Origin of the sequence: Mucilaginibacter sp. Mucisp86 (genome assembly GCF_047324315.1) — a bacterium.
Classification (GTDB): Bacteria; Bacteroidota; Bacteroidia; order Sphingobacteriales; family Sphingobacteriaceae; genus Mucilaginibacter.
The window spans coordinates 2,476,526-2,591,868 of sequence record NZ_CP168503.1; the positions used below are offsets into that span (position 1 = coordinate 2,476,526).

Sequence of the window (115,343 nt, forward strand, 5' to 3'; positions counted from 1 at the left end):
AGTAGTTAACGCCAATGGAAAGCCATTTTCACTCAGCCTTCGCCGTATCAGGTATGATCACGTACCGGCTATTACCTTATTTCCGCCCGCGCAAACCAAGCTTGTTTACCTCGATCTTAAACATAACGGCAGAAAAATAGGCTACATTGCCGGTGCCGGCGACCAAATGCCCGAGGCTTTGCGCCAGGTGGGCTATGATGTTCACTTGCTAAGCGAAAACGAGGTGATGAACGGCGATCTTTCAGGCTATGATGCCATAGTAACCGGGGTACGTGCTTACAACGTGAACGAGCGCCTTGCTTACCAACAGGCAAAACTAATGACTTATGTAAAGAATGGCGGGAACCTGGTAGTTCAATACAATAACAACAATGGTATTGTTGTAAAACAGATAGGCCCGTATCCTTTCACGGTAGTGAACAGGAGGGTTACCGATGAAAACGCCGAGGTAACTGTTTTAGATCCTCAAAACCCGGTATTAAACTATCCCAACAAAATAACCAATGATGATTTCAGCGGCTGGATCCAGGAGCGTGGGTTGTATTTTGTAAGCAACATCGATCCGCAGTATAAAACCATTCTGCAAATGCACGATAAAGGAGAAGAGCCCCTTAACGGCTCATTAATTGTTGGCGATTATGGCAAAGGCCGGTTTATATATACTTCTCTCGCCTTTTTCAGGGAATTACCTGCCGGCGTACCGGGAGCTTACAGGTTGTTTATTAACTTATTGAGCAAGCAGAAGTAAAAGACAAACAGGGACCTGCCTGGCGAAGCCATAAGGTTCCTCTACGAGAGAGTTTAAGTTTACCCACAAAATTCACCAACCTACAATTTTAATAGGAGGCACCTACGGAGCCAAAAAATGTGTTCTTTTTGCACTATAAACACGTGGCCCCGATGGGGCCGGTGATATTTATAACATAATGAATATGACCGGCCCCAAGCGGCCTCAGAGAGGCCACGTGTTTATAGACAAAATTTAAAGAGATATTGGACTCCAGCGGAGTCTCGTAATCGTAAACTTGCTTTCCAGCCAGTACTTATGCATATTTAGATTTTGTGGGTTAACTTAAATCTACGAGAGACCCTGAGGGGACGTTAAATAACATCCGCATCACGTCATGCCGAACTTGTTTTAGCACCCCACAAGACAATTAGCCGATTTGCTCAGCGTGATTGCTTAGCAAGTGAGGTGTTGAAACAAGTTCAACATGACCACGATTTTTATGTCATAAGTAGGAACAAAACAGTTCTCAACTTATAACATCGCTTTGTGCCATCTTTTCCGTTTATTCTCCCACAACTATCCGGCAAAAAACACTTAATGTTATCAAAACCGTGTCAATTTCAGCCCGTTAACAATTTTTTAATATAAAACTCTTTCAATTACAGTAAATTCTATTTACGTTTGAATTTTTTCTTGATGTAGCTTCAAATAATTTTTTACCCTGAAGCACATGTTACGCGTCGACAGTTCCAAACCATGCCAAATTATTTATGCCATTGCCAGGCATGACTACCTGTCGTATGTTATTGAGCCTCACATTGTTCAACTTAACCCTAACGGTGAATTTTCATTAACCCACCAGCGTTTATTTTCCAATACCGCCAAAGAATTTTGCGAGTTTCTGGACGATACCGATATCCGGCTCATCAAACTGCTGGAGGAAATGGAGCAGGGCAACGTGATCAAAAGGTATTATAAAAAACCAATCCGCCCATTTGAGTTTTTCTCCAAGATCTTCAACGAGCAGATGTTTGATATGATCCGCCCCAAACTGGAGAAACGTATTGCCGAAGCATTATCATTGCTTTGCGGCAAGCAGGTATACCAAATGAGCAAGGAAGGGTACCCCGGCGAGCGCAAACTTCAACTGGCTACCGAGGCCGCATCGGTATTATTTCACTTCAGGCGCAATGAGGAAGAGATCAGGTATTTCCCTACCATCAAATACCAGGGCATGCGCATTGAGTTCATGTTTAAAAATGCTGAGATCATTTGCAACCACCCGGCCTGGATGCTGCTTGACGATACCCTTTATTATTTTGACAAGGAGATTGAGGGTAAAAAACTACAGCCATTCCTGAACAAGCGTTTCATTGCTATCCCTAAATCGTCGGAGCAATCATACTTTGAAAAATTTGTGGCCCCGCTCATCGAAAAGCATAACGTTTATGCCGAAGGATTTACCATCAATACCGAAAAATATGATGCCCGCCCGGTACTTAAACCTATTTATATTGAAGGGGGCACTTCGCAGCTGCAACTTTCCTTTAAGTATGCAGGCTATGTATTTCCTTATGGCGATGGCAGGCATATCTCTGTAAGGATGGAGAAAACGGGTGATGATTACCTGTTCCATCGCATAAAACGCTCAACTACCTGGGAAAAAGGCAAAATGCACCAGTTAGAACAAATGGGCCTTAAGGTGGCTTCATCACTATTTCAAAACCTTGAGGTTGCCGGTCGCGATGACGATGCCGATCATTCTTTCTCGGTTTTTGAATGGCTTAACCAGCATCACGACCAACTTATTGAGCAGGGCTTTGAATTGGAGCAGCCGGAAGGGCAAAAGCGCTACGTTTTTGGCAGCAGTAAAATTGAACTGGTAGTAACCGAAAATAACGATTGGTTTGATATTAACGCCATGGTGAGCTTCGGGCCGTACCGCATCCCTTTTATCCAGCTTAAAAATCATATTCTCAATCACAAAAAGGAGTTTACCCTGCCATCAGGCGAAATTGCGGTAATTCCCGAACAGTGGTTTTCACAATACGGTAACCTGCTGCATTTTACCGAGGGCAGCAACGACCTTAAACTGCGACGCCATCATATAGGCCTGGTTACCGATCTGGCCGAAGGCGAAATGGCCAGTGTTACCATGACCCGAAAACTGCAAAAGCTTACCAATTTTGACGAGCTGGAGGATGCACCGATGCCTGTTAATTTTGAAGGTCATTTGAGGCCGTACCAAAAAGCGGGCTATAACTGGTTCCATTTTTTAAAGCAATATCATTTTGGCGGCTGTCTTGCCGATGATATGGGCCTGGGTAAAACCATTCAGACTTTATCATTGCTGCAAAAACACAAGGAAGATATTGAAAACGCAGGTGGCAAAGCCACTTCGCTGGTGATCATGCCAACCTCGCTGATATATAACTGGCTTAATGAGGCGCGCAAATTTGCGCCGCAATTAAGGCTAATGGTGCATACCGGTACCATGCGTTACCGCAGCGCCGATGTATTTGCCAATTACGATGTTGTGATCACCACTTATGGTATCAGTCGCATTGACATTGAAATGTTTAAAGGTTTCTTTTTTGATTACGTGATCCTTGATGAAAGCCAGAACATCAAAAATCCGTCGTCAAAATCATATCAGGCCGTTAAGCAGCTTAAATCGCGCTTTAAGCTGATCCTGAGCGGCACGCCGGTTGAAAACTCGGTTAACGACCTTTGGACGCAGATGTCGTTCATCAACCCGGGTTTGCTGGGCGCGCAACAATTTTTCCAAAACGAATTTGTAACGCCGATAGAAAAGAAAAAAGACGAAGACAAGGCACGCAAGCTACAAGCCCTCATTAAGCCTTTTGTTTTGCGTCGCACCAAGGAGCAGGTAGCAACAGAGCTTCCGCCTAAAACGGAAAACCTTTTCTACTCGCAGATGACCGAAGAACAATCATCGGTTTATGAAGAGATCAAATCTGAATACCGCAATGAACTGTTGAAAAGCCTGGAAGACGGTACTTTTGCTAAAACACAGATCCAGGTTTTACAGGGCCTCATCAAGCTAAGGCAAATTGCCAATCACCCTATCATGATTGATAAAGATTACGAAGGCGATAGCGGCAAGTTTGAGGATGTGGTTCATACGTTGAATAACGTACTTGATGGTGGTCATAAGGTGCTGATATTTTCACAGTTTGTAAAACAGCTCAGTATTTACCGCGATCATTTTGATCGGGTGGGTATTCCATACGTATATCTTGATGGGGCTACCCAAAACCGCGGCGATGTGGTGAAGCAGTTTCAGGAGGATGAGAAAACACGTGTATTCCTCATCTCGATAAAAGCCGGCGGCGTAGGGCTAAACCTTACTGAAGCCGACTATGTGTTTATCCTCGATCCATGGTGGAACCCTGCCGTTGAACAACAGGCCATTGACCGTACGCACCGCATCGGTCAAACCAAAAACGTATTCATCTATAAATTCATCACCAAAGATTCGGTTGAAGAAAAGATCCTGGCCCTGCAGCAACGTAAGCTGAGCCTGTCACGTGCATTGATTACTACCGAAGAGAGCTTTATCAAATCGCTTACAGCGGAGGATATTAAGGAGATATTGGGGTAAGCCCCTCCCAAACCCTCCCCTAAAGGGAGAGGGCTTTAAAAGAAAAAGCGACGAGTAATGCTACACTCATCGCTTTTTTTATTTCTAACAACATCCAATTTTTAAAGTCTCACCCTTTAGGGGGAGATTTAGAGGGGGCTTACTTCAGCTTACCCAGCGCCGCTTTTACCCTCGGTATCAAAGCTTCTATCTCGCTAAGCGGGGTTGCACCTACTGATGCACGGAACCAGTTCACGTCATCGCCCGTACCGAAGGCCGAAAACGGAACAAAAGCAGCCCCGGCCTCTTTAATCAAATAAAAATTAATATCTGCCGAATCTTTCAGCACTTGGCCATCGGGAGTGGTTTTCCCGCTGTAATCTATCTTCAGGGTAAGGTAGATAGCACCCATAGGTTCAATCGAATCTACATTTAAACCGCTGGCTTTCATCTCCTGGAAACCTTCATGCAGGGCAGTAAGGCTTGCCTGGATCTTTCCCTTTAAGTCATCAAGATAACTGTTTACATCAGCTTCATCAGTTAAAAATTTGGCCATAGCCATCTGTTCAGGCTTTGGCGACCAGGCACCCATGTGGCCTACAATGGCTTTCATGTTCTCGATAACCAATTCAGGGCCGAAACCCCAGCCTACACGTACACCGGTTGCAGCAAAGCATTTTGAACCACCATCAACAAAAATGGTGTAATCTTTTAATTCAGGGCGAAGCGTTACCGGATCGTAATGTTTATGCTCGCCAAAAGTTAATTGCGAGTAGATTTGATCGTATAATAAATACAATGGTTTCTCACCTGCCGCACGGCTCTTGTTTTCGGCTATTACAAGGTCGCAGATCTCTTCCAGATTTTTTTTGCTGAACATAGTACCGGTAGGATTTAAAGGCGAACACAGCGCCAGTAAAGCCGCTCCTTTTAAATGCGGTCGGATATCATCTGCCGTAGGCATAAAGTTATTTTCGGGAGCTGTAGGAATGATCACCGCATCAGCATTCAGCAAATCGCTGTAATGGTTATTGTTCCATGATGGTGCAGGGAAAACCACTTTCTCGCCAGGGTTAACTACTGCTAAAAATATAGAATAGATGAGCGGGCGCGAACCTCCTGAAATCAGGATCTGGTTGGGTGCATACTCAAGCCCCAAGCTTCTTTTTAAGAACCCGCTTACACTCTGGCGCAGATCAAGCATACCATCGGCAGCAGGATAGTTGGTTTGATTATGATTATAAGCATCAATGATCTTATCCTTTAAAGGAGCAGGGATAGGATAAATATTAGAGTCAAAATCGCCGATGGTAAGGTTGGCGATATTCTGGCCTTGTCGTTTTAATTCGTTGATCTCGCCCGCAATCTTGATGATCTCCGAGCCATGTAAATTTTGAGCTAATAAGGAAACACTCATGGATTTATGTATTTATGAGCGGCAAAGATACGGGAAAAGGTTAAAGGAGGAAAGGTCAAAGGCGAAAGGTTGAGAAGAGGGCGAAAGCTGAAAGGATGCAAGGCAGGGGAAAGGATAAAGGCAAAAGGTGAAAGGTTTATTTTAGGTATTGCAAAAAGCTGTATGCTTATAAAAGAAAACCGTTCGCCTTTGACCTTTCACCTAAAAGAAAAAAGGTCAAAAGCAAAAAAGAAAACCTTTTGCCTTTGACCTTTCGCCTTTAACCTAATCGCTGCGCGATTAAAGATAAGCTTTACGCAGTTTAATGATCCGCATCCAGTGCATGAGCTTCATGACAGGGTAAACCGGGTCTATCTCAAACCATTTAGCTCCAAAGTTAGCTTTATTAGGATGTTTGTGATGATTGTTTTGAAACAGTTCGCCAAGCATCAGGAAATCAAATGGTGTAGTGTTCTTTGATTTATCGCCGTTATCAAAATTTTGATAACCGTATTTATGGCCGCACCAGTTAACAATAGCACCGTGAATAGGGCCCATTAAAAAGTGAATAGGGATTAGCAGGTACATCCACCATGCCGTAGCAAACTCTACATAAAACAAAACATACAAAACACCGAAAGAGATACGCGACACAATTGATGAACCTATAAAGTCAACAAAGCGCCATTCGGGAATATTCCCCTTAAAACGCTCTTCCGGTTCCTTCAGCTTCCTTACATGCAGGCTATAGCTTTTAGCCGTATATACCATCATCTGGAAAACATCCTTAAAAAAGTGAGGCGAATGCGGGTCTTTTTCAGTATCGCTATATGCATGATGTTCACGGTGCATAATGGCGTAAGCCCTTGGGTTCAGGAACGATGATCCCTGGCAAATGTACGTAAGCAGGTAAAAAGTCCCTTCATAAAACTTATTGGTTGTGAACATTTTGTGAGATGCGTACCTGTGCAGGAAGAACGTTTGAAAAAATAGCGACAGAAACCAGTGCGCTATGAAGAATATGATAATAACCATTGAATTGTAGAAAATAGACTTATTTATAATCTTTCCAAAGATACAATTTAAAGCCTTATAAAGTTTTTAATATGTGAATAATGATAGTGGCAGCCATAAAAAATGCCGTTCCTGGTATAGAAACGGCATTTAATTAAAAAAGTTATTTTACCGGAATTATAATAGTTCAAACTGTTGGGCCAACAATCGGTACGATTCCAGCCGGTCTTCAAAATTTTCGGTAATAGTAACAGCCATAATTTCATCTACTTCATAATCATTGGCAAGCCAGCTTAATTTGAGCTTTAGCTCGGTAGGTGAGCCGGCAATTACGCGGTAACGGTTATAGCGAATGCGCTCCTGCTCGGCCGGTGTATATTCCGCATCCTTCACATCATCGTAACTTAGCGGAACTATAGGCCCGCCTTTTTCAAACTGTAAAAAGCGATGGTCCATCACGGCCTGGTGCTGCCTTACTTTTTCTTCGTCCTCCGAACAGAAGATAAACACCGCTACATTGGCCTGTGGCTGTTGCAGATCGTCAGATGGCTGAAATCGGTCCCGGTACATCTTAACACTTTCGGGCCCACCATTAGGGTTAATGAAATGAGCAAATGAAAAGCCCATACCAAAATGTGCCGCAAATAAACCACTTTGCCCGCTTGAGCTTAGCAGCCACATGTTGGGCACTGTTTTCACTTGAGGAATAGCCCTGATGCGCGCCTGTATGGTTCCCGGCTCGTAGGTATCATGAAAGTAGTTTTGCAGATCGGCCAGTTGTTCAACAAAGTCTTGCTCCTTAAACTGGTTTGAGGGGTTAAGCGCGGCCGCGGTGATCCTGTCGGTACCCGGAGCACGGCCCATGCCCAAATCGATCCGGCCGGGGAACAGCGCCTCAAGCATCCTGAAATTTTCGGCAACTTTAAGGGTGCTGTGGTTGGGCATCATTATGCCTCCCGACCCCATGCGCATATTTTTAGTTTCACCTGCCAGGTGGGCCAGCAGTACCTCAGGCGTTGAGCCTGCTATAATACCCATATTATGATGCTCCGAAATCCAGAAGCGGGTATAGCCCAGGGTATCGGTATATTTTGCCAGCTGTATGGTTTCTTGTATGGCCTGCTCGGCAGTAGCGCCTTTTCTTATCGGCGACTGGTCGAGCACGCTCAATTTGATCTTATTTGTGCTCATATATATTCTGAACACAAAAATAAGCATCGGGTTGCAGGCGGGCTTTACATCCCGGCTTTTATGGCATTGCGATTACTATTTTGAAAGCTTAAAGCTGAACGCCAAAAGTGGAAAGCTAAAGCTAACATACTAACTTCACTTTTGGCTTATATGTATTTAATAGACCTAAAGGTGCGGCATTTGTGCGTGTTTATAAGCCATTACGCGGCACCCAGGCCTGGCTTTTGATGAGCCATTTACCACTCACTATTCTTAACACAAATGAAAAAGCGCCCTGTTCTTCAAAATGTTCGCCGTTTACAAGGCCGGTATACTCAACAGGGGCTATAAGGTAAACTATCTCTTCGGTTTGCTGAAAAGTTTTGATGCGCTGCAGATCGACCTTGAAATCCCTAATTTTAAAATCTTTAACGGCCTTTTGTACCGAATTTATCCATTGCACACCGGCCAGTTGCCCATTCCATGAAAAGGGAGGTTGTTCATCGGCCACAACGGCATTGGGTGCATACAGTTCGGAAACTGCCTCTATATTAAAGGTGCCCGAAGCTTTTATTACTGTTTCTATAACCTGACGCACCTCGGGTTTTAATTTGGCTACAGTATCGGCAGGCAGCACTCTTTTTGCCGAAGTTGCCATAACAGATAAACTGCTCATAAACATGCACAGGCATAAAAGGGGTAATAAATGCTTTTTCATGATCTTAACAATTTTGCACTTTATGCTTAAGGCCGTTCAATATACGAATAAGCTTGTGTAAAAATACTTTTTGATTGTTATTGTTTAAGAAGATCAAACGCTGGGCCTATTTTGTTTTGGCATTCATATAGTCAATGGTCAAGTTGCATAAAGCTTTCACTCCTAAACTAAACCCACTTTCATCGATATAAAAATCGGGCGTATGGTGCGATGGCGCTTTTAGCGGATCGCCACCTTTTGGCATGCCGCCCAAAAATACAAACAAACCCGGTACCTTCTCCTGGTAAAAACTAAAGTCTTCAGCACCGGTTACAGGCGGCCGCAACAGCACATTGGCTGCACCGGCAGTTTGCTGAAGGCTTGGCAGCATTTTTTGCGTAAGTTCAGGATCGTTATAAGTTACGGGATAGTGGTTGCTGTAAGGAATTTTTACCGTAGCTGTTGCCCCTTGTGCTTCGGCTGTTTTGGTGGCAATTTCTGTAACACGCGTAATCAGTAGTTTTTCGTCGGCAGGGGTAAAGGAGCGAAGTGTGCCGAGCATTTCAACCGATTCGGGGATGATGTTTGAACGGTTTCCTCCTTTTATGGCGCCAACGGTAACTACCGCCGGGTTTTCGGTTACATTGATATTGCGACTAACTATGGTTTGCAGAGCATTGATGATCTGTGCGGATGTGACAATCGGGTCAACGCTCGACCAGGGATAGGCCCCGTGTGCCGATCTGCCTTTTACAATGATCTGCATGTCATTAACCCCGGCCATTGTGCCGCCTGGCCTGTAAGTGATTTTCCCAACCTCAGTTTGCGAGTTGATGTGCAGCCCAAAAACCACGTCGACTTTAGGATTTTCCAGCACCCCTTCTTTAACCATTTCCTCGGCTCCGCCTTTTTGTCCGGGCTCAACACCTTCTTCGGCGGGCTGAAAAATGAATTTCACGGTGCCGTGCAAATCTGCCTTTATTGACGAAAGCACTTGTGCAACGGCCATCAGTATAGCCATGTGCGAATCATGCCCGCAGGCATGCATCACGCCAACTTCCTGCCCATTATAGGTGGTTTTTACTTTGGATGCAAAGGGCACTGGTGTACGCTCGATAACAGGCAAACCATCCATATCTGCACGCAGCGCTACCACCGGGCCGGGATGCCCGCCCTTCAATGTCCCCACCACACCTGTTGTAGCTATGCCAGTTGTTACCTCAATACCTAATGATTGTAAATGCTTAGCAATAATAGCTGAAGTGCGCACCTCATGGTTACCTAATTCGGGATGTTCATGAAAATCGCGGCGCCAGGTTGTTACCTGATCCTGCAGGGCATCGGCTTTTGAACTTACTTGTGAGCGTAAAGCGTTTTTTTGCGCCATAGTCTGTAGCGTACATATACATAATGATAAAATAAGGCTTGCTTTCATACGGGTTGTTTGGAGAAAGTAATATAAGCACAATAGTTTAAATATGGGAGATGCTGAAAGCCATTACCAGGAGAGATTACTTTTAACCAGAACATAGACTGAAAAACAATAAATGAAAAATTTTCACACTAATTTTTACGTATTAATCGAATTACACGAATTGAATCAATTTAAGATTCGATTAATTGCCGGTAGGTTGCAAGCGTTGACTTATTCAGATAGTTAAGCGATATATAGTTTTGGGTTGGATTGACTTTACTAACGAGGGGGGTTAACAGGGTTAACAGAATTTCGGGTTAACATTTGCCTAGATTTCTGATAATCAATAAATTAAGTGATTTTTATGCAAAAAAAGTGTTAACCCCCCTTTTTGTATAAATATTATATGCCAAAGCTATAATGCAAGGTCAAGTGTCTTTCGCTTGAACTACTATCAAAGTAGACGTCCGCGCTTACGTTCATAACGTAATACGGGAGCGTGGACGCTCCATTAGAACAAACGATCAAGCGCAGACGCTTAATCGTGCGCATACTTTCGATTACTTACTTACGTTGATCAATTACAAGTCCCTCTAATTCAAAAATGCCCTTAATCTATCCCGTTCTACTCCGACATTTTTATTACCTTAAGCCCCTCACATCACAAAATATCTGCAATGGCACTTTTAGGCAATTTAGGCAATTACAAAAACTTCGGACTGCTGATCATCCGTATCGGGCTTGGTATGATGTTTATTTATCACGGCTACCCTAAACTTATGGGCGGCACCGAAAACTGGAAAGACATTGGCGAATCAATGAAATATGTTGGCATTCATTTCTGGCCGGTGGCTTGGGGCTTATTAGCTGCGGTAACCGAATTTTTCGGCGGCTTTCTGCTCATCATCGGGCTGGCATTCAGGCCGGCTTGCATCTTAATTTTTATCACCCTTGTAGTTGCGGCGCTAATGCACCTGCGTACAGGCGGCGGGCTCGGCGATGCCGCTCATGCCATTGAAGATGCCATTGTGTTTGCCGGCTTAATATTTATTGGCCCTGGGAAATATAGCATAGATAAAAAATAACACATCAATTTAACATTAAGGCAACCCTTTTCAATACTATCAATTAAAATATTTATAAAATACCGTTAAAACACCTATTGGCACGAAACATATTGATTTGTGATATTTATAAAAAATATATCACAAATCAATATGAAAAAACAATTATTATGGGGCATGCTGCTGTTAATGGCGGGTTTTAGCTCATGCCAAAAGGATGCTTTTAAACCTGTAAATCAAACATCGGTAGGTAGTAAAGACAAATTAAGGGTTGCCGCAACTAACCCGGGAACCTATAACGAGCTAACATTATTGGCCCGCCAACCAGGAGAAAATTTTGACACTTATGTTGGAAACTGGGGCGGTGTAAGCATTAAAATGCAGGCCACTCCTACCTGGAATCATGATCAATATCCCAACCTGGTAAATGGCGTACCTTGCTCAGGCGGAGGATACACCGTAGGCGATCAAAATCAAATAGCAACTTCCACAGCAGGCGGACAAGACTTTTTTATCGTCGGTGTCGCAACTGCAACGTTTACTGCCAGACAACTATTTAACAGCGATGTAACTACCTATATTGCTGCCTTGGATTCTTATATTCAATCACATACACCCAGCTCTGTGATACCTCAGGCGTCAAGTTACATCAAAACTACATATAGCGATGGCAATCCAGACCCACATTTTGTTCAGGTATCGGGGAAATTAATCAGGATTACAACCGGCTCTCATTTTGCTTTTGCATCAATTGATTATCCAACCCCATCACCAATACCACCAGCATCTGCAGGTAAGCTATTAGGGGGAATTTATGATCCCAATAATTCATCAGTAATATATGAAGTTTATGGATCATCTGGTTATGTAACTTCAGGTAGCCCAAATGTCAAATCGGTATCCGGTACTTACACCCAAACAAGCAATCCTAATATCAATATAGTCACTGTAACTATCACACGTCTCGACGGCAGCTCATTTCAACTTAATCAATACACAACTATAGACGTAGAATAATATAAATACAATAGTCTCAGTGCAACTAATAGGTTATAGAAGCAAAATCTTGTAGCATATTATGATTTATTAAAGCCCGGCTCGATTACCGGGCTTTATTTTTTTACTGATTCAAATAATCCCCTAACGCTTTCAGGTAATTATCGTCTATATCCCCCTCATTATCTGAGAAAAATTTCTTTACCTTGTCAGCGTCTGCCGGAAAAGCAGCTTTTATAGCTTTGCTTTTTAGCTCTACCTTTTGTGGTTGTGCCCCGGCTTTTACTATATAATAAACAGCTTCATCTTTATATTCATCGTAGTTGTTGCCGCTTGATGTAATACCATTGGTTGAAAAACTGGCTTTTATAAACGTGGTACCAAGGTCTTTATAAATTTTGTATTTACTGCCCGACGATAAAACCTGCACATACTTTTTAGGGTTGATGGCCGGCACATCTTCAAAAACATAGGGTTGTGCATTTTCATCAAACAGCGTAAAACCCTTTATTTCTTCTTTTACAACAATCATGGCCGTTTTTTTAGTACGGGTAAATATTAAATTTCCGGCTACCTTGTCGTAATTAAAAAGGTATACATCACTTTGCTTGAGCGAATCTTTCGGAGTTATTCCAAAGCCGTGAACCCAGTCGTTAAATAAAAACCGGCTGCCATGCAAACCTTCCTGCCCGGTACCAATCCTGTTGATAGATACGTTATGATCTACAATGTTATCGTCCATCTTAAAAAAGTTAACATTGCTTGTTTCGGCAGGGGCATTATTGCTTACCGAATCGCCGGTCATGACAACTTTAATATTTGTTTGGCTATTGAGGTTAACTTTTACCTCGTTATGAAAATTGGCTGTTATAATCAATTTTGAAGCAGGATCGGCCTGAAGGCTGAATGTGCCATTAGGATCTGAATAGGTTGCATAAGGATGCTGGGAATCGCTTACAAAGGCAAATGGAACTGGTTTGCCTTTTGAATCCGTTACTGTACCGTTAACAGCAATAGTTTGTGCAAAGCTTAATTTACTAATTGTGATAAGGGTGAAAAAAAGTATCTTTTTCATGTATTTCAATATAAGGTTTATGTAAGGCCGAAAAGTTAAAGAATTTGATAGAGAAAGCCTTGATTTTATTGTAACATATTTATCGCCTTTACCGTTTTTATGCTAAGATATATCACGATAGAGGTATTATAAAACTCACAAAAAAGCCCAAAAAAAGCCGACCTTCATATTGAAGATCGGCTTTTCTATAGCTTCAAAAAAAGATTGTGTGCCTACTTATTAGCTACCTTTTTGATTTATAAGTAAAGGTTTCATCAAAAGTCGTACGGTCAGCTCCGCCTTGAGTCATGATGTATTTAACTTTAAATACCGACCCAACGGTACCCGGAGTACCAGTTGTAAAGGCGTTTACACCAGTAGGATCAAGTCTCGCACCTCTTATGCGGCTTGGAGACGGATTTCCATATAAATTTGTTACTCCTGTTATCTTATTAGTCGCAGGATCAAATGTAAAGATTGGCGCGAACTCTCCATACGAACTTGGAGCTCCAGCGTTAAGAATTTTATGAAGGAAACTACCTGCGTCCTCATCAAAATACCCATTTGAGACAGCTCCTTGAGTAACCAAACCAACTTTATAAGGATAAGCACCAGAAAATGCCGGACTCGTATTATCACTTAAAGTACCGGTAACCGTATATATGCCATCGTACTTATTTTTAACCTGAACGTTGAAAATAACAGTTTTATAATTACTTATCTGCTGGCCGCCACCATCGGTAATAGTTATAGGTAAAGCATAATCTTTACTTGGATCTATTAGATTAGTTTTGAAATTAATAACCAAATTAGCTGAGTTCTGATTGGCAGGAATGACAACCGATAATGTTGAAGTGTAATCTTCAGCTGGTAACAATTCGTAACTTGTTTCATTATCCGTATTATACTTGGTCAATGCAGCCTGATCAACTGATAATTTCACTGTTAAGTTTGAAGACAATGTATGTGGAGCAGCCAAATTCACCATCAAATTTAATGGTATTGGCGTTGATGAAATATCAAACGCTACTGGCTGAAACAATCCACCGCTGCCCCCGACATTCGCCGCAGATGGCAACTCCACAAGCGGCTTAGCACCCGCAAAGTCAACGTAATGCTTGTCATCTTTAAGGCATGAGCTAAAAGCCGTCATGGTAACCAACGCGGCTAAAGCTAATTTTATATATAATCTCGTTTTCATTTCTTTTCGTTTTAAATGTTATTTAGCCCAAAATATTTTAGAGGTAAATACCGATATAGTGCCTTCGCCGGCTACGTTTGCCGCGTTTGTTTGATATTCAACCGAAGGATAAGGGATGCGTGTTACCTGATTAGGTGGATTAGCACCAGGATAAACTGAAAGCGGGATATCATTAGGGTAACCCGTACGGCGAAACTCGTTGAATGCCTCAAACGCACCGTAAATAGCAAGCGCCTTCCATTTTTCGGTAATAATAGCTTGTTCCTGTTGCGCATCGGTGCCGGCAGCCGGATATGGATTGGCAGCAATATAGGTGTTTGCCTGCGCTGTGGTTAAGCCAAGATCAGCATATGATGCAGAGATCCCTGCATTATATAAATTAGCCGCACTTAAACCGCCGGTTGTAATATAACCGCTTTTAACACCTTCGGCCTGTAAAAATAAACCTTCAGAAGCCGACATGATCACAGCATCCATAGTTGCTGATTTCAATAAGCCGCTACCAACTTTACTTGGAGCTACGGCAGGAGGTTGAGTTACTCCCAATGCTGTTGCACTGATTGCTCCGTTAGTAGTGGTGTAAACTGCAAAACCACGAACATCACTATTAGAGGTAAGCACTGTAGCACCGTAGCTATTAGCCTGGTATTGGTTTTTGTTGGCTTGCGCGCCGCCGTTTTGGGTAGTACCATAGTTTCTCCAAAGCGGGCTTTGCTGACCGCCGGTAGCATCGCTGTTCAAATAGCCAGGGTTTACAGTAGCCGGGGTAGTAGCATCAATATAACCGATGCTTTGAGTTGCCGCAACAGCCGCCTTAAGTGCACTTGTTTTTGATGTTATATTACTTTGGCGTAATGCAATACGTAATTTAAGGGTATTGGCAAATTTTAACCATTTGGTCATATCACCTTTGTACATGATATCTTCCGTACCTGGAGCTGCAGGAGGTACAGCAGCTTTTTGAGCAGTCTGGATCGCTGCAATAGCCGCATCTACACGTTTTAACAGATCATCATATATATCCGAGCCTTTGTCATATTTAGGGTTCAGGTTTTGAGTTCCCTGTAAAGCCTGGGTATATGGTACATTGTTATAGTTATCAACCAAAGCCTCATAATCAAATGCTATCATAATTTCAGCAATAGATTGATAGTAAGGATTGGTAGTTGAGGCCTTCATTGCGTTATAGTTTGCAATGTTCAGATACAGTGGTGTCCAGTAATCATAACTGGCTGATGTTATCTGATATGAAAGCAAGGCGATATTCGGTTGATAGCTTGTGCTCCAGCTCAGGTAACCCATCCAGCAGGCGTAATTAACGTAAGTGCCGAGTCCGCCCGGGCCAACGTTATTGGTGATATCCGCTGTTATTTTTAAAGCACCGGTTAAAGCCAGCTTAGGCGTTGTTGTTACCGGTTGGTTGGGGTTGGTCGACAACTCCAGGTAGTCCTTTTTGCAACCGCTTCCCGCTAAAGCAAGCGTCGCAAATATGATAGATAAATACTTTTTCATTGTTAAATTAATTAAAATGTCAGTGTTAAGTTAGCACCATAAATACGGCTTGCCGGCATTTGCTGGGTGCTGTTAACGCCAATATCACCGTTAGTAGCACTGTTAGCAAACTCTGGGTCAACCCAGTTATTGGTTTTAGGCCTCCACATAAACAAGTTACGACCAATTAAAGCAAAGTTGGCACGTTTGATAAAGCCTGACTTTTTGATCCATTTTGAAAGATCGAATGATAAGTTAGCTTCACGCAATTTCCAGAATGCACCGCTGGTTACATAGGTAGATCCTGACTGATAGAATGCACCATTATCCCAGAAACCTAAAGCTCCGTCCTGAACACTTACAGTAGTGTTTGGCGTATAAACCGGGTTAGCAGCGGTTCCTGTGTTGATAACAGAGTTCGGGAAAATAAAACGCTGACGGTCTGAAGATACAGAGAACTGAGATACACCGGCAGCAGTTGCTGATTGCAAGCTTTGGCTGAAGATCACGTTACCAGAACGGTACTCTTCAGTTACAGACAAAGTGATGAATTTGTAGCTTACAGTTTGAGTTAAACCTAACACGTATTTAGGAGTAGTTTGACCTGCATTAACCAGGTTAGGGTTAGCTGATGGATAACCAGTAACAGGATCAACAATAGCACGGCCTTGCGGATCGCGGTTGATATCAGTAACATACAATACGCTATATGGCTGGCCAACAACTGCGCGGGTGTTAGCAATGGTGTAACCACCTAATGAAAGCTGTTTGGTTTCGCCGAATAACGATAACACTTTTGAATTTTGGATAGCAAAGTTACCGCCTAATGTAACACCAACACCTGTTTGTGTTTTTTGTAATGGAGTTACATCTAACTTAAACTCGTAACCGGTATTTTGTGTTTCACCAATGTTAAGTACGGTGCTTGTGTAACCGGTGGTTGGAGATACCGAAATTGGCAAAGTTTGATTTTTGGTATGTGTATTGTAATAAGTTGCATTTAAATTGATGCGGCCATCAAGGAAACCTAAATCAGCACCAACCTCAACCTCAGAAGTTAACTCTGGTTTCAGGTTTTTGTTGTTAAGGGTTGGGCTTTGGCTTAATGCACCTGTATTACCGTATGGGAAACCAGATGTTGAAGTGAAGGTATTCAATAAGCTATATGGGCCTACGTTCACATCACCTACACGGCTGTAACCGCCCCTTAATTTACCGTAGCTGATGATCTTGTTGTTTTTTAAAGCATCAAAAGCTGAGGTAAATACGAATGAACCTTTTACTGATGGATACCAGATAGAACGGTTAGCACCTGAAAGCCTTGAATCATGGTCGTTACGTAAAGTACCCTCGATGAACGCAAAATCTTTCCAGCCTAATGACAAGTCACCAAAATAAGCCACCTGGCGAATTTTGAATGTACCCTGTGTTGCACTTGGAACACCTAACAAATAGCTAACGTTATAAAAATTGTTTACCAATAAGTTATTGGTTCCGTTCTGAACGTAATCAGCATATTCCTGCCAAATTGAGTTACCAAGCAAGAAGTTTGCTTTTAACTGATCATTGAAAAATGATTTGTGGAAGTTGGCCAAGAGATCTTGTTGTAAACGATTGTAGCCTTGCGGACCTGCAAAGTTATTGTTGGTTGGGATGCTACCGTCACCAAATACTTTTACATTGCTTACAGTACCCGGATTAATTAACGCACCATAGCTTGAGCCAACAGTACTGCCACCGTTTGTAGGGTCGCTCAGTGCATAAGGTGTGTAGTCAATTTCGGCACGCCTGTTTTGTTCCTGGTAAGTACCACCGTTGTAGCTTAAACGATAAGTACCGTCAAACCATTTTGTTGGGGTAATAATGCCGTTAAAGCTACCATTAAACACATCCGTACGTTTGGTAAGTCTTGAGTTATTGATACTCCAGTATGGGTTAATACCATAAGAGTTAAAGTAAGTGCTTGGATCAGCAAATGGTTTAGTTGGGTCTTTATAGTTCTGTAGCGGAACCCAGCTTGGTGTATTAAATATGGTACTTAAGATATCGCCATAATTACCATAAGTATCGGTATTGCCTTGTGAAAAGCTCGCTGTTGCATCAACTTTAAAAATACCGGCAGTTTTGGTACCGGAGATCCGGAACTGCGTTTTGTTGTATTTGTCTTTTGGAACGATACCTGTCTGATCTAAACGGAAAGCGGTAAAGTTAAATGAGTTTGCCGCGTCACCTGATGAATATGAGATGTTGTTTTGATCGCTGTGACCGGTATTGAAGAAACGACGGGCATAGCTTTGACCTTTAGGTGATTGGTATGGGAATGACTGAATAGTGCCATCCTCCAGCGGGATACCTAACATTTGCATGTGACCATCATAAGCAGGGCCATATGATTGGTTTTCGTAAGGAACGGTAGTTGTGATAAAACCGGTTACTGCATCCTGGTAGGGAGCACCTTCACCACCGTAACCACCAAACTTGTTTTGTAAAGCAGGCATGTATGCAACTGACTCTAATAAGTAAGTATTTGAATAGTTAATGGTTGGCTGACCGCTGCTGCTGCCGCGTTTAGTAGTAATAACCAATGCACCGTTTGATGCCTCAGAGCCGTAAAGGGCCGCCGCACCTGCACCGTTCAGTACGTTAACGCTTTCAATGTCGTCCGGGTTAATGGTAGTAACCTCGTTTGGAGATACCGGTGTACCGTTTAATACAACCAACGCGTAGTTGTTACCGATAATGTGACGGTTACCACGCAGGGTGAAACGGGTATCGGGGTTAAGACCGTTGTTCACAGTACTAACAACCAAACCGGCAACCTTAGCTGTTAAACCGTTGGTAAAGTTGGTAGGGCGGGTTTCGGTAAGTTGCTTATTTGAAATGTTTGTGGCTGCATAACCAAGCTCTTTTGCCTGGCGCTTAACACCCAACGCACCTGTTACCTGAACCTCACCAAGACTTTTTGCTGATGACTCCAGCACTACATTCAAAATAGTTTTGCTACCGCTGGGAACTTCCTGCGAAGCCATACCAATAAAAGAGAAAACGAGTGTTGAATTTGCCGGAACGCTGAGAGAATATTTACCGGCTGCGTTGGTTTGGGTACCCTGTGTGGTCCCTTTGATTTTTACTGTTACTCCCGGAATGGGTAGGCCGTCGTCTTTGGCCGTAACCGTACCAGTAACTGTACGGTTTTGTGCGAATACTTGCGTCATAGACAACACAAGTAAGCACAAACTTACGAGTAGAAGTTTTTTCATTTCGTTAATAATAAGATCAGTTAATAGTTAATTAATCATAAAAGTAATGTTACGTTATCAAAAAGTCAAGTAATTTCTTTGAAAACGTCATTTTTTTTTCAAAAAACTAAGATTCAGCTAAAACAATAATAATTATAGTACTATGTATTGCATAATACAATCTAAAACATATATCTTTGTATTATGATCGTCGAAAACACCCAAACCCAAATGAGGAAAGGCATACTGGAGTATTGCATTCTCTCCATCATAGCTAAGGGCGAAACATATGCATCAGACATAATTGCTGAACTTAAGAAAGCCCAACTGCTTGTAGTTGAGGGTACTCTGTATCCTCTTTTAACCCGTTTAAAAAATAATGGCCTGCTCACCTACAACTGGGTCGAGTCAATTTCCGGGCCGCCCCGAAAGTACTATGTGCTCTCGGACGAAGGCCGCGCCGTACTTGAACAATTAGACAAAACCTGGCAGGAACTGGTATTTGCTGTTCAAACAGCTATCGGGGACAGAAAATAGAAAAACCTACTAACTCACCATAATCATGAACAAAACAATTATCATAAATATAAACGGCATGGTTTTTCATATTGAAGAAGATGCCTACGAAGTATTGAAGAATTATATGACGGATGTAAAGCGTCATTTTTCTACTTCGGCCGATAGCCTGGAGATCACCACCGACATTGAAAACCGCATTGCCGAAATGTTTAACGAAATCCTTGCCCGTGACGCCAAACAAGTTATTGTGGAAGCAGACGTTAAGGAAGTTACCGAGCAGATGGGCAGCGTGCAGGATTTTGAAACTGCCGAAACCGATGCCAAATCTGCCGGTGGAAATCCGTTTGAGTACAACACCGAACGCCGCAGGCTTTTCCGCGATCCGGATGATCACCTCATCAGTGGTGTATGTGCCGGTATTGCCAATTATTTTGACGTTAACCCGGCCTGGGTAAGGCTGGCCTTTGTTATCTCAACGTTTTTTGCTGCCATGGGCCTTGTTATATATGTAATACTTTGGATGGTTGTCCCGAAAGCTATCACCCGTGCCGACCGCATGGCCATGAAGGGCGAAAAGCAGGATCTGAAAGGTTTTAAAAAGAACTTTGAAGAAGAGTTGAGCACCGTACGCGAAAACCTTCAAAACTTTAAACATGAAGCCAAACCTTTCATTTACCAGGTGCGCGACCTGATCAGCGATATTTTTGAACATCTTGGAGCCTTTTTAAGAGGTACCGGTAGTTTACTTGGTAAACTATTGGCCGCGGCCGTTTTATTGGCCTGCCTCGGCATGACTATAGCGCTCATCGTTTCGCTTATCGCTTTGTTTGCGGCAGGTAATATGGGCATCTATCACCTGTTTCCGTTCAACATAACTAATCACCAGGCCAACGGCATTTTTATGGTGAGCGGTTTCCTGGTGTTATCTATACCGTTATTGGCCATTATTTTATCAACTATAGGCTTTCTGTTTAAAAAAGCTTCATTTAACCGCTCAATTGGTACTACCTTGTTATGTATCTGGTTAGCCTCGCTGGGCGCAGTTTCATACTATGGCGTAAAAACAGCAGCAAGCTTCCGCGAGGGTGGTAAGTTTACGCAAACGGTTAAACTTAAGCCAACTGCAAACAATACTTATTATTTGCAACTAAATGATACCAAGTATTTAAGCAACGAAGACAGTACCCGCCTTAAAATAAACGAGCGCTTTAAAGGCATGATCATTTTAGATGATGATTTTAATGGCGATGACATGCCAAACCGCAACGTTAACATCGATATTGAAAAAAGCGACGTGCCACAACCTGTGCTTATCGAAACCTTCAGCGCCCGCGGCAGCAACCTTGAGGAAGCTTTGATCAACGCTCGCAGTGCCTCTTATCGTTTTGAGCAAAAAGATTCGGTATTAAATTTCGACCGTCACCTGGAAATGCCTCAAGGCTTTTTATGGCGCGGGCAGGAACTACACCTTACGCTTAAGGTTCCTCTTAACGCTAAAATTGTTATTGATCAAAAACTCGACCGCAACATTAACTTTAATATCTATGAGTGCAAAAGCGACGGCGACGGCATCACCACTGCCACCTATATCATGACGGCAAACGGGCTGGAATGTAAAGTTGACCCGGTAAAGGCGGCCAAATTGAAAGCCGATAGTTTAAAAGCGCTCAGACAGGAACAAGATACCTTACAGGCAAGCCCCGATACCGCAAAAGCACAATAAAAGCACCGTCCTATGAAAAGCATTTTTAAATATATAAGCCTGCTAATTTTTAGCGGGCTTATTATTCCTTTTTATTTTATGTTGCAAGCGGGAGACAAATCACTTTTAAACAACAGGATAAGCAATGGGGAGGCAAACATTCCCTGCCAAAATGAAATGCCAATTACTTTCCGGATTATTAAGGATATCGCAAAAAATTTAATGCCCGCATTAAAAAGTGAAAATAATCTGTAACCTATACCCCTGTTTTTGCATCTTAATGTAAAAAGCAACACAATTACCACTTCCGGACAATCCGGCAATATAAATTTAGTAAAGTCAAAAAATGGCCTAAAAGCCAGGTGGGATTGTTTTGCCAAAAATTTAAATCAAAAACATGAACACTATGAAAACAATCGCCTATATCTCTTAATTACTAAAACCTTAAAACCGGAAAAACCACACCGGAAACTAAAGAAAACTTATTTACAAATTTTAAAAAAGGATTAATCCTTTACTGGCATTGTATTGCCCTTACTTTTTAACCGAACTAAAAATGAAAACTATCATACACAACATATTTTGTACATTGCTGCTTGTTGCTATCAGCTGCGGTGTATCCTTCGCCCAGCAGGCACCGCCTGCCGCCAAGGTATCCGGAGCCTTACTTAACGAGCAGGGCAAACCCCTTGATTATGCAACCGTAAGTCTATTACGTGCATCCGATTCAACAGTAGTTAAGGGAGCATTAAGTAACGATGCCGGGGTTTATGTTTTTACCAATATAAAAGCAGGTAACTATATCATCAAAGCCTCGGTTGTTGGTTATCAAAAAGCAGTAAGTAAAAGCTTCGCTGTTCCGGCAAATGCGTCGCAGGTTACAGCTCCGGCATTAAACCTGCACACAGGCAATACTGAATTAAAGGCCGTTACCATCACTGCAACCAAACCCCTTATTGAACGTAAGATAGACCGCACCGTCATGAACGTTGAAAACAGCGTACTGGCAGCCGGCAATACCGCTATGGAAATTTTAGAGCGTGCCCCGGGCGTTACTGTTGACAAGGATGACAATATCAGTCTGAAAGGCAAACAGGGTGTAACCGTAATGATTAACGATAAGCTAACTTATCTTACACCTGCGCAACTGGCCACGTTGTTACGCTCAACAGATGGCGGTACCATTAAATCCATCGAGATCATTACCAATCCATCGGCAAAATATGATGCGGCCGGTAACTCGGGCATTATCAACATTAAATTAAAAAAGAATACACAATCGGGCACTAACGGCAGCCTTACTGTTGGCGGCGCTAAAAGCAAATACTGGCGCGATAACAGCAGCCTAAACCTTAATCATAAAGACGGCGGATTGAATGTGTTTACTTCATTAAGCAGGGGCGATAACAAACGCGGCCATACTATTGGCATTGACCGGATTATTACGGATACACTGGGCAACAAAACTTATTTCAACCAAAACTCCGACATGCCAAGCACCTATCATTACAACAACTACCGTTTAGGTGCCGATTACGATCTTACCGCTAAACACACTATTGGCTTTGTGGTAAGCGGTTATTCAAACAGTGAAAAAGACCTGAATGATAACCGTACTATTATAGGCAAGCAATTTGGCGTGGCCGATTCATCACTGCATACCACTTCTGATATCAGGCAAACCTATAAAAACTTTGCCCTTAACCTTAACGACAGGCTTAAGCTTGATACCAGCGGGCAGGAACTGAGCATTGATTTGGATTATTCTAAATTCAAAAACAACTCAAACGCCATGTACAATACAGATTATTTCTTACCGGATGGCAGTGTACAGCATGCGCCACAAATGCTGCGTAACCAAACCCCGTCAACCATCAGCATATACACAGGTAAAGCCGATTACACCAAACCGCTTACCAAGACCATTAAACTGGAAGCCGGTGTAAAGTTTAGCAGTGTTAAAACCGACAACGATCTGCAGGCACAGATTTACGACAACGGGGCTTACCGAAATGACACCACCCGTACCAACCGTTTTATTTACGACGAAAAAATTAATGCCGGGTATTTAAACCTGAACAAACAATTCAAAAAGTTTTCGGTACAGATTGGCTTACGTGCCGAACAAACCCGGTCGACAGGTAACCTGATTGGCAGCACACCAGTTAAGAGGAGCTATCTTAACTGGTTCCCAAGCGCGTTCATTAACCAAACCATCAACGATAAAAACGAGATCAGTTTTTCATACAGCCGCCGTATCGATCGCCCGGGATATGACGATTTAAACCCATTTGTTTATTATCTTGACCCTTATACCTATTCACAAGGTAACGCATTCCTGAACCCGCAATACACTCAAAACTTTGAGTTTAACTATACCTATAATAAAACCATCAACGTAAGCCTAGGCTACAGTCATACTACCGACGCTATCACCGAGTTGATATTAACCGAAGGCAAACGCTCGTTCGAAACACACCAGAACCTGCAAACCCAAACCGGTTACAATATCAACATCAACACACCATTTACCATTACTAAATGGTGGGAAGGTAATGTTAACGCCACTGCGTTTTACCTGGGCTTTAAATCAGATACCCTTGCCGGACAAAAATTTAACGACGGACAATGGGCTTTCCAGGGCCGTACAACACAAACATTCAAATTTGCAGGTTACCGTTTCGAGGTAATGGGCGATTATCAATCGGCATTAACTTATGGTATTTATAAAATCAGGCCGCGCTATTCGGTAGATATGGGCATCAGCAAATCATTCATGAATAAAAAATTCAACGTTAAAGCTTCATGTGATGATATCTTCAACATCCGCCGTAATGACTTAAGCAGCCAGGTGGTAAACAATAACTTTGTCATTAAACAAAAGAATGATACCCGCGTAATGCGCCTCACGTTTACCTACAACTTTGGTAACAACGCCATCAAAATGCGCGAACACCGCTCAGGCGCCGATGATGAAAAAGGCAGGGTGAAGGGGAATAATTAACCCCCCTGCCCCCTAAAGGGGGAGCAGCTACATCGCTTTTATAATTAAAAGGCCTGTTTCTCAAAATGGAAACAGGCTTTTTGTATTTATTAAGACCATGCTAATCAAAAACTCCCCCTTTAGGGGGCTGGGGGGCGAGGCTATTACTGTCCCACCATAAACACGGCATTGCTAAATAGCAGTTTACCATTCTCCCAGAAACTGCGGAACAGCGGGTCATCAACCATATAAACAACCGAGCCACGGCCCATAGGCTGCACGCCAAGCAGCAAACCGTTATTGATCTTCTTTTTTGATTCCTGGCCAACAAAGCCTGATACATAGCCATCCTTTTTAATGGTACCTACATTCCAGCCATCATCGCCCGAAAAAAGATCATAGATATCATCATTCAGCTTAAGTGAATAGTAATAATCCGGCAAACCGAAACCAAGCGGGTGGGTATTATCAAGGTTCAGTTTATAAATAGCGCCAGGAATTGATTCGCTAAGTGCTAACCGGTCACGATCTCCATATAATTTAACGGTTTTATCCTTGTCCTTTTCTTTGTCCTTGTCTTCTTTTTTCTCTTCCTTATGCTTAATCAGGAAACCCTTTTTATCAACCAGTAATGACACGGCGTTATCCACTGCTATCAGCTTACCCCCATCACGGATCCAGTTCTGTAATTTATCCGAAGGAAAATCTTCATAGCGGCCATCCGGACAAATCACCACATCAAACTCGCCCAGTTTTGTGCGACTTAAGTCCTGATACCTGATTAAAGTAACCGGGTATCCGATTTGTGCTTCAAACAAATGCCAAACCTCGCCCATGGCTTCCGAGTTAACGCCATCGCCGGCAATCAAAGCTATTTTAGGTTGATGGATATATCTTACCGCGTCCGAACCTATATCTGACCCCTTATCCACAAACCCGGTTGAAATGGGGGTGATCTCCTGGTTAAGTGACGCGGCAGTTTGCGTAACTACCTGGTCAAAGTCAGCCAGATCGTTGCCTGCGCGGGTAACAATTATTGAGCCTGCTGTAAATTGCTTGCCACCGGCTTCAAACGGCTTTTCGGCATAGCGAACTTTGATCTTCTTTTTAAGCAAAGCAGCCAAAAATTTCACATCATTAACCGATTGCCATGCCGATACATAAGCATAGGCATGCGTATTTACCAGTGGCTTCGGTTCGGCCACACTCCATTCTGCGCTGACGGGCTTAAAAGACTCCTTTAAGCCATAAGCTTTTAAACCATAGGCATACGGAAGCGACCATGCCGTAATATCGTATGTATTTGAATCGGGTATAAATGTTTTTGGTTCCAAAAGCACATGCAGCAATACTGCTTTGGGCTGGTAGGCATTAATTACCAGGTCATTTGTACCAACATTATATTGTTCTGTTTTTTGGGTCACATAATTAAAGCCGGTAACCGCCTTATTGGCTAAACCAAAACCATACTGGATACCATTGCGGCTCAGCATCTTTGCCACTGCGTTAACTTTGTTGTTATTATCATTTTTGATAACATAAGTTTTGTATTCGCCCGGCGGATTGGCCCGGCTGTTGTCAAAAAACTTTTTGTACTCGTCCAAAAGCTTTTGGGTATTTAATGCAGCTATTTCAAGTGTACTTAAACTTGTTGAATGGTGATGGGCCACGCGTTGCACCAACGTAAGGGTATCGCCGCTGCGGGTAACCACAGCCAAACCGGCACTAATGCCACCCTGCTCGTAAGTCATGCCGATAGAGCCATTATATAAAGGATAGGTATCACCATATGAAGGATACAGCAGGTCGAACTCATATTTGGTAAAATACATCCAGCCGTTTTGGTCAAAATATTTGGCGTTGTTTTTACCAATGGTGATCTGGAACTGGCGTTGCCATGGTGTAATATCCTTATGATATGGTTCAGCAGCTGGGGCAAAGTAATAAGGTGCATTATAACCCTGCTCATGATAATCAACATGAACCTGCGGCAGCCATTGGTTGTATAAACCCACACGTGCCTGGGTTTCTTTTTGCTGCTGCCACGCCCAATCGCGGTTAAGGTCAAAGTAAAAATGGTTTACCCTCCCACCCGGCCATGGTTCAATGTGCTCGCGCGATGTTGGGCTGGGATCTGGCGCTGCACCAACTACCGAATTATAAAAATTCACATAGCGATCGCGTCCATCGGGATTTAAACAGGGGTCGATAACAACCACCATGTTTTTGAGCCAGGCCTTGGTGGCGATGTTCGCCGGATCAACCAGATCAAACAAAGTCCACATTGAAGCTTCACTTGATGCAGGCTCATTACCATGCACGTTGTAGCTTAACCAGGTAACAACCGGCATGGCAGTGCTGCCGCCACCGCTTTCAATTCCGGCCAGCTTAAGGTTATTATGACGGATCTCTTCCAGCCTGCCAATATTTTCATCAGATGCTATGAACATCGCAAGTAAAGGCCTGCCCTCATTAGTAGTACCAAACTGCTGCAGCTTTACATTTTTTGAGGCCGAAGCTACATATCTAAAATATTCAACAATACGATAATGCGGCGTAAAATGCTCTCCCAGCTTATACCCCAGAAACTCCTGCGGCGACTGAATTTTTTGTGCAAAAGCCGGGCAAAAAAAGCCTATAAATACAAGTAGAAGTAAATATCTTTTTATCATATAATATATAATAATGTGTAGGAGAAAAGAGATAAGCTAATATGCATAAAAATATTGGCAGATTAGTGGATGTGCAAATTTCAGATGTGCAGATTATTTTGATGTGCAAATTCCGGATGTGCAGATATGCAAATGATTTGAAAATGCTTTGTTGTTATTTACAGCGATGCAAAGTATTTTAAAATTTGCACATCAGCATATCTGCACATTTATAATCTGCACATTTAGAATCCATCATTTGCATATCTGCACATTCGCACATCTGAAATTTAAATGAATTCTGCACATTTGCATATCTGCACATTTGAAATTTATCATGACACCTATCCAGGCCCTGCAAAAATATTTTGGTTATAGTGCCTTCAGGCACGATCAGGAAGCTATTATTCAAAATATACTAAAGGGGCAGGATGTTATGGCGCTGATGCCTACTGGTGGTGGTAAATCATTGTGCTATCAACTGCCTGCTGTATTACTTGATGGGCTTACCATAGTCATATCTCCGCTTATCGCCTTGATGAAAGACCAGGTAGATAGCCTGAACGTTAACGGCATCCCGGCGGCTTTTCTTAATTCGTCACTAAACCCTGAAGAAACAAGGGTTTTAGTGAACAGATTGAGGAACAACGAGATCAAACTGCTTTACCTTGCCCCCGAACGCCTGTTCAGTGCCGAGAGCAAGGATAACAAAGAGAATAAGCTCATCCCCTTTCTGAAAACGCTGAAAATAGCCCAGATAGCCATTGATGAAGCACATTGTATCTCGTCATGGGGGCATGATTTCAGGCCTGAGTATTTAATGCTTGCCGGGCTTAAGGAAGAATTTCCGGCGGTACCGGTTATAGCGCTTACAGCTACGGCCGATAAACTCACGCAAAAAGATATTCTGGAGAAATTAAATCTTCATTCGCCGGCAATATTTGTATCCTCATTTAACAGGGCAAATATCACTTACCGGGTAACCCCTAAAAAGAATAGCTTTAAACAGCTCATTGCCTTTTTGAATGAGCATAAAGATGAGTCGGGCATTATTTATTGCCTCTCCCGTAAATCAACCGAAGCTTTGGCCGAGGATTTAAAGGATGAGGGCTTTGCTGCCGAAGCTTATCATGCTGGTTTAAGCAACGAGGTTAAAGCCCGCAATCAGGAAGCCTTTTTACGCGATGACCTGAAGATCATTGTGGCAACCATCGCTTTCGGCATGGGTATCAATAAATCAAACGTGCGCTATGTGGTGCATGTTGATCTGCCTAAAAACATTGAAGGCTATTACCAGGAAACCGGCAGGGCAGGGCGTGATGGCTTACCATCCGAAGCATTGCTGCTTTACTCGCCCGGTGACGCGATGAAATTACAGGGCTTTGCCAAAGTTGAGGGTAACGAACAACAAAGCCGTATCATGCTCAACAAGCTCAATGATATGGTGAAGTATTGCCAGCTATTGTCCTGCCGCAGGCAATACCTGATGAAATATTTCGATGAGCAATTTCCGGCCAAATGCGGTTCATGCGATGTTTGCCTTACCGAGTATAAACGCTTTGACGGTACATTGATTGCTCAAAAGGCGTTATCGGCAGTAGCCCGGTTAAATGAACGCTTCGGGGCAAACTATGTGATCGATTTTTTACGGGGATCAAAAAGCGACAAGATCCGCGAAGAACATAAACAGCTTAAAACCTATGGTATTGGCGCAGATATTAGCAAGGCCGACTGGCAACATCATATCCGCGAACTGGTAACCATGGGATACCTGCAAACCGCCGGGGACGAGTACCCGGTTTTAAAGCTTACGGCGCAAAGTGCAGATGTTTTAAAAGGTGGCCAAAAGGTTGAGTTTATTGAAATAGAGAAGGTAGAGGAAGTTCATCATGAAGAAAGCCTGCCGCATGAGGTTCCATTATTCAACCGGCTAAGGGAGGTTAGGCGTGGCATTGCCGAGAGTGAAAATGTACCGGCTTATGTTATTGTATCCGATGCCACACTACAGGAAATGGCTACCTACCTGCCACAAAGTTTGGATGAACTACGATTAATATCAGGTTTTGGCGATGTTAAACTGGCACGCTATGGCCGGGAGCTGCTACAGCCGGTTAAGGAGTATTGCGCAGAGAAAGGCCTCGGTTCAAAAATTAAACAGAAATCGCCTAAACGCGAGCGCAAGGCTAAACCCGCAAAGTCAACATCATCGCCTCGCGGTAAGGATACAAAGGCCGAAACATTTGAGCTATACCGCTCCGGGAAAACGGTTGCCGAAATAGCGGCTGAACGTGGGTTTACTGCAGCTACCATAGAAACACACCTGAGCTATTATGTGCAAAATGGAGATCTGGATATCACGGAAATAGTTCCGCAGAAAAAGATCGCTGTTATTGCCGATGCCGTTGAAAGTTATGGAGCTGAAAGGCTATCGCCCCTGAAAGAAATCTTAGGCGATGATTACAGCTATGGTGAAATCAAAGCTGTAATTGGCTGGATGAATAAGGGGGAATAATTTTTGCTAAGTTTGATGAGAAAACTTGCGCTCGTTTGCAACGAGCGCTTAAAATGGGTTTGCGTTTAAAACGCAGGCCTTGCGATACAATCGCCGAACCACGTTAAGCACTCATTGCAAACGAGCGCAAGATAATAATGACATATTTTGAATTGTATTTGTTCAACACACATGACTACCACAACCCAACTCTACGATATATACCTCAAACATCCCGTAATAAGCACCGATACCAGGAAAATAGCACCCGGCAGCCTGTTCTTCGCGCTCAAGGGCGAAAAGTTTGATGCAAATACATTCGCTCAAAAAGCAGTTGAGGCCGGTGCGGCTTATGCCGTAATTGATAACCCCGAATATCAGCTGAGCGAGCAATATCTATTGGTTGAGGATGTTTTAACTACTTTACAGGATCTGGCCCGCCACCATCGCCGCCAGCTTGGCATCCCGGTTATTGGGCTTACCGGCACCAATGGCAAAACCACCACCAAGGAGCTGATCAATGCCGTGCTTTCACAGCATTTCAAAACCCAGGCCACCCAGGGTAACTTAAATAACCATATTGGCGTGCCGCTTACTATACTAACCATTGATGCCGGCCATGAAGTGGCCGTGATTGAAATGGGCGCCAACCATCAAAAAGAGATTGAGCTGCTGTGCAGCATCGCTCAGCCATCGCATGGCTTAATTACCAATGTTGGTAAAGCACACCTGGAAGGTTTTGGCGGAGTTGAAGGCGTAAAGAAGGGTAAAGGGGAGCTGTATGATTTCTTCGCCCCCCAGCCCCCTAAAGGGGGAGCAGGTAATGCAGGCGGTGTTGTTTTTATAAATAGCGACGATACTGTTTTAATGGAGATGGCTGATGCTCGCCATTTACCTCATGTAGAATATTATGGTACTGATGCTATTGATAACCTAATCAACGGTGAACTGTTAGAGAACTCTCCGTTACTTACTTTGGAGTGGACCAACAATAAAACAGGCGACAGCTATAAAGTTAAAACCCAGCTAACCGGCACTTATAATTTGCCTAATATTTTAGTGGCGATATGTATTGGTACTTACCTCGGCTTATCGGCCAATGAAATTAATGCCGGTATAGAAGGCTATCAACCTAAAAACAACCGCTCGCAAATTGTGCAAACGGCTACCAATACCCTCATTTGCGATTACTACAATGCCAACCCGAGCAGCATGTTTGTTGCCATTGAAAACGTGGGCAAAATTGATGCAAAAAGAAAAGTGCTTATTTTGGGGGATATGTTTGAAATGGGCCCGGAAGCGGCAGTTGAACACGCGGCAGTAATTAAAAAGGCAATGGATACAGCTGTTAATGAACGGATTTTTATCGGCAAGGATTTTTTGGCTGCGTCCCAGTCCGTAGACCATAGACCGTGGACCATGGACAAGTTTTATGAAACCGCCGAAGATGCTATTGCAGCTTTGAAAGCACAGCCTATTACCAATTCAACTATCCTGATCAAAGGATCAAGAGGGATGGCTTTGGAGCGGCTGGTGGAACTATTTTAGGAATTAGGTATCAAAAAAATCCACTTGCAGATTTGAAACTCTGGCGGACTCTGATGGGTAAGTGACAAAACAGTTGAAGACTTACGAAGTTTTGAAAACTTCGTAAGTCTGGACTCTACAATTTGTCAGGAGGGAGAAACATTTAAGCTACTCCCTCCTCAAACTATCAACCGGATTAGCCAGTGCGGCTTTAATCGATTGAAAACTGATGGTAATAAAGGCTATCAATATGGCAATAACTGCAGATAACAGGAAAGTTGTCCAGCTAATACCCACTCTGTAGGCGAAAGCATCAAGCCAGTGGCTCATAGCCAGCCATGCTATCGGAAAAGCTACTACAATAGCTATCAACACAAGCTTGATAAAATCTTTAGCCAACAGGGTAACCACGCTGCCTACTGTTGCGCCTAAAACTTTGCGCACGCCTATTTCGCGGGTGCGCACCTGGGCGGTAAAGGCCGCCAAACCAAGCAGGCCAAGGCAGGAGATAAAAATTGCAATCCCTGCAAAATAGTTAAACAAAGTTCCTTCACGCTGTTCGCCCTGGTAAAGGTTATTGAATTCTTCGTCCAGGAAGTTATAAGAAAAAGGAAACTCGCCGTTGTATTGTTTAAACTGGCTACCCACTGCGGCTATAGCTGCGGCAGCATTATTGGTGCTGGTTTTTATATACATGGTTTGATAAACAGCAGGGCGATAAAAGAAAATAGCAGGCGCAATTTTCTCGCGCAGGCTGGCAAAATGAAAGTCTTTAATTACGCCGATGATGGTTCCGTTTGTTTTTTGGAAACGGAAATGCTTGCCGATAGGGTTTTTCATCCCGATTTCCTTTACGGCTGCTTCGTTAAGTATAAAATGAGTGGAATCTGCTACAGCACCGGTAAAGCTGCCGCCTTGCTGCATTTTGAGTTTAAAAAACCGGATAAAGTCTTTATCTATCCCCATAGGGTGAAGGATAAATGTTTGGCCTGGCGCCTTGCCATCCCATGAATTATCCCCCGATATCATGCCGCTACTAATGATACTGCTCGTTGCATGGGTTACGGCCTCTATACCGGGTTCCTTCAAAAGCTCGGTCTTTACGGCATCATAATGCCTTGAGGCATCGCGCAGCCAAACACCAAAAACGCGGCTTTTATCGTACCCTAAATTTTTCGACTGGATGTACTTGAGTTGCCGGGTAATAACCAAAGTACTCACAATAAGCACTACCGAAAAGGTAAACTGCACTACCACCAGTATTTTACGGAAAAGCACATCGCCAATACCGTTTGATATTTTGCCTTTAAGTGCCTTCAACGGTTCGAAAGATGAAAGCAACAATGCCGGGTAAATACTGGATAATAGCAGGGTAGCGGTTATTGTTCCTGCGATAACCAGCCAGATGTGGAAGTCGGAAAGATTAAACACCAGCTGCTTGCCTGCAATTGTATTAAATACCGGCATCACATTATAAATTACCAGCACCGCCAAAACCGACGAAAGCATGAACAACAAGGCCGTTTCGATGACAAACTGCATAAACAATTGTGTTTTTGCTGCGCCGATAATCTTTCGCATGCTGATCTCCTTGGCCCGCAGCATGGCCCGCGCTGTTGAAAGATTAACATAGTTAATACAGGCAATAACCAGTATTACTAAAGCTATAATAATAAAGATGCGTACAGTGCTGATACCGCGGTCGGTGCCGTCGGCATTGTAAAGATGCATTTTACTGATGGGCAGCACGAGATAGTCAGCATCGGTATCCTCGGGCTTCCGTTTCAGGTGAATGCTATTCAAATCGGCCGATAGCTGTTTTAATGATGTGCCGGGCCTTAGCTGCAAATAGGTTTCATAAGCATAATTACTAAAATCATGGTTCACATCAACTTTAAAGACCTTAACATGATAGCTCATGGGCATGATCATGTCATAATGAATACTTGAGTTAAGTGGAAAATCATTAATAACACCCGATACCGTAAAGTTCTCTTTATTATCGGCAACAATAACTTTTCCAATGGCATCCGCACTCCCGAAATATTTCTTTGCTGTACTTTTTGTGATCACAACCGAATTATCGCTTACAAAAGGCTTTGCCTTATTACCCTCAATCAGCGGAAAATCAAATACGGTAAACAGCGATGGATCGGCAAAACCAACCGCCTGCTCACTGAAAACTTTATCCTGGTATTTATACAATGAAAAAAGCCAGTTATCGGTAAGGCGCACCTGGTTTTGCACAGCGGGCAGCTCCTGTTTAGCCAAAGGGCCCATCGGCGCAACGGTAACCTGCCAGATCTGTTTTGATGCGCCGGTACCACCAAAAAGTTCTACCCGATAAATATTGGACGCGTTTTTATGAAAACTGTCAAAGCTAAACTCGTCCTGCACCCAAAGCAAGATGAGGATTCCGATGGCAAGGCCCACAGTTAACCCAGCAATATTGATCACCGAATAAAATTTATTACGAATGAGATTACGCCAGGCCGTTTTGATATAGTTCTTCAGCATAAAAATCCATTTTATCTGTTTGTACGGCAGATAAAACAATGCCAATATATTAAACGCCTATTTATCAACAACTTAAACAAACAACACAATCTACTACCGTTCGGATACGGACAGGCAGGTGTTCACTTATGTAACGGCTTAATTAAGAGCAGGGATGCTATCAGCCTTCAAAAACAGGGGTTATCATATTGTGGTTCACGAGGATCCGCATCAGCATATCTACCGAAAAATCGCGGGTTATATCGATACTTATAAAGTCTGTTTCGCCATTTTTTACCTCGCAGGCATCGCGGTCAAAATACAGCACCAACCCGCGCATGCTGCCCGAAATAATAACAATACGCTCGTTATTAATAAGCTTAAAGCTATTGCGCGTGCGCTTAAAAAAGCTGCAAAGATTTTTAATATGCCTATAGGTAAGTAATGAAATGATCATGCTGTCAGCTTTTAATAATGGTGGCCAGTCGCTGTCTTATAATGATTTCTTTAACACCGGCAGGCAGCAAACTGTTTAATAAAACAAGCATCCGGTTTATCATACCGGGGATGATCTCTTTTTTTCCTTTCAGCAAACCATCCACCGCTATACGTGCTACGTGCCCGGGCTCCATAATGGTTGCCTTTGATATACCTTTGAGCTTATTATTCATCACCAGCAGTTCGGGCTTGGTATTAATACCTCCAGGACTAAGCAGGCTGATCTTTACGTTTGAACCATGCAGTTCCAGCTGCAAGCATTTGGTAAAATACCTGATGAATGATTTGGTTGCACCATAAACCTGCTTTTTAGGCACCACAAACAAACCGCCCAAACTGCCTACATTTAATATATATGAAGTAGCCGAGGTATCGGTCTGGGCCAGAAACAAGCGTGTAAGCAGTACAGGTGTAATCACGTTTAGTTCAATTTGCTTTTTATAGAAACCGATGTTGAGATCTTCAAACCACGACCAGTTGCCCAGGCCTGCGTTATTGATAAGCAGATGCGCCGTGATTTGCTCATCACTAAGGTAATTAAAAATTGCCGGGTAACTTTCGGCAAGTGTTAAATCAATTTCCAGATAATTTACTTTAACCTCAAAGTTTTTGCGGATAAAGGATGCCAGCTCGGGCAAACCCGATGAAGGCAGCGATACCAATACCAGGTTTATTTGCCGCGATGCCAGTTCAATGGCAAACGATTTGCCCAATCCTTCGCTGGCGCCGGTTATGATGGCGGTTTGGTTTATCATGATTCAGGCTTGTATCAGGTAATTAATTGTTTTGTGCATTCCTTCGGTAAAAGGGGTTATCCGGTAACCCAGTTGCGTTATGGCTTTATTACTGCTGTATTTCTGATCGTACTTTAAGCGCTCGGCAAATTCAGGCAAAAAGAAAGGACGCAAGCCCGTAAGTTGTGTTTTCAACTTTTCAATATGACTATAAAATTCAATCGCTTTTAAAGGCAGGTGAACGAGGCGATGCTGTTTACCTGACACCTCATGTATCACATTGAAAAAAGTATTAAAGCTGATATCTTCTCCACCTAAAATATAGCGCTCGCCACTCCGGCCCTTTTCCATGGCAGCTATATGTCCGTTAACAACATCATTTAAAAAAGCATAGTTAGCTACCTGCTCGCCGCTACCTGGAATAAAACGCCATTTGCCCCGCAAATAGGCCGAAACCATTTTGCCCACTGTATTACTCTCGGTAACAGGCCCTTCGCCATATACGCGCGATGGGTTTACGGTAACTATCTGCATTCCCTGCTTTGCAAAGTTTTGCACCTCAAGTTCGGCCAGGTATTTGGTACGCTCATATGCGATGGGAAAGCCCGCTATGCGTGGATCGCTCTCGCTCATGGGATGCTTCACCGTTGGGCCCCATACCCCGCAGGTTGATGTGTAGACAATTTTTTGCACACCAGCGTTAGCGGCAACTTCAAGCACATTACGGGTGCCTACAACATTGGTTTCATGGTAATCATCAGGATTGCGGCACCACATTTTGGCCATAGCTGCTGTGTGATAAACCTGATGGCAATCCTGTATTGCTCTGCCCAGGCTTTGCCGATACAGGATATTCCCTGTAACCGGTTCAATATTTTTATGCTTTATTAGATAGGGATGATCGATATTGCGGCATAAGGCTTTAACATCGTAGCCCTGCATAGCCAAATCCAGGCTTAGCTGCCTGCCAATAAAACCTGTTGCGCCGGTTACTAAAACTTTCATACAGGTATTACAACCGGATACAGGTTTACCCCTATGTAAGGGAAAGAATTTTTAAATCATTTTTTAACCTATAGTTTTAATGCGGTAAATATTTAAATTTGACTCATAGCAATAACAAAGCCTTTACCAAACATGAGTTCACCACAAGACCCCTATAATACTTTTGCCGGTTTTTCGCCCGAGGAGTTGGGCTTTTTACAACATGCAACACCCGATTTAACCGAAAATCAAAAGAAATATTTCTACATGGTTTACAGCAACAAGCGCAAAAACTCACAGGATATATTATTATTTACCCTGCTTGGTTTTGTTGGCTTTGCAGGGATTCAGCGTTTTGTATTGGGCCAGATAGGTATGGGCATCCTTTACTTTTTTACAGGAGGACTTTGCGTTATAGGTACTATTGTAGATTTGATCAACAATAAGTCGATAACTTTGGAGTATAATAAGAACATGGCTTATGAAAGCTACCAGATGGCTAAAATGAGCAGCTAACTAACGCCATTATTTATTGTTATACTTGATTAATGAAATTATCAGCCCTGACTGCATACCTCGAAAGCCTTGCGCCACTCAACTACCAGGAAGATTATGATAATTCTGGCTTGATAGTTGGTAACCCCGACCAGGAAGTGAGCCAGGCGCTTGTTTCGCTTGACTGTACCGAAGCTGTGGTTGACGAAGCTATCGCTACCGGTTGCCAGGTGATCATATCTCACCACCCTATAGTTTTCAAGGGATTGAAAAAATTCAACGGCAAAACTTATGTAGAGCGTGTGGTTGAAAAAGCTATCCGTAAAGGGATCGCGATATATGCCATTCATACCAACCTGGATAGTATCATGACAGGCGTTAACGCCCGTATTTGCGAAACTTTGGGTTTAAAGAACACCCGCATACTACTGCCCAAACATAACCTGATTAAAAAATTGGTTACCTATGTTCCGTTGAGCCATGCCGATGCCGTACGCGACGCATTGTTTAATGCAGGTGCCGGCAACATTGGCAATTATAGCGAAGTGAGTTTTAATACCGAAGGTACCGGCACCTTTAAGGGCAATGAAGCTGCTAATCCTTACGTTGGCGAAGTCGGTAAACGCCACAAGGAAAACGAGGTGCGTATTGAAACCGTTTATCCGGCCAACCTGGAAAGCAAAATTCTGATGGCACTGATCCTGGCCCATCCCTATGAGGAAGTTGCCTATGATCTTTATAATTTAACCAACCAGCATCAGCAGGTTGGCTCGGGTATGATAGGTGAGCTGGAAATACCAATCAACGAGGAAAGTTTCCTGTTTCATGTAAAGGATAAGATGCGCACGCATGTGATACGGCATACTAAATTATTGGGTAAACACGTTAAAAAAGTGGCGGTTTGCGGTGGTTCGGGAGGCTTTTTGCTGAAGCATGCCATAGCTGCCGGAGCTGATGTTTTTATCACTGCCGATTACAAGTATCACGAGTTTTTTGATGCCGAAGGAAAGATAGTTATTGCAGATATCGGACACTTTGAAAGTGAACAATTTACGCAGCAATTATTGTATGAAATAATTAGAAAAAAATTCCCTATCTTTGCCGTCCGTTTAACAGAAGTAAATACAAACCCCGTCAAATATTTTATTTAATGGAACAAACCGTAGAACAAAAGCTTAAAGCTTTATACGAGCTACAAACTATCCACACCAAGATTGACAGGATCCGCCAGGTAAGGGGCGAATTGCCAATGGAAGTTGCCGACCTTGAGGACGACGTTGCAGGCCTTGAAACCCGCATCCAAAAGATCAAAGGTGAACTTGACGATGTGGAAGATGACATAGTTACCCGTAAAAACCTGATCAAAGAAGCTCAGGCAAACATCAAAAAATACGAAGGCCAGCTAAACGAGGTTAAAAACAACCGCGAATATGACGCAATCTCAAAAGAAATTGAGATTCAGGGCTTAGATATACAGGTGAGCGAAAAGAAGATCCGTGAGTACGGCTTCGAGATCACCAACAAAACCCAGGTTTACGAAAAAGCCCTTGCCGATTTGGAAGCCCGTCAGAGCGACCTTGACGCAAAGAAAGAAGAATTAGGCACCATTACTGCCGAAACTGAAAAAGAAGAAACTGAGTTGAATGCCCAGGCTGCAAAAGCTATGGACAACATCGAAGAGCGTTTATTAACTGCTTACACCCGTTTACGTCAAAATGCTAAAAACGGCCTTGCAGTTGTAACCATCCAACGTGATTCATGCTCTGGTTGCTTTAACCAAATCCCGCCTCAGCGCCAGTCAGACATCCGTCAGCGTAAAAAGATCATCGTTTGCGAACATTGCGGACGGATCCTTGTTGACGAGCAAATGGCCTTGGAAGCTGAAGAAGCATAAGCAACCATTTATAAAGTTAAATATATCAAAGGCACCCAATGGGTGCCTTTTTTGTTTCAATCATTTATATATTGGCTTTGTCAAAATCAATCAATGCCAAACCTAACGCAAGCGGCTTCAAAAATCAACTTTATCATTGGTCTTCTTTGTCTATTAGTACCGGTATCCTTTAAAGCATTCGGTCAAAATAATAATGGCAAAATCAACTGGACGGCTTATAAGCTAAATTGTTTGCCTGATTGTGAAACAGAAAGTACTATTCTGCTTTCACAAAACACAAAAGGAGAAATTTATAATCCGCTCAACTTGCTTATTCTAAAAGCCAGTGAATGGATATTATCTGACCCAAAGCCAGACCTAAGCTCCGAAACTGCCTTAAAAAAACTATTTACCGCCCAGGTCGATCGGTCTAATGACAGTATTTCTACACCAACGGAACAGATTGAAACTGCCATTTTATTTTCAAACTCAAGGATACTAAGTTATAAGGTTAGGTTAGACTACCATGGAAGAGATTTGCTTTCACCTTATATCGAATATCTGAACATCGACCTTAAAAAAAACAGGCTCATTGAAGCTAACTATATATTTGATGCCGGTAAACGAACAAAATTCAATGCCTTCCTGAATGCTTACGAAAATAAACATAAACGGGAAATACTTAAAAACTATAAAGCAATACTATCTGAACGAATTGCCGATCAGCTCTCCGACGATCAGAAAATATTAACTAAACCTAACTATACCCTTAATAAGGTACACCTTCAAAAGCCGGATACTGTTAAAATCATTAATTTACAATCAAAGGGTATTGTATTTGAGGTTAAGCTTGCGGATAAGAATTTTACAAGATCCAAAAAGGGTAATGAATACGCTTCATTCGTATTTATTCCCTACTATTGTTAAAACCATATTTTAATTCCCAATCACCCCTTTTTAAAACTATGATTAACTTATGCAAGTAAAGTAATGACCATTCATAAAAAGATGAAGTTCAAGAAGAACCGGATTACTTATTTCATTCTCATTATAATTGCCATAGTCCTGGGGCTATTATCAAGGCATTTTGCCGCTATTCCTTTATTTATCGGCGATATTTTATGGGCTACCATGGTTTACTTTATCATGCGGTTTCTTTTTATCAACAAGTCTGTTAAATTCAATGTGATAGTAGCTTTGATATTTTGCTTTGCGATAGAGTTTAGCCAGCTTTATAAAGCGCCCTGGATAAATGACCTGCGACACACCTTGTTTGGCAGGTTAGTGTTGGGTGAAGGTTTTTTGTGGAGTGATTTGTTGTGTTATGCGATTGGGGTAGGAATGGGGACTGGGATTGATGTCTATTTCTTAAGTAAATTACATAAAGTAGAAATCAACTAAAATCTCTTTTCCATTCATTTCTAAGTTTGGCTTGAATAGCCATTGCGCTCTCGTTTAAGGAAATCACGCCGTTGTATTTTTTTGCATCGAAACCAGTAACCGGAGCTTCTTTATAAACTTTTTTCTCAATAGCCCTTATCTCTTTTCTTGGCGCTCCATTTTTTAATATTAATACCATTGCTATACACTTTTATCAAGTTTACAAAAAATCCATTTCGTTAAAGAATCTCAAAACAAACTCGTCTGCTTCCCCTTCTTCGGTACAAACAAACTATAGTCATATTCCGGCATCTGCCTGTCGGCCATAAAGCGTTTACAGGCCATTTTAAACATTTGATGGATGGATTCGGCTATTTTGCCATCACCGCTCATCCGGCGGCCGTAATCGCTGTCATTTAAGTTGCCGTCATGCGTTGAACGGATCATATTCAATACTTTTTCGGCCCGGTCGGGGAAGGCTTTGTAAATCCAGTCGCTAAAAATTTCGGCAATGCTCCCATTGAGGCGCACCATGGTGAAACCTGCCGCCAAAGCGCCACGGTCAGCCGCGGCACGGATGATGTTGGGTACTTCGTTACTGTTTAAACCGGGAATAATAGGAGCAGCCATTACGCGCACAGGAATCCCTCTTTCAGATAGCTTCTGCACCACCGCCAGCCTGCCTGTCGCTGTTACTGTACGGGGTTCCAGTTTTTGACGCAATTGCTCATTAAGAGAGGTGATGGATACATTGACATGCACAAGGTTCAGCTTGGCCATATCAGCAAGCAGATCGATATCCCGCAGGATCACGTTATTTTTGGTAATGATACTTACCGGGTTTCTATATTTCCAAAAAACTTCCAACAGCTTCTGCGTTATCCCCAGTTTACGTTCAACAGGCTGATAGCAATCGGTGTTACCCGACAGCATAATGCAAACCGGCTTATAATTTTTTTTGTTGAAATATTGCTCAAGCAATTCCGGCGCGTTGGGTTTAATGATGATCTTGCGTTCAAAGTCAAGCCCGGCGCTAAAGCCGTAATACTCATGACTGTTTCGGGCATAACAATATATGCAACCATGCTCACAACCCTGGTAAGGGTTTATGGAGTACATATGGCTCAGATCGGGACTATTGGATTCGCTTACTATTTTTTTGGGTGTTTCTTCAAAAAGCTGTGTGTTGGAATTTTCAAGCAAAGGCTCGTCAATTCCCTCGATATGATCAAGTACATACTTGTTTTTCAGAAACTTATTGTGGGTATTTACCTGCGCCCCTCGTCCCTTAAAAAAATCCGGATTTTCCTCATGTGACATTGAACAAATTTGCTAAATTTATTAGCAAATTACAATTCAATCAATTTATTTTTTATGCTGTATAAAACCAACCCTACGCGGCTTTTGATCTGAAGTTTCTCAAAAAGCTGATCACGGTAACTATCAACGGTACGCACGCTGATATTCATGGTGTCGGCAATTTCTTTATAGGTGAGCTCGGTACCGGTAAGGCGCAGAAACTCAATCTCGCGCGGGTTAAGCTTAATATTCTCTAATTTGCTGTTGAAATTGGTGATCAGGTGGCGGGTTACAAATTCGGGATAATAAAGCTCCCCCTGCGAAACCTTCAAAAGGGCCTCTTCAACTTCGTAAGGTTCAGAATCCTTGAGCAGGTAGCCTTTAACCCCCATTTTCACCATGAGCAGCACCTTTTCGGCGTCTTCAAACATGGATAATATAATAACCCTGACACCGGGATGTTTAGCCCTGAGCACTTGCGCTGCTTCAACGCCATCCATAACCGGCATGCTGATATCCAGCAGTATAATATCAGGAACCATGCCCTTATTAATGGAATCAATTAGTTCCTGCCCGTTTGCGGCCTCAAATAGTATATTGTATCTTTTAAAATTGGTGACAAGAGCGGCCATACCACTCCTGAAGAGCTTATGATCATCAACTAAGGCTATTTGAATGGGTTCCTTTAGCATAAATTTGTTGTACCAGGGGATTGAACGACAATTTTATCTGGCAACCCTTACCAGGCGAGCTGGTAATAATTACGTCTGCGCCTACTAAAGCTGCCCTGTTTTCAATGTTCCGCAATCCCGAACCGCCCTTATTATCAACCTTTTCGGTATTGAAACCAGCACCATCATCTTCGATGAGCAAATTAAACATTTGTGCAGTATAATACAAACCGATTTTAAGGTTAGCTGCTTTAGCGTATTTTAAAGTATTATTTACAGCCTCCTGGAAAATGCGGAATATTACCAGCTCGCGCTGTTCGCCCAAACTGTACACATCTCCCTCAACCTCAAAAGCAACATTAATAATACCGCTCCGGGTTAAACGATCGGTTTCTGTTTCAAGCGTTTTTATAAGCCCCTGCGAACTGATATGCTCAAAACTCATACTTTTTGAAAGGTTTCTTAAATCATTAATGGTTTGCGAAACCAGCTCGCGGTTTTCGTTTACGCGCGCCTTTTTTTCCTCATCGAGACTATTGTTCAGTAAGCCCAGATTTAATTTTACAAATGACAAAACCTGCGTAATGTTATCATGAATTTCGCGGCTGATATCATTAAGTGTTTGCTCCTGGATCTCTATCTGGGTTTTTAGCATTTCCTGCTTAAATGAGGCTTTAAGGTTTTCGCGCTCAAGCAGGTTTTTGTTCTGCTTTTTTTGATATATCAGCATAAAGCTAATTATAAATACGCCCAGCAACAGCATAAGTGCCGAGCCTGCTATTATAACGAGGATAACCTGTTCTTCCTGAAAGAGCATATAAAGGCTATTGAAAATAAAAAATTCAATGCAAAAGTTGTTAGGTTAAGCAGTGTGGCCGTTATCAAATAAAAATGATAATTGTTCCGATACACCATATAACTAAAACATGAGTAAAAAAACGTAGTGGATAAGTAATAAAAAAATATACCCGTTAATGCCAGGAAAGGGGGGTGGGTTATCAGCTCGATGTACTCGTCGCTATCATTGTTCAGGAGACGATAGTAATAATTACAGATCATCCATATCAAGAACAGATTTTGTATAACAGTAGCTGCGGTTGCCCTTTTCCATATCCCGCCTTGTACAAATAATATATCCAGTATTGATAGCAAAATAACTAAGCCGGCACCTATATAAACCTTCTTTCGTTTTTCAATGCGCTCGTCAAACCCCTGAATAAACCATGTAAAAAAGGCAAACAACAGTATGTCTTCAATATTATTGCACCACGCGTTTGAATGATAAATGTTTAGCCAGCCAAAAATGTTCACAAAATCATAAACAAGCAAAAAGCTCAATAAGGGCAATAATCTTTTAAAGTTCTTATCAAGCCCTTTATATGTAAAAAGGCAGCATACAAAAGCCACCACATCCATTACATAGTAAAAATTCTCCAGCATGAATGCTAAAATAACATATATACTTTAGCATTCATGAAACTGGTTGATTTATTCTATCCCTGGCACATAGGCGGACATTCTCTTCCGCTGCTTAAAGCGGCCAGCCCGTTTACCGACAGGTTTGCAACCTGGTCACTTTGTATTGCATCAATATGTTCATCTTTACCCGCGCCGGCGACAGTGCCAACTATAGCAACCGACGTTTGGTGCGGTGCATTGCTATGATCGGCATCATGAACTCCGAAATGCAACCTTACACCAGTGGCTTCAGGCGGTAAATTATTAACAAAATCCTTCAGCTTATCAATCGAAATCCATGTCGATTCCGTATCGTTAACCTCATGATGTTTGTCAATAACTGCTTTACGGGTTTCCTTATACCGGGCTACCATTTCCCTGGCTGTTTTTAAGTCAATAGGTTCCATATAATTTAGGGTGTCTTTAAATCAGGCCTAATCTAACTAATTATACTAAAACAACCTATCCGTTATTTCACCGTATTATATCCCGTTTAAACACCCAAAAATCAACTATTAACCCACAACACAATCAGTTATATTATATGTTAAAAAACCATGCGTAAGTTTCTGCAGCAACTGTTAACAAAACCCGTGGCCCGCCTTGCCGATAGATTATCTTCGAGGCCGGATAAGAAAAGGGTAAACAGATCATTGAACCGCTTATTCAAAAACCTGCTCACAGCTTCGGGCAAAAAAGGCCTTGTAATACCCTTTGATACAGAAAAAGATAAATTTGTTATCCTCTCCGATCAGCATAAAGGCGCCCGGGACGATATGGACATCTTTGCCCTTGCAGAGAGAAACTACCTTACAGCGCTTGATTACTATCACCAACAACAGTTTTTCTACATTAACCTCGGCGATAGCGAGGAGCTTTGGGAAAACCTGTTCATCACCATAAAAAAGTACAACAAAGCCACATTTGAAAGCGAAAAGCGATTCATTCAACGCAAGGCCTTCATAAAAATTTTCGGCAATCATGACCTGTACTGGGATAATGATCCCTTAGCAGCTGCAGGTTTAAAGCAGATTTATGACGAAGCAATCAAGATTTATGAAGGGGCCGTTTTACAAACTCAAATTAATGGCAAACTTTTAAATATATTCATGACGCACGGCCACCAGGGCGATTTGCAAAGCGATGGCAATTGGTTCAGTAAATGGTTTGTATCCAATATTTGGGCGCCTTTCCAGGCTTATCTTAAAATCAATCCTAATACCCCGGCAAATAATGATCTGCTCAAAACAGATCACAACCGCATTATGTACGAATGGAGCCAAAGGCAAAAAAACACACTGCTTATAACCGGGCACACCCATCAGCCGGTATTCAGGTCGCTAACCCATCTCGAAAGGCTCTATAACGATATTGCCAAAGCAAGAAAGTCAGGAGACGATAAACTGGCCGATGAACTAAACAAACAAATTGTAAACAGGCAGATAAAAGGTGATATTGTTCCCGATTTCAGCACATGCGATCCAAGCTATTTCAACAGCGGTTGTTGTTGCTATGATGACGGCGATATAACAGGCATTGAAATTGCCGATGGTCAAATCCGTTTAATTAAATGGGAATACAACGCACAAAATCAAAGCGAAAGGATAATACTGGAGGAGTGCAGGTTAGAGGAATTGTTTTAAGACCGAGGTAAAAGGCGAAAGGTAAAAGGCAACAGGCTAACCTCAATCGGAGAAATCAAAAAATCAATCAGTGTAATCCCCAAAAGAAAAAACCAACGAAATCAAAAAATCAGCGGTCAGCCTTCCAGCATAAAAACAAAAAGCTCTTTAGGGCCGTGTGCACCTAAAACCAGTGTCTTTTCAATATCGGCAGTGCGGCTTGGTCCGGTTACAGTGCTGATCATGGACGGTAGCTGATTACCATATTTAGCTTTAATAAGCTTAAAACCATCTTTCAGGTCCATAACCATTTGGGATGTATAGGCGAGTACAATATGAACCGAAGGGTAAATACTTAACCTTCTGCCCGCCATGTTACCGTTAGAGAGTAAGATACTGCCATTCCGGGCAATCAAAGCCTCGCAAAGGGTAAAACCTACTTCGGCCTGTTCAAAGTCTTTATCGGTTTCGTAGTGGGGGTATTCAAACTGGTTTAATATGTCCTGTAGTTTAGGCTCCCAGCAGTATATTTTGTGCCATTTACGTTCTTCGGCAAGGGTAAGCAGGTTTTCAATAAACTGTAGTTCATCCTCACAAAAAACAAACTGGCCGGCTACATTGGTAAACTGCTCGGCAAATATCACCTCCGGCATTTCATCCGTAGCTGGGTAAAGGGGCAGGTCTTCCAGTTGAGGGTATGGGTTATCCCTTTTCTCCAAAAGCGCTTTCCTGATTTTTTTAAGCAGTTTTTCTTTTGATGTAGTGATATCCCTCATGGTTAAAAAAGAAAAGCCACCAGCTTTGCCGGTGGCTTTGTATTATAATTAAAAAATTAAAGTTTCGGATCTTCGCTGTCTATTCTTGAAAGTTCAGGATTAGTCAGCGTGTCAGGAATAGCGTTGTTATCCACATCGGGGTTTAACGCAGCTTCTCCGTTTACAAACTTATCATAAGTTGTACGTTCATCAAACGGACGTTTACCCAATATCTCTTCCAGGTCGCTCTGGAACAACACTTCTTTTTCCAATAGTTTTTGAGCTATCTTTTCAAGGCCATCGCGCTTAGCGTTCAGCAGGTCTTTGGTTTTTTGATAAACCACATCAACCAGTTTGCGCACTTCAGCGTCAATCATTTCGGCTGTAGTATCTGAGTATGGTTTGTTAAACTGGTATTCGCCTTGCGGATCGTAGAATGATACATTACCAACGCTATCATTCATACCATAAATTTTGGTCATGGCATAAGCAAGTTTGGTAATACGCTCCAGATCGCTCAGTGCACCGGTCGAGATTTTACCGAAAACGATATCTTCAGCAACACGGCCACCCATTGATACGCTCATTTCATCAAGCAATTGCTCGGTAGTGTATAAAAACTGCTCTTTTGGCAGATATTGCGCATACCCTAAGGCTGCAACACCACGGGGAACAATAGATACCTTAACCAAAGGATCGGCATGTTCCAGGAACCAGCCTGCAATAGCGTGACCAGCTTCGTGGTAAGCAACAATGCGTTTCTCTTCAGGAGAGATGATCTTGTTCTTTTTCTCTAAACCACCTATAACACGGTCAATAGCATCCTGAAAATCGGTCATATCAACCGACTCCTTATTTTTACGGGCAGCGATCAGCGCGGCCTCGTTACAAACGTTAGCAATTTCGGCACCGGCAAAACCAGGAGTTTGGGCTGATAATTTTTTGGCATCAACACCATCAGATAATTTAATTGGTTTCAGGTGAACTTTAAAGATCTGCTCACGACCGATCAAATCCGGTTTATCGATAGATACCTGCCTGTCGAAACGTCCCGGACGCAACAATGCTGAATCCAGTACATCCGGACGGTTAGTGGCAGCTAATATGATGATACCCGAATCGGTACCAAAACCATCCATCTCAACCAATAACTGGTTCAGGGTGTTTTCGCGCTCATCGTTACCACCTACAATATTGTTTTTACCACGGGCACGACCGATAGCATCAATCTCGTCAATAAAGATGATACACGGTGCTTTATCTTTTGCCTGGCGGAACAAGTCACGTACACGTGATGCACCCACACCTACAAACATCTCCACAAAGTCCGAACCCGAAAGTGAGAAGAAAGGCACCTGCGCTTCACCTGCCACAGCTTTAGCAAGCAAGGTTTTACCTGTACCCGGTGAACCTACCAACAGCGCACCTTTAGGGATTTTACCACCCAGGTTGGTATATTTCTTAGGATTTTTAAGGAAATCCACGATTTCCATTACCTCCTGTTTAGCCTCTTCCAAACCGGCAACATCATTAAAGGTAACGGTTACCTGGGCTTCTTTGTCAAACAAGGTAGCTTTTGATTTACCGATGTTAAAGATCTGGCCGCCCGGACCACCGCCCGAACCACCGCTCATCCTGCGCATGATAAAGATCCACACACCGGCAAACAATATCACCATGATAACACCCTGTACCAACCAGTTTGATAACAGGCTTTCATGGCCCTGCTCAAATTGCAGTGATACTTTTTGGTCATCCGGTACATCTTTCTGGGCATCAGCGATTGACTTTTTCAGGCTCTCGTAAGAAGCATCGGTAAAAGTAAACTGCGGGCCGCTGTTAGGATTTGTATTGAAAAAGCTTTTTTCTTTTGAGATGTTGTTAGCAAAATACGGTTTTGACAAACTTTGCTGTTTAATATAAACATCGGCCATTACCAGGTCACCGCTTTTGTAAGCCACAATTTTCTGAACATCATTGGTGCGCAGCATGTTGGCTTCAAACTCCTGGAAAGTAACCGGTTTGCCCGATCCGCCGTTCAACAAGGCCGGGATCAATAAAAAGGCCAGGATAACAATACCATATAACCACATGATATTGAACTTGGGCGGTTTTGGTGAGGGCTTCTTGTTCACAATTTTACGGATAGGTCTTGGATTTTCTGATTTAGAATCTTTAATATCTTTCATTTCTTTTAACGAGCTCAAACTTACAATCTATAATTTAAATTTTACGCGGTAACAGTAAGACTATGCGTTGAGCCTTTTTGTGACGGATGTTTATGCACTTTTATAATATTTAATATCTGCATCGCCCCACAAATCTTCCACACCATAAAACTCACGTTTATCGGTCCTGAACACATGGATCACAACATCCACGTAATCAAGCAATATCCACTCGCCATGCTCAATTCCCTCTTTGCGCCAGGGTTCGGCTTGGGTGGCTTTGAAAATTTCATCCTCAATGCTATTTGCTATAGCTTTTACCTGTGTCGACGAATCAGCATGACAGATCACGAAATAATCTGCTACTGAACTGAATATATTACGGAGGTCTAACCTAATAATATCATTGCCTTTTTTTTCCTGGATACCATGTATTGCCAGCTCTGAAATATAGGCAGATTCACTTAACACTTTGCTTTTTACCATCAAAAAGAATTAGTTTTGAACGTTTTTGAGTATAAAATTATTACACTTTGCAAAATAACATATTTTCAGGATTATTTGTTGGTCAAAATTTGGTAACAATTAAACAAGTTGACTCAACAAATAGTTTTCTTAAAAATCTACTGTCAAATTCCAAGCCAGTACCCGAAGGTACGGTCATTATGGCAGAAGAGCAATACGCCGGCCGGGGCCAACAGCAAAACACCTGGCACAGCGAACCCGGAAAAAACCTTACTTTCAGCGTTCTGTTAAAACCGCATTTTTTGCCTGTAAATGCCCAGTTTGATCTTAACCTCGCGGCGAGCTTAGGCGTATATGATGCCCTGCAACCTATTTTAGGTGATCAGCTAAAAATAAAATGGCCTAACGATATTTATTACGGCGACAGAAAACTTGGCGGCATGCTCATTGAAAATACCATACAGAGCGGGCAGCTCAAAGACTCGGTTATTGGCATAGGATTGAACATAAATCAGGAAAACTTTCCGCCTGGTGCCTCAAATGCCACTTCTGTCAAACAAATCTTACAAAAGGATTATGATTTAACAGTGTTATTATCGGAAATTTGCAAGCACCTTGAAGTATACTACCTCAAACTGAAGGCCGGCCAAATTGACTTTGTAAGGAATACTTACTTAAGCCGACTATACTGGTTAAACGAGGTTAAAAGTTTTGAGTCAAATGAAAAGGTTTTTAATGGCATCATAAAAAACGTACTGCCAAACGGCTTGCTGGTTATTGAAGATACCAACGGGCAACAACTGGAGTTTAACCTTAAGGAATTGAAATTTTTAAATAAATAATAAAAAAAGCAAATGAAGAAACTATTGGTATTGGTAACCGCGCTTATCATCAGCGTTGGCGCTTACGCCCAGATCGAATCGCCGGTGAGGTGGTCATACGCGGCAAAAAAGGTAAATGATAAAGAAGCTGTGGTATTTTTAAAAGCAACCATACAAAACGGCTGGCACATTTATTCACAAACCGTAAAAGACGGAGGCCCAATAAAAACTTCATTTGATTTTACCCCATCAAAATTATATGCAGCCGTTGGCAAAACTACCGAGCCTACACCGGTAACCAAATACGAAAAAGCATTCAGCATGAATGTAAGCTATTTTGAAAAGGAAGTTGTTTTCAGCCAAAAAATCAGTTTAAAATCGCCCAAAGCAACAGCAGTTACAGGCAAACTAACCTACATGACCTGTAACGATATGAAATGCCTGCCACCGGAAGATGTTGATTTCACTATCCCTTTAGGTAAATAATTCAGCACACCTTAACAGTAGTCATGAAATTATTCAATAAAGGTGCTTACCTGCGCGCCGGACTTATCACATTAATTACCCTGATTGTCCTTAACATAGCCGGAACAAACCCGGTTTATGCTATACAAAAAAAAGCAGCCGACACTACAGTGTCAACTGCCGATGTTACTTTTACAGATATCCCTACCGCAGCTGACAGCATAGCCATCAGGAAAAAGCAAGCCGATTCGGTAAAAAAGGCAGAAGCGGCCAAGGTTACTAAAACAAGTGCCAGTGCTTCAAAAACAGCAGAAAAGCCAAAATCACTTTGGCAGATCTTTATTGAAGGTTTATTAGGCGGCTTCACCGCGGTAATTTTGCCTTGTATTTATCCATTGCTGCCTTTAACTGTAAGCTTTTTTACCAAAAAAAGTGGCAGCAAAAGCAAGGCTGTTATGCAATCGCTTATCTACGGTGTATCAATCATCGTAATTTATGTTACGTTAGGCTTGTTGATCTCTATCATTTTTGGATCAGATGCGCTTAATGAACTGGCCACAAACGGCATATTTAATATTTTCTTCTTTTTACTGCTCATTGTGTTTGGTATCTCGTTCCTGGGAGCATTTGAAATTGTGCTGCCAAGCAAACTGGCCAATAAGCTTGATGAAAATTCGGATAAAGGCGGCCTGGCAGGTATATTCTTCATGGCAGCAACCCTCGTTGTTGTTTCTTTCTCCTGCACAGGGCCTATTATAGGTACATTGCTGGTTGATGCGGCCTCAAAAGGCGACCGCCTTGGCCCGGCAATGGGCATGTTTGGCTTTTCGCTGGCTTTAGCTTTACCTTTTACCATATTCGCGCTATTTCCTTCGGCACTTAAAACCCTGCCAAAATCAGGCGGATGGCTTAACAGTGTTAAAGTTGTATTGGGTTTCCTGGAGCTTGCATTTGCATTGAAATTTTTATCAAATGTAGATTTGGCTTACCACTGGAACTGGTTTGACCGTGAAATATTTTTATCGCTGTGGATAGCCATTGGTTTGATGATTGGCCTTTACCTGATCGGTAAGATCAAGTTTTCGCACGATAGCGATGTTAAATACTTAACCATCCCACGTACTTTCCTGGCTATAATTGTATTTGCGTTTGTTATTTACATGATTCCTGGTTTATGGGGAGCGCCTTTAAAATCAATTAGCGCGTTTTTACCTCCAGAGGCTACGCAGGATTTTAACCTTTCTAACATTCCGGACGGTTCTGGATCAGCAGCGGCAAGCTCATCGGCAGCTATACCAGCAAGCATCGGTGAACGTAAATATGCTGCCAACTATACCCGTATAAAAACCAAAGGCCTGGATGCATGGTATGATTATGATCAGGCTTTACAGGTTTCAAAGGCTCTTCATAAACCAATACTCATTGACTTTACAGGTTTTAATTGCGTTAACTGCCGTAAAATGGAAGCCAACGTATGGTCGGATCCGCAGGTGTTTAGCCGCATTAAAAATGATTTTGTGCTGCTACAGCTTGTTGTTGACGACAAAGCAGAATTACCTGTAAACGAACAGTTTGTATCAGATTACAGCGGTAAAAAGATCACTACACTTGGCGGCAAATGGAGTAACCTGGAAGCCCAGCGCTTTAACTCAAATTCGCAGCCATTGTATGTAATGCTTGATGGCGATGGCAATTTGCTTAAAGATGCTTCGGGTGCCGAGATACCAACATCGCCTGCAAATTATGACATAGCCAGCTACCTTAAATTTTTGGATAGTGGCTTAGCTGCTTACAAAAAATAGGGATCGGGTTCAAAAAATAAGTGTAAATTCGCGCAAAATTCAAACTCCGTGCTTTATTGGTTAGGTGCGGCGTTTGAATAACGAACAATATTTACAACCCTAATTAGTTATGAATAGGTTAGCCTGTTTATAACCAAAACAAAAAAATGACTCAGATCAAAAATATCGGCGTTTTTACTTCTGGTGGTGATGCACCCGGAATGAACGCTGCCATAAGGGCGGTAGTACGTGCCGCAATGTATTACGGAATTGAAGTCACGGGGATTCGCCGTGGTTACGACGGCATGGGTAAAGGCGAATTTGTTCCCATGAACCGTAAATCCGTTTCAAATATTATACAGCGTGGCGGTACTATACTTAAAACAGCAAGGTGCGATAATTTCAGAACACCCGAAGGCCGTAAAAATGCTTATGAACAACTGGTAAAAAACAAAGTTGATGCATTGGTGGCCATTGGCGGCGACGGTACATTTACCGGAGCTAAGGTTTTTGGCAGCGAATATGACATCCCGGTGGTAGGTTTACCAGGCACAATTGATAACGACCTTGTTGGTACCGATTTTACTATTGGTTATGATACAGCAATTAACACTGTTGTTGACGCTGTAGACAAGATCAGGGATACTGCCGAATCACACGACCGTTTATTCATTGTTGAAGTAATGGGCCGCGACTCGGGCCTGATCGCTTTACGTACCGGTATTGCTACCGGTGCCGAAGCTATCCTGATCCCCGAAAGCAAAACCGGGCTCGAAGGATTGTTTAACCGTCTTGAGTTTGGCCGTAAAGACAAAACATCACGTATTGTCATTGTTGCCGAAGGCGATGATACCGCAGGCGGGGCATTTGAAGTTGGCCGTTTGGTACAGGAAAAATTCCCTAATTATGATACCCGCATCTCCATTTTGGGCCACATCCAACGCGGTGGTGCACCAAGCTGTATGGACAGGGTACTGGCAAGCCGCGTTGGCGCTGCTGCCGTTGAAGCTTTGAGAGATGGGCACCGCAACGAAATGATAGGCCTCATCAACGGCGAAATAGCTTATACGCCTTTTGAGCATGCCATCAAGCATCACCAGGGCATTGATCCTAACATGATTAAGCTGGTTGAAATGCTTTCTATGTAATTTCGGCTAAAACGATAAATGAAAACAGCCCGGACTTCAACATCCGGGCTGTTTTATTTGACAATAGTACTGTCAACAACAAGCCTTATGGCAGTATCAATTTCGGCGCTTACGGTAAACAGGTGCGCTATGATCTCTTTATTTTCGGGGTTATAAAAATCTTCATGGTCCATCAGACCGATAAGCCCAAGCATGCTTGCTACGGGCCGGCGCAGCTCATGCGAGCTTAAAGAAGCTATGTTTCTTAAACGATCGTTCTGGCTAACAAGCTCTTTTTGTATTTTGAGCCGCTCGGTAATATTATGACCAAAACATCCTGCGCCTATTATATCGCCGGCCGCAGTATAAATAGGATTAAAACTAACTTCATAGTACAAACGCTGCCCACTTACAGGGTCTATACTTTCACTGATAATATCATACCGTTCCCCACTTAAAGCGCGGTTGTAATAAACAGTCCAGTCATCAATTATTTGCTTGCTAAATCCTTCATGTTTATAAGAGTATTGCCCCTTGCACGGCTTTACACCTGTTAAGTAAGTCACCTGCTCCACATAGGCCTGGTTCATGTACAAGTAACGTAACTTCTTATCAACCGACCAGATATGGTCATGGGTATTGTTGATCAATGCTTCAAGACTATCCTTCATTTGCAAAACCTCTTCCTGTATTTGCATTTGGGGTGTAATGTCCCGGCCTATGCCCTGTATTTCAACCACCGCACCGCTATCATCGGTCATAGATACAAATTCCCATTCGGTATCATATAAGCTTCCGTCTTTAGCCGGCTTTTTATGAACAAGCCTGATAATCTTACCCGGATTAGTAATACAATTTATAAAAGCCTCTTCGCACAGATATGCATCCTGCGGTATAGTTGTTTTTGAAAAATGATGACCTATGATATCAGCCTCATCATATCCGAAGGCGCTAAAAAAAAGGCGGTTAGCAAAGCTAAATTTGCCATTGATATCTATCCTTACCAGGAAGTTGGTTGACGAATCAATAAGGGAATGAAGGAACTGCTCGCTCAGCCCGGGCTTGATAAAAGGGATCGGGGTGCGAACGCCTTCCAGGGCAGAAGTAATATTACTCAATATAACTTTATGGCCTGTAAGCGCATCGGTAGCAAGTGTCCGTTTTTCGGTTAGCTGCTTTTGGCCGGCCTGCAGGTGATAAGTTATCTGGATCGACTCGTTCATGGCAAGCCTATCGGTAAGCTGCTTTATACCGTCAAATATTTCAGGGTTTACCAGCCCGGTCAAAAAATCAAGATTTTGATGGAGGTGACCGGCACCTACCCCAAAAAGGCCGTAAAAGCTTTCGCTTACAAACAGGTATTTCTGTTCGTCGGTATCAAAAACGATGGTGCAATTTCCGTCTGCAGCCGGGTTGGGGTTAAACATGTAAACAAATCGTGAATACTTAAAGATATAGCTATTTAGATGATAAACAAATAACTACAATAACTTTGCAGCAACTTCTTTCCAGGTATTTACACGCTCATAATCGGTAAGCAGCATATTATGCGGCGAGGTATAAAGTATTTTACGGCCGTTAAATGTGGCGAAATTTTTAATCCGGTCGTCAATCATGATATCTACATCCAAAATCTTGTGCCCGCAAAAGATAATGTTTGTCCAGGAGATGAAAGGAAAATGCTCTTTAAGCCATTCCTGCTTATCTTCCAGCGAATATTTAAATTCCATAGCAGCCGATGCTATATACACATCATATTTTTCATGAAGGGCTTTCACCACTTCCTGCGCATCGGGCATCACGGGGATATCTCTGAAAAAGCCACGTTCGTTGATGTAAACCCTCAGGGTTTCGCTTAGATGCGGTGGCAGGATCTCCCTGAATTCCTTGCCTTCCATATTGCCCAGGCTTATTTCTTCGCCATGCCTTTCTTTATACATAGTGATGAATTTGCCAATGGTATCGGCAATAACTTCATCCATATCAATAGCTATCCGTGTTTTCCTGTTGATGCTCATGGCAGGTAAATTGCAATTTTTTTAAACTACTGCAATGTTAAGTTTTAAAAAACGACAATCGATCAGCAAAAACAGTCATCCACTTAAAAGGTAAATAATTAATTATCAACCATTTTTATTTATGATAAAAATTAATACCTTTGCATCCCCGCAGAAAGAACTCCGGGGATAATGTTGAATACATAAAAATTTACAATGGCAACTAAGATCAGACTACAAAGACACGGTAAAAAAGGTAAACCTTTTTATTACATCGTGGTAGCAGACTCACGCGCTCCACGTGATGGGCGCTTCATTGAGCGTTTAGGTTCATACAACCCAAACACAAACCCAGCAACTATTGACATCAATTTCGACAAAACTTTAGATTGGGTTAACAACGGTGCCCAGCCTACTGATACTTGTCGTGCTATCCTTTCATACAAAGGTGTGCTGTACAAAAAACACTTACAAGGTGGTGTTAAAAAAGGTGCTTTAACCGAAGAGCAACTGGAAACTAAATTTGCTGAATGGCTTGACCAAAAAGAAGGCAAAATCACCGGTAAAAAAACCAGCCTTAATGTTGCTAAAGACGAAGCCCGCAAAGCTGCTTTAGCTGCTGAAGCTAAAAAGAGCGAAGAAAAAGCTGCTGCTATTGCTGCTAAAAACGCTCCTGTTGCCGAAGAAGAAGCTCCTGCAGAAGATGCAGCAACTGAAGAAGCTGAAAGCGCAGAATAATTTATTGATTAAGCGTACAGAACGCAAGAAGTATTATATCTTGAATCCTTACGTTTGATTTCTTAAATCCGGATAATGGCGAGGCAAACAGCTTCGCCATTATTGTTTAACCATATTTTAAATGAAAACTGAAGATCATTTCAGGATTGGCAGCGTACTAAAAACCAAAGGCTTAAAAGGTGAGCTGCAGATATATGTTGATTTTGATGGCATCGAAAACATTAAATTCGATGCTGTATTTATTGATATCGCGGGTAAGCTGATCCCTTACTTCGTATCATCAATAAAATACCTCCAAAAAAACAACGCCTACCTTAACCTGGAAGACGTTGATACCATCGAAAAAGCAGCAGTGCTGGCTAAACGTGATATCTATCTGCCAAACAAGCTAAAACCAAAGAAAAAGAAAAGCGAGTTTACCCTGAACGATGTGGAAGGTTTTATTGCCATAGATGAAACCCACGGCGAACTGGGTGAAATAATAGCCGTACAAGAGTATCCTCAGCAGTTGATAGCTACGGTGCAATACAAAAACAAAGAGGTGCTTTTTCCTTTAAATATTGAAATAATTAAAGGCATCGATGTAGAAGGTGGAGAGATTTATATTGATCTGCCGGAAGGATTGCTGGATATTTATCTGGAAGGTTAGTTGTTTTAGATACAAGAATTTAGAATAAAGAAACAAGATTTTTGAATCCAATGCCCGTGTCCCCACGGGCATTTTTTATTGGATAGATTTCAAAAAAATATTTTGTCAAATATATTTGACATTTGTAAAGTTTATTTTACTTTTGGTAAATCAAACTTTACAATCATGAAACCACGTTTTTTATTTAGTCATAAAAGCCGCCTTGTTGGGTACCTATGCTTGTTGGCCTACATTCCCTTAATGGTTTTAAAAAAGATACTACATAATGGCTATAATAATCAAAGCCCGGCAATGAGGATAGCCGATAATTCGGGTTTGCTAAACAGTGAGCATATTCTTTTAGCGATAGCTTTCATTTTAGTAATATCAGGTTTGCTCTTTATAGCATTTTCAAAAGAAAAAATCGAAGACGAACAAATAAGTCAATTACGATTAGATTCATTACAATGGGCTGTTTATTTCAACTATTTACTTATAATCATTAGTGTGGCTTTTTTAAGCAACATCGATTTTATAAAAGTGGTAATGATTAATATATGGACACCCCTGGTTTTCTTCATTATCCGTTTTAAGTGGGTTATATACCGGCTTAACCGTTCCTTGAAATCAGAAATCATATAAAGAAATGAAATCACGTTTTCTATTCCCGCATTGGTTCAGGTATTTGGGGCTTGCACTGTTCCTGATCCATATCCCCATTGTGCTATTTAAAAAAGAAATGGGCTTTAGCATGCACGACGAACCTGTAAGCGATAATCTGTTTAACAGCCATCACATCTTTTTCATGACCACAACATTGCTGATGGCTATAGGCCTGTTTTTTATCGCCTTCGCCAAAGAGCGCATTGAAGACGAACAGATCTTCAAACTCCGGCTCGACTCGCTGCAGTGGGCTATTTATGTAAATTATATACTTTTGGTGGTGAGTTTAATATTAAGTAAAGACACCGAACATATTTTGTTTTTAAATTTATTGGTGCCGCTTGTGTTTTTCATCGTGCGTTTCAGGTGGAAGATTTTCCAAAACAACCGCCTCATCAATAAGGAAGAGGGGCAGGCATGAAAAATAACATCAGGGTTGAACGCGCTATCAAGAACATTACCCAGGCCGAACTGGCAGAGCTTATCGGGGTATCGCGGCAAACCATCAATACCATCGAAAGTAACAGGTATGTGCCGTCTACCGTGCTGGCTTTAAAAATAGCCCGCGTATTTGGCAAACCTGTTGAAGATGTTTTTTCTTTAGACGACGAGGATTAACCAAACCAATATAGCCATGGCAACAAAACCAACTTTCGCGCCGCAGTTAGCCATTCCGCATGGTGTAACTGATATCAGCTTTTACATTAGAGCCTTGGGTGCGGTCGAGCTAAGGCGCTTTAGTAATGACGATGGCAGCATCCATGTATCGGAACTTTCGATAGATGGTACTATTTTCCACCTGCATGAGGAAACGGAACGAACGGCCGTACTTTGTCCGGATACCGTAAAGGCGACCAGCGTTACCATCGGTCTTTTTGTTGATGATGTGCATGCGGTGATGGAACAGGCAAGGCAAGCCGGCGCCAAAATAGCATCCGAAGTAACAGACTGGGACTATGGCTACCGCCAGGGTGATTTTGTTGATCCTTTCGGGCATAGATGGATGATTGAGAAGGCAATATAGATACAGCACTTTTATAAATATGTCATTGCGAGCGCAGCGTGGCAACCGCACGGAAGCATAGCCGCCCTGTATAGCATGCGATTGCTTCGTCGTACCTCCTCGCAATGACATAATTTTTCAATATTTTTCTTATAGCACAACTTTAACCACTTCACTCCATGGCAAAGCAACCAACCTACGGCAACGGCAAAATATGCTATATCGAGATCCCGGCCAACGACATCAGCGTATCATCAAAGTTTTTTGAAAGTGTTTTCGGCTGGCAAATTCGCACCAATAATGAAGGCTTTGCCTCATTTGATGATGGCGTGGGCGAGGTAAGCGGTATGTGGGTAACCGGTCGCGAGCCTATGGGCAAAGCCGGATTACTGATCTCCATTATGGTTGATGATGCAGCAGCAACGCTTAAACTCATTGAAGCCAGCGGCGGTATCATAACCCAGCCTATAGGTAAAGATTTCCCGGAGATCACGGCACATTTCACCGACCCGGCGGGCAATTTATGGGGGATCTATCAGCATAGAGGATGAACTAAGAATCAAGAAAGCAAGATGCAGGAGTCAAGACGATTTCTGAGAGAGGACATTTTTCAGTAATCTTGCATCCTGATTCTTTTATCCTGAGTCTGAAGAAAGTATGCGTTTCGATATCATCTCTGTTTTGCCCGGTTTGCTTGAAAGTCCTTTTGCACATTCTATTTTACAGCGTGCGCAAAAAAAAGGAATCTCTGAAATTGTTGTCCACAACCTGAGGGATTATGCTACCAACAAGCAAAAAAGCGTAGATGATTACCCTTACGGCGGAGGCAGCGGCATGGTGATGACCATTCCACCGTTTGCAGCTTGTATCGAAAAACTAAAATCGGAACGTGATTATGATGATATCATTTTCATGTCGCCCGATGGTGAAACGCTGAACCAGCGCATCGCCAACCAGCTTTCTATCAAAAAAAATATCATTATTCTTTGCGGTCATTATAAAGGCATCGATCAGCGCATCAGGGACATTTATGTTACCCGCGAGATCTCGATAGGTGATTATGTACTTTCGGGCGGAGAACTACCTGCAGCCGTACTGGTCGACGCTGTAGTAAGGCTCATCCCCGGTGTATTGAGCGATGAAACATCGGCCCTGTCTGATTCTTTCCAGGACGATCTGCTGGATGCCCCGGTTTATACCCGTCCAGCCGACTGGAACGGCCACAAAGTCCCCGACATCCTTTTAGGAGGTAATACTCCAGAAATTGAAAAATGGCGCCACGAACAGGCATTGGAGCGCACAAAGACACGCAGGCCTGATCTTTTGGATAGGGGTGAGATTTAAATGTAGAGACGCATCACATGCGTCTGCCTGCTTGATTAGCGAAGACGCATGTGATGCGTCTCTACAAACCCTCAACCAATTTCCTTAAATTAGATTGCAACCAATTAATGCATACTGCATTATAGTAGCGTTGCAGCTATGAACCCTAACCACACCGAAGCCCAGCTTATTGAACAATGCCGAACCAACCCGGCTGCCTTTGGGCAGGTGTTTGACCGTTGGTATAAACCTGTGTTTGCTTATATCATACGCCGCTGCGGGGATTATGATCTGGCCAGGGATATAGCCGCCGAAACTTTTCTGAAAGCTTTTTTGAGGATAGGCTCGTTTAAATGGAAGGGTATAAGTATTTCATCGTGGCTTTACCGTATTGCTACTAACGAGCTTAACCAATATTACCGCAGCAACAAGTATAAACCCGAATCGTTACAGCAACTGCTGGAAAACCCGCAGATGGAAAAACTGCTGCATGACCACGCCGGCAATGAGCGCGAAATGATGGAGCGGGAACTAAAAGCCTATGACGATTATAATCGCATCCGCCAAAACCTGCTTAAACTGGATATCAAATACCAGGAGGTAATTTCATTACGCTACTTTGAACAAAAAACCAATACCGAGATCAGCGAGATCCTTGATAAAAATGAAGGCACCATAAAATCATTGCTTTCGCGCGGATTAGAGAAATTAAGAAACATGCTTTAAGCAGTGCAACCAAAATCAATTAATGCATTATAAGGGTAATTAACATGAAAGATCAGGACGAATTTTTAAAGCAAATGGAAAATCTAAAAGTACCCGATGTAAACCCATCCCAACATCAGGATGTGGTAAAAATGGCTATTATGAACGCCGGTCGTTCGGCCGCCCTGGGGCTATGGCTGGTGATAGTGCCATGCTATTTCCTGCTATGTGTATTTATGTATTATCATTTCCACGTTAATGCAAACTGGTTCAGTGCCATGTTCGGTACAATAGTGCGGTTAGAAAAAATGCCATACATTGATTATATCGGCCCACTGGTATTGTTTATCCTACCCATCGTTTGCATAATTATCAATCTGCTTTCCATTATCCATGTACAGGTTAGGCAAATTGATCCCGAAAGGCGCAAAGTAAAAGAGCTCAATATCAGTATCCGGTTAAAACTATGGAACATTTTATTGATCCTTATCAGCCTTGCCATTGTGCTTGTGTTCATCAATTTCGCCATGACAGAAAACATATCCATCAAAAACTAATCATCATGAAACTAAACTGGTTTACCCGCAAAGGGATCATTTACCTGCCTGCATCCATCATTGGTTGGATCATATTGACCATTGCACTTGGCTATGCCGTTTTTACATTTATTGATATCGATAAACGCTCCCATTCGGTAAGCGATACGCTCATCAATTTTGTATTTAACCTGCTTTTGATTGGATTGGTGTATACCTTAATTGCTTATTTCACGGAGAAAAAGCCGGAGCCTGTGAGCATTGAAAAATGAGGAGCAACCTCAATCTTAGGCAAGACTTACGAGGTTTTAAAAACTTCGTAAGTCTATTAATAGTCTGCATAAACCACAACCTGTTGTTAATAAAAAAACTAAATGTGGAAATTTTTAAATTTGACTTTCATTTATTGAAAATAATCCCTATACTTGCAATCCGATTTTTACGGGCTAAAAATCGCATTAAGAGCTTAAAATCATGGATTTAGTAAAATTTGTTGAAGAGCAATCAGTAGAAAAAAAGCAGCTTCCATCCTTCAAAGCTGGTGATACTGTAAGTGTTCACTATAAAATCAGAGAAGGAAATAAAGAACGCGTTCAGGTTTACCAGGGTGTGGTAATTCAGCGTAACAGCGTTGGTGTTAGCGAAACTTTTACTGTGCGTAAAGTATCAAATGGCATTGGCGTTGAGCGTATCTTCCCTGTTAACTCTCCAAACATCGACAAGATCGAAGTTAACAGTGTTGGTAAAGTTCGTCGTTCAAAACTATACTACCTGCGCGCCCTTACTGGTAAAGCAGCTCGTATCAAATCAAAACGCGTTTAATTTACCCAACCGCTTAGCGGTATATAAAAAATTAAAAGGCCTTTCTGAAAGAAATTTCGGTAAGGCCTTTTGCTATATGATGGTTTTTAAGCCGATATCATAGTAATTGATTGATTTTTAGACAAAAACCTTTAGTTACAAAAGCCCAGACTTACGAAGTTTTGAAATTTCGTAAGTCTTTAAGTCAAAACTGCCGCCGGTTTATAACACTCTTAGCGCAAGTCTTGAGCGGAGGGATGTGCGATTGGCGACTTGTGCTTTCCGAGTCTTGACAGGCAAGCCCAAGTTCCCCCCTCAGCTATCCCGCCCACAAAACTTGAGCTAAGGAAAAATAGGTTATTTAAAGCCGAAAGCTTCAACAATGCAGGATCACGGGTTACGCTATCGCCGAACCTGCGACAGAGGGTGCTATCCAGGCACAAAAAAAGCAGATGAATTCCCCATCTGCTTTTTCTTAATCAAAACGAACGTTAATTATTCGCTATCTGCTTCTTTAGCTGCGTCCTCGTCAACTTTTTTAGCTTTTGATGCAGATACCTTTTTAGCAGGTTTCTCTTCAGCACCCTCTTCTAAAGCCGGGTTTTCAACCTCTTCGGGCCTGTCAACAACAAGCGATGGAGCAGGTGTAATGCTATTCATTGTTGGTGTTTCTTCTACCAAAACGGAAGGTTCAACAGGGGCCGCAGGTGGCTCCGGAACAACAATTGCATCAGGTTTTGAAGCTTCTTTTAAAGGCTCAGCGTCAACCAGCTCAGCTAAAACGGTGCGACCGCCTTTTACCACATCGCCAATATTTACGAGGATCTTGGTACCCAAGGGCAGGAAAACATCCACCCTCGATCCAAACTTAATAAAGCCAAACTGCTGGCCCTGATCAACAATATCACCCTCTTTTACATACCATACAATACGGCGGGCCAATGCACCGGCTATCTGCCTGAACAATACCGTTACACCTTTGCTATTTTCAATAGCGATGGTAGTGCGCTCATTCTCTGTCGATGATTTAGGGTGCCAGGCCACCAGGTATTTACCTTTGTGATATTTAAAATAGCTAACCACGCCCGCAATTGGGTTGCGGTTTACGTGCACATTAACCGGCGACATGAAAACCGACAGCTGAATGCGTTTATCTTTTAAAAACTCTGTTTCTTCAGTTTCTTCAATCACTACAACCTTGCCATCAGCTGGGCACAGGATGGTATTTTCGGCGGTTTCAATATCGAAGAACGGACTGCGAAAAAATTGCAGGATGATCAAAAATAAAGCACCCGAAAAAATATAAACTATCCATTTTAGGGTATGCGCAGTTGGCATGTAAAACTGGATCAGCGCATTTAAAACAAAAATGAACAGGATAGTAATAGCGAGTGAGGTATAGCCTTCTTTATGTATGGTCATTATTTATAGGTTTTAATACAAAACTACTAATTTGAAATTAAGTACAGGTATGCATATACAATTGGCGCGGCCATCAGCAAGCCGTCAAACCTATCGAGCAGGCCGCCGTGACCCGGTAATATGCCTCCTGAGTCTTTTACGTTCAGGCTGCGCTTGAACATGGATTCGACCAGATCGCCCATGGTGCCAAAGTTTGAAATGATAAGCGACATGATGATCCAATCGAAACAGTTATACTCTGTATAAAAGCGGCTCAAAATATATGCCGCAAAAGCGCAGATGAGGATGCCTCCGATAAAGCCTTCCCATGATTTTTTGGGCGAATGCCTTTCGAACAGTTTATTACGGCCAAACTTGCTGCCCACCAGGTAAGCCCCGGTATCGTTGCTCCACAGCATAATCAAAAAGCCAAGCGGTACATGAAAGTTAAAAACGCCATCTCCCCGGGTAAAAGCCATAGCATGAAAAAACATGAATGGCACAACAGCCATCAATAGACCTAAATAGGTAAAACCGATATTGGTAAAAGGAGCGGCAGACTTTTTATACAACTCGCCTATCGGGATAAAGCTAAGCAGTATGGGCAGCAGTATAATGTATTTATATGCCGGAAAATAGCAGTTGGCCGCGAAAAAGAAAAACATAATTACGCAGGCAAGCGCCCCGGTAAAACGCTCGGGCTGCATACCACCTTGCCTAACCAGTTTGTAAAACTCAAGCAGGCAAAACAAGCTCAATAACAGGTAAAAAACACTAAATACATATGGACCTAACAAATTAGACCCAATCATTACGATAATAAAAAATAAGCCAGTGATGGCGCGTTGTTTCATATGTTAATTTGATTGAGGATCATGATCTCAATAGCCTTGCTAAAATCCTCCTGGTGAATATAAACCTCTACTTCGCCAAAGTTGCGGTGCGATGAATCCTGTTTATTCAGCAAAACGGTATCAATATGATTCCCGGTAAGCATTTGCTTAACAATTTCTGATTGGTAAAAATTAGTTGAAGTAAAAATTTTGACCCAGTTTTTTTCCATTTAACTCAACAGCGGGCTTTTTCCTTTAGCAGTATTTCTGTACATAAAAAGCAAAATTAAAATAATTATCAGGCTTAAAGCATAGCTCTGGTAATTAAATACGTGCTGATCATTAGGATCAAGGGTGATGCGCTTCTGCGAATACAGGTACAGGATCACAACCTGGGTGGCATTATTTAAAAAATGCGCCCAAACGCTTGTCCAGATACTGCCGCTCCACATTACAAAATAGCCAAAAAATACGCCCAATGCCACACGCGGCAAAAAGGTAAAAAACTCCATATGGAAAGCACTGAACAATATAGCGGTGATCCAAATAGCGGCGTGCGGATTTCCTGTCCACCTAATCATGATAGTTTGCAGGCATCCCCTGAATAAAAATTCTTCGGCAATAGCAGTTAATAAGCCAACAACCAAAACAGCAAAAAGCATGTCCGATATTGTTTTCATCTGCAGCATGGCTTCCGTGGCCTTTTGGGCTTGTGCCTCCATGGCACGTAATGCATCTTCCAGGCTTTTTAAGGGGGCCGGCAAAACCAGCTTCTGGTTAACATTTACCAGCACTTCCATAACCGGTGATGAACAGATCATGATAGATAGAATCAGCAATAACAGCACCGGTGGAAATTTGGGAGTAACCTTCAAATAATCTACAGGCTCCTTTACTATAAAGCGCGCGAAAATTACAGGGGCAAGATATAACGGCAAGGTGGTGCTAATGATCTGCAATGTCCATAAAGCGGCACCAACCTGCGGATTTCGTGTGTTAAAAGTAAACGTATCGGTAAGCGTTTGTGACCCAAATATCAGCCCGATAATTCCGGCAGCTATTAAACTGCACACAATCAGCATCCCTATAGTTAGTGCTATTAATATAATAAACTGTAAAAACGGTGTTATTTGACTTCCCTGTGGCTGAGGTACTTGAGATGGGGCTTTTATCATTCGATGTAAAATTCGTATTTTTGCAGGCTAAAGATAAGGATGTCTGTACAAATAGGAAATATTGATTTAGGTGAGTTCCCGCTGTTGCTGGCGCCGATGGAGGATGTGAGCGATCCACCCTTTCGTTATGTATGCAAGCAAAACGGCGCGGATATGATGTATACAGAGTTCATCTCAAGCGAGGGGCTGATCCGCGACGCGGCAAAAAGCAGGCAGAAGCTTGATATTTTTGAATACGAGCGGCCTATCGGCATCCAGATCTTCGGCAGTGACATCGATCACATGCGCGAAGCTACCGAAATAGCTACGCTGGCAGGCCCTGACCTGATGGATATCAACTATGGCTGCCCGGTAAAACAGGTGGCCTGCCGTGGTGCCGGTGCAAGCTTGTTGCAGGATATCGATAAAATGGTAGCGATGACCAAGGCGGTTGTTGATGCAACACATTTACCGGTAACTGTAAAAACCCGCCTTGGCTGGGACGATAACACCAAAAATGTTTACGAAGTTGCCGAACGCCTGCAGGACGTTGGTATCAAGGCGCTTACCATACATGGCCGTACCCGCGCACAGATGTATAAAGGCGTGGCCGACTGGGCATTGATCCGCGATATCAAGAAAAATCCGCGTATAAAAATCCCCATTTTCGGGAATGGAGACATCGATTCGCCAGAGAAGGCGGCCGCATGGCGCATGGAATATGAGGTTGATGGCATGATGATCGGTCGTGCAGCTATTGGTTACCCCTGGATTTTTCGCGAAATAAAGCACTATTTTAAAACCGGCGAATACCTCGATAAGCCAACAATTGCCGAACGCGTTGCGGCCTGCCGCGCCCATTTATACAAATCAATTGAGTGGAAAGGCCCTAAAACAGGCATTTTCGAAATGCGCAGGCATTACTCTAACTACTTTAAAGGGATAGATCATTTCAAGGAGTTCAGAATGCGTTTTGTTACTGCCCCTGACCTTGAAGCAGTTGACCAGATCCTGGCCGAGATCGAAGAAAAATATGCTGTTGAAATGGCTTAATATTTGCTCCCTTTCTATATATTTGAAATAAACGATACTTGTCACATGGTTACCACTATAACTGAGGGTGTTAAGGTTTCCATCGAAACCATATATCAGCCGGAGTATTCAAACCCGGCAAACGATCATTTTATGTTTGCTTATAAGGTAAGCATCGAAAACATGACCAACTACGCCATCAGGTTGATGAGCCGCCATTGGTACATCTTTGATTCAAACGGCGCAAAACGAGAAGTGGAAGGCGAAGGAGTAGTAGGCTTGCAACCCGTTATTGAACCGGGCCACACGCATGAGTACGTATCGGGCTGCAACCTCAAAACAGATATGGGCAACATGAAGGGCGAATATCATATGATCCGTCTGTTGGATAATGCCAACTTCAATGTACAGATCCCGGAATTTTATTTGATAGCACCGTACAGGTTGAATTAATCGCCCCCCGGCCTCCTAAAGGGGGAGTTAGGAAAGAAATTTATAGAACAAAGCCGAATGACTTTTCATTCGGCTTTTGCTTTTATATTATACATCATTATTCCCCCTTTAGGGGGTTAGGGGGCGTCACCGCCTTTCCCTGTGCGGCCTTTCTTCGCGTGGGGCTGAAGCTTGTCTGCGAGGCGCTCTGTTAAAATGCTGCCCGGAGGGTCTTGCACCACCATTATTTACAGCTGCTATATTTGCCCTCCTGGCAGGAGCGTGGCTGTTAGCAGAATTATCAGCAGATGGAGCTGCATTAGCGTTATGAGCCTGGCCATCCCCGGCATTTGCTCTTGATGATGGTTGCGCCCTGTTTCCTTCCGGTGTAAAACGGTTTCCGTTAACCTTGTTCATGGCTGCGGTAGTAGGGTGTCCGTTATTATTTTTTGCAAACTGACTTTGGTCTTTTACCGCAACCTGCCGGTGGGTAATTTGATCAGCGGTAGGCTGTATGTGATTTTCCTTTTCGGCAGCCCGCTCCTGTGGCTGCGGTTTTGCGGTTACACCACCCGGCCCGTTGAAACTGTTATTATTAACAGTAACGTTGTTGTTGATAACAGTTTTATTGACATAGGTATTATGCACAACCGCGTTATTAACGTTTACAACGGCCGTGTTATACTGAAATGAATTACCGGCCCAGCGACCGCCCACATAGCCGGTTCCAACGTAACCGTAGCCGTAGTTTACACCGCCATAAAACCCAATATGATGCCCCCAATATCCTTCATGATAAACATAAACGGCGCCGTCATAACCCCAGTAGCCTGGCGTCCACAAATAACCAGCTGCCGGCGGGCTTACCCATACGCCCGGCACCCAATAATATCCGCCATCCTGATCGTATGCCCAATAACCCGGCGTCCATAAATATCCGTCGACAGGACAGGGTGGCTGTGTATAAGTTGGCAATACAGGCGGTGCTATATTCACAGAGATCCCCACACTAATTTGTGCATAAGTTTTAACTGATGCTACCGACACTATCAAAAGCACCATCAATACGCTTGTTATCTTTTTCATAATCAATGATTTTAACCAAACCTACCTGCATAACATGAACATTACATTAAGTTTTGGCCGGTTAAATGAACGGATCATGAAGTTCGCCCCCTGCCCCCCTAAAGGGGGAGAATAAGCCTCATTTTAAAAACATAAAGGCCTGTTTCCGGATGGAACAGGCCTTTATAATTACAACAATCATTCCCCCTTCAGGGGGTTAGGGGGTTAATTCCTCTTGTTATTAAACAAAAACGAAGCATAATAAACCAATGTAGCTAAAGCACTCAGCGCGGCAACCACATAGGTCATGGCGGCCCACCAAAGGGCATCTTTAGCCATTTCATGTTCCTGCCCGGTTTGCACCACAGCGTAATTGTTATCCAGCCAGGCTAATGCGCGGCGACTGGCATCAAACTCAACCGGCAGGGTTATAAAGCTAAAAAATGTAACCAGCGCTAAAGCTGCCACACCAACCGCTAAAACATAAGGACTGCCTGAAAAGAACAGCAGCATAATGCCGATAAACAAAGTCCATTGGGTAATGGTTGATGCCACGTTAATAGCGGGCACCATTGCCGAGCGGAAACTTAACCAGCCATAAGCTTCGGCATGCTGCACAGCGTGGCCGCATTCGTGCGCGGCAACTGCGGCGGCAGCAATGCTCCGACTGTAAAACACATCGGTGCTCAGGTTAACTGTTTTTGTTTCGGGATTATAATGGTCGGTAAGCTGTCCTTCAACGCAAATTACCTGTACATCAAATATACCATGGGCGCGCAGCATTTTCACGGCTACTTCCTGGCCCGATAAGCCAGACATTAAGCCAATTTCAGAATACTGCTTAAATTTACTCCTGAACCGCCATTGTACAATAAAGCTTACCAGGGCAACAATAATCATCAGGAACCAGGCCGAGTTTGGCGCTATGTATCCCATAATTAGTGAAATGTGATTCATATGATTGTTAAAAATATTTTTTAAATTAAGTAGTTTAAAACACTGTAAACGTTACAGTACCTGTTCAAAAATTATTCCGCTTTATTTAAACAATTCCCTTTTTGCAACCCGATTATTTACTTTTGACAGTAATGGAGCCATCATTTTCATATTGGGAACGCACGGCATTTACTGATAATGCCGATGTTATTATCATAGGCAGCGGTATTGTGGGTTTAAGTGCAGCGCTTCACTTAAAAAAACGGCAGCCAACATTAAAAGTTTTGGTGCTGGAGCGGGGGTTTTTACCATCGGGCGCCAGTACTAAAAACGCTGGTTTCGCGTGTTTTGGTACAGTTTCGGAGCAAATTGAGGTAATAAATCACTCGTCCGAAACTGAAGCCATGCGTTTAGTGGCTTATAAGTGGAAAGGCCTGCAACGTCTGAGGGAAAACTTAGGGGATAATAACATAGATTATCATCAACACGGCGGTCACGAACTGTTTATGGACCATGAGGAAAGCCACGCACACGATTGTATTGATCAGATAGATCATCTAAATAAATTATTACAACAAGCTATAGGCGAACCTGACATTTATTCAGTAGCTGATGAAAAAATTGCAGCATTTGGCTTCAATAAAGTGAAGCATATCATATACAATCCGTTCGAAGGGCAAATCCACACCGGTAAAATGATGCGTGCGTTATTATATAAAGTATATGAACTGGGTGTATTGGTGCTTAACAATTGCAGCATTTCGGCTATTGAGCAGGAAGATAACGCTATCAGGTTAAACACATCGCAAGGAGTGTTTAAAGCCGGCAAAGTGGTTTTAGCTACCAATGCATTTGCAAGCCAGCTATATCCCGAGCTGGATGTAGTACCCGGCCGCGGACAGGTAATGGTGACCAAACCTGTTGCCGGGTTGAAGTTGAAGGGCACTTACCATTTTAATCAGGGGTATTACTATTTCCGCAATATTGATAACCGGGTATTGTTTGGCGGCGGCCGCAACCTCAATTACAAAGCCGAAGAAACCTGGGATTTCGGACATACCGACGAGGTTAAAGAGCAATTGATGACTTATTTGAATGAAGTTATCCTTCCCGGACAAAATGTAGAGATTGATTACTGGTGGAGCGGCATCATGGGTTTTGGACAGGAGATCAGCCCGATAGTGAAACAGGTACAGCCCGGCATTTTCTGTGCCGTTAGGTGCAATGGCATGGGCGTGGCTATGGGGAGTTTGGTGGGAGAGGAAGTGGCGGAGTTGATGTTGGGTTCATAAAACTCCACTTTTAGTAGAAAAGCACAAGTCAGCCGTACACATGCCTCCGCACAAGACTTGCGCCAGTAGCTGTAAACGCATAACAGGATTTATCATTTAACCTGTAAACTTTTTTTAGGACAAGACATTTTTGCGACAGTGCGCGGGGCCGCGTTAGGGATTGAAGTGTAAAGCCCACAGCGTGAGTAGGGATTGCGGGCAGGAAAGGCGAGGACTTGCAACGGAAAGCCCGGCCCGTTAGCTAACGGGAACGCCCATATTATAAAACCGATCGAAAAACACTCTTAATAATCAATAGCTTATAATCACGTCATTATAAGATTTATCTTCTCCACCCGGCAATACACTTCTTAGTACACACCGCACAAAATTTTGTTACTTTTGTCCATATTGCTATACTAATTTATGAGCGAAGAAAGATCACTGAACTTTATAGAGGAAATTGTTGAAGAAGATTTGGCTGCCGGTAAAAACGACAACCGTGTACTTACCCGTTTCCCGCCCGAACCTAATGGTTACCTGCATATTGGCCACGCCAAGTCAATCTGCCTTAACTTTGGTTTGGCAAAAAAATATAATGGCCTTACCAACCTCCGTTTTGACGATACCAATCCCGTTAAAGAGGATGTTGAATATGTTGACAGCATTAAAGAAGATGTAAAATGGCTTGGCTTTGATTGGGCCAACGAGCTTTACGCTTCCGATTACTTCGACCAGCTATATGCATTTGCTGTTGAACTGATTAAAAATAACCTGGCGTATGTTGATGACAGCACCGCCGAAGAAATTGCCGCACAAAAAGGTACACCTACAGAACCAGGTACGCCTAACCAATACCGTAGCCGTTCGGTAGAAGAAAACCTGCAGCTATTTGCCGATATGAAGGACGGTAAATATCCTGACGGTGCCAAAGTACTGCGTGCTAAGCTCGATCTGGCATCGCCAAACATGCACCTGCGCGACCCACTGATGTACCGTATTAAACACGCGCATCACCACCGCACAGGCGATAAATGGTGCATTTACCCGATGTATGATTTCGCCCACGGACAATCGGATGCTATTGAAGAGATCACACATTCTATCTGTACGCTGGAGTTTGTACCTCACCGTCCGTTGTACGACTGGTTTATTGAGAAATTAGATATCTTCCCATCAAAACAATATGAGTTTGCCCGCTTAAACCTCAACTATACGGTGATGAGCAAGCGCAAGCTGCTGCAGCTGGTTACAGAAGGTCATGTTGATGGCTGGGACGATCCGCGCATGCCTACTATCAGTGGTTTACGCCGTCGTGGTTATACTCCGGCTTCTATCCGCGAGTTTTGTGAACGCATCGGTGTAGCCAAACGCGAAAACATGATAGATGTTGGCCTGCTGGAGTTTTGTATCCGCGAGGACCTGAACAAAACTGCATGGCGCCGTATGGCCGTGCTTGATCCGGTTAAGCTGATCCTGGATAACTATCCTGAAGGCCAAACTGAAGTGATGCACGGCGAAAACAACCCCGAAGTTGAAGGTGGTGACGGTGGCAGGGACATTCCTTTCGGTCGTGAGTTGTGGATAGAGCGTGAAGACTTTATGGAGGTTGCGCCTAAAAAATTCTTTCGTTTAGGTATCGGGCTGATGGTTCGCTTAAAAAATGCATATATCATCAAAGGCGAAAGCATTGTTAAAGATGCTGATGGCAACATCACCGAAATTCATTGCAGCTATCTGCCCGAATCAAAATCAGGCAATGACACCAGCGGCATCAACGTAAAAGGCACCATCCACTGGGTGAGTGTTGAACACGCTAAAACTGCCGAGGTAAGATTGTACGACCGTTTATTCCAGGTAGAAGACCCGTCAAACGAAGATGGCGACTTTAAGGATTATATTAACCCAAACAGCCTGCAGGTATTGTCTACCGTATACATCGAACCAGATTTGGTTAATGCTGAATTAGGCAAACCGGTTCAGTTTATGCGCAAAGGCTATTTTACTTTAGATAAAAACTCAACCCAAGATAAACTGGTGTTTAACCGCACCGTAACGTTGAAGGACGGCTGGGGTAAAAAGTAGCCCTGCGCCCCCGAGCCCCTAAAAGGGGAAGTTTGAAAATTTTAAAGCAGGTTGAGCCCTTGGCTCAACCTGCTTTTTTTAATTCCCTCCCTCGGGAGGGGTGCGGTTGGGTTGCGTTGCGGCAGGGAGGAGTTTATACGCTTTTTCAAACGAATAGGCTGTCGATGAACCCCCTCCCTATACCCTCCCCAAGGAGGGAACCGCACAAGCCCTTGCTTTTTTATCTTTTATAGTAAGCTTCCTGCATTAGGCGTTTAGCTTCCATATAGATCTATTCCCCTTTAAATTCGGCCTTCCGTTTCTCCATAAACGCGGCAACGCCCTCTTTAAAATCTTTTGTACCGAAGCATTTGCCAAACTCGGCAACTTCGGTTTCATAACCGTTAACACCATCGGTATAAGCAGCATTGATACTGCGAATGGCCGCGGCAAGCGCCAACGGGGCACGGGTTAAAATCTTGTTCAGGATCTCTTCGGCTTTCGACAATAGCTCTTCAGGGTTAACTACGTGGGTAACCAGTCCATATTGCAGAGCATCTCCCGCTGTAATCATATCTGCAGTCAGAATCATCTCCATTGCTTTGCCTTTACCAACCAATTGCGTAAGACGCTGCGTGCCACCATAACCGGGTATCAGCCCTAAAGTAACTTCGGGCAAACCCATTTTGGCATTATCAGATGCTATGCGAATATGGCAGGCCATAGCCAGTTCAAGTCCCCCACCTAAAGCGAAACCATTTACAGCAGCTATTACCGGTTTACCGCCATTGGCTATCAAATCAAAAACTTCGGTATGGCCAGTACGTGAAAGCTGCGTGCCGCCATCGGCATCAAGTGCAGCAAACTCGCTGATATCGGCCCCCGCAACAAAGGCTTTTGGCCCGGCTCCTGTAATGATAACACCGCCCACCTCCGGGTTTTGAAAAGCTTCGGCAATGGCTGTGTGTAGCTCGGCAAGTGTATCTTTATTAAGGGCGTTCAGCTTGCTTTCGCGGTTAATTGTAATTTGTTGAATCCGTCCCTTATTTGTTATCAGCAGGTTTTGAAATTCCATGGGGATTAAAAATTGCGGTGTTCATGTACCCAATCGGTTATATATTTCACGATATCCTGTGTGCTGGTACCGGGAGGGAAAAGTTCACCAACGCCAAGTTTTTGCAGCTCAAGCATATCTTCATGCGGAATAATACCACCACCTGTCACCAAAACATCATCCATTTCTTTTTCTTTAATGAGATTGATGATGCGGGGAAATACCGTCATATGCGCACCCGAAAGTATGGAGATGCCAATTGCGTCCACATCTTCCTGCAGGGCAGTATTAACCACCATTTCGGGGGTTTGCCGCAAGCCGGTATAAATAACTTCCATACCTGCATCGCGCAGCGAAGTAGCAATAATACGCGCGCCGCGGTCATGCCCATCGAGCCCTACTTTGGCAACTAAAACACGGATTGGTCGGTTAAAGGTATTACTCATGAATAACCTATTGGTTTCCGTAAATGTAGTAAGAAAATTATGGAAGTTGTTTTATGTTTCTTAGAGGCTGTTTAAATTTACCTGTTTTAAAATGTAGAGACGCATCATATGCGTCTCCCGCATGCAAATTCCTGAACTTAATGATTTACAAAGCGGCGTGCGCTATGGGATTGATAGGTTGCACCAGAGGTGCAAAAGTTTGTAGAAATGAAAGGTTTGTTTGTCTTAGTGTGCCAGAGGTACACAACTCCGATGTTCCGTACCTCTGGCACGGTGATTTTCGGTATATGATATTGCTACAAACCTGTTCCCCCTCTGGGGGATTTTCTTAATGACATTGGCCGGTATCCGCTACTATCACTAACGCCCCAACATACACCGCCGCTAAAATATGTTTTATACACCATCACTTTTTTCAGGATTTTCCTGATGGGTACTCCCTAAGGCGCAAAGTATTATTATTTAATAGCCGGCAAATTCTTCACCGCTTCCAATAACGCCGCCTCCGAAGCTGCATTAACATTCACCAGGTAAAACAACTTAGCCCCTTTTGCTGCCGCCCATCGCCATTCAAACTCGTTGACGGATTTTATGCTGCCGTTATCAAACCACCATGCCGCATAGATCTTATCCTTCGCTTTGGTAAGTACAGCCCAATAAACCTCACGACCGGCAACAACCTCTTTTTTTATTTTATTGAAAACATAGCCGCTTCCCTGCCAGCAAATCATAGGATCGTGCTCGGGGCAATAAAACGGGGATGGTTTAACATAAACCAATGCGCCGTCTTTTTCAAACTTGATCACCCCGCTTTCCAGCACAGCTTTTTTATAGCCGGTTAATGATATGTTGCTTACGTTTTTGTCATTCAGGTCATCCATCGATTTGATGTTGAAGGTTACTACAACCAGCATGGCTGCCAATACAAAGTGTATCAGCGGAAAGCGCAATTCATCAGGCGCCAGCCTGATTGTTTTATAAAAGCGGGGATCGATGTATGGTTTTTCGGTCCGTTTTAATACGAAAGAAGAGAACCACAACAAAGGCAATACCACATAAACAAGCAGGCAGATGATACCGGCAAGGTCATGCATCATAGTACCCGCCGGTATTTTAAAAAACACCAGCAGCAGGATGCGGCAAAGGTTGCACAAAATGTTTAACGCAAAAGTAAACATCAACAAAAACAAGATCCACATCAGGTGCAGTTGCTTTGCCGCTTGCCGCTGGTAATAAGCTATCATGAACAGGCAGATCATGAACGAGGCAGCCAACATATGCAGACCGGCACATGCCTGATCCACAGAAAATTCGGAGCCTTTAAACTGAATGACGTTGCCAGCTGCACTGGCGGCGACTCCCATAATTGAAAGGAGAGAGGCCGCTACCCCACTAAGCCAGATCCTTAAGGGAAAGCTAAACATGTTGCTGATATGTTGAAACGTGGGGGATATAAGCAGCAACAGCAGAAACAACACAAGGCTTACTTTTCCTTTCAGGTTCTCAAAAAACAACAGTGCCGAAAACAGCAGCGCCAGGAACAAATTTGTTTTAACAGGCAAACAAACACCTATTGTTGCAAAAATAAGGGCAGGGGCCAGGTACCGTAAAGAAAAGCTGCCACGTTTTACTTTGCAGATATAAGGCACAAGTGCCAGGCCAAGCAGCATATTAGCATCCCACTTAAAATAAATGATACATAGCCTTGCTGTAATGCCAATGTATATTAACCAGCAACTGTTGATGATTAACCTGCTGCCGGTTAATTTAAATGGCACATATTCCTGCAAATTATAGCTCCGGCTGAACATGTTTGTTCTTGTATACTAAGAAGTTTATAACTGCTATTACAACCAGGATCAGCAACCACTCGCCGGGTTCGGGCACTGCTCCTGATGATTTTGCGGAAGCATTTTGAAGACTGTTCTTATTTTCATCAATCCCGAAGCGTTCATAATCTTTTTGAGTTTCCAATACAATAAGACTCGAAACCGGCGAGGCTATAAAAGCCTCATTAGCCTCTTCGATAATATCGGGCTGCACATAGGTTTTATCAAAATAATGCGGACCAACCTTTTTCATAATGTCGTTATAGGCAAACAGCCGTAACAGGTGGTCGGGCGCATTTCCGGCTTTTAAGGTATCGGCAGTTTGCTCAATAACCAAACCCGATTGGGCAAGCACCACATGGGTTGAATCTTCCTGCGAGCGGGTAAATTCATGTTTGGCGAGCCTGCTTTGCAGCGTTGCTACATCACCTTCATTATAAGTAAACACCCGCATTTCCTTCAGCGCCTTTAAATAGGGCGTTAGGTTTGTACCGATATTATATAACTGCAATGGCTTAGCATCGGGCAGATAACTGGTTAGTGCTCTTCCAAACTCCGATTCGTCAAGATCGTGCAGGTTAGGGGAGGTTTCGGCACATTTGGTAATAAGCAATGAATTTTCCGGGTTTTTGATCTCATTAACCGGGAACATACTGAAATTGAGTTTGCTCATCCTGTTTAAAACATTTCCGCGGTTTTCTTCAGTCAGAGTTTCCAGCTTGCCGTCGTAATAGTAAACCTTTTTGGTTTTGATAGCCGGCCAAAGCTCGTCAAGTTCATCTGCTGCCCAACTGGCATTCAGATCAAGATATATAACCTCCGGATTAAAGCTTTCTGTTTGCGGCTGATAGTCTTTTAGCTTATAACCTTTACCGGCAAATGTAAAGGCTGTATTTGTGAGCGGCGGGGCTTTAAATGTGATCTGTTCATCTGGCTGATAAGGTCGGTCGGCAGTATAAACTCCGTTAGTTATTTCGTCAAAGCCTGACAGGTTAAGTCCTTCGGGCTTTTGGGAAAAGGACACCTGGATTGCTTCGGTAACACCTTCAGGCGACGGGCCATCGAAATAACTGCCTTCATAGGTAAGCATATCGCCCTGTTTGCGCAGCGGGCTTGTAATCCCCACTCTAAACTTCCGGTTTTCTTCGGGTGTGCAGGGAAAAATTCGTGCCGTTACGGTATTGCCCTCCTGCCAGTGGATCACCGATGGATCATGTTGTTCAACACCTACAATTTCATGATAGGCAGAATCGGCTTTAGCTTTGGTGGTTAGCCTTGACTTTTGTTCTTTACCATCTATCCACAATGATAACGAGCTAACAACCGAACCCTCCGGAACATGGAATGTGTAAATAGCTTCCTGTTTGCCAAGCCAGGCCCTTACTCCCCGGTTTTCAGTGTTATGCACGGTCAGTGTTTTTTCGGTATAAGCTAAGCGGTATTCCGGGAAAATCTTCACATTGGTGATCTCATTGGCTGTTTTTAGCTTATCGCCGCTCCAAAGCCGTTCCTGTGCCTGGTGGCGTGAATCGTACATCGCTTCCAGTATTTTTATCCGTTCCTTTTCGTCAAGGTTTAAATCGCCGCCAAACAGGCTTGCTATCACTATAAAAGGATCATGTTGCATGGGCTCATCAAATGAGGCTTTATTCCAGTCGCCCCAGAACCAGCTGTCGGTCAGGTTGGCCGTTTTGTACACGATGCCAGCTTTGATGATCCGTTGTGCTATGGCGTTTTTAGGAATATTTTGGCTGATCACCACCCAGGTTGGCAGTTTGCCTTCGGATAGTGTATTGTGATTGATAGCAAGATTAACCTGGTTATTGATGCTTTTCCATTGCCATATAAAAATGCTGCATGCTACCACAGGTAACAATAAACCGGCCCACAATGCCATTTTTAATGACTTGCTGCCCCTTACCGCTTTTCTGATAGTAAGAAACGTAGCTATGGCCAAACCCATCGGCACAAAAACATGTAATGACAAACCCAGCGCAATGGCGGCAAAAATGCCGATGAGGTACATGGAGGTAAGGTATACGCTGTAGTAAATAAAAAGCAGGAAAGCTATACCCAGGAAAAATATTAAAACGTGTTTCATTCTTAAACTGAGCTCATTTATAAACACGGAGGTTATAATGGAGATAGTGGAGATACAGATAACAACCGACAACCAGGTAACCGATGTATTGAAAACAGGGATGCTCAGGTTAAGTGCAAAGGCGCTGATAAACCAGAGTACCAGGAGCAGTATCCAATAATGCAGGCGTTTAAACCCTTTAAATATCACCACAAAGAAAAACACAACGGAGGCCAGGTAATTAAAGCAAAAGGCGCCGAAAGCAACCCCCTCAGTAAGTTCAAAAAGGCCGGACCCTTCTACAAAGAAGAGACCGGCAGATATAGTGATTAGGATTAGGCCAAGTTTAAGAACACTATCTTCAAATAAAATTGCTTTAAGATTTTTCATGTTTTATAAATTAAAAGTACTTTGCATTTCAAAGTTTATAGGTAAAAAAATTTATAGCTTTTGTTGCTTGATCAAATTTTCGAGCGCGAGAAGGTGCAGCCTGAAAGCGGAGCGTCCTTTTTCGGATGCCAGGTAACGTGTATTGGGTTTGCGCCCAATGAAAGTTTTTTCCACCAGGATATATTCTTCCTTTTCCAATGCTTTCAGGTGCGATGCCAGGTTACCATCGGTAAGGTTAAGCAGTTCTTTAAGCGAGTTAAAGTCGTAGCTTTCATTGGCAACCAATACGCTCATGATTTGCAGGCGAATGCGGTTTTCAAAGGCTTTATCAAACTGATCTAATGATATCTTCACTTATCGTATCTAAAATGCATTACCGTACCATAAATAATGTGGAGTAAGCCAAAACCAATACTCCAAAAAATTAAGCCGTAGCCCGGCATTACAGCACACAGCAAACCTAATAAAATCTCCAATATCCCCAAGCTCCTAATGCCCGAATATGTATAATGGCTGCCGGCAACTAATGACATGCCGTAAAATATCATTGTAGTGGGGGCCACAACGCCATAATAACCACGGTAAACCAATATCAGGGTAAACAAACCACCGCTTACCAGCGGGATTGCCATATTAATAAGCAGGCGTTTACTGCCGGCATTCCAAACTGATTGCCCGGTTCTTTTGGCTTTGCGTACCGACAGCCAGATCCCTGTGCCAATTGACAGTACAAGGACTGCAACTGCCACGACAAATAATTTAACAATCAGCAATTCTTCATTGTAAGTATGGCGCTCCCTAAGTGTAGCATACTCGCCCTGTAGTAAGTTATATCCTATCCCCGCGCCAATGAATGCATAAATCCCCGCCATTACGCCCGAAAGGCCGCTAAGCGAAATAAATTTGGCCGAACGCTCCATCAGGTTGCGGATGGAACTTAACTCTGCATGAATGTCTTTGTCTTCCATTAAAAGTACTTTGTTGTTCAAAGTTAAATATAAGATTTGATTTTGCAAGAGGGAGAGGAAGTTTTTTTAGTAAGCAATTAATAGTTTACTACCTTTTACCCATTAAACCTTTATGTCATTTCAAACGAACCAGCGGAGATTTGTGGTTTGGGGGAGGAGAAATCTTATACCCGCAGTAAAGCCTCATGCAAGGTTTAGAGCATAGCGTATAAGATTTCTCTTTCGCCCCAATGCTCAACCGTGCCCTTGCTCCATCGAAATGACAAATTCGTTTTAAAGCACTCCCCAGTCCCTACATGCAAAAGCAGGTTGCCTAAATTTAATTTTCAGTATTTATTGAAAGTTTTAAATATATTGTATATTTGTTTCAGAAAACACTGAAAGTTATGAAAACACTTAAGAACCACATGATCCTGTTTGATGCCGAGTGTCCCATGTGCCGTGTTTATACCCGCGCTTTTGTAAAAACCGGGATGCTTGACCATAATGGCCGTTCTTCATACCAGGAAGAAACACATGCCGGTACATGCCCTGTTTATGACAGGCAACGGGCCGTTAATGAAATAGCGCTGATCAACCTGGAAAGCGGGGAGGTTACTTACGGCGTTAAAAGCCTGTTCAAGATCATTGCGAATACCTGGCCGGTATTTGCTCCTTTGTTTGCCTTTAAGCCTTTTGTATGGCTTATGAGCAAAGCTTATGCCTTTATATCATACAACAGGCGGGTTATTATCCCCGCTGCCGAAACCGGCTTTGAGTATCAGCCTACATTTAAACTCCATTACCGTTTACTGTATTTACTGTTTACCTGGTTTTGTACCGGCTTTATCCTTACCGCTTATGCACATCTGCTTTTGGGAGTGGTTCCTTTAGGTAACCCTTACCGCGAATACCTAATCTGCGGCGGGCAGATCCTTTTCCAGGGAGCAGCGATATGCAGCTTTGACCGCCGTAACCTTTGGACCTACCTCGGCAATATGATGACCATCTCTTTCGCCGGTAGTTTGTTACTGTTGATAGGTTTGGTTGTGAGCCACTTTTTTCAATTCGGTGCCGCGGTTTATACTTTATATTTTATGGCTGTTGCCGGGGTGATGTTCCTCGAACACATTCGGCGTACCAAACTATTAGGGCTGGGCTGGGTGCTCACCGTTACCTGGGTAACCTACCGCATAGTTTTATTGTTGCTTATTTTAAACCTTAACTGATCATGAAACCCTATAAAAAAATTGTACTGGCCGGTGGTAACGGTTACCTCGGTACAGTGCTGGCCAATTATTATCGCGACCTTGCAGATGAAGTGATCATCCTTGCCCGCAAACAAAAACCGGTAGATGGCAACGTGCACACCGCTGTTTGGGACGGCGAAACCGAAGCCGGCTGGACAGTACACCTTGCGGGCGCCGATATGCTGATAAACCTGTGCGGTAAAAATGTGAACTGCCGTTACACCGAAAAAAATAAAAGGGGGATCATCCGTTCAAGGGTAGTACCTACCGAACTATTGGGCAAGGTGATCAATAAAATGGTTAACCCGCCAAAAGTTTGGATCAACGTAACCTCTGCCACCATTTATCGCCACGCCGAAGACCATCCGCAGGATGAGGAAACCGGCGAAATAGGCTATGGCTTTTCTATCGATGTTTGCCAGATCTGGGAAAGCACTTTCTTTAAAACCGATACGCCCCATACCCGTAAAATTGCCCTGCGCATGGGCATTGTGTTAGGCCGGAGCGACAGCGTTTTTCCGCGGTTGCTTAACCTGGTCAAGTTTGGCCTCGGCGGTAAACAGGGCGATGGCCGGCAATATATGGCCTGGGTGCACGAGCATGACGTAGCCCGCACTACACAATGGCTACTTGATCATCCTGAATTGAGCGGTGTATTTAACTGTACTGCCCCGGAAGGCGCGAAAAACACCGATATGATGCATGCCATCCGCAAGGCCTACGGCGCTCCTTTTGGCTTACCCGCCCCGCAATGGTTGCTTGAAGTTGGCGCTATAGTAATCGGCACCGAGACCGAGCTGATATTAAAAAGCCGCTGGGTGATGCCGAAGCGACTATTAGATAGCGGGTTTAAGTTTCAGTATGAAAAAGCTGAGTATGCGGTGCATGATATTTTGAGTATAAGAAATTAAGCGCTTCAAACACATCAAATGTCGTTGAAGAACCATTTGAAGACCATTGAGCTGGTGAAAACTTACGAGGTTTCCAAAACTTCGTAAGTCCGGCTCTGCTACTTGCCTTGGGTAGGATGATTATACCCGTACGATCATTTTGCCTTCGTTTTTACCCTCGAATAAACCAATAAAAGCTTCAGGAAGCCTGTCAAAACCGTCCATAATTGTTTCGGCGTATTGTAATTGACCCGCCGCTATCCATTGTTGCAATCTTCCGATACCTTCGGCAAAACGGGCTTTATAATCCGCAATAAGAAAACCCTGTACCAACAGTTTTTTGTATACCACCAGGGGAAGCAATGGCATTCCGGTCCCAGAGGCTGTATCATTGTAATTAGCTATGGAACCACAAACTACTACACGCCCATAATCATTCATCCGGTTAATCACTGCGTCTGAAATAGCTCCGCCTACATTATCAAAATAGATATCTATACCATCGGGACATAGGCTGGATACCGCGGCCCCAGTGTCGGGAGTGGTTTTGTAGTCAATTCCAGCGTCGAAGCCCAGCTGCGATTTCATCCAATCAACTTTTTCGTTACTTCCGGCAATGCCGATTACCCGGCAGCCCATTAATTTACCTATTTGCCCGGCAATGCTGCCCACGGCTCCGGCAGCGCCGGAAACCACCAGTGTTTCGCAGGGTTTGGGTTTGCCGATATCGGTTAGCGCAAAGTAGGCCGAAAGCCCTGTAGAACCCAGGACGCTGAGATAGCTGCTCAAAGGAAGGCCGCTGTCATCTAATCGTGTCAGCCCTTCGCCATTGTGGATCAGGTAATCGCGCCATTCCAGGAAACCGAGCACTTTATCCCCTGGTTTAAAGTCCGCAGCAGCTGAGGCCACAACCTCCGCCACCGCGCGTGAATACATGATGTCACCGGCAACAAGCGGCGGCTTGTGCCCTCCTGCCATTTTAGCCCGGAGATAAGGATCAACAGAAATGTACAATGTTTTGAGCAACAATTCGCCAGCTTTAATAGCGGGCAACTCTTCAAACCCTAAATTGAAGTTAGCCTCCTGCGGTATTCCTACCGGCAGGGAAGCCAGCCTGATTAGTTTACTTTTCATTAGATGCCATATTTTCCGGTGAGCGCTTTTAGTTCGATGCTTTTGGCGAATAGCGGCGTTTCCTCGTGGTTGTGCAGGTCTGAAGCCGCCTGGCGGCTGGCAGCGGCTTGTGCTAATGTAACGCCATGTTCTTTAATAAAAGCTAAAAATTCGGGGGTGGCAGTGGCATGAATTTCGTTGGTATATTCGCAGGTAGCTGCATCAATCGGAGTGGCTTTGAGCTCCCAAAGTACCTGCACGGTACTACGGCCGCTTTTACCAAATACATCAGACACAGAGAGCATGCGGCAATAATCCGGGCGATATTCTGTCGCTACATAATGCTGTATTACCATCGCATCGCCTATCATTTCCACGTTGATAGACATTGGCTGGCCATCATAAGTACGGGTCAAACCGGCCGCAATATGATTAACCGAGCATTTTTGATATTCTGCATCGGGCAGGTTGAAGAGCCAGTCGGCAATATTTACTTTTTCGATGGGAGCATTGATAGTGGCTTTAACTACAGAGTGGGATAAAGCGTTTTCGGGAGTTTGTTGAATTTCCATGATCTTGTTGTTTTAATTTGTTAAATCAAAGTTCAGGGATAAAACTTAATCGTCTAAACTCATTTTTTAGATATAGTTCATTGATAAAAGCGATTATAAAAAATCAATTGTTATCTTAGATCATGGAACTTCGCCAACTGAAATATTTTATAAAAGCTGCTGAATTGCAAAACTTTACAGATGCGGCATCGGCTGTGTTTATTACCCAGAGCACACTATCACAACAAATTAAACAGCTGGAAGATGAATTACAGTTACCGTTGTTTGATCGGGTGGCCAAGCGCGTACGCCTTACTGAAGCTGGTAAGTCCTTTTTGCCATATGCGCAAAAAACAGTAAGGGATGCCGAAGAAGGGCGCGATATGCTTAAAGACCTGATGAACCTGCAAAGTGGCACCGTTACCGTTGGCACTACATACGGGCTTACTAATTTGCTAACCAAAGCAATATTGGATTTCAGTGCCCAATACCCCAATATCAAATTGCAGATCGGTTTTGGTACAACGCAGGACATGCTCGGTCAGTTAGAGCAGGGTAAACTGGATATGATGCTCTCTTTTATACCAGAGCAACAATCGGCTACTATCCAAGCGGAAAGGATCTTTTCATCTTTTCTCGCACTTATCGTTCATTCAGATCACCCGCTGGTCCAAAAGAAACAGATAAATCTCAGGCAGCTTAGCGAAATTCCTTTGTTATTGCCTTCAGCCGGTTATAGTATCCGCAATTACCTTGATAGCGTGTTGCAAAAACACCAGGTAACACCCAACGTTAAAATGGAAGTTAATGACATCCATATGCTCCTGCAACTGGTTGACACGGGTAGGTGGGCCACTGTGCTTATGGGTTCTTCTGCCTTTAATCATCCCAGTCTCAAAGCTATCAAGATCACCGGTGCAGGTATGATCCGGGAAGCAACAATTGCCTGGCCCAGAAACGCCTACCGCAAACGTTCGGCATTAGCGCTTGCGCAAGGTATTGCAAGTCATGCAACGGATTATCATGTGGATGATTTGTAGATGCTACGTAAAATACCGTATATGCCTGTCATAACAAACTACAGCAAATACTCAATATTTCCGGATTGCGGCGACCACAGAAACAGGAGTTAAGGGCAAAATTTGATTAAACAGGAGTACTAAGGTCCAACCATATATAATTGCTATATTGAACATAATGAAGTTCCATTTGCCGCGGGCCATTGCCTTTATATTTTTCTTTACATTGACCGGTAAACTAAAGGCGCAGGTAAAACCCAATTATTACACGGATTACCACGTTCACCTGCAAGATTCAGCCACAGTGCAATTGGGATACCGCATGATGAAGGCTTTCCACCTGAAGGCTACCAGGATGGATTCGCTTTGCTTTGACGCTGACACCATTATTAAGCGACTTGACAGGGCAAAGTTTTATTCGGCCTGGATCATATCAAATGCCTACTGGTTTGGTTCGCCGGCAACACCCGTGGAGAACGAATACGAAGAAGTAAAAAAGCAAAACAACTGGATAGTCGTGCAAGCGGAACGATATCCCGATAGGTTAAAAGCCTTTATGAGCGTTAATCCGTTAAAGCCGTATGCCATAGGCGAGATTGAACGCTGCGCTGGCTCCAAACGTTTTACCGGCCTCAAGCTTCATTTTGCTAATAGCAAGATTAACCTTTTTGATAAAGCCCAGGTTAAGCAATTGCAGAACGTATTTGCTGTTGCTAATAAATACCACCTGCTTTTGCTCGTTCATTTCCGCGATGGCCAAAAGTGGGATGGTGCAGCAAATACCGAAATTTTATTAAAACAAATACTGCCTTTTGCAGGAAACACCAAGATGGTTATCGCTCACATGGCAGGTTGGGGCGGCTACGACCGGCAAACTGATAAAGCGTTGTCGCTAATTGCAGCTTATCTGCATTCCGGCAAAACGCCTCATTTATACCTCGATGTCAGCGCCGTTTTCCCGCTCGGTTCAGATAAAGATCCCGTCAAACCTATCAAAGGCAGGGTAGCCTGGGCCCCGTTGACCGCCCTCAAAAAACAGATCGAAAAGATTGGTACAGATCATATCGTATTTGGAACAGACTGGCCGTTAACAGATATCGACACGTATATTAAGATATTGAATGAAAGTTTAGGTAAACAAACTACTCAACAGATATTGAATACGCGGGTTCTTACCAAGTAAATGTTTAAAACCTTGCTGTTTTTTTGAGCAACAAACTCAAAAGTCATTGCGAGGAACAGCAAGGGAATGAGCGATGGGGTGACGCGGCAATCCCGTAGCCAATGCAGAGCAGCTTTGCATATCCGATAGAATAGCTACGAGATTGCCACGCTGCGCAATGACATGGTTTTATTTTAATAGCGTTTCTCCGCCTTCTAAACATCTACCGGGATGTTCAACGTGGCGTATACATCAGGGTCCTCTTCGAGAGACCCTGATGGGACGTGAATGACATGGTTTTTAATTACAATTTCATTTTTCCCCTTCCTTCTTCTTCACCTCCTTAGTCATCTTCAAAGTCAAAAATAATAGCAACCCTAATGAAACAATAATTGCAACCCAAATCAGCACTGTATAATCTTTCCCGGCCGGTTTGGCAGTTACGGCATAGTCTGTGCTTTTAATAACAGCTTCATGTTTTATAACCGGCGTATTCTCCCTGATGCTATCAGCAAAAAACTTAAGGTCATACTCAGGAGCTTGCGCCAGGGAATCTCCAACCAGGAACTGGTAGCTTTGCTTAGCCTCCAAATAGCTGATCAGGTATTCATCAGATTGATATGCTTTGATCTCTCCGATGCTCAGCGGCTGGTTATCGCCATTGCTTATCTCTATCAGCAAGTGATTGGTTTTAGCAGCTACCAGCAGATCGGGGGTTTTATCCGATGACAGCTCGGCTTCGCTCAGCAATTCTTTGCCGTTGTTCACAAACTGGTAAACCGCAACACCACGTTTATAATACCTCGGCGCACTAATGTTGAGGTGCAGTTTGTTTACCTGGTAATTATCATTCAGCTTTACATCAATGTAGGTGGTTTTATTACTGTCGGCACGGATAACATTAACAGGTGTAATGTCTGTATAGCCCTGGGCCGCTGATGCATACTCGGTATAAATGCCGGCTTGTAAAAACTTAACCGGGCTCTTATTTTTATCGTTTACCTGGATTTTTAAATAACGATAGTTACTTGCGGGGAAGGATAAGGATTGCAGGTAAGTGCCCTCACTGTTTTGTACTGCTTCCTGTAGCGGGATATCTTCCTGGATGGCAAACCACTGGCTCTGGTCATCGCTGCCCAGCAGGTTTACCTTGCGTTTTACAGCAGTATTTTGCAACCTGATCCAAAGGCGGTCGAGCACCAGTCCGGTTTTATTTTCGATAATGAAAACAGTACTGGTATCGGTTTTAGGGGTATTAGTTATCTCCGGGAAAACAACAAAGCTTTTCTGGCTTTTTTGCGGGAGACTGCCGGCCTGGATGTAAGGCACAAAATTACCTTTCGCATCTGCAATGCGGATATCCGACAGATTGGGCTTGGCTTTTGCCACCAAACCGGGCTGTAAGCCAATACGGTAAAAGCCGGTGCTGTCAATCTGTTGCAGCGCGGCTTTATATTTAAAGTTTTTTTGCGCCGATGCCGGTAATATTGCCCCGCAAAGCAGCAGTATAAAAAGTGTTAACCTATTCATTTTTCTTAGCTTCATCATCGGTAATGGATTTTTTTGCTGTTCGCTGGTACATGAATGCCACAATAAGAAGCAGTACCCCCAAACAAAAGAAAGCAGCTATTTTACCCCAAACCGGGATGTTTTTAATATCGAACAAAAATAGTTTTAATAAGGTAAGCGAGAACAAGGTTAAAGAGGCAACCCGCATCACCCGCAGCTTATACTTCATACCCAGCCACATCAGCGCAAATGAAAGCAGTCCCCACAATACAGGCAATCCTGTTTTTATATACACGGTTTCTATTTGATCGATAGGATTTGCTTTACTGTAGAATAACAGGTTGCTCATCAGGCTTACCTCAAAGCTTAAAAATAAAACAACACCGGCGCTCAATAACCAGGTGAACACTTTCTTCAGGCCTTCGTCCATGTTTTGCTGACACAGGCGGATCACCCTGTAAAATAGCAAGCCCGTAAATATCGCACCAATCCAATGTGCCATAAAATGACTGGTTGATGGTTTGCCGCCTTCGAGCATTAAATGCTGCAATGAATAGTATTGCGGTGTAAGTACCAGGTAAACAATTACGCAGATGAGCAGAATAGTAAGCTTCACGCCACCGGCAAAATTGATGACTTCTATTTTAGAGGATATCGTGTAATAGATAAATACAAATACCGGAGTGTAAACCATTACGTATAAAATGTTAAGCCCGGTATCGGGGTAATGGTTCAGGAATTGGTGGTTGATCTCCAGCAGGCCACTTAAAAACAAGAGTACAAGTGCTGCTACCCCAAAAAGCTGCTCGGTGAAAACTTCGGTATGCACTTGTTTAGTAACGTCTCTTTTAACCAATACCGAAAGTAAAAATGAACTGGTGGCAGCAAATACCGTAGTGATGAATCCTTTATTAGCTATTACAGTAAGGCTTTGGCTATAATTGCCATAGGTTTGATACAAGTCCATAATAAGGCTTAACAACATGGCTATCCATAAAAAAACGGACGTGTATTTCATGAGCTGGATACCCGAACGCAGGTACAACCAGTAGAGCAACACCGTTTCTGAAGCCCAGAAAATAGTAATGTTATTGCCATGCAACTGAATAGGTGCAGCCAGCGAAATAAAGGTTAACGTAATGCCTATCAGCAGGTACAGGATATTGGTATCCACCTTTCGGTTGCGGAACAGGATGAATGACAGCACCAAGTTCACTACAGCCAAACTCACACAAAACAAACCGCGGTACTGCTCATCGTGCATCATGGTTAACAGGTACAGGCCGGCAGCAAAATACAGCCCGGTATTGATAAGCAGGATGCTGAAATCGGACGCGATGAATTTTTTGTTCTCCCTTACGTTGTTCGCTATGTTGATAGCAAAGTAAAGCGCGTAAAAAATGCTGGCGTAAATGAAACCGAAATGATAGGTAGCCGGAGTAAGCGTATACAGCACCGTCGAAAAAACAATTACCGTAAATCCAAACGACACAATATTAAGCACGCGCCATGCCTTGTAATAAGCAATAATGAGCAGGCCGGTATTTAATATCAGCAGGTAAATAAACAGACCATTATAGTTGGCGCTGCCGTTGCTTACCATAAAGGGACTGGCAAAGCCGCCAACCAGGGCAATTACCGCCAGCTCCTGCTTATCATATAATAAGGAGAGCACTACGGCAAAAATGGTGATCACAATTAAAATGATGAATGCTGTTGTTTGGTTAAACAGGTGAAACTGCTGAAAAGCCAGCGTTATGGTAAAATAAAACACAGCCAGGCCACCACCTACCAATACCGAGCTAAACGCCTTATAACTGTTACGGAGCGCATGCGCAACACCAATTAAAATACCTCCGCAAACTATACCAATGCCTACGCGGCCTACCAATCCTATCCAATCGTTATCAATAGCGTATTTCACAAAGAAGCCAATAGCCAGTACCAGTATGGCTATACCTATTTTATTGATCAAGTTTTCGCCAATGAATTTTTCGAGATCCGGGTGGCGCTCAAAGAATGATAGTTTGGGTTCAACCGGCCTTGCCGGCTCAAAATCGCGTGTTTTTATAGGGCGATTGATAATTGACCGGCTATCTTCAATAACTTCGGGCTGCCTTTCAATTTTCGGAGGTGTAACAGGTTGTGGTTTTATTTCAGCCTCAACAGGTGGTTGCGGTTCTTCAACAGGTGGTTCAGCAATGACAGGTATAGCCGGCGTTACAGGTGGAATCGGGGTGATAACCGGTGTTGGGCTTTCGGTCTTTTTAATATCTTCGGTAGCAGGGGGCCGGGTTATTTTCAGTTGTTCAATAATACCTCTTAGTTCGAATATTCTAAATTCCAGTTCCTTGATCTTATTGTTTAAACTGCCCTTGTGGTTCAGCATCATAATAATGATAACCACTAATAAAAAGACGGCTAATACATCCATAGTTTTAGGTTTGTAAAAAATAAAGATAACGGAATTATAAGATAATCCACTATCGGGCCTGTTTTGGGTCGCTTTTAAACAGGAGGCGCCTATGGATCCCATACATATACGTCTTGCTTGCTATAAACATGCTACTCCTACGGAGTTATAGTCGTATGCTTTTTAAACTCCGTAGGAGTAGCATGTTTGTAGAAATTAAAATCAAAGAGAATTGGCTCCGTTAGGTGCCCCCTATTACAACAGCTTTTAAAACCGATATCCTTGCTCTTAACCATTAAGCATATTGCATATAAATTAGTGTTGCTTTAATTGTAATTTAGCTGTGAAGCCAATTACCTACAAACCGCACTATTCATGAAAGCATTTTTCAAGCACAGCCTTATTGCCGTTTTTCTTTTTATTTCAGCATCCGCTTATGCACAAACCATTAATCCGGGGCTCTTAAAATACCAATGGAAAGCCTTCTGGATCACAGCTCCTAATGAGTCGCTAAAAGACTACGGGGTTTATTATTTCAGGAAAAGTGTTGACCTGGCCGCAAAACCGGCTTCCTTTGTTGTTCATGTATCAGCCGATAACCGCTATAAACTTTATGTTAATCAAACGCTGGTTTCATTAGGTCCGGCACGTGGCGATACTTATTACTGGAATTACGAAACGGTTGATCTTGCACCATACCTTCAGGCAGGCAAAAACCTCATTGCAGCTGTGGTTTGGAATGATGGTGATTACCGGCCCGAAGCGCAGATCTCATTACAAACCGGTTTCATTATGCAGGGTGATACCCCTGCCGAAGAGATCATCAACACCAATAAAACCTGGAAATGCATCCGGGATAAATCATTTTTACCTATTACAGGTATCGGCTGGCATCCTTATTATGTTGCAGGTCCGGGCGAAAGGGTAGATCTGAATCAATCCATAAAAGATTGGAATACCGCCGGACTTGACGACGGTAGCTGGAAAAACGCCATCCGCATTGATAATGGAAACCCGAAAGGTGTAACCAATGCTTTTGGATGGATGCTGGTACCATCGTCAATCCCTGCCATGGAAATGACCAATCAAAGGATCCCGGTTTTACGAAAGGCCGATGGTGTAACAATCCCAACCTCGTTCCCTGCGAATAAAACTGCGATCTCTATTCCAGCCAATACATCGGCCACTTTACTGCTCGATCAAACGTATTTAACCAATGCATTTTTAACTCTGAATTTTAGCAAGGGTAAAAATGCAGGTATCGGCATCAGTTATACCGAATCATTATTTAAAACCTTGACCGGCCCCGAAGGCACGGTCAAAGGAAACCGGAATGATGTGGACGGGAAAATCTTTGTTGGCAGGCGTGATAGTATTGTTTCTGATGGTGCTACGGGTAATTCATTTACCACTTTAACCTGGCGCACTTTCAGGTATGTCGAGGTAAAAATAACCACCAAAGATGAACCATTGGTTATTGATGATATTTACGGAACGTTTACCGGCTATCCCTTTAAACTGAATGCCAAACTGGAAACGCCCAATCCCGAAATGCAGCAAATGCTGGATATAGGCTGGCGAACCGCCCGCCTTTGCGCCGGTGAAACCTATACCGATTGCCCGTATTACGAACAGTTGCAATATGTTGGAGATACCCGCATCCAGGCACTGGTATCCTTTTATAATAGTGGTGACGACCGCCTTGTGCGCAATGCCATCAACCAGATGGACCATTCGCGGTTAGCCGAGGGGATTACACTGAGCCGCCACCCTTCGTTCTCACCGCAAATCATTTCTACCTTTTCGTTATGGTATATAGGCATGCTGCACGATTACTGGATGTACCGGCCCGACAGCTCATTTATAAAAAATAAGCTGTCCGGCATGCGCGATGTGCTTAACTTTTTCAGCAAATACCAACAGGCTGATGGCTCATTGAAAGATACCCCTTACTGGACGTTTGTTGACTGGGTGAGCGATAAAGGCTGGGATTTTGGCCAGGCACCAAAAAGCGCCAAAGGCACATCGGCCATATTAGATATGCAGTTAATGTGGGCCTATCAGCAGGCTGCCGAAATGGAAGGAAAAATGGGGATGCCGGTATTTGCGGCAATGTATAAAGCCAAAGCGGCACAGTTAAAAACCGCCATCCAAAACAAATACTGGGATGCGGGCAAAAAGCTTTACGCCGATACCGAGGATAAGCAACTATTCTCCCAGCATACCAATTCTATAGCGGTACTTGCTGGTATGGTAAACAACGCAACAGCTCATGATATCAGCTTAAAGCTATTGAATGATAGTACGCTTACCAAATGCACCATCTACTTTAAATATTACCTGCATCAGGCTATGGTAAAAGGAGGATTGGGCGATGACTATTTAAACTGGCTCAATATATGGCGTGATAATATCAAAATGGGCTTAACCACCTGGGCCGAGATCTCCGACCTTGACCATAACCGTTCTGACTGTCATGCCTGGGGCGCAAGTCCTAATATTGAGTTTTACCGTACTGTTTTAGGAGTTGATAGTTATGCACCCGGCTTCAGCAAAATAAAAATTGAACCGCATTTGGGGCAGATCAAAAACATTAGCGGCGAAGTGCCGCATCCAAACGGAAAAATTTTCGCTAAATATCTGTTCAACAAGGGAAAATGGAACATCAGCATAACCTTACCAGGCAACACATCGGGCATTTTTGTATGGAAAGGGAAAACTTTTACGCTAAAAACAGGTAATAACAGTTTAATCATCTGAAAAAACTGACAGGGTTATTAACATTTTACCTTAATTACATTGTTTTTGCCACGCATAAGTAAAATACTTTTTAAAATTAAATTGGTAAATAAAAGCAACGCTAACTTTACCTTTGTTGCTCATAGAGGGATAAATTGATTTTATCGCATTATTTAACAATTTGATATTATTAAAATGTGATATTTATGCGCTGGGGACTAAGGGTTTCACCAAATTGCTAACCAGCTAAATAAATTACGCTAAATGAAAAAAACACCATCCCAGCTAAGGGTTCTCTCAATCGATATCGGTGGTTCACACATTAAAGCCACTATCCTGAATAAAAAAGGGGATTTAAAAATGGAGTACGATAAAATACCTACTCCTGCTCCTGCAAATCCCGAAAACGTTATAAAAGCTATCAACACCCTTGTTAAGGATTTTCCGGCATTTGATAAAATATCGGTTGGCTTTCCGGGTTATGTAAAAAACGGGGTTGTTAAAACCGCGCCAAACCTGGGTACCGATTTTTGGGCCGATGTTGACTTAAGCAAAAAACTTGAAAAAGCATTGGGCAAACCAGCACAGGTGGTAAACGATGCCGATATGCAGGGGCTTGGCGTAGTTGCCGGCAAAGGCCTTGAAATGGTAGTAACCCTGGGTACCGGTTTCGGTACCGCTTTGTTAATGGACGGTCATTTATTGCCGCATTTTGAATTATCCCATCTGCCCATAAAAGAGGGTATTGATTATGATGACTACATAGGAGACAGGGCTTTAGATAAAGAAGGCAAAGAGAAATGGAACAAGCGCATGAAGAAGGTTTTCAAAATACTGAAAACCGTATTTAACTATGATACTTTATATATTGGCGGCGGCAATTCAGACAAGCTTGACTTTAAGCTTGATAAAAACATGAAAATAGTTACCAATGCCGATGGTATAAAAGGAGGAGCAAGACTTTGGCGCGATGAAGAAGAAAGCAAAACCAAACGCAAACTTGCAACACCTACCGAGTAAACAGAAAACTAACACTAACTACAATACCTGATAACAAAATGGAAAACCAAAAAGACATAGAAAAATTGGCGATAGATACCGTACGGGTATTAGCCGCCGATGCCGTGCAAAAAGCAAATTCAGGCCACCCGGGTACAGCAATGGCGCTGGCACCAATGGGCCACGTTTTATGGACCAAGTTTTTGAACTATAACCCTAAAAACCCTGATTGGGCAAACCGCGATAGGTTTATCCTTTCGGCTGGTCACGCTTGTATTTTACAATATAACTTTTTGTATTTAATGGGCTATGATCTTTCATTAGATGATATTAAACAGTTCCGTCAGCTGAACAGCAAAACCGCCGGTCACCCGGAATATGGTTTGGCTCCCGGCATAGAGGTCACTACCGGTCCGCTGGGACAGGGTTTTGCCAATGCTGTGGGTTTCGCTATCGCGCAAAAACATTTGGCTGCACGCTACAACAAGCCAGGTTTTGAGCTGTTCAACTACAATATTTATACCATCTGCAGCGATGGCGATTTGATGGAAGGCGTAACTTCAGAAGCAGCTTCGCTGGCTGGTCACCTGCAATTAGGTAACCTCATCTATTTATATGATGATAACCACATCTCCATTGAAGGCAGCACCGATATCGCTTTCAATGAAGATGTAAGCGCCCGTTTCCGTGCATACGGCTGGCATGTTCAGGACCTTACCGATGTTAATGATACTCACGCGCTTGAACTGGCTTTGATCAACGCTAAGGCAGAAACTCAAAAACCATCATTTATCCGCGTTCGTTCGCTGATTGCTTATGGCAGCCCTAACAAATCAGGTACTGCAGGTTCACACGGTTCACCGCTTGGCGCCGACGAAATTAAACTGGTAAAACAATTTTTCGGCTTTGATCCTGATAAATCATTTAACGTACCTGACGAGGTGTTGGATTACTACCATACCAAAGGTGCCCGTGGTGCTGCAGTTGAAGAAAAATGGAACAAGTTATTTGCCGACTATAAAGCAAAGTTCCCCGAATTAGCTGCCGAATATGAAGCTGCCGCTAAAGGCGAACTTCCTGCCGGATGGAAAGAAAAATTGCCTGTATTTAAAGGCTCTGATCCTAAAATGGCAACCCGCCAGGCGTCAGGCAAAGTGTTGAACGCTATCGCCCCGGCATTGCCAAACCTGATTGGCGGTGCGGCCGATCTTGCCCCATCAACAGAAACCAACCTGAAAGAGTACGATTCATTTACATCAGAAAACCGTGCAGGCCGCAACTTCCACTTCGGTATCCGCGAGCATGCTATGGGTTCGGCATTGAATGGTATGGCTTTAACCAAAGGCTTGCTGCCTTTCGGTGCTACCTTCCTGATGTTCTCTGAATATATGCGCCCGCCAATCCGCCTGGCCGCCATCATGAAAATAAACCCGATTTTTGTTTATACACATGACAGTATCGGTTTAGGCGAGGATGGTACTACCCACCAGCCCGTTGAGCAACTGGCTTCTTTACGTTCGATACCAAACTTAACCGTGATCCGCCCGGCAGATGCTAACGAAAGTGCACATGCATGGCGTGTTGCTATCGAGAAAAAAGGCGGCCCAACCGTATTGATCTTCACCCGTCAGGGCTTACCTATCCTTGACCAGGATAAATACGGTAAAGCCGAAAACCTGGAGAAAGGTGCTTATATCCTTTCTGAAGGCAGCAAAGGACCAGATCTGATCCTTATCGCAACAGGCTCAGAAGTTGCGCTGATCATGCAAGCTCAGGAAAAATTAGAAGCAGAAGGTATTTCAACCCGCGTGGTAAGTATGCCATCATGGGAGCTGTTTGAAAAACAGGACGCGGCTTACAAAGAGTCGGTATTCCCTAAAGCAAGCAGAAAACGTTTGGCCGTTGAAATGGCATCGCCAATGGGCTGGCATAAATACACCACCGACGAAGGCGACATGCTGGGCATGACCACCTTTGGTGAATCAGCCCCTGCCGAAGACCTGTACAAACACTTCGGCTTTACTGTAGATAACGTAGTTAAAAAAGCAAAAGCTCTGTTATAGATTTGAGATATTAGATGTGAGATTTGAGATTGGGAAAAGCTTCGATGCTGATCCTCTATCTTAATCTCACGTCTCAAATCTCATATCTCACATCTAAATAAAAATGAACTGGAACAGCAACCTGATAATTAACCTGGAGTGGGCCGATAAGATCATCAACATCGAAGGCAAACAAAAGGTAGCTGCCGAAATTGCAGCAAAAGTGAAGGATGGCGATATTATAGGTGTTGGCTCAGGCTCAACATCATACCTGGCCCTGGTGGCTATTGCCCAAAGGGTAAAAGATGAAAAACTAAATGTAAAGGCTATCCCTACTTCGGTTGAGCTTTCTATGTTTTGCGCCAAGCTGGGTTTGCCTGTAACAACGCTTTATGAATATAAACCCGACTGGCTGTTTGACGGTGCCGATGAGGTTGACCCCGACAAAAGCCTGATCAAAGGGCGGGGAGGGGCCATGTTCAAAGAAAAGTTACTCATCAGCTCAAGCGCGGTTAGCTATATCATAGTTGATGAGTCGAAGATGGTTGATAAGTTAGGTTCCAAATTTCCGGTGCCTATTGAGGTTTTCCCGCAAGCACTGCCTTATGTGGAAAAAGAACTAAAAAGCCTGGGAGCTACCGAATTAACCATCCGTCCGGCAAAAGGTAAAGACGGCCCGATAATTTCAGAAAACGGCAACCTGGTACTGGATGCCAAGTTTGCTGAGATCGGTAAAAGTTTTGAGAAGGATATTAAATCGATAACAGGTGTAATTGAGAGCGGGCTTTTTATCGGCTTTGATGTGAACATTATCATGGCCTCGAATAATTAAGTCTTAAGTCAGGAGTCGCAAGTCCGAAGTCGGGAAAGAATAAGACTTTCGACTTAAGACTTAGAACTTCCGACTTAGCAATAGTATGTTAACAAACTATGATATAAATCTTACAATTACTGGCATTGTTATTAAGAACTTTACATAACAGACCGATTTGGTAGCAATTTTTACTACCTTCATCGCGCTTTTAACAAAATAATTAACAAACACAAAAACAAACCCTATTATGGCAACTAATAACGTAGCGCAGATACATGGTTTTGGTCAGAGTATCTGGCTTGATTTTATTGACCGTGAGATCATTTCATCAGGAAAACTTAAAGAATTAATTGACGTTGACGGCGTACGCGGCGTTACTTCAAACCCTGCAATTTTTGAAAAGGCTATCAGCAGCAGTTCTGATTATGATGCTGATATCGCTGCACTTAAATCTGAAAGCGACAACGAAAAGCTGTTTTTTGAAATAGCTGTTAAAGATATCCAGGCCGCTGCCGACCTGTTTAAAGGTGTTTACGAAGAATCAAACAAAGTTGATGGTTACGTAAGCCTTGAAGTTTCTCCGTTTTTGGCTTTAGATACCGAAGGTACTGCTAAACAAGCCGAAGAACTTTGGAAAAAAGTTGACCGCGAAAACGTAATGATCAAAATCCCTGGCACTAAACCAGGTTTGGCAGCTATTCAACAATCAATTGCAAAAGGTATCAACATTAACGTTACCCTGCTGTTTGGTTTAGAACGTTACGAAGAAGTAACCGAAGCTTACATCGCAGGTTTGGAAGAGCATTTAGCTGCAGGTCATAAAATTGCCCACATTTCATCAGTAGCCAGCTTCTTCCTGAGCCGTATTGATGTTGTTGTGGATCCGATTATCGAAGCAAAAGGCGAAAAAGAGCTGTATGGTGAGGTCGCAATCGCATCAGCTAAAAAAGCTTACGAAATTTACAAAAGGGTATTCAGTGGCGAAAGATGGCAAAAACTTGCCGACCAGGGCGCACAACCACAGCGTTTGCTATGGGCAAGTACCGGCAGCAAAAACCCTGCATTTAAAGATACCAAATATGTTGAGGCATTAATTGGCCCGGATACTGTTGATACCGTTCCGTTGGAAACTGTTGACGCTTTCCGTGATCACGGTATTGCTGCAAACACTTTAGAAACCGGTTTAGATAAAGCTACCGAGATCTTAGCTAAACTACCGTCTTTAGGTATTGACCTTGCTGCTGTAACCCAGCAATTAGAGGATGAAGGTATCGAGAAATTCAACAAGCCGTTTGAAAAGCTGTTGAACGCTATCGAAGCACAAAAAAACAAGTAATCAAGTTCGTAGTCTTAAGTCGAAAGTCGTGAGTTCGTAGTCGGAATATTTTTTTTGACTTCGAACTTAAGACTAAAGACTTCCGGCTAAAAAATACTACATCTATGGAAGTTGCTGATCTGAAGATCCTTTTTTTTGACGTGGGCGGCATTTTGCTGTCGAACGGATGGGGACACGAAGCCCGCGAAGAAGCGGCTAAAAGGTTTAACCTCGACTATGATGAGGTTAACGCCCTGCACAATTTTATTTTCAACGTATATGAAATTGGCAGCATCACGCTTGATGAATATCTTGATACGGTGATATTTAACCACCCGAGAGATTTTGTACGCGAAGATTTTAAGGATTTTATCTATTCTACCTCTGTTGAATTGCCAATGCTGCAATTCCTTAAAGAGTGGAAAAAAGATTGCGGCTTCCGTATTATATCAGTGAACAACGAGGGTAAGGAACTGAACGATTACCGGGTACGCAAGTTTAAGCTGCATGAATGTTTTGATGCCTTTGTATCATCATGCGAAGTAAAAATGCGCAAACCCGATCCGGGTATCTGGCAGTTAGCCATGGGCATAGCCCAGGCATCGCCGCAGCAATGCGTTTATTTCGACGATAGGAAAATGTTTGTTGATACCGCGCAAAAACTGGGTATCCGTTCGTTTCAGCATACCAGCCTTGAAAGCACTAAGAAAATTTTAGAAACTCTTAAAAAAGAAAACCTCAAAAAATGAGCGCAACAGAAAACAAATACGCTTTTGGCATGATAGGCCTGGGTGTTATGGGTCGCAGCCTGCTGCTGAACATGGCCGATCATGGCTTCGCGGTTGCCGGACACGATAAAGATACCGGTAAAGTAGATTCATTGAACCAGGAAGCTGGTGACAGGGAAGCCAAAGGCTTTTCAGATGTTAAGGAATTTATTCAAAGCTTAACCACGCCAAGGGCCATCATGATGCTGGTGCCGGCCGGTAAAATTGTTGATGCTGTAATTGAGGAATTAACTCCGTTATTGGAAAAAGGCGATATCCTGATTGATGGCGGTAACTCGCACTTTACTGATACCAACCGTCGTGTTGAAGAACTGGAAGCTAAAGGCCTGCATTTCTTTGGCATGGGTGTATCAGGTGGTGAAGAGGGAGCCCGTCGTGGCCCGAGCATGATGCCGGGTGGCGATAAGGATGCTTACGCTGTAATGAAACCTATTTTTGAAGCTATTGCCGCTAAAGTTAACGGCGAGCCTTGTGTTACTTACATTGGCCCTGGCGCATCAGGTCACTTTGTTAAAATGGTACACAACGGCATCGAGTACGGTATCATGCAGGTAATTGCCGAAACTTATGAGATCCTGAAAAAAGGCTTAAAGTTAGGTAATGACGAAATAGGCGATTTGTTCACAAAATGGAACGAAGGCCGTTTACAGTCATTCCTGTTAGATATCACCAAAGATATTTTCAAATACAAAGCTCCGGGTACCGATCATTTATTGTTAGATGATATTAAAGACGAAGCTAAGGCTAAAGGTACCGGTAAATGGACCTCGCAGGTGGCTATGGATTTGGTAACCCCAATCCCAACCATCGATACATCGGTATCAATGCGCGATCTGTCAAAATACAAATCGCTGCGCGAAAAAGCTTCAACGCTTTATAATGATCCTATCGACCTGAAAGGCGATAAAGAAGAGTTATTGGTTGCTTTAGAGCAGGCTTTCTATTTCACCAGCATCGTTACTTACGCTCAGGGTATGCACCTGCTTACCAAAGCATCTGAAGAGTATAAATATGACCTTCATTTAGGCGAAATTGCCAAGATCTGGAGAGGCGGCTGTATCATCCGTTCAGAGTTTTTGAATGATATTTACAATGCTTACAGCAAAGATCAGCAATTACCTCACCTGTTGCTTGACAGCGATATCCAGGCATTGGTTGCCGGTACTTTACCGGGCATCAGGAAAGTATTATCGGCTACTATTGCTGCCGGTGTTGCTGCTCCGGGTTATGCTTCGGCATTAAGCTATTTCGATGCTTTCCGCAGCGAAAGGATGCCTTCAAACTTAACCCAGGCTCAACGCGACTATTTTGGCGCGCATACTTACGAGCTTATTGGCAAAGAAGGTACTTTCCATACACAATGGGCTCCTGCAAACGATTAATTAACGCTATTAATTAAAACACAACAATGAGCACAACAGCTAAATCAGCCCCTACCATATTTATCATTTTTGGTGGAACGGGAGATTTAAACTCCCGGAAAATTGCGCCGGCCCTGTATAATCTATATTTAGATGGATGGATGCCAAAACAATTTTCCATTATAGGTACCGGTCGTACCAAGCTTACTGACGAGCAATTCAGAGAAAACCTGTATAAGGATATCAACCAGTTTTCGCGCAGCGGTAAAACGGATGATAAACAATGGGCCGAATTTGTAAAAAACGTTTATTACCAGGTATCTGACGCTACCGATTTTGAAACATACAAAGAGTTTGGCAAACGCATTGAAAAACACAACGCCGAATGGAAAACCAAGGCCAATGTGTTATTTTACCTTGCGGTAGCGCCTAATTTCTTCCCGATCATTGCATCAAACATATCAAAAGCTAAACTGGCCGACGATAAAAAACGTGTAAGGATCATCATCGAGAAACCGTTTGGTCATGATCTGGAAACAGCAAAAGACCTGAATGCTTTGTTAAAAAGCATTTTCGACGAGTGCCAAATCTACCGCATTGACCACTACCTGGGTAAGGAAACTGTTCAAAACATCATGGCATTCCGGTTTGCCAACTCCATTATGGAGCCGCTATGGAACCGTAACCATATTGAACACGTACAGATTTCAGTTACCGAGCAGTTAGGCGTTGAAGAGCGCGGCGATTACTACGACGGCTCGGGCGCGATGCGCGATATGATCCAGAATCACCTGCTGCAATTGCTTTGCCACATTGCCATGGAACCACCAATCAGCTTTAGTGCCGATGAAGTGCGTGACCGTAAAGTTGATGTGCTGAAAGCCATGCGCAAGTTTACTGCCGAGGATGTTCGTAATTCGACTGTTAGGGGCCAATACGGCAGCGGATGGATGAAAGGCAAAGAAGTACCGGGATATCGCGAAGAACCAAAAGTTAATCCGGAATCAAATACCGAAACTTTTGCCGCCATCAAGTTTTTCATTGATAACTGGCGCTGGCAGGGTGTTCCTTTTTACCTGCGTACAGGCAAAAGGCTGCACCAGTCGTCATCGGTTATCACCATCCAGTTTAAGGATGTTCCACACCAGATCTTCCCTGCCGAAGCCACCGAAAGCTGGCAGCAAAACAGGTTGATCATCAGCATTCAGCCAGAGATGAGCATCCGTTTGCAGGTTCAGGCTAAACGCCCGGGTATTGATATGGTGTTAAACGCCGTTGATATGGTGTTTGACTATAAAGGTACTTATACCAACCAGGCTCCTGAGGCTTATGAAACACTGATATTGGATACGATGATGGGCGATCAAACCCTGTTTATGCGCGGCGACCAGGTAGAAGCTGCATGGGAACTGGTAATGCCTATCCTGAACACATGGCAAAGCAAAAAGAGCCTGAATTTCCCTAATTATTCGGCCGATTCATGGGGCCCTGAAGCTGCTGAGGCTTTAATTGCCCGCGATGGCTATAATTGGTTTACTTTACCTGTAAACGGTAAAAAATAAAAAGCTGATGACACTGAATATCTATAACACAGAAGGCGAAGTACTAACCGGACTGGCAGATCATTTTGTTACCCTGGCTACCGAAGCTATTAACAAAAACGGCAAGTTCAGTGTTGCGCTTTCGGGCGGCAGTTCGCCTAAAAAGTTGTATGAGCTGCTGGCTTCAACAACTTATGCCGACCAAGTAAACTGGGAAAAGGTTTTCTTCTTTTTTGGCGATGAGCGCAACGTGCCTCATGACCATAAGGACAGCAACTACCTGATGGCTAAAAAAGCGTTATTTGAGCCCCTGCTGATAAGCCCGGCACAGATTTTCCCGGTTGAAACATCATTTGGCCCGGCCGAAGCCGCCGCCAAATACTGGGAAGTGATCTCGGCGTTTTTTGATGATGGCGAAGCAAGCTTTGACCTGGTATTATTAGGCTTAGGTGATAACTCGCATACAGCGTCATTATTCCCTTATACACCGGTGCTGCATGATCGTGTGCCCGGCGTAAAAGAGGTATGGCTGGAAGATCAGCAGGTATGGCGTATTACCCTCAATGCACCGCTTATTAATGACGCTGCACAAATCGCGTTTTTAGTTTACGGCGCAGGTAAAGCCGAGGCTGTAAAACACATACTGGAGGATGACGAGGATATTGAATTGTATCCTGCACAGCTTATTGATTCCATCTCCGGCGAAGTAGAATGGTTCCTTGATGAACCGGCTGCTGCCGCATTGGAAACTAAAGAATAGTATACGCTATTATTTGACAATAAAAGGGCCTAAGCGTTTGCTTAGGCCCTTTTTGTTTCGTGTATGCGCAAACTATCGCTCTTTAACCAAAATGCCCTGTAAGCCTCTAAATCAAGAGCAATTGAACCAGCTTTAGCAAATTCAGGTGTGCTCCTGCCCGAGTTACTAAACTTGCGCTCGTCTGCACTACCGGTGTACCCATAAATTTTGAATAAAAATGTCATTTCGATTGAGCGGGCAGGCCTAAGCATAGGAGCGAAAGAGAAATCTTATACGCCCGGCATAGCAGCTTTACATGATTTAGAGCAGGATGCATAAGATTTCTCCTCTCCACATCCGCACATTCCCCCAACCGGTTCGTCGAAATGACATCTTCTTTTAATTCATCATAATAATTAAAAGATATGGGTACACGGTATGGTTGCAAACGAATGCAAGAAATGACCTGGTTGAATGATAACCGCATCTTAACACAAACACACCGTTTAATCATCCATCTCAACTCCATGTTTAAAAGGCTTTTCGCCATTTTCTGCAATTTCACGCAGAATTCATCATTTTTGGGCTCAAAAAGCCATGTTAAGACAATGTTAATTTTGACAGAAAAACAGCAATTACAAGCCCATTTTACACTGCCCTGACCAAATTACCAATAGGGTCAAAAAATAAATTACTATCAATCAATCGATTAAATACTCATGACTTTTGGATGAAAAATCGCATCTGATTTCTGTTGTTAATTTGCTGTGTGTTTAAAACAACATATATAAAAAACACAACAATAGTTATGAAAAATTTATTCAAAGTTTCAGCATTAGCCCTTGCATTCGCAGGCTTAGCATTTGGTGCAAAAGCACAAACATCTACACCTACTACCCCTTCTACAACATCAACTACAACCAAAAGTGGCATCCGTTATAGCATAGGCGTTGAAGCTGGTTTACCTGTTGGCAATTTCAAAGACAACTACAAATGGAATTTAGGCGGTTCGGTACAGGCAGACATTCCGGTTGTTTCAAACCAGTTATTCGTTACTGTTAACGCAGGTTACAATAATGTATTCGGTAAAAAAGATATCGGTGGTGTACAAGGCCTTGATGTACCCAACTTTCAATTGATCCCGGTTAAAGCAGGTTTGAAATACTTTCCTATCAGCAACTTCTATGTACAAGGTGAAGCAGGTGCAGCATTTTTGTTAAACAAATCTGACGTTGGTGCCAATAAATCAACTGCATTTGTTTATGCTCCACAAATTGGTGTTCAGTTCCCTGTAAGTGCAAGCAGCTTTATTGATGCAGGTATCCGCTATGAAGCAACTACCAAATATGCAACAGGTGTTGATCAAAGCAAAGTGAACTTTATAGGTTTACGTGTAGCGTACGGCTTTTAATATATGGCCCTACAAATACCTTAACAATAAAAAAAGGGGAGCTCATTCGGGCTCCCCTTTTTTTATTGTTTTTTTAGTTGATATGAACCCTTATAATTAAATAAATCGTATAAATTAGCACATTGTTTGTATTTTGACACTTAATAAGACATTTACCGCCAACAATAATTGCTGAATATGAAGAGGATCCTCATCATTGATGATGAAGTTAATGTTGCGTTATTGCTATCGAAGTTTTTAACGCGAAATGGGTTTGACGTTAGTACTGCATCAAGTGGTATGGGGGGTATGGAGGCGTTGAAAAACGGTGAATATCAACTTGTACTTTGCGATTTCAGGCTCGAAGATACCGACGGGCGCGAAATGCTTCGTAACATTAAAATCCAGTATCCTAAAACGGGGGTTATTATCATCACCGGCTATTCAGACATTAAGATGGCTGTTGAGCTTATTAAGATGGGGGCTTACGATTATATCACCAAGCCACTATATCCCGACGAAATATTAAATACTATTAATAAGGCCTTTGAAACCCACTATGCCCTGGTTGAGGTTGATGATGAAGCACAGGCAGCTATTGTACCCGAAAAAACAAAGACCAATACGGTTAAAAAAACTGTTTTTGCTGCTGAGTTTGTTACCGGCACCAGTCGCGCATCAAAAGAGCTTGCGCGCCAGATTGAACTGGTAGCGCCAACCAATTACAGCGTTATTATTTTAGGCGAAAGCGGAACCGGTAAAGAATCGGTTGCAAAAAGCATCCACCTCAATAGTCCGCGCCATAACCAGCCATTTATAGCTATGGACTGCGGTTCGTTAACCAAAGAGCTTGCGGCAAGCGAGTTTTTTGGTCACGAAAAAGGTTCATTTACCGGCGCTTTATATACCAAAATTGGCCACTTTGAAATGGCTAACGGTGGTACTTTATTTTTAGATGAGGTAGGCAACCTTTCGTACGAGATCCAGGCAGCATTGCTTCGCACGGTACAGGAACGTAAGGTTAAAAGAATAGGCAGCACCAAAGAGATTGAGCTTGATGTGCGCATTATAATTGCCACCAACGAAAACCTGCAGGAGGGCATCCAAAAGGGCCGTTTCCGCGAGGATCTTTATCACCGCTTTAACGAGTTCAGCATTTACATGCCGCCATTGCGTGAGCGCGGGCACGACATCATTTTACTGGCAGAGCACTTTTTAAAAATAGCCAATCAGGAACTCGGGCGTAGCGTGGAATCGTTTTCGCAGGAGGTTGTGGACTGCTTTATGAATTACCGCTGGCAGGGCAACATCCGTGAGCTTAAAAACGTGATCCGCCGTGCTGCACTTTTGGCCGAAGGTAATGAGATCACCCTTAAGGCATTGCCGCTTGAAATGTCGACCTATAAATTATCGTACGAGGCACCAAATCATTACCCACAGCATCAACATCAGCACCATCAACCCGCGCCGCACGCGGCAGAGGTGCCGGAGGTTAAAGAGCCCCGTCACGATCTTAAAAACGCCGCTCTGGAGGCCGAATATGAGACGATTATACGGGTATTAAGGGAAGTTAACTTCAATAAAACCAAGGCTGCCGAAATCCTGAATATCGACCGCAAAACCCTCTATAATAAAATGAAGGCCATTAACCTTAAGTAACATGGGGGCCGATGAAGAGAAAAACGATGCCGAAGCCCTGCGTAAATTAAGGCACGATATAAAAAACCAACTATCAAACATTCACCTGGCGCTTGAACAGTTACGGTACGAAATACCCAACCCATCATCAGATTGTTTGTTTTATATGGATACAATAGAAATAAGTTCAACCCGGATCAATAAACTGCTTAACGATACCAATTAAAAGGCGTTGCAATTAATACCTGAAACGCTAAAACTTTTTGGCGTTTTTTTGTTTTAAGCAAGTATTAATCAACAGCCTACATGTCAGTATTCAATTACAAACAACGCAATAATATCATCCTGGTAAGCATCATTATACTGGGATGCTTTTTGCTTTATGCACTCAGCGGTTTGTTTAGCTCAATCCTTGGCGCAGTAGTGCTATTCACTATTTTCAGGCCCCTGTTTGTAAACCTGGTCGAAAAACGCAACTGGAACAAAACACTGGTAGCGCTGCTCATTATTTTCAGCTCGCTTATCGTCATCGTTATCCCTTTCTTAACGCTGAGCATCATGATAGTGGGTAAAATATCCAGCATCAACTTAAAAGATCTGCCTATCGACCAATGGACATCAAAAATTGATGCTTTTGCGGCCTCCAACCTCAATCAACCGCACTTTGCCGAAGATACGCTGCAAAAGCTGGGCACTTTTGGTACAGGCTTGTTTCCGTCCATACTAAGCAGTGCTGCCAATATTATTATTACCCTGCTGGTATTGTACTTCCTGTTATATTTTATGCTTACGCAAATGCGTGAGTTTGAGGCAGGCCTTTTAAAGTATGCCCCTTTCCGTGAGCAGCATGCATTAAAATTTGCTAATGCCCTACGCGATTCTACCTATTCCAACGTTTTAGGACAAGGGATCATAGCAGCCACGCAGGGATTTTTGCTTGCGCTCGGCTTTTATGCACTAAGCATCCCGGATGCCGTGTTTTGGGGGGTAATAGGAGCTTTTATATCTTTTTTACCCGTTGTTGGGGCGCCAACCTTGTGTATCCCGGCAAGTATTATATTATTTGCACAGGGACACAACTGGCAGGGAGTAGCAATACTTGTGTACGGCCTGCTGGTTATTGGCAATATTGATAACGTGTTACGCATGATCATTAACAAACGCATAGCTAATACGCACCCTATAATTTCTATAATTGGTGTATTTATAGGCTTACCTTTGTTTGGCATCCTGGGTTTAGTATTTGGGCCTGTGCTGTTATCATACTTCCTGCTGCTGCTGGAGATCTATGAAACAAACCGCATGGCAGCCGACAGGCTTGAGCGGATAAACAGTGTATAAATTATACCGTACAGCCCTGAACAGTTTTGTGAACACAGGGTAAAATTTACTTGCCGAATAAAAGTTAATTTATACTTAAATAAAAATAAATGCGCCAAATACACATATTTGGCAGGATATTTACGAGTAACTAATCAAATGTTCAACTTTAAATTATATTACAATGAATGATAACTCAAAAGTAGTTGTTGCATTGCTTGCCGGTTTAGCAGCAGGGGCAGCGTTAGGAATTTTATTTGCACCAGATAAAGGCAATGAAACCCGCGATAGGCTTACTGAGTCGTTAAAAAACCTTGGCGAATCAATAAAAGATACTGCAGCAGCCGAAATTGACAACCTGGTTGGTTTAAAAGACAAAGTTGTTGAAAACATCAAAACCAAGATCAAAGGCGCCGAAGAAGAGTACCAGGACGATCTTGAACACGCATAAGTATTTATAACATTCACCATCCCGGCAGCAGCTGCCGGGATATATAACCTTACCCTATGGAAGAGAAAAAAGAAACTCAACCGCCATTACCACCCATTATTGACCAGTTAAAAGAGTACGCCGAAACAAGGTTTAAGCTTTTAAAATATGAAGCAATTGAAGGCGGAACATCCATATTAGCCAGCGTCATTGCCGATGTGGTAGTTGTGATCAGCATGGTATTGGCCTTTCTTTTTGCAAGTGTTACCTTAGGTTTTTTTCTTGCTGATGTTTTCCATTCATACTGGGAAGGGTTCGGATGCGTTGCCGTGCTTTACTTTTTGATAGCCATGTTTATCAAGATATTTAAACGCCACCTGGAAAGGCCGCTTATCAACATCTTTATCCAAAAAATATTTAAACGATAACCCATGGATCTTCATATCACAAACGTCAGCGACCTTCAGGCCGAAATATTCAGGCTAAAAACGCTCGAAAAACAGCAGGCAATAGCGTTAAAGGCCAGGGTTAACAGTCCATCGGCCTTATTTTCAACCGCACTTACCCTGTTCCCGCGTTCAAATGATACTGATGGCATAAAGAATACCAGTTTCTTTCATCCTGATATCCTTAACCTGATATCAAGATTTGTAATTCCGCTTACGCTGAACAAAACGCTTTTCAAACATTCAAACTTTTTGGTTAAAACATTGGTTGGCCTTGTTTCCCAAAAGGCATCAAACTATGTTAATGAAGATACTGTTGGTGGTATTTGGGATAAAGCCAAGGCGCTTTTCGCCAAATTCACTAAAAAGAAAGATGATGCCGCATACAAACCTGCTCCATATGTTAAGCCGGTGGGTGGGGCAGTAGTATAAACCCTTATTTTTCCTATCCAGACAGGCCATTCATTGGCAGTTAGGTTTTAATTCGTGAAATTGGTGGTTATTAGATATTTTTGCGCTTTATTTTTTAAATTAAAGTGGGAAAAGATAAGTTAAGACGCTTTGCCGAGGTTGAAACCTTTAGTAACGTACTGCAGTTAGATGCAGGCAAACCTTTTAAAGGCCAGTGGAGCCCTGAGTTTTTCAAAAATGATAATCCTGTAGTGCTTGAGCTGGCCTGCGGTAAAGGTGAATATACCGTGAACCTTGCGCGCATGTTCCCCAACAAAAACTTTATTGGTATCGACTATAAGGGCAACCGCATCTGGCGCGGTGCCAAAACCGCTATTGAAGATGGCGTACCTAACGTAGCTTTCTTACGCATCCAGATTGAAAACCTGCTCGACTATTTTGCCCCCGGTGAGGTTGACGAAATCTGGATCACTTTTCCTGATCCGCAACCACAGCTTAGCCGCGAAAAAAAGAGGCTTACTTCACCCCGTTTTTTAGATAAATACATCATCACTTTAAAGCCAGGCGGCTGTGTTAACCTCAAAACAGATAACGATGGCTTACACGCCTATACCGCCGAAAAAATTGATGAATTAAAGTTAAACCTTCACGCCAAAACCGAAGACCTTTACAATTCGGAACACGCAGATGAAGTACTTTCTATCAAAACTTACTACGAGAAAAAATATTTAAAGGATAACAAAAACATTAACTACCTTAAGTTTTCATTTCCAGAAAACGCCTGATGGAGGATATTAATTTTTTTGAAAAAGTATACCAGGTAGCCCGCCTCATTCCACCGGGCCGGGTAACCTCATACGGGGCTATTGCGGCCTATCTTGGTACTAAAGGCTCATCGCGCATGGTAGGCTGGGCCATGCAGGCAGCCGGGAATGTAAAACCACCTGTGCCGGCACACAGGGTGGTAAACCGCCAGGGCTTGCTAACGGCAAAAGCTCATTTCGGCGGCAACCGCATGGCCGAAATGCTTGAAAGCGAAGGTGTAAAAGTAGTTGACGACCAGATTCAGGATTTCAAGTCGCATTTCTGGGATCCGATGATTGAGCTGGCGTTGTGATAAATGCGCCACAGCTCGGCTCCAGCCCACAAGCATTGGGATGACGAAAGTTGTTTGGAAAATTAACAAAAACCATGTCATTGCGAGCGTAACGCGGCAACCGCACGGAAGCATAGCCGCCCTGTAGAGCATGCGATTGCTTCGTCGTTCCTCCTCGCAATGACATAGACTTTTTACATCGTCTGCATTACGATAAAACTACTCCGTAAACTGCAACAATTCCATCCTGTTCCCAAACGGATCGATAAACGAAAAGCGTATACGCCCCGGAATAACAGGCTCTTCCCAAAACTCGACGCCGAAACTTTCTAAATGACGGCGGGCTTCGGCAATATCGGCAACTTCAAAAGCAGTATGCCGCGATGTACGTGGCAAAGCACCCTCCGTGCTTAAATGCAATTGAATATCAGCTATCCGGAACCAGTAACCTTTTGAATTAAAGGCTGGCCGTTCTATCCGTTGCAAGCCCACAACGTCAGTATAAAAAATCCTTGCTTCCTCCAGCCGTTCCAGCGGAACACAAACCTGGATATGGTCGGCGCGTTTAAAGTTGATCATAGAGCCCCTCTAAATCTCCCCTAAGGGGAAACTTTTAATAACACCTTTAATTAAATTACTAATCTTTATGAACCTTGGTTATTCATGCTCAGCAAAAGTAAGCACATAACCATTATTATCCTTTATCGAAAATTCGGTTGCCCCGTAGAAGGTAGTTTCCAGGCCTTTTAATACCGTCACCTTGTCCTTTATTTCTTCAAAAAAAGCACGGATATCTTTAAGGTTGATGTATAACAGCAATGAACCGCCATCGGTGCGGTGTATTTCGGACAGGTCATCAGCTAAGCTGCTAAAGGTCTGAAACATCATGGTAACGCTGCCATTGGTCATCATGGCCCAAACCAATTCCGGTCCGGTTTCGGGTACACTCATGGTTACTTTAAAACCAAGCAGTTCATAAAAGTTAATGGTTGCTATAATGTCATTCACAAAAATATTGGGCGATAAACTTTCCATAATTGCCGCGTAAAAGAATTTTGGTTAACGGCTATAAAAATAACGATCCATTCTTTTAAATACTAAATATTTTAGCTTAATTAGCTTAAATTTTTATTAACAAACTCAACATCCCGTGGGAAAACTTGTAGAAGAATTTGATGCCTATCGCTCTAAAATGAACGACAGGATCATGGAAACCGCCAATACCAACATCAAACGTTTTTTTGCGCTCGATACAACCAGTTATGCTGAAGGCACGCTTGATGTAAAAACCAAAGAAATGCTTGGCCTGGTTGCCAGCATGGTTTTACGCTGCGACGATTGTATCAAATATCACCTGGGCAAATGCCATGAAGCCGGCGTTAACCATGATGAAATGAACGAGATTTTTATGATAGCCAATTTGGTGGGCGGCTCGATTGTTATTCCGCATTATCGTAGAGCGGTAGAATATTGGGATGAGCTTAATGACGTGAAATAAGTACACAACAACGTCGTTATAAGGAGTGAAGCAAATCCCTGGTTAGCATTATAGGGTTCGCTCCTTGTAATACCGTTGTTTAATCCTTTACTTAACCTTTTCACGCCATGTACAGACCTAAATTCCGCAGAAAGCATTTTGACGTAGACATGTTTCCGATGTTCAATTTATTATTGATCGTGTTATCATTTCTCATGCTGAGTGGTCGCCCCGCAATACGCTATCCTATTTTGATCAATTTGCCAACAGGATCTAATTTTAATACTGCCGACCCTGATAGCTACATCACTATCACCACTATACTTATCGGGCAAAAAAAGTTGATGCTAAAGCTTGATGCTCCCGATATACGCGAAGCAGCACTCAAACAAATAGGAGACAAATACAACACCGGTTTCACACCAACTGAGATAAATAAATTTGGCGAAACGGATGTGATCGGAACGCCATTGGCGCAAATCAAAAAATATATTTCGGGTTACTATAACGCTACAGACTATTACAATCAACCGGGATTAAGACTCGATGAATTAGCCGAATGGATAAAAGAATCGCGCAAAGCTACATTCGAAAAACATAACAGTTCAACACGTATTTTTATTATGGCCAATGGAGAAACCCCATATCCCGTGATCAAAGATGTAATAGACATGTTAGCTCAACAAAAGATCACCAAATTTTCAATCATTTATTCCTACCTAAGACAAATATAATGAGCAATCCAACCAACAATCCAACCCGCTGTTCATGGGCCGGTACCGACGAACTATACATCAAATATCACGACGAAGAATGGGGCAAAGAGGTTCATGACGATCACACCTTCTTTGAGTTCATGATTCTTGAATCGGCACAAGCCGGGCTTAGCTGGATCACTATTTTACGCCGTCGCGAAGGCTACCGAAAGGCATTCGCCAATTTTGATGTTCAGAAGGTTGCTTCATTTGATGAGGAAGATGTTGAACGCCTGATGCAAGACGAAAGCATCATCCGCAACCGCCTTAAAATAAAAACATCTATCAGCAATGCTCAGTTGTTTATCGGCATTCAAAAAGAGTTCGGATCGTTTGATAAATACCTGTACAGTTTTATGCCGGATGGGAAAGCGATCATGAACCATTCCAACTCAACGCCTGCCACCAGTCCCGAGTCGGACGCGATAGCCAAAGACATGAAAAAACGTGGCTTTAAGTTTTTTGGCACTACCATTTGCTACGCCTTTATGCAGGCTACCGGTATGGTTAATGATCATATTCCTAACTGTAGCTTCAAATAATTTTATTGGGGGGATTACACAGATTATAAAATGATTACACCGATTTTTTCGATAGCTGAATATTGATTGGATTTGATTTTAGAGATAGGAATAATAACTATTCGTCAACATTAATTGTATTTTTGAAACGAGAAAATCGCATCGATTACTTGATTTCATTAGCTTAATATTGGGTAATTGATTTATAATCACCCTTTTTTTAATCAGTGTAATCATAAATCAATCGGTGTAATCCCAAAAAATAAAATCAGTGTAATCACCTAATCAATCGGTGTAATCATAGACTATGAAAAAACTATTTCTTTTGGATGGCATGGCCCTTATTTACCGGGCGCATTTTGCTTTAAGTAAAACACCCCGCTTTACATCAAATGGGTTAAACACCTCGGCAATGATGGGATTTACCAACACCTTGCTGGATGTTTTGAAAAAAGAAGCCCCCACCCACATGGCCGTGGTTTTTGATACCGAAGCACCAACCGAACGACATACCGATTTTGAAGGCTACAAAGCACACCGCGAAGCCATGCCCGAAGATCTGGCAAAGGCCTTGCCTTACGTTATAAAAATCATATTAGGTTTTAACATTCCCGTTATTACATCAGATGGTTATGAGGCCGACGATATCATCGGTACCCTCGCCAAAAAAGCCGAGCAAAAAGGTTATACCGTTTACTGCATGACGCCCGATAAGGATTTTGGTCAGCTGGTATCAGATAATATTTTCATTTACAAACCGGCCCGTATGGGTAACGAGATGGAAATACAGGGTGTTAAAGAGATATTGGCAAAATGGGAAATTGAGCGTGTTGACCAGGTGATTGATATTTTAGGCTTGTGGGGCGATGCTGTTGACGGCATCCCGGGCATTCCGGGCATTGGCGAAAAAACGGCCAAAACACTCATTAAGCAATATGGCTCGATGGAAAACATTTTTGAGCACAGCCATGAGCTTAAAGGAAAACAGCGCGAAAATATAGAACAGTTTAAAGAGCAGGGCCTGATGTCCAAAAAACTGGCTACAATATTATTAAATGTCCCGGTTGAATTAGATGAAGAAGGTCTTGAAGTATGCGCTCCAAGCAAAGAATTACTGGAGCCGCTTTTTGCCGAATTAGAGTTCCGTACTTTAGGCAGGCGTGTGTTTGGCGACGATTTCAGTATAACCGAGTTGAAGCCAGCCGGTACCCAGATCGATCTTTTTGGCAACCCAACGGCCACCGGTCGTACCACGATGGCGGTTGATGTAGAAGATATTCGCGAGGAGCTCACCCTTGCCGCCAAAAACATCAACAATACACCGCATGAGTATCATCTGGCAGACACCGCTGAAAAACGTGCCGATCTGATAAAAACATTAGCCCAACAGCAAACATTTTGCTTCGATACCGAAACCACCGGCACCGATCCAAATTATTGCGAACTGGTAGGTTTGTCATTTTCAGTTAAACCGGGCGAAGGCTGGTATGTACCCGTTCCTGCTGATCAGGTTGCTGCACAAAGTATAGTTACCGAGTTTAAGGAGATCCTCGAAAACGAGAACATTGGCAAAATAGGGCAGAACATCAAGTTTGATATCCTGATGCTGAAATGGTATAACATTGAAGTAAAAGGCACCCTGTTTGATACCATGCTGGCCCACTATATCATCGATCCGGATACCCGTCATAATATGGATATCCTGTCGGAAAATTACCTGGGCTACAAACCTGTTTCTATCACCGAGCTTATTGGTGCCAAAGGCAAAAACCAGGGCAACATGCGCGATGTAGAATTTGAAAAAATCAAAGAATACGCTGCTGAGGATGCCGATATCACCCTTCAGCTTAAAAATGTTTTTGAACCTAAACTAAAAGAAGTTGAAGGCGAAAAACTGGTGAACGAGATAGAACACCCACTTATCTACGTACTGGCCGATATGGAGTACGAGGGTGTAAAAATAGATCACGATACCCTGCGCGATTTCAGCAAAACACTGGAAACGGACATTGCCCAGTATGAAAAAACGGTTTATGAAAAAGCAGGTGTAAAATTCAACATTGCCTCACCAAAGCAATTAGGCGAAGTGTTGTTTGAGAAACTGATGCTCGACCCTAAAGCCAAGAAAACAAAAACAGGCCAGTATCAAACAGGCGAGGACGTGTTGCTTTCATTAGCTGCAAAGAGCGATATTGTTCGCGATATTCTCGATTTCCGCCAATTACAAAAATTAAAATCAACATACGTAGATGCGCTGCCGCAGATGGTAAACCCTAAAACCGGGCGCGTACACACTTCATACAACCAGGCTGTTGCTGCAACAGGCCGGTTAAGCAGCGTTAACCCTAACCTACAAAACATCCCTATCCGTACCGAACGAGGCCGCGAGGTAAGGAAAGCTTTTATCCCAAGGGACAACAATCATACCATCGTATCTGCCGATTATTCGCAGATCGAGCTGCGCATCATTGCCGAGATCAGCAAGGACCCTAACATGATGCAGGCCTTTATTAATAACCACGACATCCATACGGCAACAGCTGCCAACGTTTACGGCATCGGGTTGGATGAAGTAACCAGCGATCAGCGCCGTAACGCCAAGGCAGTTAACTTCGGTATTATTTACGGGCAATCGGCCTTTGGTTTATCGCAAAGCCTGGGCATCCCGCGTAAGGAAGCTGCCGAAATTATTGAACAATACTTTATCCAGTTTGCCGGTATTAAACAATACATGAGCGATACCATGAACTTTGCCCGCGAAAACGGTTATGTGTGCACGCTGATGGGCCGTCGCCGCTACTTGCGCGATATCAATTCGGCCAATGCAACCGTTCGTGGTTTTGCTGAGCGAAATGCAATAAACGCACCTATACAGGGTTCGGCTGCTGATATGATCAAAATAGCCATGATCAATATCCACCGCGAACTGAAGGCCCAAAAGCTGGATACCCGCATGACCATGCAGGTACATGACGAGTTGGTGTTTGACGTACCACATCATGAGGTAGAGATCGTAAAACCGATCATCATGCACAACATGAAAAACGCCATCAAAACTGAGGTGCCTATCATGGTGGAGATTGGCACAGGTTTAAACTGGCTGGAGGCGCATTAAGCCTCTTGCCCCCTGATGGTGAGTCTTGTAGTCCTTACAAATACTCTTGCGCTCGTTTGTAACGAGCGCTTAATATGGGTTTGCGTTTAAACGCAAACTGGCGATACAATCGCTAAACCACGTTAAGCACTCGTTACAAACGAGCGCAAGTTAAAAATAAACAAAAACCATGTCATTGCGAGCGAAGCGCGGCAATCTCGTAGCCAATGCCTATCCGATACTGCATAGTATGCGATTGCGGCACTTCGCAATGACATATCGTATAGTTTGTGATGCATTTTGCAATTATAACGCTATTCTTTCCCTTTCATAATACACTAACCTATACTTACCCTGCCCCCTTTTCCCTACCATTTTTACAACTATAACATCTTAACGATAATAAAATTTCAGTGCTTTTTATCTAAATTTTCCAAAACTATATTAATTCTCATAGGTTTCTCTTTTGGTAATCTTTGCTTAAATTGAGCCAATAAAACCTGAATGAAAATATACCATTTGAGTGCCGAGTGCTATCCCGTTGCTAAAGTTGGCGGGCTTGCCGATGTTGTTGGCGCATTGCCTAAGTACCAGAATCTTGCAGGTTTGCAGGCCGCTGTTGTCATGCCTTTTTACGACCGTAAGTTTACCCAGGAAAACGACTTTGAAATTGTTTTTGCTGCGGCAACCCTGCTTGGCAACCGCCGCCTTTTCTTCGAGATATTAAAAGAGAAAACAAATAAACTTGGTTTTGAGCTTTATTTAGTGAAGATCCCCGGCCTGCTCGACAGGGAAAACATTTATAGTTACCCTGATGAACGCGACCAGTTCATGGCCTTTCAGCTGGCATTTTTAGATTGGATCAGCTATTCACAGCAAACGCCCGATCTGATCCATTGTCATGACCACCATGCCGGTTTAGTCCCATTCCTGCTTTATCATTCAAAACTATATACAAGACTGGCTAATACACCAACCATATTTACCATACACAATGGTCAGTACCACGGCGCCTTTGGCTGGGACAGGCTATCATTGCTGCCCGAAATTGACCTCACCAAAACAGGCTTGCTTGACTGGGCAGGAGGTATCAATCCACTGGCTGCTGCAGTTAAATGCAGCTGGCGTTATACAACGGTTTCGCCAACTTATCTGGAGGAGCTCACTTACAACTCCAACGGCTTGGAATACCTGTTTTACATTGAACGGGCAAAGGGCTACGGTATCATGAACGGTATCGACACGGAGGTTTGGAATCCGCAAACCGACCCGATGATCCCGAACAAGTTTTCGGTTAAAACATTGGCAAAAGGCAAAAAAGCTAATAAAGAGGCTATCTGCAAACGCTTTGAGCTTGACCCCGAAAAACCGTTGTTCACCTTTATCGGTCGCCTGGTTGTCGAAAAAGGGGCCGACCTCTTGCCTGCCGCCATTGAGCGCAGTCTGCTCGAAAACGAAGGTGAAGTAAACTTTGTAATATTAGGTGCAGGCGATAAAGAAAACGAGCTGACCCTGCTTCAGCTTAAAAATAAATATCCGGAGCATTGCAATGTATTTATTGGCTACGATGAATCATTGGCGCACCTGATCTACGCCGGGGCCGATTTTCTGTTGATGCCATCACGCGTGGAACCTTGCGGCCTAAACCAGCTGTATGCACTACGTTACGGCACCATGCCTATTGTACGCAGCACCGGTGGTTTACGGGATTCTGTTATTGACTTTGGCGATGAAGGAGGCTACGGTATCCGCTTTATACAAGCCAGTGTGCAGGATATCTGCCACTCGGTATTTAGAGCCAAACAACTTTATCAGGATACCGCAAAAATGCAGCAGCTCCGCAAGCAAATGATGGCACTTGATTTTTCATGGGCACGCTCAACACAACAATACACTGAACTATACGAAAGCTTAAAACTAACTTTATGACATCCAAAGTAATCTCCATTGTGCTCGGTGGCGGCCAGGGCAGCCGTTTATCACCGCTTACCGCAACGCGGTCAAAGCCGGCAGTTCCAATTGCGGGTAAATATCGTTTGGTGGATATTCCCATTTCAAACTGTCTGCACTCGGGCATTACGCGTATTTATGTGCTAACGCAGTTTAACTCGGCCTCGTTAAACAAGCACATCAAAAACACATACCATTTCAGCAGCTTTAGTGATGCTTTTGTTGACATCCTTGCAGCAGAGCAAACACCATCAAGCGTGGCCTGGTTTCAGGGTACGGCCGATGCGGTTAGGCAAAGCTTACACCATTTGGCAGTGCATGAGTTTGAGTATGTACTGATCCTCTCGGGCGATCAGTTGTACCAGATGGATTTTGAAGATATGATCAACCATCATATCGAAACCAATGCCGAAATTTCCATAGCAACCATCCCGGTTGATGCGGCTGATGTTCCGGGTTTTGGGATCCTGAAAACAGATGAGAACAACATGATCACCTCGTTCGTCGAAAAGCCAAAAAGCAATTTCGAAAGCTGGGCGTCAGAAGTTAGTCCGGAGATGCAGGCAGCGGGTCGCGTATACCTGGCATCAATGGGTATCTACATCTTTAACCGGAAGTTGCTGTATGAGTTGCTTGAAGGCAACGAGCGTACCGATTTTGGTAAAGAGATCATCCCACAATCAATTGAAGGCCATCGTGTAGCCAGCTATCAATACGAAGGTTATTGGACAGATATCGGTACTATCCCTTCGTTTTTTGAAGCTAACCTTGGGTTAACCGACAATATCCCGAAGTTTAACCTGTTTGATAAAAACCCGATCTATACCCGTGCACGTATGCTGCCGCCGTCAAAAATATCAGGCACGCTGATGGAGAAATCTATTGTTGCGGACGGCTGTATCATCAACGCCAAGCAGATCACACATTCCATAATCGGGATCCGTACCCGTATTGGTGTAAATACCATTATTGAAAACTGCTATGTAATGGGCAGCGACAATTATCAAACCCTTGAGGAGATTGCCGAATCGAAAGTAAGCGGTTCCCCAATTATGGGCATCGGTGATAATTGCCACATCTTAAATGCCATCATTGATAAAAATACTTATATAGGTGATAACGTAACCATCAACTGCGGCGAAAAGCTTGAAGACGGTGATTATGGCACCCATACCGTTCAGGATGGCATTGTTGTGGTTAAGAAACG

At 43.1% G+C, this 115,343-nt stretch carries 107 protein-coding genes and 1 pseudogene (2 of these 108 running past the window's edge); 64 read left to right on the forward strand and 44 right to left on the reverse strand.

Annotated elements, in window-relative coordinates; genetic code table 11:
* Nucleotides 1-748, forward strand: the end of a protein-coding gene (locus tag ACEN9X_RS10420; protein ID WP_413670309.1) for a PIG-L family deacetylase. 1,706 nt of this gene lie to the left of the window's left edge; the window shows 748 of its 2,454 coding nt (coding positions 1,707-2,454); its start codon lies beyond the left edge, outside the window; its stop codon occupies nucleotides 746-748.
* Between the two features lie 712 nt (nucleotides 749-1,460).
* Nucleotides 1,461-4,355, forward strand: coding sequence for a DEAD/DEAH box helicase (locus ACEN9X_RS10425; RefSeq protein ID WP_413670310.1), 2,895 nt, complete (start codon nucleotides 1,461-1,463; stop codon nucleotides 4,353-4,355).
* Between the two features lie 139 nt (nucleotides 4,356-4,494).
* Here ACEN9X_RS10425 and ACEN9X_RS10430 read toward each other — a convergent pair whose 3' ends face one another.
* The 5 genes from ACEN9X_RS10430 to ACEN9X_RS10450 form a co-directional block, all read right to left on the reverse strand.
* The gene (locus tag ACEN9X_RS10430; protein ID WP_413670311.1) at nucleotides 4,495-5,751 is read right to left on the reverse strand and encodes a pyridoxal phosphate-dependent aminotransferase; all 1,257 of its coding nucleotides are present in this window, start codon (nucleotides 5,749-5,751) and stop codon (nucleotides 4,495-4,497) included.
* A gap of 279 nt (nucleotides 5,752-6,030) precedes the next feature.
* Entirely contained in the window at nucleotides 6,031-6,765 is a 735-nt protein-coding gene (locus ACEN9X_RS10435; protein WP_413670312.1) for an acyl-CoA desaturase, read from the reverse strand.
* 156 nt (nucleotides 6,766-6,921) lie between these two features.
* Nucleotides 6,922-7,935, reverse strand: a complete 1,014-nt coding sequence (locus ACEN9X_RS10440; protein WP_413670313.1) for an LLM class flavin-dependent oxidoreductase — start codon at nucleotides 7,933-7,935, stop codon at nucleotides 6,922-6,924.
* A gap of 190 nt (nucleotides 7,936-8,125) precedes the next feature.
* The gene (locus ACEN9X_RS10445; RefSeq protein WP_413670314.1) at nucleotides 8,126-8,632 is read right to left on the reverse strand and encodes a DUF4440 domain-containing protein; all 507 of its coding nucleotides are present in this window, start codon (nucleotides 8,630-8,632) and stop codon (nucleotides 8,126-8,128) included.
* Nucleotides 8,633-8,738: 106 nt separating this feature from the next.
* Nucleotides 8,739-9,998 (reverse strand): amidohydrolase, encoded by a 1,260-nt coding sequence (locus ACEN9X_RS10450; RefSeq protein WP_413670315.1) that lies wholly within the window; start codon nucleotides 9,996-9,998, stop codon nucleotides 8,739-8,741.
* A 704-nt stretch (nucleotides 9,999-10,702) separates the two neighbouring features.
* Between ACEN9X_RS10450 and ACEN9X_RS10455 the strand changes: the two genes are divergently transcribed.
* Together ACEN9X_RS10455 and ACEN9X_RS10460 are read left to right on the forward strand one after the other, a co-directional pair.
* Nucleotides 10,703-11,110, forward strand: a complete 408-nt coding sequence (locus ACEN9X_RS10455; RefSeq protein WP_413670316.1) for a DoxX family protein — start codon at nucleotides 10,703-10,705, stop codon at nucleotides 11,108-11,110.
* Between the two features lie 132 nt (nucleotides 11,111-11,242).
* Nucleotides 11,243-12,106, forward strand: coding sequence for a hypothetical protein (locus ACEN9X_RS10460; RefSeq protein WP_413670317.1), 864 nt, complete (start codon nucleotides 11,243-11,245; stop codon nucleotides 12,104-12,106).
* Between the two features lie 103 nt (nucleotides 12,107-12,209).
* Here ACEN9X_RS10460 and ACEN9X_RS10465 read toward each other — a convergent pair whose 3' ends face one another.
* From ACEN9X_RS10465 to ACEN9X_RS10480, 4 genes are all read right to left on the reverse strand, one after another.
* Nucleotides 12,210-13,160: a carboxypeptidase-like regulatory domain-containing protein gene (locus ACEN9X_RS10465; protein ID WP_413670318.1), complete on the reverse strand. Its 951-nt coding sequence runs from the start codon at nucleotides 13,158-13,160 to the stop codon at nucleotides 12,210-12,212.
* Between the two features lie 223 nt (nucleotides 13,161-13,383).
* A complete protein-coding gene (locus ACEN9X_RS10470) occupies nucleotides 13,384-14,340 on the reverse strand; it encodes a DUF1735 domain-containing protein (protein ID WP_413670319.1) in 957 nt (318 codons plus the stop codon).
* Nucleotides 14,341-14,358: 18 nt separating this feature from the next.
* Complete coding sequence (locus ACEN9X_RS10475) at nucleotides 14,359-15,852, reverse strand: SusD/RagB family nutrient-binding outer membrane lipoprotein (protein ID WP_413670320.1); 1,494 nt, start codon at nucleotides 15,850-15,852, stop codon at nucleotides 14,359-14,361.
* Nucleotides 15,853-15,863: 11 nt separating this feature from the next.
* Nucleotides 15,864-19,046, reverse strand: a complete 3,183-nt coding sequence (locus tag ACEN9X_RS10480) for a SusC/RagA family TonB-linked outer membrane protein (RefSeq protein ID WP_413670321.1) — start codon at nucleotides 19,044-19,046, stop codon at nucleotides 15,864-15,866.
* 228 nt (nucleotides 19,047-19,274) lie between these two features.
* Between ACEN9X_RS10480 and ACEN9X_RS10485 the strand changes: the two genes are divergently transcribed.
* From ACEN9X_RS10485 to ACEN9X_RS10500, 4 genes are all read left to right on the forward strand, one after another.
* Nucleotides 19,275-19,607: a PadR family transcriptional regulator gene (locus ACEN9X_RS10485; protein WP_090532189.1), complete on the forward strand. Its 333-nt coding sequence runs from the start codon at nucleotides 19,275-19,277 to the stop codon at nucleotides 19,605-19,607.
* 25 nt (nucleotides 19,608-19,632) lie between these two features.
* The gene (locus tag ACEN9X_RS10490) at nucleotides 19,633-21,312 is read left to right on the forward strand and encodes a PspC domain-containing protein (RefSeq protein WP_413670322.1); all 1,680 of its coding nucleotides are present in this window, start codon (nucleotides 19,633-19,635) and stop codon (nucleotides 21,310-21,312) included.
* Nucleotides 21,313-21,324: 12 nt separating this feature from the next.
* Entirely contained in the window at nucleotides 21,325-21,546 is a 222-nt protein-coding gene (locus ACEN9X_RS10495) for a hypothetical protein (RefSeq protein WP_413670323.1), read from the forward strand.
* A 301-nt stretch (nucleotides 21,547-21,847) separates the two neighbouring features.
* Complete coding sequence (locus ACEN9X_RS10500; protein ID WP_413670324.1) at nucleotides 21,848-24,295, forward strand: TonB-dependent receptor domain-containing protein; 2,448 nt, start codon at nucleotides 21,848-21,850, stop codon at nucleotides 24,293-24,295.
* A 143-nt stretch (nucleotides 24,296-24,438) separates the two neighbouring features.
* On the opposite strand, the gene ACEN9X_RS10505 is transcribed toward ACEN9X_RS10500, so the two are convergent.
* Nucleotides 24,439-26,946 carry a M14 metallopeptidase family protein gene (locus ACEN9X_RS10505; protein WP_413670325.1) on the reverse strand — a complete coding sequence of 836 codons (2,508 nt, stop codon included), beginning with the start codon at nucleotides 26,944-26,946 and terminating at the stop codon, nucleotides 24,439-24,441.
* A gap of 316 nt (nucleotides 26,947-27,262) precedes the next feature.
* On the opposite strand from ACEN9X_RS10505, the gene recQ reads away from it, so the two are divergent.
* Together recQ and ACEN9X_RS10515 are read left to right on the forward strand one after the other, a co-directional pair.
* Complete coding sequence (gene recQ / locus ACEN9X_RS10510; protein WP_413670326.1) at nucleotides 27,263-29,437, forward strand: DNA helicase RecQ; 2,175 nt, start codon at nucleotides 27,263-27,265, stop codon at nucleotides 29,435-29,437.
* Nucleotides 29,438-29,608: 171 nt separating this feature from the next.
* On the forward strand, nucleotides 29,609-30,964 hold the full coding sequence (locus ACEN9X_RS10515) for a UDP-N-acetylmuramoyl-tripeptide--D-alanyl-D-alanine ligase (RefSeq protein ID WP_413670327.1): 1,356 nt from the start codon (nucleotides 29,609-29,611) through the stop codon (nucleotides 30,962-30,964).
* Between the two features lie 147 nt (nucleotides 30,965-31,111).
* Here ACEN9X_RS10515 and ACEN9X_RS10520 read toward each other — a convergent pair whose 3' ends face one another.
* The 4 genes from ACEN9X_RS10520 to ACEN9X_RS10535 all read right to left on the reverse strand — a co-directional run bounded on the left by ACEN9X_RS10520 (nucleotide 31,112) and on the right by ACEN9X_RS10535 (nucleotide 35,676).
* Nucleotides 31,112-33,460 carry an ABC transporter permease gene (locus tag ACEN9X_RS10520; protein ID WP_413670328.1) on the reverse strand — a complete coding sequence of 783 codons (2,349 nt, stop codon included), beginning with the start codon at nucleotides 33,458-33,460 and terminating at the stop codon, nucleotides 31,112-31,114.
* Between the two features lie 160 nt (nucleotides 33,461-33,620).
* On the reverse strand, nucleotides 33,621-33,896 hold the full coding sequence (locus tag ACEN9X_RS10525) for a hypothetical protein (RefSeq protein ID WP_413670329.1): 276 nt from the start codon (nucleotides 33,894-33,896) through the stop codon (nucleotides 33,621-33,623).
* A gap of 4 nt (nucleotides 33,897-33,900) precedes the next feature.
* The gene (locus ACEN9X_RS10530; RefSeq protein ID WP_413670330.1) at nucleotides 33,901-34,692 is read right to left on the reverse strand and encodes an SDR family NAD(P)-dependent oxidoreductase; all 792 of its coding nucleotides are present in this window, start codon (nucleotides 34,690-34,692) and stop codon (nucleotides 33,901-33,903) included.
* Nucleotides 34,693-34,695: 3 nt separating this feature from the next.
* The gene (locus ACEN9X_RS10535; protein ID WP_413670331.1) at nucleotides 34,696-35,676 is read right to left on the reverse strand and encodes an NAD-dependent epimerase/dehydratase family protein; all 981 of its coding nucleotides are present in this window, start codon (nucleotides 35,674-35,676) and stop codon (nucleotides 34,696-34,698) included.
* Nucleotides 35,677-35,808: 132 nt separating this feature from the next.
* On the opposite strand from ACEN9X_RS10535, the gene ACEN9X_RS10540 reads away from it, so the two are divergent.
* The 5 genes from ACEN9X_RS10540 (at nucleotide 35,809) to ACEN9X_RS10560 (ending at nucleotide 39,424) form a co-directional block, all read left to right on the forward strand.
* The gene (locus ACEN9X_RS10540) at nucleotides 35,809-36,171 is read left to right on the forward strand and encodes a TM2 domain-containing protein (protein WP_091209948.1); all 363 of its coding nucleotides are present in this window, start codon (nucleotides 35,809-35,811) and stop codon (nucleotides 36,169-36,171) included.
* A gap of 32 nt (nucleotides 36,172-36,203) precedes the next feature.
* Entirely contained in the window at nucleotides 36,204-37,301 is a 1,098-nt protein-coding gene (locus tag ACEN9X_RS10545) for a Nif3-like dinuclear metal center hexameric protein (RefSeq protein WP_413670332.1), read from the forward strand.
* A complete protein-coding gene (locus tag ACEN9X_RS10550; protein ID WP_413670333.1) occupies nucleotides 37,301-38,044 on the forward strand; it encodes a zinc ribbon domain-containing protein in 744 nt (247 codons plus the stop codon). The genes ACEN9X_RS10545 and ACEN9X_RS10550 overlap by 1 nt, the downstream gene beginning before the upstream one ends.
* 51 nt (nucleotides 38,045-38,095) lie before the next feature.
* Nucleotides 38,096-38,950 (forward strand): hypothetical protein, encoded by an 855-nt coding sequence (locus tag ACEN9X_RS10555; protein WP_413670334.1) that lies wholly within the window; start codon nucleotides 38,096-38,098, stop codon nucleotides 38,948-38,950.
* A gap of 63 nt (nucleotides 38,951-39,013) precedes the next feature.
* Nucleotides 39,014-39,424, forward strand: a complete 411-nt coding sequence (locus ACEN9X_RS10560; RefSeq protein WP_413670335.1) for a DUF2809 domain-containing protein — start codon at nucleotides 39,014-39,016, stop codon at nucleotides 39,422-39,424.
* Here the strand turns inward: ACEN9X_RS10560 and ACEN9X_RS10565 are convergent.
* Genes ACEN9X_RS10565 through ACEN9X_RS10590 form a run of 6 tightly spaced genes read right to left on the reverse strand, consistent with a single transcriptional unit; the run spans nucleotide 39,417 to nucleotide 43,238 of the window.
* Complete coding sequence (locus tag ACEN9X_RS10565) at nucleotides 39,417-39,602, reverse strand: hypothetical protein (protein ID WP_413670336.1); 186 nt, start codon at nucleotides 39,600-39,602, stop codon at nucleotides 39,417-39,419. The two genes, ACEN9X_RS10560 and ACEN9X_RS10565, sit on opposite strands and share 8 nt — an antisense overlap.
* 50 nt (nucleotides 39,603-39,652) lie before the next feature.
* Complete coding sequence (locus ACEN9X_RS10570) at nucleotides 39,653-40,723, reverse strand: PA0069 family radical SAM protein (RefSeq protein WP_413670337.1); 1,071 nt, start codon at nucleotides 40,721-40,723, stop codon at nucleotides 39,653-39,655.
* Nucleotides 40,724-40,752: 29 nt separating this feature from the next.
* Entirely contained in the window at nucleotides 40,753-41,394 is a 642-nt protein-coding gene (locus tag ACEN9X_RS10575) for a response regulator transcription factor (RefSeq protein WP_413670338.1), read from the reverse strand.
* On the reverse strand, nucleotides 41,360-42,190 hold the full coding sequence (locus tag ACEN9X_RS10580) for a sensor histidine kinase (RefSeq protein WP_413670339.1): 831 nt from the start codon (nucleotides 42,188-42,190) through the stop codon (nucleotides 41,360-41,362). The genes ACEN9X_RS10575 and ACEN9X_RS10580 overlap by 35 nt, the downstream gene beginning before the upstream one ends.
* Nucleotides 42,154-42,813, reverse strand: a complete 660-nt coding sequence (locus tag ACEN9X_RS10585; protein ID WP_413670340.1) for a hypothetical protein — start codon at nucleotides 42,811-42,813, stop codon at nucleotides 42,154-42,156. The genes ACEN9X_RS10580 and ACEN9X_RS10585 overlap by 37 nt, the downstream gene beginning before the upstream one ends.
* A 53-nt stretch (nucleotides 42,814-42,866) precedes the next feature.
* The gene (locus ACEN9X_RS10590) at nucleotides 42,867-43,238 is read right to left on the reverse strand and encodes a hypothetical protein (protein ID WP_413670341.1); all 372 of its coding nucleotides are present in this window, start codon (nucleotides 43,236-43,238) and stop codon (nucleotides 42,867-42,869) included.
* 150 nt (nucleotides 43,239-43,388) lie between these two features.
* Here ACEN9X_RS10590 and ACEN9X_RS10595 point away from each other — a divergent pair, with 150 nt between their 5' ends.
* Nucleotides 43,389-44,474, forward strand: coding sequence for a metallophosphoesterase (locus tag ACEN9X_RS10595; protein WP_413670342.1), 1,086 nt, complete (start codon nucleotides 43,389-43,391; stop codon nucleotides 44,472-44,474).
* Between the two features lie 116 nt (nucleotides 44,475-44,590).
* Here ACEN9X_RS10595 and ACEN9X_RS10600 read toward each other — a convergent pair whose 3' ends face one another.
* From ACEN9X_RS10600 to rsfS, 3 genes are all read right to left on the reverse strand, one after another.
* Nucleotides 44,591-45,229, reverse strand: a complete 639-nt coding sequence (locus ACEN9X_RS10600; protein WP_413670343.1) for a LutC/YkgG family protein — start codon at nucleotides 45,227-45,229, stop codon at nucleotides 44,591-44,593.
* Between the two features lie 56 nt (nucleotides 45,230-45,285).
* Complete coding sequence (gene ftsH / locus ACEN9X_RS10605) at nucleotides 45,286-47,397, reverse strand: ATP-dependent zinc metalloprotease FtsH (RefSeq protein WP_413670344.1); 2,112 nt, start codon at nucleotides 47,395-47,397, stop codon at nucleotides 45,286-45,288.
* Between the two features lie 90 nt (nucleotides 47,398-47,487).
* Nucleotides 47,488-47,862, reverse strand: a complete 375-nt coding sequence (rsfS, locus tag ACEN9X_RS10610) for a ribosome silencing factor (protein ID WP_413670345.1) — start codon at nucleotides 47,860-47,862, stop codon at nucleotides 47,488-47,490.
* Nucleotides 47,863-47,951: 89 nt separating this feature from the next.
* On the opposite strand from rsfS, the gene ACEN9X_RS10615 reads away from it, so the two are divergent.
* The 4 genes from ACEN9X_RS10615 (at nucleotide 47,952) to pfkA (ending at nucleotide 52,056) form a co-directional block, all read left to right on the forward strand.
* The gene (locus tag ACEN9X_RS10615) at nucleotides 47,952-48,683 is read left to right on the forward strand and encodes a biotin--[acetyl-CoA-carboxylase] ligase (RefSeq protein WP_413671129.1); all 732 of its coding nucleotides are present in this window, start codon (nucleotides 47,952-47,954) and stop codon (nucleotides 48,681-48,683) included.
* Between the two features lie 12 nt (nucleotides 48,684-48,695).
* Nucleotides 48,696-49,148, forward strand: coding sequence for a protein-disulfide reductase DsbD domain-containing protein (locus ACEN9X_RS10620; protein ID WP_413670346.1), 453 nt, complete (start codon nucleotides 48,696-48,698; stop codon nucleotides 49,146-49,148).
* 23 nt (nucleotides 49,149-49,171) lie between these two features.
* A complete protein-coding gene (locus tag ACEN9X_RS10625; protein WP_413670347.1) occupies nucleotides 49,172-50,929 on the forward strand; it encodes a protein-disulfide reductase DsbD family protein in 1,758 nt (585 codons plus the stop codon).
* A 146-nt stretch (nucleotides 50,930-51,075) separates the two neighbouring features.
* Nucleotides 51,076-52,056, forward strand: coding sequence for a 6-phosphofructokinase (pfkA, locus tag ACEN9X_RS10630; RefSeq protein WP_413670348.1), 981 nt, complete (start codon nucleotides 51,076-51,078; stop codon nucleotides 52,054-52,056).
* A 53-nt stretch (nucleotides 52,057-52,109) separates the two neighbouring features.
* On the opposite strand, the gene ACEN9X_RS10635 is transcribed toward pfkA, so the two are convergent.
* Both ACEN9X_RS10635 and ACEN9X_RS10640 read right to left on the reverse strand, forming a co-directional pair.
* A complete protein-coding gene (locus ACEN9X_RS10635; RefSeq protein WP_413670349.1) occupies nucleotides 52,110-53,462 on the reverse strand; it encodes a PAS domain S-box protein in 1,353 nt (450 codons plus the stop codon).
* 54 nt (nucleotides 53,463-53,516) lie between these two features.
* A complete protein-coding gene (locus ACEN9X_RS10640) occupies nucleotides 53,517-54,053 on the reverse strand; it encodes a 5' nucleotidase, NT5C type (RefSeq protein WP_413670350.1) in 537 nt (178 codons plus the stop codon).
* Between the two features lie 195 nt (nucleotides 54,054-54,248).
* On the opposite strand from ACEN9X_RS10640, the gene ACEN9X_RS10645 reads away from it, so the two are divergent.
* From ACEN9X_RS10645 to rplS, 12 genes are all read left to right on the forward strand, one after another.
* Complete coding sequence (locus tag ACEN9X_RS10645; RefSeq protein WP_413670351.1) at nucleotides 54,249-54,770, forward strand: 30S ribosomal protein S16; 522 nt, start codon at nucleotides 54,249-54,251, stop codon at nucleotides 54,768-54,770.
* 121 nt (nucleotides 54,771-54,891) lie between these two features.
* Nucleotides 54,892-55,419 carry a ribosome maturation factor RimM gene (gene rimM / locus ACEN9X_RS10650; RefSeq protein ID WP_413670352.1) on the forward strand — a complete coding sequence of 176 codons (528 nt, stop codon included), beginning with the start codon at nucleotides 54,892-54,894 and terminating at the stop codon, nucleotides 55,417-55,419.
* A gap of 165 nt (nucleotides 55,420-55,584) precedes the next feature.
* Nucleotides 55,585-56,040: a hypothetical protein gene (locus tag ACEN9X_RS10655; protein WP_413670353.1), complete on the forward strand. Its 456-nt coding sequence runs from the start codon at nucleotides 55,585-55,587 to the stop codon at nucleotides 56,038-56,040.
* 4 nt (nucleotides 56,041-56,044) lie between these two features.
* Complete coding sequence (locus tag ACEN9X_RS10660) at nucleotides 56,045-56,482, forward strand: hypothetical protein (RefSeq protein ID WP_413670354.1); 438 nt, start codon at nucleotides 56,045-56,047, stop codon at nucleotides 56,480-56,482.
* Nucleotides 56,479-56,679, forward strand: coding sequence for a helix-turn-helix transcriptional regulator (locus ACEN9X_RS10665; RefSeq protein ID WP_413670355.1), 201 nt, complete (start codon nucleotides 56,479-56,481; stop codon nucleotides 56,677-56,679). Before ACEN9X_RS10660 ends, ACEN9X_RS10665 begins: the two co-directional genes overlap by 4 nt.
* A 16-nt stretch (nucleotides 56,680-56,695) precedes the next feature.
* Nucleotides 56,696-57,085, forward strand: a complete 390-nt coding sequence (locus ACEN9X_RS10670) for a VOC family protein (RefSeq protein ID WP_413670356.1) — start codon at nucleotides 56,696-56,698, stop codon at nucleotides 57,083-57,085.
* 158 nt (nucleotides 57,086-57,243) lie between these two features.
* Complete coding sequence (locus ACEN9X_RS10675; protein WP_413670357.1) at nucleotides 57,244-57,615, forward strand: VOC family protein; 372 nt, start codon at nucleotides 57,244-57,246, stop codon at nucleotides 57,613-57,615.
* Between the two features lie 106 nt (nucleotides 57,616-57,721).
* Entirely contained in the window at nucleotides 57,722-58,408 is a 687-nt protein-coding gene (gene trmD, locus ACEN9X_RS10680; RefSeq protein ID WP_413670358.1) for a tRNA (guanosine(37)-N1)-methyltransferase TrmD, read from the forward strand.
* Nucleotides 58,409-58,546: 138 nt separating this feature from the next.
* Nucleotides 58,547-59,113: an RNA polymerase sigma factor gene (locus ACEN9X_RS10685; protein ID WP_413670359.1), complete on the forward strand. Its 567-nt coding sequence runs from the start codon at nucleotides 58,547-58,549 to the stop codon at nucleotides 59,111-59,113.
* A gap of 44 nt (nucleotides 59,114-59,157) precedes the next feature.
* Nucleotides 59,158-59,649: a hypothetical protein gene (locus tag ACEN9X_RS10690; RefSeq protein ID WP_413670360.1), complete on the forward strand. Its 492-nt coding sequence runs from the start codon at nucleotides 59,158-59,160 to the stop codon at nucleotides 59,647-59,649.
* 5 nt (nucleotides 59,650-59,654) lie between these two features.
* A complete protein-coding gene (locus ACEN9X_RS10695) occupies nucleotides 59,655-59,900 on the forward strand; it encodes a hypothetical protein (protein WP_413670361.1) in 246 nt (81 codons plus the stop codon).
* Nucleotides 59,901-60,102: 202 nt separating this feature from the next.
* The gene (gene rplS / locus ACEN9X_RS10700; protein WP_090532282.1) at nucleotides 60,103-60,450 is read left to right on the forward strand and encodes a 50S ribosomal protein L19; all 348 of its coding nucleotides are present in this window, start codon (nucleotides 60,103-60,105) and stop codon (nucleotides 60,448-60,450) included.
* A gap of 747 nt (nucleotides 60,451-61,197) precedes the next feature.
* Here rplS and ACEN9X_RS10705 read toward each other — a convergent pair.
* The 4 genes and pseudogenes from ACEN9X_RS10705 to ACEN9X_RS10720 all read right to left on the reverse strand — a co-directional run.
* Nucleotides 61,198-61,851, reverse strand: a pseudogene (locus tag ACEN9X_RS10705) (phosphatidylserine decarboxylase family protein); the annotation flags it as partial.
* A gap of 26 nt (nucleotides 61,852-61,877) precedes the next feature.
* A complete protein-coding gene (locus ACEN9X_RS10710; protein ID WP_413670362.1) occupies nucleotides 61,878-62,684 on the reverse strand; it encodes a phosphatidate cytidylyltransferase in 807 nt (268 codons plus the stop codon).
* Entirely contained in the window at nucleotides 62,681-62,893 is a 213-nt protein-coding gene (locus tag ACEN9X_RS10715; RefSeq protein ID WP_413670363.1) for a hypothetical protein, read from the reverse strand. The genes ACEN9X_RS10710 and ACEN9X_RS10715 overlap by 4 nt, the downstream gene beginning before the upstream one ends.
* Nucleotides 62,894-63,838 carry a CPBP family intramembrane glutamic endopeptidase gene (locus ACEN9X_RS10720; RefSeq protein WP_413670364.1) on the reverse strand — a complete coding sequence of 315 codons (945 nt, stop codon included), beginning with the start codon at nucleotides 63,836-63,838 and terminating at the stop codon, nucleotides 62,894-62,896. It abuts the gene before it with no gap.
* 39 nt (nucleotides 63,839-63,877) lie between these two features.
* On the opposite strand from ACEN9X_RS10720, the gene dusB reads away from it, so the two are divergent.
* Both dusB and apaG read left to right on the forward strand, forming a co-directional pair.
* Nucleotides 63,878-64,870: a tRNA dihydrouridine synthase DusB gene (gene dusB / locus ACEN9X_RS10725; RefSeq protein ID WP_413670365.1), complete on the forward strand. Its 993-nt coding sequence runs from the start codon at nucleotides 63,878-63,880 to the stop codon at nucleotides 64,868-64,870.
* Nucleotides 64,871-64,915: 45 nt separating this feature from the next.
* A complete protein-coding gene (gene apaG, locus ACEN9X_RS10730; protein ID WP_091210014.1) occupies nucleotides 64,916-65,302 on the forward strand; it encodes a Co2+/Mg2+ efflux protein ApaG in 387 nt (128 codons plus the stop codon).
* 126 nt (nucleotides 65,303-65,428) lie between these two features.
* Here the strand turns inward: apaG and ACEN9X_RS10735 are convergent, their stop codons facing one another.
* Together ACEN9X_RS10735 and ACEN9X_RS10740 are read right to left on the reverse strand one after the other, a co-directional pair.
* On the reverse strand, nucleotides 65,429-66,367 hold the full coding sequence (locus tag ACEN9X_RS10735) for a YXWGXW repeat-containing protein (protein WP_413670366.1): 939 nt from the start codon (nucleotides 66,365-66,367) through the stop codon (nucleotides 65,429-65,431).
* Nucleotides 66,368-66,571: 204 nt separating this feature from the next.
* Nucleotides 66,572-67,303 carry a zinc metallopeptidase gene (locus ACEN9X_RS10740; RefSeq protein ID WP_413670367.1) on the reverse strand — a complete coding sequence of 244 codons (732 nt, stop codon included), beginning with the start codon at nucleotides 67,301-67,303 and terminating at the stop codon, nucleotides 66,572-66,574.
* A 131-nt stretch (nucleotides 67,304-67,434) separates the two neighbouring features.
* Here ACEN9X_RS10740 and ACEN9X_RS10745 point away from each other — a divergent pair, with 131 nt between their 5' ends.
* Entirely contained in the window at nucleotides 67,435-68,574 is a 1,140-nt protein-coding gene (locus tag ACEN9X_RS10745) for an NAD(P)/FAD-dependent oxidoreductase (protein WP_413670368.1), read from the forward strand.
* 405 nt (nucleotides 68,575-68,979) lie between these two features.
* A complete protein-coding gene (locus ACEN9X_RS10750; protein WP_413670369.1) occupies nucleotides 68,980-70,638 on the forward strand; it encodes a glutamine--tRNA ligase/YqeY domain fusion protein in 1,659 nt (552 codons plus the stop codon).
* Between the two features lie 271 nt (nucleotides 70,639-70,909).
* Here ACEN9X_RS10750 and ACEN9X_RS10755 read toward each other — a convergent pair whose 3' ends face one another.
* The 6 genes from ACEN9X_RS10755 to ACEN9X_RS10780 all read right to left on the reverse strand — a co-directional run bounded on the left by ACEN9X_RS10755 (nucleotide 70,910) and on the right by ACEN9X_RS10780 (nucleotide 77,405).
* Nucleotides 70,910-71,692, reverse strand: a complete 783-nt coding sequence (locus ACEN9X_RS10755) for an enoyl-CoA hydratase/isomerase family protein (RefSeq protein WP_413670370.1) — start codon at nucleotides 71,690-71,692, stop codon at nucleotides 70,910-70,912.
* A gap of 5 nt (nucleotides 71,693-71,697) precedes the next feature.
* The gene (locus tag ACEN9X_RS10760; RefSeq protein ID WP_413670371.1) at nucleotides 71,698-72,117 is read right to left on the reverse strand and encodes a cobalamin B12-binding domain-containing protein; all 420 of its coding nucleotides are present in this window, start codon (nucleotides 72,115-72,117) and stop codon (nucleotides 71,698-71,700) included.
* Nucleotides 72,118-72,575: 458 nt separating this feature from the next.
* Entirely contained in the window at nucleotides 72,576-73,928 is a 1,353-nt protein-coding gene (xrtN, locus tag ACEN9X_RS10765) for an exosortase N (protein ID WP_413670372.1), read from the reverse strand.
* Nucleotides 73,909-76,416: an XrtN system VIT domain-containing protein gene (locus ACEN9X_RS10770; RefSeq protein WP_413670373.1), complete on the reverse strand. Its 2,508-nt coding sequence runs from the start codon at nucleotides 76,414-76,416 to the stop codon at nucleotides 73,909-73,911. The genes xrtN and ACEN9X_RS10770 overlap by 20 nt, the downstream gene beginning before the upstream one ends.
* 51 nt (nucleotides 76,417-76,467) lie before the next feature.
* Nucleotides 76,468-76,770 carry a winged helix-turn-helix domain-containing protein gene (locus tag ACEN9X_RS10775; RefSeq protein WP_413670374.1) on the reverse strand — a complete coding sequence of 101 codons (303 nt, stop codon included), beginning with the start codon at nucleotides 76,768-76,770 and terminating at the stop codon, nucleotides 76,468-76,470.
* Entirely contained in the window at nucleotides 76,767-77,405 is a 639-nt protein-coding gene (locus tag ACEN9X_RS10780; RefSeq protein WP_413670375.1) for a hypothetical protein, read from the reverse strand. The genes ACEN9X_RS10775 and ACEN9X_RS10780 overlap by 4 nt, the downstream gene beginning before the upstream one ends.
* Before the next feature lie 365 nt (nucleotides 77,406-77,770).
* Here ACEN9X_RS10780 and ACEN9X_RS10785 point away from each other — a divergent pair, with 365 nt between their 5' ends.
* Both ACEN9X_RS10785 and ACEN9X_RS10790 read left to right on the forward strand, forming a co-directional pair.
* A complete protein-coding gene (locus tag ACEN9X_RS10785; protein ID WP_413670376.1) occupies nucleotides 77,771-78,592 on the forward strand; it encodes a DCC1-like thiol-disulfide oxidoreductase family protein in 822 nt (273 codons plus the stop codon).
* Nucleotides 78,593-78,594: 2 nt separating this feature from the next.
* Nucleotides 78,595-79,524 carry a TIGR01777 family oxidoreductase gene (locus tag ACEN9X_RS10790; protein ID WP_413670377.1) on the forward strand — a complete coding sequence of 310 codons (930 nt, stop codon included), beginning with the start codon at nucleotides 78,595-78,597 and terminating at the stop codon, nucleotides 79,522-79,524.
* Between the two features lie 120 nt (nucleotides 79,525-79,644).
* Here ACEN9X_RS10790 and ACEN9X_RS10795 read toward each other — a convergent pair whose 3' ends face one another.
* Entirely contained in the window at nucleotides 79,645-80,637 is a 993-nt protein-coding gene (locus ACEN9X_RS10795; protein WP_413670378.1) for an NADP-dependent oxidoreductase, read from the reverse strand.
* Complete coding sequence (locus ACEN9X_RS10800; protein ID WP_413670379.1) at nucleotides 80,637-81,188, reverse strand: hypothetical protein; 552 nt, start codon at nucleotides 81,186-81,188, stop codon at nucleotides 80,637-80,639. The genes ACEN9X_RS10795 and ACEN9X_RS10800 overlap by 1 nt, the downstream gene beginning before the upstream one ends.
* A gap of 122 nt (nucleotides 81,189-81,310) precedes the next feature.
* On the opposite strand from ACEN9X_RS10800, the gene ACEN9X_RS10805 reads away from it, so the two are divergent.
* The gene (locus ACEN9X_RS10805; RefSeq protein ID WP_413670380.1) at nucleotides 81,311-82,207 is read left to right on the forward strand and encodes a LysR substrate-binding domain-containing protein; all 897 of its coding nucleotides are present in this window, start codon (nucleotides 81,311-81,313) and stop codon (nucleotides 82,205-82,207) included.
* A 157-nt stretch (nucleotides 82,208-82,364) separates the two neighbouring features.
* Nucleotides 82,365-83,369, forward strand: a complete 1,005-nt coding sequence (locus ACEN9X_RS10810; protein WP_413670381.1) for an amidohydrolase family protein — start codon at nucleotides 82,365-82,367, stop codon at nucleotides 83,367-83,369.
* A gap of 291 nt (nucleotides 83,370-83,660) precedes the next feature.
* Here ACEN9X_RS10810 and ACEN9X_RS10815 read toward each other — a convergent pair whose 3' ends face one another.
* Complete coding sequence (locus tag ACEN9X_RS10815; RefSeq protein WP_413670382.1) at nucleotides 83,661-84,896, reverse strand: hypothetical protein; 1,236 nt, start codon at nucleotides 84,894-84,896, stop codon at nucleotides 83,661-83,663.
* On the reverse strand, nucleotides 84,871-87,291 hold the full coding sequence (locus ACEN9X_RS10820) for a DUF2339 domain-containing protein (protein ID WP_413670383.1): 2,421 nt from the start codon (nucleotides 87,289-87,291) through the stop codon (nucleotides 84,871-84,873). Before ACEN9X_RS10820 ends, ACEN9X_RS10815 begins: the two co-directional genes overlap by 26 nt.
* 354 nt (nucleotides 87,292-87,645) lie before the next feature.
* Between ACEN9X_RS10820 and ACEN9X_RS10825 the strand changes: the two genes are divergently transcribed.
* The 9 genes from ACEN9X_RS10825 (at nucleotide 87,646) to pgl (ending at nucleotide 99,629) form a co-directional block, all read left to right on the forward strand.
* A complete protein-coding gene (locus ACEN9X_RS10825) occupies nucleotides 87,646-90,030 on the forward strand; it encodes an alpha-L-rhamnosidase C-terminal domain-containing protein (protein WP_413670384.1) in 2,385 nt (794 codons plus the stop codon).
* 243 nt (nucleotides 90,031-90,273) lie between these two features.
* Nucleotides 90,274-91,029: an ROK family protein gene (locus ACEN9X_RS10830; RefSeq protein ID WP_413670385.1), complete on the forward strand. Its 756-nt coding sequence runs from the start codon at nucleotides 90,274-90,276 to the stop codon at nucleotides 91,027-91,029.
* A gap of 38 nt (nucleotides 91,030-91,067) precedes the next feature.
* On the forward strand, nucleotides 91,068-93,071 hold the full coding sequence (gene tkt / locus ACEN9X_RS10835) for a transketolase (protein WP_413670386.1): 2,004 nt from the start codon (nucleotides 91,068-91,070) through the stop codon (nucleotides 93,069-93,071).
* Nucleotides 93,072-93,174: 103 nt separating this feature from the next.
* On the forward strand, nucleotides 93,175-93,882 hold the full coding sequence (rpiA, locus tag ACEN9X_RS10840) for a ribose 5-phosphate isomerase A (RefSeq protein WP_413670387.1): 708 nt from the start codon (nucleotides 93,175-93,177) through the stop codon (nucleotides 93,880-93,882).
* Between the two features lie 229 nt (nucleotides 93,883-94,111).
* Entirely contained in the window at nucleotides 94,112-95,200 is a 1,089-nt protein-coding gene (gene tal / locus ACEN9X_RS10845) for a transaldolase (protein WP_413670388.1), read from the forward strand.
* Nucleotides 95,201-95,304: 104 nt separating this feature from the next.
* Complete coding sequence (locus tag ACEN9X_RS10850; protein WP_091210034.1) at nucleotides 95,305-95,928, forward strand: HAD family hydrolase; 624 nt, start codon at nucleotides 95,305-95,307, stop codon at nucleotides 95,926-95,928.
* Nucleotides 95,925-97,349, forward strand: coding sequence for an NADP-dependent phosphogluconate dehydrogenase (gene gndA, locus ACEN9X_RS10855; RefSeq protein ID WP_091210035.1), 1,425 nt, complete (start codon nucleotides 95,925-95,927; stop codon nucleotides 97,347-97,349). The genes ACEN9X_RS10850 and gndA overlap by 4 nt, the downstream gene beginning before the upstream one ends.
* A gap of 26 nt (nucleotides 97,350-97,375) precedes the next feature.
* A complete protein-coding gene (gene zwf, locus ACEN9X_RS10860) occupies nucleotides 97,376-98,890 on the forward strand; it encodes a glucose-6-phosphate dehydrogenase (protein ID WP_413670389.1) in 1,515 nt (504 codons plus the stop codon).
* 7 nt (nucleotides 98,891-98,897) lie between these two features.
* On the forward strand, nucleotides 98,898-99,629 hold the full coding sequence (gene pgl / locus ACEN9X_RS10865; RefSeq protein ID WP_413670390.1) for a 6-phosphogluconolactonase: 732 nt from the start codon (nucleotides 98,898-98,900) through the stop codon (nucleotides 99,627-99,629).
* A gap of 41 nt (nucleotides 99,630-99,670) precedes the next feature.
* On the opposite strand, the gene ACEN9X_RS10870 is transcribed toward pgl, so the two are convergent.
* Complete coding sequence (locus ACEN9X_RS10870) at nucleotides 99,671-99,853, reverse strand: hypothetical protein (RefSeq protein WP_413670391.1); 183 nt, start codon at nucleotides 99,851-99,853, stop codon at nucleotides 99,671-99,673.
* Between the two features lie 563 nt (nucleotides 99,854-100,416).
* Between ACEN9X_RS10870 and ACEN9X_RS10875 the strand changes: the two genes are divergently transcribed.
* The 9 genes from ACEN9X_RS10875 (at nucleotide 100,417) to ACEN9X_RS10915 (ending at nucleotide 106,360) form a co-directional block, all read left to right on the forward strand.
* Nucleotides 100,417-101,019: an outer membrane beta-barrel protein gene (locus tag ACEN9X_RS10875; protein WP_413670392.1), complete on the forward strand. Its 603-nt coding sequence runs from the start codon at nucleotides 100,417-100,419 to the stop codon at nucleotides 101,017-101,019.
* Between the two features lie 177 nt (nucleotides 101,020-101,196).
* A complete protein-coding gene (locus ACEN9X_RS10880; protein WP_413670393.1) occupies nucleotides 101,197-102,657 on the forward strand; it encodes a sigma-54-dependent transcriptional regulator in 1,461 nt (486 codons plus the stop codon).
* Between the two features lies 1 nt (nucleotide 102,658).
* Entirely contained in the window at nucleotides 102,659-102,862 is a 204-nt protein-coding gene (locus tag ACEN9X_RS10885; RefSeq protein ID WP_110586296.1) for a hypothetical protein, read from the forward strand.
* A gap of 80 nt (nucleotides 102,863-102,942) precedes the next feature.
* Complete coding sequence (locus ACEN9X_RS10890) at nucleotides 102,943-103,977, forward strand: AI-2E family transporter (protein ID WP_413670394.1); 1,035 nt, start codon at nucleotides 102,943-102,945, stop codon at nucleotides 103,975-103,977.
* 163 nt (nucleotides 103,978-104,140) lie between these two features.
* Entirely contained in the window at nucleotides 104,141-104,407 is a 267-nt protein-coding gene (locus ACEN9X_RS10895; protein WP_413670395.1) for a YtxH domain-containing protein, read from the forward strand.
* A gap of 56 nt (nucleotides 104,408-104,463) precedes the next feature.
* On the forward strand, nucleotides 104,464-104,814 hold the full coding sequence (locus ACEN9X_RS10900; protein ID WP_413670396.1) for a phage holin family protein: 351 nt from the start codon (nucleotides 104,464-104,466) through the stop codon (nucleotides 104,812-104,814).
* A gap of 3 nt (nucleotides 104,815-104,817) precedes the next feature.
* Complete coding sequence (locus ACEN9X_RS10905) at nucleotides 104,818-105,264, forward strand: hypothetical protein (protein ID WP_413670397.1); 447 nt, start codon at nucleotides 104,818-104,820, stop codon at nucleotides 105,262-105,264.
* Between the two features lie 104 nt (nucleotides 105,265-105,368).
* A complete protein-coding gene (trmB, locus tag ACEN9X_RS10910; RefSeq protein ID WP_091210357.1) occupies nucleotides 105,369-106,028 on the forward strand; it encodes a tRNA (guanosine(46)-N7)-methyltransferase TrmB in 660 nt (219 codons plus the stop codon).
* On the forward strand, nucleotides 106,028-106,360 hold the full coding sequence (locus ACEN9X_RS10915; RefSeq protein WP_321556135.1) for an MGMT family protein: 333 nt from the start codon (nucleotides 106,028-106,030) through the stop codon (nucleotides 106,358-106,360). Before trmB ends, ACEN9X_RS10915 begins: the two co-directional genes overlap by 1 nt.
* Before the next feature lie 198 nt (nucleotides 106,361-106,558).
* On the opposite strand, the gene ACEN9X_RS10920 is transcribed toward ACEN9X_RS10915, so the two are convergent.
* Nucleotides 106,559-106,918, reverse strand: coding sequence for a VOC family protein (locus tag ACEN9X_RS10920; protein WP_413670398.1), 360 nt, complete (start codon nucleotides 106,916-106,918; stop codon nucleotides 106,559-106,561).
* A 78-nt stretch (nucleotides 106,919-106,996) separates the two neighbouring features.
* Nucleotides 106,997-107,374, reverse strand: coding sequence for a VOC family protein (locus tag ACEN9X_RS10925; protein WP_413670399.1), 378 nt, complete (start codon nucleotides 107,372-107,374; stop codon nucleotides 106,997-106,999).
* Between the two features lie 115 nt (nucleotides 107,375-107,489).
* On the opposite strand from ACEN9X_RS10925, the gene ACEN9X_RS10930 reads away from it, so the two are divergent.
* The 6 genes from ACEN9X_RS10930 to ACEN9X_RS10955 form a co-directional block, all read left to right on the forward strand.
* Entirely contained in the window at nucleotides 107,490-107,837 is a 348-nt protein-coding gene (locus ACEN9X_RS10930; RefSeq protein WP_413670400.1) for a carboxymuconolactone decarboxylase family protein, read from the forward strand.
* Between the two features lie 107 nt (nucleotides 107,838-107,944).
* Complete coding sequence (locus ACEN9X_RS10935) at nucleotides 107,945-108,550, forward strand: ExbD/TolR family protein (protein ID WP_413670401.1); 606 nt, start codon at nucleotides 107,945-107,947, stop codon at nucleotides 108,548-108,550.
* Complete coding sequence (locus ACEN9X_RS10940; protein ID WP_413670402.1) at nucleotides 108,550-109,113, forward strand: DNA-3-methyladenine glycosylase I; 564 nt, start codon at nucleotides 108,550-108,552, stop codon at nucleotides 109,111-109,113. The genes ACEN9X_RS10935 and ACEN9X_RS10940 overlap by 1 nt, the downstream gene beginning before the upstream one ends.
* A gap of 286 nt (nucleotides 109,114-109,399) precedes the next feature.
* Nucleotides 109,400-112,207 carry a DNA polymerase I gene (gene polA, locus ACEN9X_RS10945; protein WP_413670403.1) on the forward strand — a complete coding sequence of 936 codons (2,808 nt, stop codon included), beginning with the start codon at nucleotides 109,400-109,402 and terminating at the stop codon, nucleotides 112,205-112,207.
* A 483-nt stretch (nucleotides 112,208-112,690) separates the two neighbouring features.
* The gene (locus tag ACEN9X_RS10950; protein WP_413670404.1) at nucleotides 112,691-114,115 is read left to right on the forward strand and encodes a glycogen synthase; all 1,425 of its coding nucleotides are present in this window, start codon (nucleotides 112,691-112,693) and stop codon (nucleotides 114,113-114,115) included.
* A protein-coding gene (locus ACEN9X_RS10955; RefSeq protein ID WP_413670405.1) for a glucose-1-phosphate adenylyltransferase crosses the window boundary here: on the forward strand, nucleotides 114,112-115,343 show its 5' portion. Its footprint extends 31 nt past the window's final position; only the first 1,232 of its 1,263 coding nucleotides appear in the window; its start codon is at nucleotides 114,112-114,114; its stop codon lies off the right edge, out of view. The genes ACEN9X_RS10950 and ACEN9X_RS10955 overlap by 4 nt, the downstream gene beginning before the upstream one ends.

Bases quoted from the DNA above. Each gene is read 5' to 3' on its own strand.
- ACEN9X_RS10425 (WP_413670310.1), top strand. From the start codon at position 1,461: ATGTTACGCGTCGACAGTTCCAAACCATGCCAAATTATTTATGCCATT.
- ACEN9X_RS10430 (WP_413670311.1), bottom strand. From the start codon at position 5,751: ATGAGTGTTTCCTTATTAGCTCAAAATTTACATGGCTCGGAGATCATC.
- ACEN9X_RS10435 (WP_413670312.1), bottom strand. From the start codon at position 6,765: ATGGTTATTATCATATTCTTCATAGCGCACTGGTTTCTGTCGCTATTT.
- ACEN9X_RS10440 (WP_413670313.1), bottom strand. From the start codon at position 7,935: ATGAGCACAAATAAGATCAAATTGAGCGTGCTCGACCAGTCGCCGATA.
- ACEN9X_RS10445 (WP_413670314.1), bottom strand. From the start codon at position 8,632: ATGAAAAAGCATTTATTACCCCTTTTATGCCTGTGCATGTTTATGAGC.
- ACEN9X_RS10450 (WP_413670315.1), bottom strand. From the start codon at position 9,998: ATGGCGCAAAAAAACGCTTTACGCTCACAAGTAAGTTCAAAAGCCGAT.
- ACEN9X_RS10455 (WP_413670316.1), top strand. From the start codon at position 10,703: ATGGCACTTTTAGGCAATTTAGGCAATTACAAAAACTTCGGACTGCTG.
- ACEN9X_RS10460 (WP_413670317.1), top strand. From the start codon at position 11,243: ATGAAAAAACAATTATTATGGGGCATGCTGCTGTTAATGGCGGGTTTT.
- ACEN9X_RS10465 (WP_413670318.1), bottom strand. From the start codon at position 13,160: ATGAAAAAGATACTTTTTTTCACCCTTATCACAATTAGTAAATTAAGC.
- ACEN9X_RS10470 (WP_413670319.1), bottom strand. From the start codon at position 14,340: ATGAAAACGAGATTATATATAAAATTAGCTTTAGCCGCGTTGGTTACC.
- ACEN9X_RS10475 (WP_413670320.1), bottom strand. From the start codon at position 15,852: ATGAAAAAGTATTTATCTATCATATTTGCGACGCTTGCTTTAGCGGGA.
- ACEN9X_RS10480 (WP_413670321.1), bottom strand. From the start codon at position 19,046: ATGACGCAAGTATTCGCACAAAACCGTACAGTTACTGGTACGGTTACG.
- ACEN9X_RS10485 (WP_090532189.1), top strand. From the start codon at position 19,275: ATGATCGTCGAAAACACCCAAACCCAAATGAGGAAAGGCATACTGGAG.
- ACEN9X_RS10490 (WP_413670322.1), top strand. From the start codon at position 19,633: ATGAACAAAACAATTATCATAAATATAAACGGCATGGTTTTTCATATT.
- ACEN9X_RS10495 (WP_413670323.1), top strand. From the start codon at position 21,325: ATGAAAAGCATTTTTAAATATATAAGCCTGCTAATTTTTAGCGGGCTT.
- ACEN9X_RS10500 (WP_413670324.1), top strand. From the start codon at position 21,848: ATGAAAACTATCATACACAACATATTTTGTACATTGCTGCTTGTTGCT.
- ACEN9X_RS10505 (WP_413670325.1), bottom strand. From the start codon at position 26,946: ATGATAAAAAGATATTTACTTCTACTTGTATTTATAGGCTTTTTTTGC.
- recQ (WP_413670326.1), top strand. From the start codon at position 27,263: ATGACACCTATCCAGGCCCTGCAAAAATATTTTGGTTATAGTGCCTTC.
- ACEN9X_RS10515 (WP_413670327.1), top strand. From the start codon at position 29,609: ATGACTACCACAACCCAACTCTACGATATATACCTCAAACATCCCGTA.
- ACEN9X_RS10520 (WP_413670328.1), bottom strand. From the start codon at position 33,460: ATGCTGAAGAACTATATCAAAACGGCCTGGCGTAATCTCATTCGTAAT.
- ACEN9X_RS10525 (WP_413670329.1), bottom strand. From the start codon at position 33,896: ATGATCATTTCATTACTTACCTATAGGCATATTAAAAATCTTTGCAGC.
- ACEN9X_RS10530 (WP_413670330.1), bottom strand. From the start codon at position 34,692: ATGATAAACCAAACCGCCATCATAACCGGCGCCAGCGAAGGATTGGGC.
- ACEN9X_RS10535 (WP_413670331.1), bottom strand. From the start codon at position 35,676: ATGAAAGTTTTAGTAACCGGCGCAACAGGTTTTATTGGCAGGCAGCTA.
- ACEN9X_RS10540 (WP_091209948.1), top strand. From the start codon at position 35,809: ATGAGTTCACCACAAGACCCCTATAATACTTTTGCCGGTTTTTCGCCC.
- ACEN9X_RS10545 (WP_413670332.1), top strand. From the start codon at position 36,204: ATGAAATTATCAGCCCTGACTGCATACCTCGAAAGCCTTGCGCCACTC.
- ACEN9X_RS10550 (WP_413670333.1), top strand. From the start codon at position 37,301: ATGGAACAAACCGTAGAACAAAAGCTTAAAGCTTTATACGAGCTACAA.
- ACEN9X_RS10560 (WP_413670335.1), top strand. From the start codon at position 39,014: ATGACCATTCATAAAAAGATGAAGTTCAAGAAGAACCGGATTACTTAT.
- ACEN9X_RS10565 (WP_413670336.1), bottom strand. From the start codon at position 39,602: ATGGTATTAATATTAAAAAATGGAGCGCCAAGAAAAGAGATAAGGGCT.
- ACEN9X_RS10570 (WP_413670337.1), bottom strand. From the start codon at position 40,723: ATGTCACATGAGGAAAATCCGGATTTTTTTAAGGGACGAGGGGCGCAG.
- ACEN9X_RS10575 (WP_413670338.1), bottom strand. From the start codon at position 41,394: ATGCTAAAGGAACCCATTCAAATAGCCTTAGTTGATGATCATAAGCTC.
- ACEN9X_RS10580 (WP_413670339.1), bottom strand. From the start codon at position 42,190: ATGCTCTTTCAGGAAGAACAGGTTATCCTCGTTATAATAGCAGGCTCG.
- ACEN9X_RS10585 (WP_413670340.1), bottom strand. From the start codon at position 42,813: ATGCTGGAGAATTTTTACTATGTAATGGATGTGGTGGCTTTTGTATGC.
- ACEN9X_RS10590 (WP_413670341.1), bottom strand. From the start codon at position 43,238: ATGGAACCTATTGACTTAAAAACAGCCAGGGAAATGGTAGCCCGGTAT.
- ACEN9X_RS10595 (WP_413670342.1), top strand. From the start codon at position 43,389: ATGCGTAAGTTTCTGCAGCAACTGTTAACAAAACCCGTGGCCCGCCTT.
- ACEN9X_RS10600 (WP_413670343.1), bottom strand. From the start codon at position 45,229: ATGAGGGATATCACTACATCAAAAGAAAAACTGCTTAAAAAAATCAGG.
- ftsH (WP_413670344.1), bottom strand. From the start codon at position 47,397: ATGAAAGATATTAAAGATTCTAAATCAGAAAATCCAAGACCTATCCGT.
- rsfS (WP_413670345.1), bottom strand. From the start codon at position 47,862: ATGGTAAAAAGCAAAGTGTTAAGTGAATCTGCCTATATTTCAGAGCTG.
- ACEN9X_RS10620 (WP_413670346.1), top strand. From the start codon at position 48,696: ATGAAGAAACTATTGGTATTGGTAACCGCGCTTATCATCAGCGTTGGC.
- ACEN9X_RS10625 (WP_413670347.1), top strand. From the start codon at position 49,172: ATGAAATTATTCAATAAAGGTGCTTACCTGCGCGCCGGACTTATCACA.
- pfkA (WP_413670348.1), top strand. From the start codon at position 51,076: ATGACTCAGATCAAAAATATCGGCGTTTTTACTTCTGGTGGTGATGCA.
- ACEN9X_RS10635 (WP_413670349.1), bottom strand. From the start codon at position 53,462: ATGTTTAACCCCAACCCGGCTGCAGACGGAAATTGCACCATCGTTTTT.
- ACEN9X_RS10640 (WP_413670350.1), bottom strand. From the start codon at position 54,053: ATGAGCATCAACAGGAAAACACGGATAGCTATTGATATGGATGAAGTT.
- ACEN9X_RS10645 (WP_413670351.1), top strand. From the start codon at position 54,249: ATGGCAACTAAGATCAGACTACAAAGACACGGTAAAAAAGGTAAACCT.
- rimM (WP_413670352.1), top strand. From the start codon at position 54,892: ATGAAAACTGAAGATCATTTCAGGATTGGCAGCGTACTAAAAACCAAA.
- ACEN9X_RS10655 (WP_413670353.1), top strand. From the start codon at position 55,585: ATGAAACCACGTTTTTTATTTAGTCATAAAAGCCGCCTTGTTGGGTAC.
- ACEN9X_RS10660 (WP_413670354.1), top strand. From the start codon at position 56,045: ATGAAATCACGTTTTCTATTCCCGCATTGGTTCAGGTATTTGGGGCTT.
- ACEN9X_RS10665 (WP_413670355.1), top strand. From the start codon at position 56,479: ATGAAAAATAACATCAGGGTTGAACGCGCTATCAAGAACATTACCCAG.
- ACEN9X_RS10670 (WP_413670356.1), top strand. From the start codon at position 56,696: ATGGCAACAAAACCAACTTTCGCGCCGCAGTTAGCCATTCCGCATGGT.
- ACEN9X_RS10675 (WP_413670357.1), top strand. From the start codon at position 57,244: ATGGCAAAGCAACCAACCTACGGCAACGGCAAAATATGCTATATCGAG.
- trmD (WP_413670358.1), top strand. From the start codon at position 57,722: ATGCGTTTCGATATCATCTCTGTTTTGCCCGGTTTGCTTGAAAGTCCT.
- ACEN9X_RS10685 (WP_413670359.1), top strand. From the start codon at position 58,547: ATGAACCCTAACCACACCGAAGCCCAGCTTATTGAACAATGCCGAACC.
- ACEN9X_RS10690 (WP_413670360.1), top strand. From the start codon at position 59,158: ATGAAAGATCAGGACGAATTTTTAAAGCAAATGGAAAATCTAAAAGTA.
- ACEN9X_RS10695 (WP_413670361.1), top strand. From the start codon at position 59,655: ATGAAACTAAACTGGTTTACCCGCAAAGGGATCATTTACCTGCCTGCA.
- rplS (WP_090532282.1), top strand. From the start codon at position 60,103: ATGGATTTAGTAAAATTTGTTGAAGAGCAATCAGTAGAAAAAAAGCAG.
- ACEN9X_RS10710 (WP_413670362.1), bottom strand. From the start codon at position 62,684: ATGAAACAACGCGCCATCACTGGCTTATTTTTTATTATCGTAATGATT.
- ACEN9X_RS10715 (WP_413670363.1), bottom strand. From the start codon at position 62,893: ATGGAAAAAAACTGGGTCAAAATTTTTACTTCAACTAATTTTTACCAA.
- ACEN9X_RS10720 (WP_413670364.1), bottom strand. From the start codon at position 63,838: ATGATAAAAGCCCCATCTCAAGTACCTCAGCCACAGGGAAGTCAAATA.
- dusB (WP_413670365.1), top strand. From the start codon at position 63,878: ATGTCTGTACAAATAGGAAATATTGATTTAGGTGAGTTCCCGCTGTTG.
- apaG (WP_091210014.1), top strand. From the start codon at position 64,916: ATGGTTACCACTATAACTGAGGGTGTTAAGGTTTCCATCGAAACCATA.
- ACEN9X_RS10735 (WP_413670366.1), bottom strand. From the start codon at position 66,367: ATGAAAAAGATAACAAGCGTATTGATGGTGCTTTTGATAGTGTCGGTA.
- ACEN9X_RS10740 (WP_413670367.1), bottom strand. From the start codon at position 67,303: ATGAATCACATTTCACTAATTATGGGATACATAGCGCCAAACTCGGCC.
- ACEN9X_RS10745 (WP_413670368.1), top strand. From the start codon at position 67,435: ATGGAGCCATCATTTTCATATTGGGAACGCACGGCATTTACTGATAAT.
- ACEN9X_RS10750 (WP_413670369.1), top strand. From the start codon at position 68,980: ATGAGCGAAGAAAGATCACTGAACTTTATAGAGGAAATTGTTGAAGAA.
- ACEN9X_RS10755 (WP_413670370.1), bottom strand. From the start codon at position 71,692: ATGGAATTTCAAAACCTGCTGATAACAAATAAGGGACGGATTCAACAA.
- ACEN9X_RS10760 (WP_413670371.1), bottom strand. From the start codon at position 72,117: ATGAGTAATACCTTTAACCGACCAATCCGTGTTTTAGTTGCCAAAGTA.
- xrtN (WP_413670372.1), bottom strand. From the start codon at position 73,928: ATGTTCAGCCGGAGCTATAATTTGCAGGAATATGTGCCATTTAAATTA.
- ACEN9X_RS10770 (WP_413670373.1), bottom strand. From the start codon at position 76,416: ATGAAAAATCTTAAAGCAATTTTATTTGAAGATAGTGTTCTTAAACTT.
- ACEN9X_RS10785 (WP_413670376.1), top strand. From the start codon at position 77,771: ATGAAAACACTTAAGAACCACATGATCCTGTTTGATGCCGAGTGTCCC.
- ACEN9X_RS10790 (WP_413670377.1), top strand. From the start codon at position 78,595: ATGAAACCCTATAAAAAAATTGTACTGGCCGGTGGTAACGGTTACCTC.
- ACEN9X_RS10795 (WP_413670378.1), bottom strand. From the start codon at position 80,637: ATGAAAAGTAAACTAATCAGGCTGGCTTCCCTGCCGGTAGGAATACCG.
- ACEN9X_RS10800 (WP_413670379.1), bottom strand. From the start codon at position 81,188: ATGGAAATTCAACAAACTCCCGAAAACGCTTTATCCCACTCTGTAGTT.
- ACEN9X_RS10805 (WP_413670380.1), top strand. From the start codon at position 81,311: ATGGAACTTCGCCAACTGAAATATTTTATAAAAGCTGCTGAATTGCAA.
- ACEN9X_RS10810 (WP_413670381.1), top strand. From the start codon at position 82,365: ATGAAGTTCCATTTGCCGCGGGCCATTGCCTTTATATTTTTCTTTACA.
- ACEN9X_RS10815 (WP_413670382.1), bottom strand. From the start codon at position 84,896: ATGATGAAGCTAAGAAAAATGAATAGGTTAACACTTTTTATACTGCTG.
- ACEN9X_RS10820 (WP_413670383.1), bottom strand. From the start codon at position 87,291: ATGGATGTATTAGCCGTCTTTTTATTAGTGGTTATCATTATTATGATG.
- ACEN9X_RS10825 (WP_413670384.1), top strand. From the start codon at position 87,646: ATGAAAGCATTTTTCAAGCACAGCCTTATTGCCGTTTTTCTTTTTATT.
- ACEN9X_RS10830 (WP_413670385.1), top strand. From the start codon at position 90,274: ATGAAAAAAACACCATCCCAGCTAAGGGTTCTCTCAATCGATATCGGT.
- tkt (WP_413670386.1), top strand. From the start codon at position 91,068: ATGGAAAACCAAAAAGACATAGAAAAATTGGCGATAGATACCGTACGG.
- rpiA (WP_413670387.1), top strand. From the start codon at position 93,175: ATGAACTGGAACAGCAACCTGATAATTAACCTGGAGTGGGCCGATAAG.
- tal (WP_413670388.1), top strand. From the start codon at position 94,112: ATGGCAACTAATAACGTAGCGCAGATACATGGTTTTGGTCAGAGTATC.
- ACEN9X_RS10850 (WP_091210034.1), top strand. From the start codon at position 95,305: ATGGAAGTTGCTGATCTGAAGATCCTTTTTTTTGACGTGGGCGGCATT.
- gndA (WP_091210035.1), top strand. From the start codon at position 95,925: ATGAGCGCAACAGAAAACAAATACGCTTTTGGCATGATAGGCCTGGGT.
- zwf (WP_413670389.1), top strand. From the start codon at position 97,376: ATGAGCACAACAGCTAAATCAGCCCCTACCATATTTATCATTTTTGGT.
- pgl (WP_413670390.1), top strand. From the start codon at position 98,898: ATGACACTGAATATCTATAACACAGAAGGCGAAGTACTAACCGGACTG.
- ACEN9X_RS10870 (WP_413670391.1), bottom strand. From the start codon at position 99,853: ATGACATTTTTATTCAAAATTTATGGGTACACCGGTAGTGCAGACGAG.
- ACEN9X_RS10875 (WP_413670392.1), top strand. From the start codon at position 100,417: ATGAAAAATTTATTCAAAGTTTCAGCATTAGCCCTTGCATTCGCAGGC.
- ACEN9X_RS10880 (WP_413670393.1), top strand. From the start codon at position 101,197: ATGAAGAGGATCCTCATCATTGATGATGAAGTTAATGTTGCGTTATTG.
- ACEN9X_RS10885 (WP_110586296.1), top strand. From the start codon at position 102,659: ATGGGGGCCGATGAAGAGAAAAACGATGCCGAAGCCCTGCGTAAATTA.
- ACEN9X_RS10890 (WP_413670394.1), top strand. From the start codon at position 102,943: ATGTCAGTATTCAATTACAAACAACGCAATAATATCATCCTGGTAAGC.
- ACEN9X_RS10895 (WP_413670395.1), top strand. From the start codon at position 104,141: ATGAATGATAACTCAAAAGTAGTTGTTGCATTGCTTGCCGGTTTAGCA.
- ACEN9X_RS10900 (WP_413670396.1), top strand. From the start codon at position 104,464: ATGGAAGAGAAAAAAGAAACTCAACCGCCATTACCACCCATTATTGAC.
- ACEN9X_RS10905 (WP_413670397.1), top strand. From the start codon at position 104,818: ATGGATCTTCATATCACAAACGTCAGCGACCTTCAGGCCGAAATATTC.
- ACEN9X_RS10915 (WP_321556135.1), top strand. From the start codon at position 106,028: ATGGAGGATATTAATTTTTTTGAAAAAGTATACCAGGTAGCCCGCCTC.
- ACEN9X_RS10920 (WP_413670398.1), bottom strand. From the start codon at position 106,918: ATGATCAACTTTAAACGCGCCGACCATATCCAGGTTTGTGTTCCGCTG.
- ACEN9X_RS10925 (WP_413670399.1), bottom strand. From the start codon at position 107,374: ATGGAAAGTTTATCGCCCAATATTTTTGTGAATGACATTATAGCAACC.
- ACEN9X_RS10935 (WP_413670401.1), top strand. From the start codon at position 107,945: ATGTACAGACCTAAATTCCGCAGAAAGCATTTTGACGTAGACATGTTT.
- ACEN9X_RS10940 (WP_413670402.1), top strand. From the start codon at position 108,550: ATGAGCAATCCAACCAACAATCCAACCCGCTGTTCATGGGCCGGTACC.
- polA (WP_413670403.1), top strand. From the start codon at position 109,400: ATGAAAAAACTATTTCTTTTGGATGGCATGGCCCTTATTTACCGGGCG.
- ACEN9X_RS10950 (WP_413670404.1), top strand. From the start codon at position 112,691: ATGAAAATATACCATTTGAGTGCCGAGTGCTATCCCGTTGCTAAAGTT.